The sequence below is a fragment of the Sphingomonas aestuarii genome (assembly GCF_054457155.1).
In genome coordinates, this window is sequence record NZ_JBTKVV010000003.1 from 336,155 (window position 1) to 447,933 (window position 111,779).

At 65.0% G+C, this 111,779-nt stretch carries 110 protein-coding genes, 1 tRNA gene and 1 pseudogene (1 of these 112 cut by a window edge); 56 read left to right on the forward strand and 56 right to left on the reverse strand.

Features of this window, described 5'->3' with window-relative positions; translation table 11 throughout:
* The 6 genes from spt to ACX0GZ_RS07580 all read right to left on the reverse strand — a co-directional run.
* On the reverse strand, window positions 1-263 hold the beginning of the coding sequence (spt, locus tag ACX0GZ_RS07555) for a serine palmitoyltransferase (protein WP_458814968.1). 1,000 nt of this gene lie to the left of the window's left edge; 263 of the gene's 1,263 nt are visible here — the first part of the coding sequence; its start codon is at window positions 261-263; its stop codon lies off the left edge, out of view.
* A gap of 160 nt (window positions 264-423) precedes the next feature.
* Entirely contained in the window at window positions 424-666 is a 243-nt protein-coding gene (locus tag ACX0GZ_RS07560; protein WP_458814970.1) for an acyl carrier protein, read from the reverse strand.
* 40 nt (window positions 667-706) lie between these two features.
* Window positions 707-1,612 (reverse strand): NAD-dependent epimerase/dehydratase family protein, encoded by a 906-nt coding sequence (locus tag ACX0GZ_RS07565; RefSeq protein WP_458814972.1) that lies wholly within the window; start codon window positions 1,610-1,612, stop codon window positions 707-709.
* The gene (gene proB, locus ACX0GZ_RS07570) at window positions 1,609-2,736 is read right to left on the reverse strand and encodes a glutamate 5-kinase (RefSeq protein ID WP_458814974.1); all 1,128 of its coding nucleotides are present in this window, start codon (window positions 2,734-2,736) and stop codon (window positions 1,609-1,611) included. Before proB ends, ACX0GZ_RS07565 begins: the two co-directional genes overlap by 4 nt.
* On the reverse strand, window positions 2,733-3,800 hold the full coding sequence (gene obgE / locus ACX0GZ_RS07575; RefSeq protein WP_458815272.1) for a GTPase ObgE: 1,068 nt from the start codon (window positions 3,798-3,800) through the stop codon (window positions 2,733-2,735). Before obgE ends, proB begins: the two co-directional genes overlap by 4 nt.
* A 155-nt stretch (window positions 3,801-3,955) precedes the next feature.
* Entirely contained in the window at window positions 3,956-4,561 is a 606-nt protein-coding gene (locus ACX0GZ_RS07580) for a TetR/AcrR family transcriptional regulator (RefSeq protein WP_458814976.1), read from the reverse strand.
* Window positions 4,562-4,634: 73 nt separating this feature from the next.
* Between ACX0GZ_RS07580 and ACX0GZ_RS07585 the strand changes: the two genes are divergently transcribed.
* Window positions 4,635-5,498 (forward strand): metal-dependent hydrolase, encoded by an 864-nt coding sequence (locus ACX0GZ_RS07585; RefSeq protein WP_458814978.1) that lies wholly within the window; start codon window positions 4,635-4,637, stop codon window positions 5,496-5,498.
* Between the two features lie 45 nt (window positions 5,499-5,543).
* Here the strand turns inward: ACX0GZ_RS07585 and ACX0GZ_RS07590 are convergent, their stop codons facing one another.
* From ACX0GZ_RS07590 to hspQ, 4 genes are all read right to left on the reverse strand, one after another.
* Window positions 5,544-6,131 carry a GNAT family N-acetyltransferase gene (locus ACX0GZ_RS07590; RefSeq protein ID WP_458814980.1) on the reverse strand — a complete coding sequence of 196 codons (588 nt, stop codon included), beginning with the start codon at window positions 6,129-6,131 and terminating at the stop codon, window positions 5,544-5,546.
* Window positions 6,132-6,318: 187 nt separating this feature from the next.
* Window positions 6,319-6,588: a 50S ribosomal protein L27 gene (rpmA, locus tag ACX0GZ_RS07595; protein ID WP_458814982.1), complete on the reverse strand. Its 270-nt coding sequence runs from the start codon at window positions 6,586-6,588 to the stop codon at window positions 6,319-6,321.
* Between the two features lie 29 nt (window positions 6,589-6,617).
* Window positions 6,618-7,028 carry a 50S ribosomal protein L21 gene (rplU, locus tag ACX0GZ_RS07600; protein WP_458814984.1) on the reverse strand — a complete coding sequence of 137 codons (411 nt, stop codon included), beginning with the start codon at window positions 7,026-7,028 and terminating at the stop codon, window positions 6,618-6,620.
* Window positions 7,029-7,160: 132 nt separating this feature from the next.
* Window positions 7,161-7,550: a heat shock protein HspQ gene (gene hspQ, locus ACX0GZ_RS07605; RefSeq protein ID WP_458814986.1), complete on the reverse strand. Its 390-nt coding sequence runs from the start codon at window positions 7,548-7,550 to the stop codon at window positions 7,161-7,163.
* Window positions 7,551-7,710: 160 nt separating this feature from the next.
* Here hspQ and ACX0GZ_RS07610 point away from each other — a divergent pair.
* Window positions 7,711-7,800, forward strand: a tRNA-Ser gene (locus ACX0GZ_RS07610).
* Between the two features lie 298 nt (window positions 7,801-8,098).
* On the opposite strand, the gene ACX0GZ_RS07615 is transcribed toward ACX0GZ_RS07610, so the two are convergent.
* A complete protein-coding gene (locus ACX0GZ_RS07615; RefSeq protein WP_458814988.1) occupies window positions 8,099-10,609 on the reverse strand; it encodes a glycoside hydrolase family 3 protein in 2,511 nt (836 codons plus the stop codon).
* Between the two features lie 170 nt (window positions 10,610-10,779).
* On the opposite strand from ACX0GZ_RS07615, the gene ACX0GZ_RS07620 reads away from it, so the two are divergent.
* Together ACX0GZ_RS07620 and ACX0GZ_RS07625 are read left to right on the forward strand one after the other, a co-directional pair.
* Window positions 10,780-11,223 carry an iron-sulfur cluster assembly scaffold protein gene (locus ACX0GZ_RS07620; protein ID WP_458815274.1) on the forward strand — a complete coding sequence of 148 codons (444 nt, stop codon included), beginning with the start codon at window positions 10,780-10,782 and terminating at the stop codon, window positions 11,221-11,223.
* Between the two features lie 35 nt (window positions 11,224-11,258).
* Window positions 11,259-11,561: a DUF423 domain-containing protein gene (locus ACX0GZ_RS07625; protein WP_458815276.1), complete on the forward strand. Its 303-nt coding sequence runs from the start codon at window positions 11,259-11,261 to the stop codon at window positions 11,559-11,561.
* Here ACX0GZ_RS07625 and ACX0GZ_RS07630 read toward each other — a convergent pair.
* Genes ACX0GZ_RS07630 through ACX0GZ_RS07640 form a run of 3 tightly spaced genes read right to left on the reverse strand, consistent with a single transcriptional unit; the run spans window position 11,529 to window position 13,353 of the window.
* Window positions 11,529-11,705: a DUF2256 domain-containing protein gene (locus tag ACX0GZ_RS07630; RefSeq protein ID WP_458814990.1), complete on the reverse strand. Its 177-nt coding sequence runs from the start codon at window positions 11,703-11,705 to the stop codon at window positions 11,529-11,531. The two genes, ACX0GZ_RS07625 and ACX0GZ_RS07630, sit on opposite strands and share 33 nt — an antisense overlap.
* Complete coding sequence (gene aroB, locus ACX0GZ_RS07635) at window positions 11,705-12,805, reverse strand: 3-dehydroquinate synthase (protein WP_458814992.1); 1,101 nt, start codon at window positions 12,803-12,805, stop codon at window positions 11,705-11,707. The genes ACX0GZ_RS07630 and aroB overlap by 1 nt, the downstream gene beginning before the upstream one ends.
* Window positions 12,802-13,353 (reverse strand): shikimate kinase, encoded by a 552-nt coding sequence (locus ACX0GZ_RS07640; protein WP_458814994.1) that lies wholly within the window; start codon window positions 13,351-13,353, stop codon window positions 12,802-12,804. The genes aroB and ACX0GZ_RS07640 overlap by 4 nt, the downstream gene beginning before the upstream one ends.
* 78 nt (window positions 13,354-13,431) lie before the next feature.
* Between ACX0GZ_RS07640 and ACX0GZ_RS07645 the strand changes: the two genes are divergently transcribed.
* The 4 genes from ACX0GZ_RS07645 to ACX0GZ_RS07660 are packed head-to-tail and all read left to right on the forward strand — an operon-like array spanning window position 13,432 to window position 17,236.
* A complete protein-coding gene (locus ACX0GZ_RS07645) occupies window positions 13,432-13,569 on the forward strand; it encodes a hypothetical protein (RefSeq protein ID WP_458814996.1) in 138 nt (45 codons plus the stop codon).
* Window positions 13,550-15,358 carry a hypothetical protein gene (locus tag ACX0GZ_RS07650; protein WP_458814998.1) on the forward strand — a complete coding sequence of 603 codons (1,809 nt, stop codon included), beginning with the start codon at window positions 13,550-13,552 and terminating at the stop codon, window positions 15,356-15,358. Before ACX0GZ_RS07645 ends, ACX0GZ_RS07650 begins: the two co-directional genes overlap by 20 nt.
* Entirely contained in the window at window positions 15,355-16,275 is a 921-nt protein-coding gene (locus tag ACX0GZ_RS07655) for a tyrosine-type recombinase/integrase (protein ID WP_458815000.1), read from the forward strand. Before ACX0GZ_RS07650 ends, ACX0GZ_RS07655 begins: the two co-directional genes overlap by 4 nt.
* Before the next feature lie 13 nt (window positions 16,276-16,288).
* On the forward strand, window positions 16,289-17,236 hold the full coding sequence (locus ACX0GZ_RS07660; RefSeq protein ID WP_458815002.1) for an acetyl-CoA carboxylase carboxyltransferase subunit alpha: 948 nt from the start codon (window positions 16,289-16,291) through the stop codon (window positions 17,234-17,236).
* Window positions 17,237-17,300: 64 nt separating this feature from the next.
* Here ACX0GZ_RS07660 and ACX0GZ_RS07665 read toward each other — a convergent pair whose 3' ends face one another.
* Window positions 17,301-17,483 carry a Flp family type IVb pilin gene (locus ACX0GZ_RS07665; protein ID WP_458815004.1) on the reverse strand — a complete coding sequence of 61 codons (183 nt, stop codon included), beginning with the start codon at window positions 17,481-17,483 and terminating at the stop codon, window positions 17,301-17,303.
* Window positions 17,484-17,607: 124 nt separating this feature from the next.
* The gene (locus ACX0GZ_RS07670; protein WP_458815006.1) at window positions 17,608-17,790 is read right to left on the reverse strand and encodes a Flp family type IVb pilin; all 183 of its coding nucleotides are present in this window, start codon (window positions 17,788-17,790) and stop codon (window positions 17,608-17,610) included.
* Window positions 17,791-17,877: 87 nt separating this feature from the next.
* On the opposite strand from ACX0GZ_RS07670, the gene ACX0GZ_RS07675 reads away from it, so the two are divergent.
* Window positions 17,878-18,270, forward strand: a complete 393-nt coding sequence (locus ACX0GZ_RS07675) for a (deoxy)nucleoside triphosphate pyrophosphohydrolase (protein ID WP_458815278.1) — start codon at window positions 17,878-17,880, stop codon at window positions 18,268-18,270.
* A 44-nt stretch (window positions 18,271-18,314) separates the two neighbouring features.
* Here ACX0GZ_RS07675 and ACX0GZ_RS07680 read toward each other — a convergent pair whose 3' ends face one another.
* Window positions 18,315-19,184 carry a methyltransferase domain-containing protein gene (locus tag ACX0GZ_RS07680; protein WP_458815008.1) on the reverse strand — a complete coding sequence of 290 codons (870 nt, stop codon included), beginning with the start codon at window positions 19,182-19,184 and terminating at the stop codon, window positions 18,315-18,317.
* Between the two features lie 6 nt (window positions 19,185-19,190).
* Between ACX0GZ_RS07680 and ACX0GZ_RS07685 the strand changes: the two genes are divergently transcribed.
* From ACX0GZ_RS07685 to ACX0GZ_RS07715, 7 genes are all read left to right on the forward strand, one after another.
* The gene (locus ACX0GZ_RS07685) at window positions 19,191-19,925 is read left to right on the forward strand and encodes a ComF family protein (RefSeq protein ID WP_458815010.1); all 735 of its coding nucleotides are present in this window, start codon (window positions 19,191-19,193) and stop codon (window positions 19,923-19,925) included.
* Between the two features lie 45 nt (window positions 19,926-19,970).
* A complete protein-coding gene (gene grxC, locus ACX0GZ_RS07690; protein ID WP_458815012.1) occupies window positions 19,971-20,225 on the forward strand; it encodes a glutaredoxin 3 in 255 nt (84 codons plus the stop codon).
* Between the two features lie 7 nt (window positions 20,226-20,232).
* On the forward strand, window positions 20,233-21,060 hold the full coding sequence (locus tag ACX0GZ_RS07695; RefSeq protein WP_458815014.1) for a carbon-nitrogen hydrolase family protein: 828 nt from the start codon (window positions 20,233-20,235) through the stop codon (window positions 21,058-21,060).
* Window positions 21,057-21,521, forward strand: coding sequence for a DUF1178 family protein (locus ACX0GZ_RS07700; protein WP_458815016.1), 465 nt, complete (start codon window positions 21,057-21,059; stop codon window positions 21,519-21,521). The genes ACX0GZ_RS07695 and ACX0GZ_RS07700 overlap by 4 nt, the downstream gene beginning before the upstream one ends.
* Before the next feature lie 194 nt (window positions 21,522-21,715).
* Window positions 21,716-22,828, forward strand: a complete 1,113-nt coding sequence (locus ACX0GZ_RS07705) for an 8-amino-7-oxononanoate synthase (protein ID WP_458815018.1) — start codon at window positions 21,716-21,718, stop codon at window positions 22,826-22,828.
* Window positions 22,825-23,454 (forward strand): dethiobiotin synthase, encoded by a 630-nt coding sequence (gene bioD, locus ACX0GZ_RS07710; protein WP_458815020.1) that lies wholly within the window; start codon window positions 22,825-22,827, stop codon window positions 23,452-23,454. The genes ACX0GZ_RS07705 and bioD overlap by 4 nt, the downstream gene beginning before the upstream one ends.
* Window positions 23,451-24,689, forward strand: coding sequence for an adenosylmethionine--8-amino-7-oxononanoate transaminase (locus tag ACX0GZ_RS07715; RefSeq protein WP_458815022.1), 1,239 nt, complete (start codon window positions 23,451-23,453; stop codon window positions 24,687-24,689). The genes bioD and ACX0GZ_RS07715 overlap by 4 nt, the downstream gene beginning before the upstream one ends.
* Before the next feature lie 76 nt (window positions 24,690-24,765).
* On the opposite strand, the gene ACX0GZ_RS07720 is transcribed toward ACX0GZ_RS07715, so the two are convergent.
* Both ACX0GZ_RS07720 and ACX0GZ_RS07725 read right to left on the reverse strand, forming a co-directional pair.
* Entirely contained in the window at window positions 24,766-24,891 is a 126-nt protein-coding gene (locus ACX0GZ_RS07720; RefSeq protein ID WP_458815024.1) for a hypothetical protein, read from the reverse strand.
* On the reverse strand, window positions 24,891-25,037 hold the full coding sequence (locus ACX0GZ_RS07725; protein WP_458815026.1) for a hypothetical protein: 147 nt from the start codon (window positions 25,035-25,037) through the stop codon (window positions 24,891-24,893). Before ACX0GZ_RS07725 ends, ACX0GZ_RS07720 begins: the two co-directional genes overlap by 1 nt.
* 52 nt (window positions 25,038-25,089) lie before the next feature.
* Between ACX0GZ_RS07725 and ACX0GZ_RS07730 the strand changes: the two genes are divergently transcribed.
* Window positions 25,090-25,302 carry a hypothetical protein gene (locus tag ACX0GZ_RS07730; protein ID WP_458815028.1) on the forward strand — a complete coding sequence of 71 codons (213 nt, stop codon included), beginning with the start codon at window positions 25,090-25,092 and terminating at the stop codon, window positions 25,300-25,302.
* 59 nt (window positions 25,303-25,361) lie between these two features.
* Here ACX0GZ_RS07730 and ACX0GZ_RS07735 read toward each other — a convergent pair whose 3' ends face one another.
* Window positions 25,362-25,817, reverse strand: a complete 456-nt coding sequence (locus ACX0GZ_RS07735) for a tRNA (cytidine(34)-2'-O)-methyltransferase (protein ID WP_458815280.1) — start codon at window positions 25,815-25,817, stop codon at window positions 25,362-25,364.
* 192 nt (window positions 25,818-26,009) lie between these two features.
* Between ACX0GZ_RS07735 and petA the strand changes: the two genes are divergently transcribed.
* The 6 genes from petA to ACX0GZ_RS07765 all read left to right on the forward strand — a co-directional run bounded on the left by petA (window position 26,010) and on the right by ACX0GZ_RS07765 (window position 30,034).
* Window positions 26,010-26,594 (forward strand): ubiquinol-cytochrome c reductase iron-sulfur subunit, encoded by a 585-nt coding sequence (petA, locus tag ACX0GZ_RS07740; RefSeq protein ID WP_458815030.1) that lies wholly within the window; start codon window positions 26,010-26,012, stop codon window positions 26,592-26,594.
* A 13-nt stretch (window positions 26,595-26,607) separates the two neighbouring features.
* Window positions 26,608-27,903, forward strand: coding sequence for a cytochrome b (locus ACX0GZ_RS07745; RefSeq protein WP_458815032.1), 1,296 nt, complete (start codon window positions 26,608-26,610; stop codon window positions 27,901-27,903).
* A gap of 16 nt (window positions 27,904-27,919) precedes the next feature.
* Window positions 27,920-28,786, forward strand: coding sequence for a cytochrome c1 (locus ACX0GZ_RS07750; RefSeq protein WP_458815034.1), 867 nt, complete (start codon window positions 27,920-27,922; stop codon window positions 28,784-28,786).
* Window positions 28,787-28,792: 6 nt separating this feature from the next.
* Window positions 28,793-29,338, forward strand: a complete 546-nt coding sequence (locus ACX0GZ_RS07755) for an adenine phosphoribosyltransferase (RefSeq protein ID WP_458815036.1) — start codon at window positions 28,793-28,795, stop codon at window positions 29,336-29,338.
* A gap of 161 nt (window positions 29,339-29,499) precedes the next feature.
* Window positions 29,500-29,661, forward strand: coding sequence for a hypothetical protein (locus tag ACX0GZ_RS07760; protein ID WP_458815038.1), 162 nt, complete (start codon window positions 29,500-29,502; stop codon window positions 29,659-29,661).
* Between the two features lie 46 nt (window positions 29,662-29,707).
* Window positions 29,708-30,034 carry a hypothetical protein gene (locus ACX0GZ_RS07765; RefSeq protein ID WP_458815040.1) on the forward strand — a complete coding sequence of 109 codons (327 nt, stop codon included), beginning with the start codon at window positions 29,708-29,710 and terminating at the stop codon, window positions 30,032-30,034.
* Window positions 30,035-30,061: 27 nt separating this feature from the next.
* Here the strand turns inward: ACX0GZ_RS07765 and ACX0GZ_RS07770 are convergent, their stop codons facing one another.
* The 4 genes from ACX0GZ_RS07770 to ACX0GZ_RS07785 form a co-directional block, all read right to left on the reverse strand.
* On the reverse strand, window positions 30,062-30,511 hold the full coding sequence (locus tag ACX0GZ_RS07770) for a MaoC family dehydratase (RefSeq protein WP_458815042.1): 450 nt from the start codon (window positions 30,509-30,511) through the stop codon (window positions 30,062-30,064).
* A gap of 33 nt (window positions 30,512-30,544) precedes the next feature.
* Window positions 30,545-31,804 (reverse strand): alkaline phosphatase family protein, encoded by a 1,260-nt coding sequence (locus ACX0GZ_RS07775; protein WP_458815044.1) that lies wholly within the window; start codon window positions 31,802-31,804, stop codon window positions 30,545-30,547.
* 201 nt (window positions 31,805-32,005) lie between these two features.
* Entirely contained in the window at window positions 32,006-33,403 is a 1,398-nt protein-coding gene (locus ACX0GZ_RS07780) for a hypothetical protein (RefSeq protein WP_458815046.1), read from the reverse strand.
* A 50-nt stretch (window positions 33,404-33,453) separates the two neighbouring features.
* A complete protein-coding gene (locus ACX0GZ_RS07785) occupies window positions 33,454-33,801 on the reverse strand; it encodes a hypothetical protein (RefSeq protein ID WP_458815048.1) in 348 nt (115 codons plus the stop codon).
* Between the two features lie 87 nt (window positions 33,802-33,888).
* On the opposite strand from ACX0GZ_RS07785, the gene ACX0GZ_RS07790 reads away from it, so the two are divergent.
* Window positions 33,889-34,413: a hypothetical protein gene (locus tag ACX0GZ_RS07790; protein WP_458815050.1), complete on the forward strand. Its 525-nt coding sequence runs from the start codon at window positions 33,889-33,891 to the stop codon at window positions 34,411-34,413.
* A gap of 30 nt (window positions 34,414-34,443) precedes the next feature.
* Here ACX0GZ_RS07790 and ychF read toward each other — a convergent pair whose 3' ends face one another.
* The 3 genes from ychF to ACX0GZ_RS07805 form a co-directional block, all read right to left on the reverse strand.
* Window positions 34,444-35,544: a redox-regulated ATPase YchF gene (ychF, locus tag ACX0GZ_RS07795; RefSeq protein ID WP_458815052.1), complete on the reverse strand. Its 1,101-nt coding sequence runs from the start codon at window positions 35,542-35,544 to the stop codon at window positions 34,444-34,446.
* Between the two features lie 70 nt (window positions 35,545-35,614).
* Window positions 35,615-35,827 (reverse strand): hypothetical protein, encoded by a 213-nt coding sequence (locus ACX0GZ_RS07800; RefSeq protein WP_458815054.1) that lies wholly within the window; start codon window positions 35,825-35,827, stop codon window positions 35,615-35,617.
* Between the two features lie 258 nt (window positions 35,828-36,085).
* The gene (locus ACX0GZ_RS07805; RefSeq protein WP_458815056.1) at window positions 36,086-36,691 is read right to left on the reverse strand and encodes a TIGR02466 family protein; all 606 of its coding nucleotides are present in this window, start codon (window positions 36,689-36,691) and stop codon (window positions 36,086-36,088) included.
* Here ACX0GZ_RS07805 and ACX0GZ_RS07810 point away from each other — a divergent pair.
* Window positions 36,684-37,166: a hypothetical protein gene (locus ACX0GZ_RS07810; protein ID WP_458815058.1), complete on the forward strand. Its 483-nt coding sequence runs from the start codon at window positions 36,684-36,686 to the stop codon at window positions 37,164-37,166. The genes ACX0GZ_RS07805 and ACX0GZ_RS07810 overlap by 8 nt on opposite strands.
* A gap of 21 nt (window positions 37,167-37,187) precedes the next feature.
* Here ACX0GZ_RS07810 and pth read toward each other — a convergent pair whose 3' ends face one another.
* The 4 genes from pth to ACX0GZ_RS07830 all read right to left on the reverse strand — a co-directional run bounded on the left by pth (window position 37,188) and on the right by ACX0GZ_RS07830 (window position 40,822).
* Window positions 37,188-37,757 carry an aminoacyl-tRNA hydrolase gene (pth, locus tag ACX0GZ_RS07815; RefSeq protein WP_458815060.1) on the reverse strand — a complete coding sequence of 190 codons (570 nt, stop codon included), beginning with the start codon at window positions 37,755-37,757 and terminating at the stop codon, window positions 37,188-37,190.
* 212 nt (window positions 37,758-37,969) lie between these two features.
* Entirely contained in the window at window positions 37,970-38,653 is a 684-nt protein-coding gene (locus ACX0GZ_RS07820; RefSeq protein ID WP_458815062.1) for a 50S ribosomal protein L25/general stress protein Ctc, read from the reverse strand.
* Between the two features lie 271 nt (window positions 38,654-38,924).
* Window positions 38,925-39,731, reverse strand: coding sequence for a LytR/AlgR family response regulator transcription factor (locus tag ACX0GZ_RS07825; protein ID WP_458815064.1), 807 nt, complete (start codon window positions 39,729-39,731; stop codon window positions 38,925-38,927).
* Window positions 39,728-40,822, reverse strand: a complete 1,095-nt coding sequence (locus ACX0GZ_RS07830; RefSeq protein WP_458815066.1) for a sensor histidine kinase — start codon at window positions 40,820-40,822, stop codon at window positions 39,728-39,730. The genes ACX0GZ_RS07825 and ACX0GZ_RS07830 overlap by 4 nt, the downstream gene beginning before the upstream one ends.
* Before the next feature lie 114 nt (window positions 40,823-40,936).
* On the opposite strand from ACX0GZ_RS07830, the gene ACX0GZ_RS07835 reads away from it, so the two are divergent.
* Window positions 40,937-41,533 carry an HD domain-containing protein gene (locus ACX0GZ_RS07835; RefSeq protein ID WP_458815068.1) on the forward strand — a complete coding sequence of 199 codons (597 nt, stop codon included), beginning with the start codon at window positions 40,937-40,939 and terminating at the stop codon, window positions 41,531-41,533.
* An 83-nt stretch (window positions 41,534-41,616) separates the two neighbouring features.
* Here the strand turns inward: ACX0GZ_RS07835 and ACX0GZ_RS07840 are convergent, their stop codons facing one another.
* From ACX0GZ_RS07840 to ACX0GZ_RS07850, 3 genes are all read right to left on the reverse strand, one after another.
* Complete coding sequence (locus tag ACX0GZ_RS07840) at window positions 41,617-44,154, reverse strand: TonB-dependent receptor (protein ID WP_458815070.1); 2,538 nt, start codon at window positions 44,152-44,154, stop codon at window positions 41,617-41,619.
* Window positions 44,155-44,298: 144 nt separating this feature from the next.
* Window positions 44,299-46,416 carry an NAD-dependent DNA ligase LigA gene (ligA, locus tag ACX0GZ_RS07845; RefSeq protein WP_458815072.1) on the reverse strand — a complete coding sequence of 706 codons (2,118 nt, stop codon included), beginning with the start codon at window positions 46,414-46,416 and terminating at the stop codon, window positions 44,299-44,301.
* 34 nt (window positions 46,417-46,450) lie between these two features.
* On the reverse strand, window positions 46,451-48,556 hold the full coding sequence (locus ACX0GZ_RS07850; RefSeq protein ID WP_458815074.1) for a putative bifunctional diguanylate cyclase/phosphodiesterase: 2,106 nt from the start codon (window positions 48,554-48,556) through the stop codon (window positions 46,451-46,453).
* 115 nt (window positions 48,557-48,671) lie between these two features.
* Between ACX0GZ_RS07850 and ACX0GZ_RS07855 the strand changes: the two genes are divergently transcribed.
* The gene (locus ACX0GZ_RS07855) at window positions 48,672-50,192 is read left to right on the forward strand and encodes a fumarate hydratase (RefSeq protein ID WP_458815076.1); all 1,521 of its coding nucleotides are present in this window, start codon (window positions 48,672-48,674) and stop codon (window positions 50,190-50,192) included.
* 544 nt (window positions 50,193-50,736) lie between these two features.
* On the opposite strand, the gene ACX0GZ_RS07860 is transcribed toward ACX0GZ_RS07855, so the two are convergent.
* Complete coding sequence (locus tag ACX0GZ_RS07860) at window positions 50,737-51,246, reverse strand: hypothetical protein (RefSeq protein ID WP_458815080.1); 510 nt, start codon at window positions 51,244-51,246, stop codon at window positions 50,737-50,739.
* Window positions 51,246-51,482 (reverse strand): helix-turn-helix transcriptional regulator, encoded by a 237-nt coding sequence (locus tag ACX0GZ_RS07865; RefSeq protein ID WP_458815082.1) that lies wholly within the window; start codon window positions 51,480-51,482, stop codon window positions 51,246-51,248. The genes ACX0GZ_RS07860 and ACX0GZ_RS07865 overlap by 1 nt, the downstream gene beginning before the upstream one ends.
* A 101-nt stretch (window positions 51,483-51,583) precedes the next feature.
* Between ACX0GZ_RS07865 and ACX0GZ_RS07870 the strand changes: the two genes are divergently transcribed.
* Window positions 51,584-52,084 (forward strand): hypothetical protein, encoded by a 501-nt coding sequence (locus ACX0GZ_RS07870; RefSeq protein WP_458815084.1) that lies wholly within the window; start codon window positions 51,584-51,586, stop codon window positions 52,082-52,084.
* Window positions 52,085-52,091: 7 nt separating this feature from the next.
* Window positions 52,092-53,267, forward strand: a complete 1,176-nt coding sequence (locus tag ACX0GZ_RS07875; RefSeq protein WP_458815086.1) for an MBL fold metallo-hydrolase — start codon at window positions 52,092-52,094, stop codon at window positions 53,265-53,267.
* A 140-nt stretch (window positions 53,268-53,407) separates the two neighbouring features.
* Here ACX0GZ_RS07875 and ACX0GZ_RS07880 read toward each other — a convergent pair whose 3' ends face one another.
* A complete protein-coding gene (locus tag ACX0GZ_RS07880) occupies window positions 53,408-53,962 on the reverse strand; it encodes a DUF3617 domain-containing protein (RefSeq protein WP_458815088.1) in 555 nt (184 codons plus the stop codon).
* 67 nt (window positions 53,963-54,029) lie between these two features.
* Here ACX0GZ_RS07880 and uvrB point away from each other — a divergent pair, with 67 nt between their 5' ends.
* The 3 genes from uvrB to ACX0GZ_RS07895 all read left to right on the forward strand — a co-directional run bounded on the left by uvrB (window position 54,030) and on the right by ACX0GZ_RS07895 (window position 58,018).
* Window positions 54,030-56,222 (forward strand): excinuclease ABC subunit UvrB, encoded by a 2,193-nt coding sequence (gene uvrB / locus ACX0GZ_RS07885; protein WP_458815090.1) that lies wholly within the window; start codon window positions 54,030-54,032, stop codon window positions 56,220-56,222.
* A 44-nt stretch (window positions 56,223-56,266) separates the two neighbouring features.
* On the forward strand, window positions 56,267-57,394 hold the full coding sequence (locus ACX0GZ_RS07890; protein WP_458815092.1) for a GAF domain-containing protein: 1,128 nt from the start codon (window positions 56,267-56,269) through the stop codon (window positions 57,392-57,394).
* 111 nt (window positions 57,395-57,505) lie between these two features.
* Window positions 57,506-58,018 (forward strand): hypothetical protein, encoded by a 513-nt coding sequence (locus ACX0GZ_RS07895; protein WP_458815094.1) that lies wholly within the window; start codon window positions 57,506-57,508, stop codon window positions 58,016-58,018.
* 593 nt (window positions 58,019-58,611) lie between these two features.
* Here ACX0GZ_RS07895 and nusB read toward each other — a convergent pair.
* The 3 genes from nusB to hisG form a co-directional block, all read right to left on the reverse strand.
* Entirely contained in the window at window positions 58,612-59,070 is a 459-nt protein-coding gene (gene nusB, locus ACX0GZ_RS07900; protein WP_458815096.1) for a transcription antitermination factor NusB, read from the reverse strand.
* 120 nt (window positions 59,071-59,190) lie between these two features.
* Window positions 59,191-60,483: a histidinol dehydrogenase gene (gene hisD / locus ACX0GZ_RS07905; RefSeq protein ID WP_458815098.1), complete on the reverse strand. Its 1,293-nt coding sequence runs from the start codon at window positions 60,481-60,483 to the stop codon at window positions 59,191-59,193.
* Window positions 60,480-61,142: an ATP phosphoribosyltransferase gene (gene hisG / locus ACX0GZ_RS07910; RefSeq protein WP_458815100.1), complete on the reverse strand. Its 663-nt coding sequence runs from the start codon at window positions 61,140-61,142 to the stop codon at window positions 60,480-60,482. Before hisG ends, hisD begins: the two co-directional genes overlap by 4 nt.
* Window positions 61,143-61,237: 95 nt before the next feature.
* On the opposite strand from hisG, the gene ACX0GZ_RS07915 reads away from it, so the two are divergent.
* Entirely contained in the window at window positions 61,238-62,269 is a 1,032-nt protein-coding gene (locus tag ACX0GZ_RS07915; RefSeq protein WP_458815102.1) for a DUF2332 domain-containing protein, read from the forward strand.
* Between the two features lie 148 nt (window positions 62,270-62,417).
* Window positions 62,418-63,683, forward strand: coding sequence for a cation:proton antiporter (locus ACX0GZ_RS07920; protein WP_458815104.1), 1,266 nt, complete (start codon window positions 62,418-62,420; stop codon window positions 63,681-63,683).
* 50 nt (window positions 63,684-63,733) lie between these two features.
* Here ACX0GZ_RS07920 and ACX0GZ_RS07925 read toward each other — a convergent pair whose 3' ends face one another.
* The 4 genes from ACX0GZ_RS07925 to ACX0GZ_RS07940 form a co-directional block, all read right to left on the reverse strand.
* Window positions 63,734-64,492 (reverse strand): energy transducer TonB, encoded by a 759-nt coding sequence (locus ACX0GZ_RS07925; RefSeq protein WP_458815106.1) that lies wholly within the window; start codon window positions 64,490-64,492, stop codon window positions 63,734-63,736.
* A gap of 106 nt (window positions 64,493-64,598) precedes the next feature.
* On the reverse strand, window positions 64,599-65,537 hold the full coding sequence (locus tag ACX0GZ_RS07930) for an aldo/keto reductase (protein ID WP_458815108.1): 939 nt from the start codon (window positions 65,535-65,537) through the stop codon (window positions 64,599-64,601).
* A complete protein-coding gene (locus tag ACX0GZ_RS07935; RefSeq protein WP_458815110.1) occupies window positions 65,534-65,713 on the reverse strand; it encodes a hypothetical protein in 180 nt (59 codons plus the stop codon). Before ACX0GZ_RS07935 ends, ACX0GZ_RS07930 begins: the two co-directional genes overlap by 4 nt.
* Before the next feature lie 88 nt (window positions 65,714-65,801).
* Window positions 65,802-66,113, reverse strand: coding sequence for a hypothetical protein (locus ACX0GZ_RS07940; protein WP_458815112.1), 312 nt, complete (start codon window positions 66,111-66,113; stop codon window positions 65,802-65,804).
* Window positions 66,114-66,316: 203 nt separating this feature from the next.
* On the opposite strand from ACX0GZ_RS07940, the gene ACX0GZ_RS07945 reads away from it, so the two are divergent.
* From ACX0GZ_RS07945 to ACX0GZ_RS07965, 5 genes are all read left to right on the forward strand, one after another.
* Window positions 66,317-67,273, forward strand: coding sequence for an ArsR/SmtB family transcription factor (locus tag ACX0GZ_RS07945; RefSeq protein WP_458815114.1), 957 nt, complete (start codon window positions 66,317-66,319; stop codon window positions 67,271-67,273).
* Entirely contained in the window at window positions 67,270-68,211 is a 942-nt protein-coding gene (gene metF, locus ACX0GZ_RS07950; protein ID WP_458815116.1) for a methylenetetrahydrofolate reductase [NAD(P)H], read from the forward strand. The genes ACX0GZ_RS07945 and metF overlap by 4 nt, the downstream gene beginning before the upstream one ends.
* A gap of 105 nt (window positions 68,212-68,316) precedes the next feature.
* Complete coding sequence (locus ACX0GZ_RS07955; protein WP_458815118.1) at window positions 68,317-69,366, forward strand: homocysteine S-methyltransferase family protein; 1,050 nt, start codon at window positions 68,317-68,319, stop codon at window positions 69,364-69,366.
* Between the two features lie 106 nt (window positions 69,367-69,472).
* On the forward strand, window positions 69,473-72,172 hold the full coding sequence (gene metH, locus ACX0GZ_RS07960) for a methionine synthase (protein WP_458815120.1): 2,700 nt from the start codon (window positions 69,473-69,475) through the stop codon (window positions 72,170-72,172).
* Between the two features lie 82 nt (window positions 72,173-72,254).
* Entirely contained in the window at window positions 72,255-73,286 is a 1,032-nt protein-coding gene (locus ACX0GZ_RS07965; RefSeq protein WP_458815282.1) for an alanine racemase, read from the forward strand.
* 105 nt (window positions 73,287-73,391) lie between these two features.
* Here ACX0GZ_RS07965 and ACX0GZ_RS07970 read toward each other — a convergent pair whose 3' ends face one another.
* The 3 genes from ACX0GZ_RS07970 to ACX0GZ_RS07980 form a co-directional block, all read right to left on the reverse strand.
* Window positions 73,392-76,424, reverse strand: coding sequence for a TonB-dependent receptor plug domain-containing protein (locus ACX0GZ_RS07970; RefSeq protein ID WP_458815122.1), 3,033 nt, complete (start codon window positions 76,422-76,424; stop codon window positions 73,392-73,394).
* A gap of 218 nt (window positions 76,425-76,642) precedes the next feature.
* Window positions 76,643-77,818, reverse strand: a complete 1,176-nt coding sequence (locus tag ACX0GZ_RS07975) for an acetyl-CoA C-acetyltransferase (protein ID WP_458815124.1) — start codon at window positions 77,816-77,818, stop codon at window positions 76,643-76,645.
* A gap of 37 nt (window positions 77,819-77,855) precedes the next feature.
* Window positions 77,856-78,851: an alpha/beta fold hydrolase gene (locus ACX0GZ_RS07980; RefSeq protein ID WP_458815126.1), complete on the reverse strand. Its 996-nt coding sequence runs from the start codon at window positions 78,849-78,851 to the stop codon at window positions 77,856-77,858.
* Window positions 78,852-78,940: 89 nt separating this feature from the next.
* Between ACX0GZ_RS07980 and phaR the strand changes: the two genes are divergently transcribed.
* Window positions 78,941-79,498, forward strand: coding sequence for a polyhydroxyalkanoate synthesis repressor PhaR (phaR, locus tag ACX0GZ_RS07985; RefSeq protein WP_458815128.1), 558 nt, complete (start codon window positions 78,941-78,943; stop codon window positions 79,496-79,498).
* A 51-nt stretch (window positions 79,499-79,549) separates the two neighbouring features.
* Here phaR and ACX0GZ_RS07990 read toward each other — a convergent pair whose 3' ends face one another.
* Complete coding sequence (locus ACX0GZ_RS07990; protein ID WP_458815130.1) at window positions 79,550-80,908, reverse strand: formimidoylglutamate deiminase; 1,359 nt, start codon at window positions 80,906-80,908, stop codon at window positions 79,550-79,552.
* Between the two features lie 93 nt (window positions 80,909-81,001).
* Between ACX0GZ_RS07990 and hutI the strand changes: the two genes are divergently transcribed.
* The 4 genes from hutI to hutU all read left to right on the forward strand — a co-directional run bounded on the left by hutI (window position 81,002) and on the right by hutU (window position 86,259).
* Entirely contained in the window at window positions 81,002-82,207 is a 1,206-nt protein-coding gene (gene hutI / locus ACX0GZ_RS07995; RefSeq protein WP_458815284.1) for an imidazolonepropionase, read from the forward strand.
* Entirely contained in the window at window positions 82,204-83,718 is a 1,515-nt protein-coding gene (gene hutH, locus ACX0GZ_RS08000; protein ID WP_458815132.1) for a histidine ammonia-lyase, read from the forward strand. Before hutI ends, hutH begins: the two co-directional genes overlap by 4 nt.
* Window positions 83,715-84,536, forward strand: coding sequence for an N-formylglutamate deformylase (gene hutG, locus ACX0GZ_RS08005; RefSeq protein WP_458815134.1), 822 nt, complete (start codon window positions 83,715-83,717; stop codon window positions 84,534-84,536). The genes hutH and hutG overlap by 4 nt, the downstream gene beginning before the upstream one ends.
* A gap of 61 nt (window positions 84,537-84,597) precedes the next feature.
* Entirely contained in the window at window positions 84,598-86,259 is a 1,662-nt protein-coding gene (hutU, locus tag ACX0GZ_RS08010; protein WP_458815136.1) for a urocanate hydratase, read from the forward strand.
* A gap of 64 nt (window positions 86,260-86,323) precedes the next feature.
* Here hutU and ACX0GZ_RS08015 read toward each other — a convergent pair whose 3' ends face one another.
* Window positions 86,324-86,857: a hypothetical protein gene (locus ACX0GZ_RS08015; protein ID WP_458815138.1), complete on the reverse strand. Its 534-nt coding sequence runs from the start codon at window positions 86,855-86,857 to the stop codon at window positions 86,324-86,326.
* 250 nt (window positions 86,858-87,107) lie between these two features.
* Here ACX0GZ_RS08015 and ACX0GZ_RS08020 point away from each other — a divergent pair, with 250 nt between their 5' ends.
* On the forward strand, window positions 87,108-90,122 hold the full coding sequence (locus ACX0GZ_RS08020; protein WP_458815140.1) for a TonB-dependent receptor domain-containing protein: 3,015 nt from the start codon (window positions 87,108-87,110) through the stop codon (window positions 90,120-90,122).
* A 200-nt stretch (window positions 90,123-90,322) separates the two neighbouring features.
* Here ACX0GZ_RS08020 and ACX0GZ_RS08025 read toward each other — a convergent pair whose 3' ends face one another.
* The 3 genes and pseudogenes from ACX0GZ_RS08025 to ACX0GZ_RS08035 form a co-directional block, all read right to left on the reverse strand.
* Window positions 90,323-91,249, reverse strand: a complete 927-nt coding sequence (locus tag ACX0GZ_RS08025; protein WP_458815286.1) for a putative 2OG-Fe(II) oxygenase — start codon at window positions 91,247-91,249, stop codon at window positions 90,323-90,325.
* A gap of 192 nt (window positions 91,250-91,441) precedes the next feature.
* A pseudogene (locus ACX0GZ_RS08030) lies at window positions 91,442-91,999 on the reverse strand (tetratricopeptide repeat protein); the annotation flags it as partial.
* Window positions 91,996-92,727: a 2OG-Fe(II) oxygenase gene (locus ACX0GZ_RS08035; protein WP_458815142.1), complete on the reverse strand. Its 732-nt coding sequence runs from the start codon at window positions 92,725-92,727 to the stop codon at window positions 91,996-91,998. The pseudogene ACX0GZ_RS08030 and the gene ACX0GZ_RS08035, both read right to left, overlap by 4 nt.
* A 72-nt stretch (window positions 92,728-92,799) precedes the next feature.
* On the opposite strand from ACX0GZ_RS08035, the gene ACX0GZ_RS08040 reads away from it, so the two are divergent.
* The gene (locus ACX0GZ_RS08040; RefSeq protein ID WP_458815144.1) at window positions 92,800-93,519 is read left to right on the forward strand and encodes a 2OG-Fe(II) oxygenase; all 720 of its coding nucleotides are present in this window, start codon (window positions 92,800-92,802) and stop codon (window positions 93,517-93,519) included.
* 6 nt (window positions 93,520-93,525) lie between these two features.
* On the opposite strand, the gene clpB is transcribed toward ACX0GZ_RS08040, so the two are convergent.
* Window positions 93,526-96,105, reverse strand: a complete 2,580-nt coding sequence (clpB, locus tag ACX0GZ_RS08045) for an ATP-dependent chaperone ClpB (RefSeq protein WP_458815146.1) — start codon at window positions 96,103-96,105, stop codon at window positions 93,526-93,528.
* Window positions 96,106-96,300: 195 nt separating this feature from the next.
* Window positions 96,301-97,914, reverse strand: a complete 1,614-nt coding sequence (locus ACX0GZ_RS08050; RefSeq protein ID WP_458815148.1) for a M20/M25/M40 family metallo-hydrolase — start codon at window positions 97,912-97,914, stop codon at window positions 96,301-96,303.
* Between the two features lie 110 nt (window positions 97,915-98,024).
* On the opposite strand from ACX0GZ_RS08050, the gene ACX0GZ_RS08055 reads away from it, so the two are divergent.
* Window positions 98,025-100,160, forward strand: a complete 2,136-nt coding sequence (locus ACX0GZ_RS08055) for a penicillin acylase family protein (protein WP_458815150.1) — start codon at window positions 98,025-98,027, stop codon at window positions 100,158-100,160.
* A gap of 34 nt (window positions 100,161-100,194) precedes the next feature.
* Here the strand turns inward: ACX0GZ_RS08055 and ACX0GZ_RS08060 are convergent, their stop codons facing one another.
* On the reverse strand, window positions 100,195-100,992 hold the full coding sequence (locus tag ACX0GZ_RS08060; RefSeq protein ID WP_458815152.1) for a glycosyltransferase family 2 protein: 798 nt from the start codon (window positions 100,990-100,992) through the stop codon (window positions 100,195-100,197).
* Complete coding sequence (locus ACX0GZ_RS08065; RefSeq protein WP_458815154.1) at window positions 100,989-102,065, reverse strand: glycosyltransferase; 1,077 nt, start codon at window positions 102,063-102,065, stop codon at window positions 100,989-100,991. Before ACX0GZ_RS08065 ends, ACX0GZ_RS08060 begins: the two co-directional genes overlap by 4 nt.
* A 165-nt stretch (window positions 102,066-102,230) precedes the next feature.
* Here ACX0GZ_RS08065 and ACX0GZ_RS08070 point away from each other — a divergent pair, with 165 nt between their 5' ends.
* From ACX0GZ_RS08070 to ACX0GZ_RS08110, 9 genes are all read left to right on the forward strand, one after another.
* The gene (locus tag ACX0GZ_RS08070; RefSeq protein WP_458815156.1) at window positions 102,231-103,004 is read left to right on the forward strand and encodes a glycosyltransferase family 2 protein; all 774 of its coding nucleotides are present in this window, start codon (window positions 102,231-102,233) and stop codon (window positions 103,002-103,004) included.
* Window positions 103,001-104,002, forward strand: a complete 1,002-nt coding sequence (locus ACX0GZ_RS08075) for a hypothetical protein (RefSeq protein WP_458815158.1) — start codon at window positions 103,001-103,003, stop codon at window positions 104,000-104,002. The genes ACX0GZ_RS08070 and ACX0GZ_RS08075 overlap by 4 nt, the downstream gene beginning before the upstream one ends.
* Window positions 104,003-104,036: 34 nt before the next feature.
* Entirely contained in the window at window positions 104,037-106,946 is a 2,910-nt protein-coding gene (locus ACX0GZ_RS08080) for a M16 family metallopeptidase (protein ID WP_458815159.1), read from the forward strand.
* Between the two features lie 26 nt (window positions 106,947-106,972).
* Entirely contained in the window at window positions 106,973-107,275 is a 303-nt protein-coding gene (locus ACX0GZ_RS08085) for a hypothetical protein (RefSeq protein WP_458815161.1), read from the forward strand.
* 147 nt (window positions 107,276-107,422) lie between these two features.
* Window positions 107,423-109,063 (forward strand): AbgT family transporter, encoded by a 1,641-nt coding sequence (locus tag ACX0GZ_RS08090; protein ID WP_458815163.1) that lies wholly within the window; start codon window positions 107,423-107,425, stop codon window positions 109,061-109,063.
* Window positions 109,064-109,142: 79 nt separating this feature from the next.
* Window positions 109,143-109,496, forward strand: a complete 354-nt coding sequence (locus ACX0GZ_RS08095; protein WP_458815165.1) for a phasin family protein — start codon at window positions 109,143-109,145, stop codon at window positions 109,494-109,496.
* Between the two features lie 210 nt (window positions 109,497-109,706).
* Window positions 109,707-110,483: a molybdate ABC transporter substrate-binding protein gene (gene modA, locus ACX0GZ_RS08100; RefSeq protein ID WP_458815167.1), complete on the forward strand. Its 777-nt coding sequence runs from the start codon at window positions 109,707-109,709 to the stop codon at window positions 110,481-110,483.
* Window positions 110,480-111,166, forward strand: coding sequence for a molybdate ABC transporter permease subunit (gene modB / locus ACX0GZ_RS08105; RefSeq protein ID WP_458815169.1), 687 nt, complete (start codon window positions 110,480-110,482; stop codon window positions 111,164-111,166). Before modA ends, modB begins: the two co-directional genes overlap by 4 nt.
* Before the next feature lie 89 nt (window positions 111,167-111,255).
* Window positions 111,256-111,705 carry a PRC-barrel domain containing protein gene (locus ACX0GZ_RS08110; protein WP_458815171.1) on the forward strand — a complete coding sequence of 150 codons (450 nt, stop codon included), beginning with the start codon at window positions 111,256-111,258 and terminating at the stop codon, window positions 111,703-111,705.
* Window positions 111,706-111,779: the final 74 nt, after the last annotated feature.

Below are 111,779 nucleotides of genomic sequence, written 5' to 3' on the forward strand. Positions count from 1 at the left end.
CCCGCCTGAATCACGTCGGGATCGAAGGTCATGCCCATATAATTATAGGTGCCGAGCAGGATGGTGTCCTTGCCCTTGATGACGGCTTCGGTCGGCGATTTCACCTCGTCCATCACGATCGCGAAGGGATCGGTGACGCCGGTGTCGATCAGCGCCTGACGCTCGGCGATCAGGGGGTCGAACTTGGACATCAGGTCGCGGTCCGGCGCAGCGGTCGGGGCGTCAGCGGGGAGGGCGTGGGGGGTGGCGGCGGCTTCGGTCATGGCTCTGCAATCCTGATCCTACCCCGTTTGTCCCGAGTAGCCTTCGAGCGAAGTCGAGAAGGCGTATCGAGGGAGGTTGGCACTGTCTCGACACGGGTTCTCGACAAGCTCGAACCCTACTCGACACCAACGGATAGGGGGTGGGGTGGGCTGGGTTCGGTTATTTCTTCAGCTTTTCGACCGCATCGACCAGCTGGCCGACGGTCTCGATTTCTGCCTGCATGTTCATGGTGATGAGGATGTCGAATTCATCCTCCACCGCGGCGACGAAATCCATCACCGTCAGGCTGTCCCATTCGAGGTCGCCGGCGAAGGTCGTCGCTTCGGTCAATTCGACGCCCTTTTTGTTGAAGGGTTCGATCTGGGCCTTGACGGTGTCCAAGGTGGCGGCGCGGTCGCTCATGATGCTGCTTTCGATGTCGATGCGAAGAGGTGGGGCGCTTCTATAGCAGCCCGCGCGCGCGATACCATGCCGCGGTATCGGCCAGGCCCTGTGGCGTGGCGATTTGCGGCTGCCACAGGTCGCCGGGGGGCTTTGCGCCGTTGGTCGCGGTCCAGTCGGGATGGCAGAAATAATCGACGCGGTCGCGGGTCAGCTTGGCCTTGTCGCCGCGCACCAGCCCGTCCGCGCGGGCAGCGGCGCGCATCACCCAGCGCGGCATCGCGAACGGGCGGACGCGCTTGCCGACCGCCGCGCCGATCGCGTGCGCAAACTCGGCGTGGCTCCATCCGCCGTCGTGGCCGTCATCGGGTTCGTAGACATGCTTGCCGGGATCGCTTTCGGCGAGCGTCAGGAGCAGGCGCGCGAGATCGGCGACGTGGATTACCGACAGCCGCCCGCCGGGGGGGAGCAGCGCCAGTCCTTTGTCGGCCAGCCGGAACAGTTCAAACATTTCCATGTCGCCGGGGCCATAGACAGCGGGGGGGCGGACGATCGTCCAGTCAAGGGCAGACGCCGTGACCAGCGCGTCGGCTTCCGCTTTCGACCAACCATAGGCGGAGAGTTTCGGCTCGCGGGCAGCAAGGCTCGATACTTGGACGAACCGCTGCATACCCGCTCGGGTCGCGGCGGCGGTTATCGCGCGCGTGCCGTCGATATTGCCGCGCGCGAACTCGCTGCGGCTGGGAGCGTTCACGACGCCCGCGACGTGGATGACCGCGTCCGCACCGGCAACGAGGCGATCAAGGGCGTCGGGGGTGTCCAGCGCTCCTTCGACCCATGTCACGCCGTCGCGCGGCGGTTGCGGGCGGCGGGTGAGGGCGCGGATCCGATGAGCCCCGGCCAGCGCCAGATCGATCAGAATCGATCCGACGAACCCGGTGCCACCCGTAATCGCAAGAACGCTCAAAGCACCGCCATATGGCTGCGATGGACCAGCGCCGAACGGGGCGCGTAGCCCAGGATGTGGAGGATATCCTCGCTCCTGCGCCCGATGATCTTGCAGGCGTCGTCATAATCATATTCGCAAAGTCCGCGCGCGATGCGCTTTCCGCTGGAATCGCGGATGACGACCAGGTCGCCGCGATGAAATTCGCCCTCGATCCGCAGCGCGCCTGCCGGAAGCAGGCTCGATCCGCGGCGAAGTGCATCTACCGCGCCGGCATCGACGATGATCGTACCGCCCTCGCTGATGCCGCCGGCCAACCACGCCTTGCGCGCCGCCGCAGTACCATCACCGACGAACACCGTGCCGTGCGCGGTTTCGGTGAAGCGGCGCAGCGCATGTGGGATGCGGCCGGAGATGATCGCCATGTGCATCCCCGAACCGGTGGCGATCCGGGCCGCCTCGATCTTGGACACCATCCCGCCCGATCCCATGCCCGATGCGGAGCCGGTATCGGCCATCGCCTCGATCTCGGCGCTGATCGCTGGGACGACGGGGATCATTTTCGCATCGGGGTTGCGCATCGGGTTGCTGTCGTACAGCCCGTCAATGTCGGACAGCAGGATCACGCCCTGAGCGTTCGCGGCCTGGCCGACGCGTGCGGCGAGCCGGTCATTGTCGCCGAAGCGGATGCGTTCGGTCGCGACCGTGTCGTTTTCGTTGACGATCGGCACCACGCCCAGACTCAGCAATCGCCCCAGCGTAGCGGAGGCGTTGAGGTAGCGGCGGCGATCCTCAAGATCGCCCAACGTCACCAGCACCTGCGCGGCGTTCAGCCCGCGGCTCGACAGCAATTCCGCCCAGACCTGCGCCAGCGCGATCTGGCCGGTCGCCGCCGATGCCTGCGCATCCTCCAGGCTGCCGCGCCCGCCATTGGGCAGCCCCAGCCGCCGCGCGCCCAGCGCGATCGCGCCCGACGAGACGATCGCGATCTGCTGGCCCGCACTGACCCGTTCCACCAGATCGCTGGCAAAGGTTTCCAGCCAGGCGCGCTTCACCCGGCCTTCGTCGTCGACCAGCAGCGCCGATCCGACCTTCAGGACCAGCCGCGGGCACCGGGCGGGGGAGAAACGATCGGCTTCGCTCATATCGGCGACCACTCCTTGGCCGGTTCGTCGTCCTCGTCCTCGTCTTCGCCCGCATCGGAGGTGCTGCCGGGTTCCGGGCCGATCACCTCGATCAGCCGGTCGAGCACCGCGCCGACGCCGACGCCGGTCGCGCCCGACATGGGAAGCACTTGCGCGCCGCCGCTTGCCTCGACCAGTTCGGCAATCAGCGCTTCGGTCAGTTCGTCGTCGAGCAGATCGGCCTTGTTGAGCGCGATCACCTCGGGCTTGGTCGTAAGGTCGGCGCCGTAGGCCTCAAGTTCCGACCGCACGATCCGGTAGGCTTCGGCGGGATTTTCGCCATGCGCGTCGACCAGATGGAGCAGCACGCGGCAGCGCTCGATATGCCCCAGAAACCGGTCGCCGATGCCGACGCCTTCGGCCGCGCCCTCGACCAGCCCCGGAATGTCCGCGACGACGAATTCGCGCGCCTTGTGGCTGACCACGCCCAGCTGGGGCCGCGTGGTGGTGAAGGCATAGGCGCCGACCTTGGCGTTGGCGTTGGTCACCGCGTTGATGAAGGTCGACTTGCCCGCATTGGGCAGACCGACAAGCCCGCAGTCGGCGAGCAGTTTCAGCCGCAGCCACACCCACGCCTCTTCGCCCGGCCAGCCGGTGCCGTGCTGGCGCGGCGCGCGGTTGGTCGATGTCTTGTAACTGAGGTTGCCGCGTCCGCCGTCGCCGCCCTTCAGGAACACGACGCGCTCGCCTTCCTTGGTGAGGTCGAGCAGCAGCGTGCGATCCTCGTCATCGGCCAGGATCTGCGTGCCGACCGGCACCTTGATGACCAGATCGCGGCCACCTGCGCCGGTGCGGTTCGATCCCGCGCCACCCTTGCCACGAGGTGCCCGGAAATGCTGGGTGTAGCGGAAATCGATGAGCGTGTTCAGCCCGTGTGCGGCCTCGAACACGATGTCGCCGCCCTTGCCGCCATTGCCGCCGTCAGGGCCGCCATATTCGATGAACTTCTCGCGCCGGAAGCTGACCGCGCCGCCGCCGCCCATCCCCGAGCGCACGAAGATTTTTGCCTGATCCAGAAAATGCATGTGCGCCATGTAGCGAAATCGGCAGATTTCGCCAGTGGGATGGGGAATTGGTTGCAGCGCCCAGACCCGTTCGTTTCGAGCGAAGTCGAGAAACGCTGCGATCCGGCCACGTTTCTCGACCCCGCTGGAAACGAACGGAGGGGAGTCCGATCAAATCAGGGGGAGGTTATCCCTGAACCCCCTTCAACCCGGTGCGACGCCATCAGCCACTGCGCCGCCAGTTCGCGCGCCCGCTCCCTGGGCAATCCCAGCGCTCTCGCCATCGGTGCCCCGAGCAACGCGTCGCCCAGCGCCAGCAACACCAGTTGCAGCGTTTCGTCATGGATTGGCATCTCGCCCGGCACGTCGCCTTCGCCCAGTTCGTCGACCAGCCGGTGGATCGCCTCCAGGATCGGGTCGAGCGCATCCTCGTTGCCCGACAGGATCATCCAGCTGGCAAGCGCCCCGGCGCCCTGTTTGTCGAACGCGTCGAAGGTCAGCTCGACAACCTCGCGCGGATCATGGTCGCCCGACCGCGCGCGCAGCACCGCCGCGCCGATCGTGCCGGTGATGTTGTCCGCCATCGCCGCGATCAGCGCCTTTTGCAGCCCCGCTGCCGATCCGAAATGGTGGAGCAGATTGGCGTGGGTCCGCCCGATCCGCGACGCGACCGCCTTCAGCGTCACCGCCTGCGGCCCCATTTCGATCAGCAATGTGCGCGCAGCATCCAGCGCGGCGATGCGCGACTCTTCAGGACTGAGGCGTTTTCTTATTGTTGACATTCGTGTAAGTAACACCAATTGACAGGACTGTCAGCGCGGGCTGAACGCGCTTGTTTGGAGCAAAATGATGGACATGGCAAAGGCTGTTGCCACCCCCACGCCCAAGGATCTGGAAATCACGCCGCGCGACCGCCGCTTCGGGCGTGGCGAGGCGCGCTACGGGCGCTGGTGGCTGAACAACGATCCGATCGCGACCGCCGTTTACAACGCGCTGTCGGTCACCTTTCCCAAGGGCGAGGGCTTTTTCATCGACAGCGTCCGCAAGTTCCGCGACGGCGCGCCCCCCAAGCTGGCCGCGGAAATCGCTGCCTTCACCAAACAGGAAGTGATGCACACGCGCGAGCATGTCGCGTTCAACCGCCACGTCACCGATCAGGGCTATGACATCAGCCGGTTGGACCGGGAAGTCGACCGCGTGCTTGATCTCGCCAAGGGACGCCCTGCGATCGCCAGCCTGGCCGCGACGATGGCGCTCGAACATTTCACCGCGATCCTGGCGCACGAACTGCTTGCCGACCCGCGCCATCTGGCGGGGGCCGACGCCGATGCGGGCGATATGTGGCGCTGGCACGCGCTGGAGGAAGTCGAGCACAAGGGCGTCGCCTATGACACCTGGCTCCATGCGACGCGCGACTGGTCGCGGTTCAAACGCTGGCGGATCAAAGCGCTGGTGATGCTGATCGTCACCGGGCGTTTCTTCAACGGGCGGCGCAAGGGCGTACTCGATCTGCTGCGTCAGGATGGACTGACCGGCCCGCGCGTATGGGGTCGCCTCACATGGTACGTGCTCGCCAAGCCCGGCATGATGCGGAAGATATTGGGCGCGTGGGTCGCGTTTTTCCTGCCCGAATTCCATCCGTGGAACGAGGATGATCGCGCTCTGATCGGCAAGGTGGACAGCGAATTTGCCGATGCTCGGATGGCTGTGGTGGGGTGACCGACAGGTGAGAAAGGGCGGCTATGTTGCCCTTTCTCACCCACTTTAAGCCGCGAGTCGCAGTTTCATTCGCTCGTCGTCCGATGCGCCGTCAGGGCACGGGCCGTCCGCGCAATCGGCAAGGTCGATTGCATAGCTGTGGCACGGCACCTTTCCGCCGCGCGCCAGCGAGTGGACGTGCTCGATCCGCCCGGTCGGACGAAACCCCGCCTTGCGGAGCACGGCGCCCGATGCCGGGTTGTCGGTCATGTGCCCTGCCGTCAGCCGCCGGATGCGTAAGGAATGCCGCGCAGTGTCGATCAGCGCGCGCACCGCTTCGGTCGCATAGCCGCGACCCCAGGCATCGGGGGTGATCCAGAAACCCAGGTCATAGGCGTTGTCGCCCAGTGGCCCCAGGCCCATACCGCCGACGATCCGCGCCGGACCGCCGCCGTCTGCGGTGGTGATGACGAATAGCGGCGTCGTTGCGCTGCGCTCGGCGCTCAGCCAATTGCGGGCGTGTTCGATGCCGTAAGGCCAGGGCGCGGTCGCGAGGTTTCGCACGACCTTCTCATGCCCCATCGCCGCCGCAAGCGCGGGGGCATCCTCGATCCAGCCGGGGCGCAGGCTCAACCGCTTCGTACGCACGAACATGGGGCACTCCTTCCTCTCTCAAGCGCGGCCATGCCCGATTTTGATGACGGGACGGCGACGCAGTGCCTTTGGGGAGGGAGCACAAGAAAAAAGGGAGCCGGGGCGACCCGTCTCCCTTGTCTGGTTGTTCCGGATGTCGGTCCGGAACCGGGTCGTCCTGGTGGACAACCCGGCTGGTTGTCCGATGTTATTCGGCGGCCGCCATAATCGGCGCTACCGACGCGAATTTGCGGCCGAGCTTGCCTTCACGGAATTCCACGCGGCCATCGGTCAGCGCGAACAGGGTATGATCCTTGCCCATGCCGACATTGGTGCCTGCGTAGAATTTGGTGCCGCGCTGGCGCACGATGATGTTGCCGGCGACGACTTCCTGACCGCCGAACTTCTTCACGCCGAGACGGCGACCCGCGGAATCGCGACCGTTGCGCGAAGAACCGCCTGCCTTTTTATGTGCCATTGTCTAAACTCCTCGGATCAGGTCGGCGCTTACGCGTCGGTCTTCTTGGCTGCGGCCTTCTTCGGCGCTGCCTTGGTTTCGGTTTCGGCAGGAGCCGCGTCGGCGTCAGCCTTCTTGGCCGAAGCCTTGGCCTTCTTCTCTTCGCCGCCGATCGCCGTGATCTTCAGGATCGTGTGCTGCTGGCGATGGCCGTTCTTGCGGCGATAGTTGTGCCGACGGCGCTTTTTGAAGACGATGACCTTTTCGCCCTGCGCCTGCGCGATGACTTCGGCGGAGACGACCAAGCCGTCGACCGACTTCAGCTCGCCGCCGTCGCCCGCCAGGAGGACGTCGCTCAGCTTGACCGACGAACCGGCCTCGCCGTCGATCTTCTCGACGACGATCTTGTCTCCTGCGGCAACGCGATACTGCTTGCCGCCCGTGCGCACGATTGCGAACATTGGCTCTGCTCTTTTTTCAATACAGTTACCCGCGCAAGGCTTGGGGCCGCGCGGGAAGGAAGGGTGCGGCTATGCGATGCGTCCGATTCTGTCAACCTTGTGGGTGCCAGAAAATCGGGAAGCGCGCATGAATCAGTGGCGATGCTCGCGCTTGAGCAGGTAACGCCCGTCATCGGTGGTATCGAACAGCCCGCGAATGGCGGGGTGATCGACCGGCTCGTCGCTGTCGTCGGTCACCAGATTCTGCTGGCTGACATAGGCGACATAGGATGATTCGGCGTTTTCGGCGAGCAGGTGATAAAAAGGCTGGTCCTTGCGCGGGCGCACATCTTCGGGGATCGCGTCATACCATTCATCGGTATTGGCGAAGACCGGATCGATGTCGAATACCACGCCGCGGAAATCGAACAGCCGGTGACGCACCACGTCGCCGACGTTGAAACGGGCATGTGCGACCGGCGGCACGGCGATGGCGGCGTCGAGGGGAAGTGTGTTGGTCGTGAAACGATGCGGCATGGCCATAATCTAATGGCTATTGCGCGACGCACAAGCCGGGCAGCGACAGACGGTTGTGGATAGTCTTGCATGAGCGGCTGCGACCCTCTTGCAAGGCACGGATTTGTCGATTAGACGCCCGCCTTCGTCGACCGGCGGGGGCCAATCCCACGCCTTATGACCTCGCGGAGAGGTGGCAGAGTGGTCGAATGTACCGCACTCGAAATGCGGCGTGGGTGCAAGCTCACCGTGGGTTCGAATCCCACCCTCTCCGCCAAGGTCACCCTTATCCCGACATCCGTTGACAAATCGCGCGAACGCGGTTGCACGATCGGCAAGAACATGTTCGGCCAAGATCTGCGAAAATCGCCAAATCCGATCTGGCAAAGGCTGGGATCAGCTTCGAGAATATCGAGGCGGCACCCTGCACTGTGAGCTAAGGTATCCGGTGATCGGCGTATTCCTGTTGCCCGAGACGTTCCGGCGGAAAATCAACGATCCGTTTGTCCTGAGTAGGGGTTACCCTTTGCTCGGCCGCTACTCAGGACGAAAGGTGTAGTAATGCGGGGGTTCGTCTACTTCTTGCAGACCAGCGTCTCGTCGCCCTCGGTGCCAAGCGCTGCCCTGGCGAGGCTGAGGCTGCCGCTGCCCTGTAGCGTCAGCGCCATTGGCACCTCTATCGCGGCCATATTGGCGCCTGCCGCAGCAAGGCATTTGAGCGGCACCGCGATCCGTCGCCACTCGCCCTGGGGCAGTTGTGCGATGCGGTCGGCGGGGACGGTGGCGGTGGCGCCGCCTGCGCTGCGCATGCCGAAGGTGACCGGGCCGGTGATCGCCGAATCGCGGCGGACGGTCATCACCAGCGCCACGTCGCCATTGGTTTCGCGAACCAGGTCCATCGGCGTCAGGCTGGCGAGCGCGATCGTCGCCGGGCCATTGGAAATATCGAAGCGGCGCGCGCCTTCCTGGACAATATGGTCGGTCGCCGACACCTTGACGCGCCCTCCCATCGCCGACGCAGGCGTGGCGGTGATGCGCGTCATGTCGGCAGCGCCGTCGCCGAGATAAAGCGACAGCGAGGTCGCGGGCACCCCCCGATCGAGATAGGTGCCGCCCGCATCGGCGACATCGACGCCGGGTTCCTCCGACAATGGCCTCCACGCGGGCGCTGGCTGTCCAAGCGTCAGGCCGTAACCGAGCGGATAGAGCGTCGCGCCCTTGGCATCGGCAGTCGCGGGCCACGGCGTCGGCAGCGTCCCGGTAAAATCATAGGCGGCGCGGCGGTCCGTGCGCTGGACCAGCAGGTCGGCGATCCCGCCGCCTTCGGAGCCGGGCAACCAGGCCACCACGAACGCATCGGCCAGATTGAGCGCGGGATTCACGAACAACGGCCGTCCGGTAATCATCACCGCAACGACCGGGATTCCCGCCGCCTTCAGCTTGCGCATCGTCTCGAACGGGGTGCGCAGTTCGGGGCGGAGCTGCAGCGTGGCGAGATCGCCCTGAAACTCGGCATAGGGGGTCTCGCCGAACACCACGACCGCGACGTCGGGCTTGGTCGCATAACTGCCGTCGAGGGACAAGGTGGCGGTGCCGCCGCTTGCCCTGACCGCATCGTCCAGCCCCTTCCAGATCGAGGTCGCGCCGGGAAAATCGTCGTTGTCGACGCCGGTGCCTTGCCAGGTGATGGTCCAGCCGCCCGATTGACGCCCGATATCGTCCGCCCCGTCGCCTGCGACCAGCACGCGCGCGCCTGCTCGGATCGGGAGCACCGAACCCTGATGTTTCAAGAGGACCAGCGACTTGCGCACCGCCTCGCGCGCCAATGCGCGGTGTTCGGGTGCCCCCAGCAACTCGAACTGACCGGCATAGCGGCGCGATGACGGCTTGCCCGCGTCGAACAGGCCCATGCGCAGCTTGACGCGCAGGATGCGCGCGACGGCGTCGTCGAGGCGCGCCATCGGTACGGTGCCGTCCTTGACCTGCGCGGTCAGCGTGCCGTGCAGGTCGCGCCAGCTGTCGGGGGCCATATACATGTCGATGCCCGCAAGCAGGGCCTGCGGGCAACTAGCGTTGGTGCAGCCGGCGACCTGGCCGTGCGCGTTCCAGTCGGTTACGACGAGACCGCCGAAATTCATGCGGTCCTTCAGAATGTCGGTGACCAGCCCCTTGTGACCCGCGATCTTGATTCCGTTCCAGCTGGAAAAGCTCGTCATCACAGTCTCCACGCCCGCTTCGATCGCGGGAACATAGGGGGTGCCGTGAATGTCGCGCAGTTCGGCCTCGGACATCGTCGCGTCGCCCTGGTCGCGCCCGTCGACGGTCCCGCCATCGGCGAGATAATGTTTGGTGGAGGCGATGACGTGCGGGCCATCCAGGGTCCGCGTGCCGCCGGGATCGCCCTGCAATCCCCGGATCATCCGCCCGGCGTAGCTCGCGACCAGCTTGGGGTCGGACGAATAGCCTTCATAGGCGCGGCCCCAGCGGAAATCCTGGGGCACGGTGATGGTGGGGGCAAAGGTCCATTCCTGACCGGTGGCGCGGATTTCGAGCGCGGTCGCCTGACCGATGCGTTCGATCATGGCCGGATCGCGCGCCGCGCCAAGCCCGATATTGTGCGGAAACAAGGTCGCGCCGACGATGTTCGAATGACCGTGGACGGCGTCGGTGCCCCAGATGACGGGGACGGCAGCGCGCCCGCCGCTGGTGTCCACCGATGCCTCATAGAAACGGTCGGCGAGCGCCAGCCATTCTTTGGGGGCTGCGAATTCATCATTGTCGGGTGCGGAATTGCCGCCATTTAGGACGGAGCCGAGATGATAACGGCGCACATCGTCGGGCGTTACGCTGGCGATATCGCCCTGGATCACCTGACCCACTTTTTCCTCGACCGTCATGCGCCCCAGCAGATCGGCGATGCGCGCTTCGATCGCGGGGTCGGTCGCATAGGGCCATTGTGGGGCTGGCCAGATCGCCGGGTTCACCGCGTCGCTGCCGTCGGGGGATTTTGCCGCAGGCGCTGTTTGGGCGTTCGCGATCGAAGCGGTGGCGAGTAGCAGCGTCATCAATCCCAAGCGATGCCCCATGATCCCCTCCTGCCCCTGTTGTGAACGTTCTCAATTGGTGGGTTAGCGTCAAAGTCATCGACTGGCAACTGCCGACGCGCGATCAAAGATGGCGCTATCGAAGCTGACGGCAGCACGCACTGATGAAACGGCCCTCGCACATCGTCGCTGAGGCGCCTAAATTGGTTCTCGTGACTGCGCCGCTCTACAATGCCCGTATCCTGCGTCTTGCGGCTTCGATCCCGCATCACGCGCGGCTCGATTCGCCGATGGCGATTGTCGAGAAGCGCTCGCCGGTCTGCGGCAGCCGCATCACGCTCGACATGAATGCGGACGCCGAGGGGCGGGTCGCCGGATTGGGGCTGGAGGTGCGGGCGTGTGCGCTTGGCCAGGCGTCGGCGGCGCTGCTGGCCGAACACGCCACGGGCAAGTCGGTCGCCGAACTGGCCACCGCGCGCGACGCGCTGGCGGACTGGCTGGCGGGGCGCGCGCCGCAGCCCGACTGGCCGGGGATCGATGTGTTTGCGCCCGCATTGCCGCACAGTGCGCGGCACGCCTCGATCCGGCTGGCGTTCGAGGCCGCGGCGGAAGCGGCGGCGGAAATCGAACTGAGTCGGCGGAGGACAAGCGCGTGAATGTGGTGATCGGGCTGGCTGGGGTTTCGGCCGCAATGGCGGTCGCGGCGGGGGCGTTCGGCGCGCATGGCGCGGGCGGCAAGGCGGCGGAATGGTTGCAGACCGGCGGCACCTATCAGTTGATCCACGCGGCGGCGGCGGTCGCCGTTATCGCGATGCTGCGCGACGCCGGGCGCGGACCGGCGCTGACGTTGCTGGTCGGGGCGCTGATTTTTGCGGGCACGCTCTATGCGATGGCGTTGGGAGCGCCGCGCTGGTTCGGGGCGATTACGCCGATAGGTGGCGCCGCGATGATCGCGGGATGGCTATGGGTGGCGTGGGTCGGGATGCGAAACTGACGCGGCCTTGGTCCGGCGACAGCGATCGGAGCAATAGACGACCCGGTCCCAGTCGCGCTCCCATTTCTTTCGCCAACGGAACGGGCGGGCGCACGCCGGGCAAATTTTCGACGGCAGATCGCGCTTGGCGATGCCGTTTGGCATCACCGGTTCGCGCGGTCGAGGAACGCCGCTACGGCCGCGAGGTCCACCGACTTGTCGAGATAGGTCCGCCCGATCCCGCGGGCGAGGAGGAAGGGCAGGGTGCCGCCCTCCATCTTCTTGTCGTGCATCATGTGGCCGACCAACGTGTCGCCGCTGGAGGTGATGCCGCAATCCGACAGGCTGGCGGGCAGGCCGACGTCGCGCAGGTGCGCGGCGACTTTTGCCGCGTCCGGGTGCGGACACAGACCCTGCTCGGCAGAGAATCCATAGGCCAGCGCCATCCCGGCCGCGACGCCCTCGCCGTGGAACAGGCGATCGGAAAAGCCGGTTTCCGCCTCCAGCGCATGGCCGAAGGTGTGACCGAGGTTGAGCAGTGCGCGGCGACCGCTGGTTTCGGTTTCGTCCTCGGCGACGATGCGCGCCTTGGCGGCGACCGAATGGGCGATGGCGTAAGCGCGCGCGTCGGGGTCCCCGGCGAGCAGGCTCGCGCCGTTCGCCTCGCACCAGGCAAAGAAATCGGGATCGTCGATCAGCCCGTATTTGACCACCTCGGCATAGCCCGCGCGCAATTGCCGTAGCGGCAGGGTGTCGAGCGTGTCGGGATCGATCAGCACCAGCGCAGGCTGGTGAAACGCGCCGATCAGATTCTTGCCCGCGCGGGTGTTGATCGCGGTCTTGCCACCGACCGAGGAATCGACCTGCGCGAGCAACGTCGTAGGCACCTGCACGAATTTGCAGCCGCGTTTCAGGATCGCGGTGGCGAACCCGACCAGGTCGCCGATCACGCCGCCACCGAGAGCAATGACATGGTCGGATCGCTCGATGCCCAGGTCGAGCAAGCGATCGGTGAGAGATTCGAGCACCGACCAGCTTTTGGTCGCCTCTCCGGGGGCAAGCACGATCGCCTCGCTCGCGACGCCCGCCGCGTGCAGCGATGCCTGCAACGTCGCGAGATGCTGCAAGAGATTGCCATCGGTGACGATCGCCATCCGCCGCCCGCGCGACAGTGGCGCCAGAATCTCGCCTGCGCGACCCAGCAACCCGCGCTCGATCCGCACATCATAGCTGCGCGCACCCAGCGCCACCGGAATGACCGTCAAAGCCCCAGTTCCTTGATAATCGCGGTGACCGTCGCATCGTGCGGCGCGTCCTGGCTGACGACGCGGATCGGGGCGAGCGCATAGACCGGATTGCGGATCGCCGACAGCTCGGTCAGCACCTCCAGCGGCTTGCGCCCGCGCAGCAGGGGGCGCGTGTCGCGGCGCTGGACGCGCTCGGCCAGCACATGGGGTTCGGCGTCGAGCCAGATCGCGATCGACTGCGCCAGGATCAGCGCGCGGGTGTCGTCGTTAATGAACGCGCCGCCGCCGGTCGCCACCACCTTGGGCGCACCGTCGATCAGCCGCGCGATCACCCGACGCTCGCCGTCGCGAAAATAGGGTTCACCGAATTTGTCGAAGATTTCGGTGACGGTCATGTCCGCTGCGACCTCGATCTCGTGATCGGCATCGACGAACGGCAGGCGCATCTTTTGCGCAAGCCTGCGCCCGACGGTGGACTTGCCCGCGCCCATCAGCCCGACGAGCACGATCGCCTCGCCGTTCCATCGTGCTTTTCGCGCATTCGGAGTGTCATGGGTTTGCAGCATCGTCGCAGGCGCTATACATGCCCAAATCGCGTCCGGCAAAAGGCGCGGACCCAAGAAAACTCTGGCCCCGGACAACCGATGAACCGTTCGCTTATCATCCTGATCGTCGTAATCGTCGCGCTGGTCGCCGGTCTGTTCTGGCTGGCGGGAAGCGATTCGGAAAAGGAACCGGTCCGCGTCGAAAAGGCCGTGTCGCTTGAAAATCTCACCAACTAAGGCTTCGATCGGGGCAATCGCGGTCGCCCTGCTGGCCAGCGGTCTCCCCGCGACCGGCCAGGAATCGCTGCTGCCCGAAGGGTTCGGTGATCCCGCGCCCGCACCTGCTCCTACGCCTGCGCCCGCCCCCGCGCCGACGCCGCGTCCCGGCACCACGCCGACTCCCGCGCCGATCGTGCAGCCCATTCCGGTCACGCCGCCTTCGGCCGCGCCCGACGCAACACCGGCGCCGACACCAGCGCCGACGCCGCCCGATCCGTCCGAACTGCTGCGATACGAATTGCCCGAATCGGCCAAGCGTTCGCTGGCGGTCGTGGGCGTGCCGACGCGTGGCGGCGCGGTGGTCGATGCGACCGGATGGGGCGAGGCCGATGGGCGCTTCCTGCAAACGCTGATGCGGCGACTGGACGCGCCGGTCGCGTCGCGCTGGCTGCATATCGGGCTGCGTCGCGTGCTGATGGCGCAGACCAACACGCCGCAAAGCGTGAACGGTGCGGACTTTGCCGCCGAACGCGCCTGGTTGCTGATCCGCATGGGCGAAGCGACCGCGGCGCGCAGCGTCACGCAGGCCGTGGACGTCGAGAATTATACGCCCAAACTCTACCAGATCGCGATGCAGGCGCAGTTGGCCACCGGTGACGCGGGCGGGCTGTGTCCGTTGGTCGGCACCGCGCGCGAAGTCTCGAACGAGCGCGGCTGGGTGATGGCGCAGGCGATGTGCGCCGGGCTGGGCGGCAATCCCGATGAGGCCGGGCGGCTGGTCGACGCCGCGCGCCGCCAGCGCGTCGCGACCGGCATCGATTATGTGCTCGCCGAAAAGGTCGTCGGATCGGGTGCGGGCGGGCGTCGCGCGGTGACCGTCGAATGGGGCGGTGTCACGCAACTGACGGCGTGGCGATACGGGCTGGCGATGGCCACCGCGAGCGAGATCCCCGACAACATGATGCGGACGGTCGGTGGCCATGTCGGCCATTGGAGCGCCCTGTCGCCGGCGATTGCTCCCGAAAGCCGCGTCGTGTTCGCCGAACCGGCCGCGCGCGCGGGCGTGCTGTCGAACGCGGCGCTGATCGACCTGTATGCCGCGATCGACGAAAGCGGCGAGGGGACGAGCGGCGTCCGCACCGTCGCGCGCGATCTGCGCACGGCCTATGTCGCCCAGGCCGCCGCCGACCGGATCGCGGCGATGCGCACCCTGTGGGACGAGCCGGGTCTGCCCGGTGGCAACTGGTCGCGGATGATCCTGACCGCGCGCGCGGCGTCGCAATTGCCGCCGAGCGCGGAACTGGCGGGCGATGCCGACCGCCTGATCGCGTCGATGCTGACTGCGGGACTCGACCGCGCGGCAATGCGCTGGCGCGGGACGGCGGCACAGGGCTCGCTGGGTCAGGCGTTGCTGGCGCTTGCCGATCCCAATCCGCGCGTGCGGTTCAGTGGCGACATCTTGGGCGCCTATGACGGCAACGGCGCGGGCGGAGAGGCGCGGCGGACGCAGTTGTTCCTCGCGGGGCTCGCGGGACTTGGGCGGCTGAGCGAAGGCGATATCGAATCGGCGGCGCAACGCCATGACCTCGCCGTGGGTGTCGAGAATGGCTGGACCCGCGCGATCGCCGAGGCCGCGCAGAATGGCCAGCCCGCCACCGTGATGCTGCTGGCCGGAACGGGCATGCAGACCCCCGACTGGCGCGGGGTGTCGCCAGAGGCGCTGTTCCATATCGTCAGCGCCCTGCGCGTGGCGGGATTGGAAGGCTATGCCCGGATGATTGCGGCGGAGGCCCTGTCGCGGTCATGAGCGCGGCGCCGCGCGGCAGCGGTTCCGACACCGCGCTGATCGGGCGGTTTCTGGAGATGATGGCGGCGGAATCGGGGGCCGCGCGCAATACGCTGATGGCCTATGCCAGCGATTTGCGGCTGGCGTCCGACGCGGTGCCGGGCGGCATCGCGGCGGCGTCGCGCGACGACTTGGCGACGCTGGCCGACGGCTGGGCCGACCTGGCCCGCGCGACCGTGGCGCGCAAGGCAGCAGCGCTGCGGCGGTTCTACGCTTTTCTGGTCGACGACGGACTGCGCGGCGACGATCCCTCGGATGCCTTGCCGCGTCCGGGGACCGCGCGCCGCTTGCCCAAGACGCTGTCGGTCGCCGATGTTGACCGGTTGTTCGCCGCGATCGCCGAACGGCTGGCGTCGGCCGATGTCGCGCCCGCCGACTACCGGCTCTCCGCCCTCGTCGAACTGCTCTACGGATCGGGCCTGCGCGCGACCGAACTCATGTCGCTCCCCCGCAACGCAATCGTCAGCGACCGGCCGTTCCTGATTTTGAATGGCAAGGGCGGACGCGAGCGGATGGTGCCCCTGTCCGACCGCGCGCGCGAAGCGGTGGCGCGGTGGCGCGGTTTCGTGCCCGCGGGTCAGCCCTGGCTGTTCCCGTCGGGCAAGTCGCATCTGTCGCGCATCCGCCTGTATCAATTGCTGAAACTGCTCGCCGCCGATGCGGGGATTCCGCTCGACCGGGTCAGCCCGCACGTCCTGCGCCATGCCTTCGCCACGCACCTGCTGGAGGGCGGCGCGGACCTGCGCGCGCTCCAGACGATGCTGGGCCATGCCGACATCGCGACCACCGAAATCTATACCCATGTCGATTCGAAACGGCTGGTGGAGTTGGTGAACACCCGCCACCCGCTCGTTGACGCGAAGCCCGTCCGGTCCTAACCGCCAAGCCCTTATGGCTAGTTTTCTCGACTTTGAAAAACCGATCGCCGAGCTGCAGGGCCGGATCGACGAACTGCGCGACACCGCAGAGGGCGGCGCGCTCGACATCGATGCGGAGGTCGAGCGGATTCAGGCCAAGTCGGACAAGCTGCTGCGCGATACCTATGCGCGGCTGACGCCGTGGCAGAAGACGCAGGTCGCGCGTCACCCGGAACGCCCCCATTTCAAACATTATGTCGGTCGCCTGATCGATGATTTCATGCCGCTGGGCGGCGACCGCGCCTTTGCCGACGATCAGGCGATCATCGGCGGGATGGGCACGTTTCGCGGACACAGCGTCATGGTGATCGGCCATGAAAAGGGCGACGATACCGCCAGCCGCCTCAAGCACAATTTCGGCATGGGCAAGCCCGAGGGATATCGCAAGGCGATCCGCCTGGTCGAACTCGCCGATCGATTCGGACTGCCGGTAATCACGCTGGTCGATACCTCGGGCGCGTTTCCGGGCGTGCAGGCGGAAGAGCGCGGCCAGGCGGAAGCCATTGCGCGTTCCACCGAAGCCTGCCTCAATCTCGGCGTACCGCTGGTCGCATCGATCCTGGGCGAAGGCGGATCGGGCGGCGCGGTCGCGCTGGCCGCTGGCAACCGGGTGCTGATGATGGAGCACGCGGTCTATTCGGTGATCTCACCCGAGGGCTGCGCATCGATCCTGTGGCGCACCGCCGACAAGGCAGCGGACGCGGCCGAAGCGATGAAGGTGACGGCGCAGGATTTGCTGACGCTGGGGGTAATCGACACGATCGTGCCCGAACCGCTGGGCGGCGCACACCGAGATCCCGCGACTGCGATCGACACGCTGGGCGATGCCATCGAGGCGGCATTGGGCGAATTGACGGGGCGCGATGCGGCGGATCTGCGCCGTGACCGACGGCAGAAGTTTCTGGCGATGGGGCGGGGCTGATCGACGCACGAAAAAAGGGCGGCGGAACCGTGGCTCCACCGCCCTCTTGCACCTAGCCCGAGGTTTACTCGCCTGCTGGCGCACCGTCCTTCATGGCAGTCTTAACATCGCCAAAGGTGTCGGTGAGCTGGTTGCCGAGAGCACCCATTGCGGCGATTGCTGCGACTGCGATCAGCGCTGCAATCAGGCCGTATTCGATTGCGGTTGCGCCCTTGTTGTTGGCAAAAATCTTGCGGATCGTCTTCATACCGGTCTCCATCGTCTCAAAGAAGCTTCACTTACCCGTCTGGTCCGGGTTGAAGCCCGGTCAGCCAAACCGCTTTAAGCGGCCTGTGTTGAAAAAGGCCTAAAAGGGGTTGGTTACCGCGCGGTTAGGAGTTTCCCATCGCAGCGACGGCGGTCTCGCTGATATGATCCCACATTCCGATCGTCGCATTGGCGACGCCGTTCAGCGAAGCGAGCATTGCCAGCACGATCAGCGAGACGATCAGTCCATATTCCACTGCCGTCGCCCCCTTTCGGTCGATCTTCAAAGCGCGTAGCAGCTTGAGCACCGCATGGTCCCTTCTTCACCCAGACTGTCGGAGCCGTAACAAGTGTCGGTTAAGGAATGCCTAGAGACGCCTTCGAAAACGCGCGATTTGTTGCTGGTGGTCGCAGCCGCGCTGATCGATGGCGACGGGCGAGTGCTCGTGCAGCAGCGACCGCCCGACAAGCCGATGGCGGGTCTGTGGGAATTTCCGGGCGGCAAGGTCGATCCCGGCGAGACCCCCGAAGCGGCGCTGCGCCGCGAGCTGGACGAGGAACTGGGGCTGACGATCGACCAGAGCTGCCTGGCGCCCGCAGTGTTCGCGAGTGAGGCGCTGGGCGATTGCCACCTGATCCTGCTGCTCTATGTCTTGCGCAAATGGCCGGGCGTGCCGGAGGCGCGGCACGCGACCGCGCTCAAATGGCTGCGACCGGTGGCGCTGCACGGGCTCGACATGCCGCCTGCGGATCGCCCTCTGATCGGGTTGCTGGAGGCTTTGGTTTAGGGATTGGAGCACGAACGGACGGGGTTGAGCAAGGGCGATGATCGTCAATTCTTTGGCGGTAACCCTGCGGTAATTGCGGCAAAGGCCCGCCCGCCCCGGCTGTGCGGCTTCGCGCCCGGATCGGGCGCGAAGCCGGTCATATAGACGATCTCGAACCGCTCGGCCGTCTTGCCATCGGAATCGGCCAGTGCGCCGAAGGCGTCGCGCGCGCGCGCCAGAACGTCGCGCCGTATTGGGCGTCGTGCACGGAGCAGGTTAGTCGCCGCCATGCCCCGTAGATCGGCGATTAGCCGTGCGAGACCGGAATATCGCACCATCAACGTCTCGGTATCGGCAACCGGATTGGCGAAGCCCGCGCGCCCGAGCAGGTCGCCCGCCGATCGCACATCGATCTGCGGGTGGAGCCGCGGTGCGGGCGGTTCGGGTTCGGCGACGCGGAGCGCCTGACGCAGCGTCGCCAGCGTGCCCGCGCCCAGGAACGCCGCCACGAACATGCCGCCAGGGCGCAGTGCGCGGCGGATCAGCATCAGCGCGCCGGGCAAGTCGTTCACCTGATCGAGGCTGGCGGCGGACACGACCAGATCGAACGTGTGTTCGCCGAACGGCAGCCGGTCCTCCTCGATCTGCAACCCGCTGCATGCGCGCGCGAACGCGCCTCCTGCATCGATTCGCGTGACGCCCGCGTTCTTCCACGCAAAGTCGCCGCGCCAGGCGCCGATATCCAGAATGTCGGTAAAGTCGCGGTCCACCGCCTCAATCCGCTCGACGATCCCGCTCATCATATGGTCGCGCACGAAATCGGCATCGCCGTCCGCGCGCGCCGCGCGATCGCGCGCACGGGCGCGGGCTTTGCGGTCGAAGATTTCAGGCACGTCCACGGCGCGGCTTGTGCCGCGTGCGCGGCCACGCGACAAGAGGGCGTGGTCAACGCTTTCCTCGCTCCGTTTGGTCGGATCGCCGCGTTCGCGCTGCCGCCGCGCTGTCCGGGATGCGGAGCGGTAACGGGCGAGGACCACCGGTTCTGCACCATCTGCTGGGACGATTTGCGTTTTCTGGGCGAGCCGTGGTGCGCGGCCTGTTGCCGACCGTTCGAGGTCGATCGCGGCGACAGCCTTTGCGGCGCGTGCCTGTCCGATCCGCCGGTGCATGACGGCGTGCGCGCGGCGGTCGCCTATGGCGATGTCGCGCGAACGGTGGTGCTGAAACTGAAATATGGGCGGCGGCTGGCCTATGCCGACACGGTCGCGCGGCTGATGGCGCGGCTGGTCCCCGCCGACGCCGACCTGCTGGTGCCGGTGCCGCTGCATCGCTGGCGATTATGGTCGCGCGGCTTCAATCAGGCGCAGTTGATGGCGCAGGGGCTGGCCCGAGGAACGGGCACGCCGATCGCGCTCGACCTGTTGCAGCGGGTGAAGGGCGGCGGATCGCTTCGCGGGAGGGGGCGAAAGGCGCGGGCAAAAAGCGTCGCGGGGGCGTTCGCGCTCGGCCCTGATGCGCGGGACCGGCTTGCCGGGCGGCATGTCGTGCTGGTCGATGACGTGCATACATCGGGTGCGACCGCAAATGCCTGTGCCCGGTCGCTGAAGCGCGGCGGCGCGGCGCGGGTGACGGTGTTGTGCTGGGCACGGGTGCTGCACGACGATGCGGTCGAATAGCGCCGTCGATTGACAAAGCCCCCCCGGCATCCCCACGTCGGTCACATGGCCAGAATCGAAATCTACACCAAAGCCTTTTGCCCCTATTGCACCCGCGCCAAGCGGCTATTGGATGAAAAGGGCGTGGCGTTCGACGAATTCGACATCACGATGGGCGGTCCCAAGCGGCAGGAGATGATCCAGCGCGCAGGCGGGCGAAGCACCGTGCCCCAGATTTTCATCGACGATTCGCACATCGGCGGATCGGACGATCTGGCCGCGCTAGAGCGCGAAGGGCGGCTCGACCCGTTGCTCGGGTAGCCCCGCCATGACGCGCATCGCAATCCTTCAGATGACGAGCGGGATCGATCCCGCCGCCAACGCCGCGACGTTGGTCGATGCCGTGCACGCGGCAAAGGCGGGCGGCGCGGGGATGCTGTTCACGCCCGAAATGTCCGGGCTGCTCGACCGCGACCGGGCGCGCGGGGGCGCGCACATCGTCGATGAGCATGACGACCGCGTGCTGGCTGCCGTGCGCGAGGCCGCCCGTGCGGCGGGGTTGTGGGTGCATCTGGGCTCGCTCGCCGTGCGCGGTGCGGGCGAGCGGCTGGCCAATCGCGGGTTCGTGATCGACGATGCGGGCGAAATCCGCGCGCGGTACGACAAGATGCATATGTTCGATGTGTCGCTGGCGACCGGAGAGGAATGGCGCGAATCGGCGGCTTATTCGCCGGGATCGCGCGCCATAGTGGTCGATACGCCGATTGGAATGCTGGGCCTCAGCATCTGTTACGACATTCGGTTTCCGGCGCTCTATCAGGCGCTGAGCGATGCCGGCGCGACGGTGATCGCCATCCCCGCGGCCTTCACCCGCCCCACGGGCGAGGCGCATTGGGCGACATTGCTCGCGGCGCGCGCGATCGAAAACGGCGCCTGTGTGATCGCTGCCGCGCAAACCGGCGAGCATGAAGACGGGCGTCAGACGCACGGCCATTCGATGGCGATCGGCCCGTGGGGCGAAACGCTGATCGACATGGGCCTCGACGCCGGGCTCGGTTTCGCCCAGGTCGATGCCGCGGCAGTCGGCGAGGTGCGCGGGCGGATTCCCGTGATCGATCATCGCCGCGCGATCCCGGCGGTCGAGGTGATTCGATGATCGTGTTCGATCTTCGTTGCGCCGACGGCCATGTGTTCGAGGCCTGGTTCGGGTCAAGCGCCGCTTATGAAGGCCAGCGTGCGGGCGGGTTGCTCGCCTGTCCCATCTGCGGCGGGAGTGATGTCGAAAAAGCGGTGATGGCGCCCAATGTCGCCGCCAAGGGCAACCGCCGGACGGACGTCGCTGCATCATCGCCCAGGCCCGACTCGCCCGAACCGACGCCCGACATGGTGAAGGCGGTGCTGGCGAAGATCGCCGAGGCGCAGGCCGCAAGCCTTGAAAAATCCGAATGGGTCGGCGGCAACTTCGCGACCCGCGCGCGTGCGATGCACGACGGCGATGAGGCCAGCGCGTTGATCCACGGTCAGGCGACACCGGATGAAGCGCGGGAGTTGATCGAGGACGGGGTTGCCGTGGTGCCGCTGCTGGTGCCGTTCGTGCCGCCCGAACAGCGGAACTAGAGCGTGCAGGTGGGGGTGTCCCCTCATCCGTCATTCCCGCGAAGGCGGGAATCCATTGCCGCTGACATGGGTTATGGATTCCCGCCTTCGCGGGAATGACGAAATGGAGAGGGGAAGGTCGCCGATCATTGCCGATGGCGCAGTGAGCAAAACCCGCGTTGCCGGTCATAGCGCGAACTCCTACGGACGCACCGATGACAGCCTTCACCGACCATCTACGCGATCTGAACCAGTTGGGTCAGCGCAGCCGGTTGCGAGTGCTTGCGCCGCGCGCCGGGCGGGATTTTTCGTCGAACGATTATCTGGGGCTGGCCGGGTCCGCCGCGCTGGGTGCCGCGGTGGCCGAGGCACTGAACCGCGGCGTGCCGGTCGGGTCGGGCGGCTCGCGTTTGCTGCGCGGCAATCATCCCGAGCATGAGGCGCTGGAGGCCGAGGCGGCGGCGTTCTTTGACACCGAGGCAGCGCTCTATTTTTCCAGCGGTTATGCCGCGAACGCGGCGCTGCTCGCGACCTTGCCCCAGCGCGGCGACCTGGTGGTGCACGATGCGCTGATCCACGCCAGCGCGCATGAGGGCATGCGGGCAGGCCGCGCCGGGCATGTTGCGGCGGCGCATAACGATGTCGCGGCCTTTGCCGATGCGATTTCCCACTGGCGCGCGAGCGGTGGCCGGGGGCGGGTGTGGATTGCGGTCGAAAGCCTTTACAGCATGGACGGCGACCGTGCGCCGCTGCACGAGTTGGCCGCGTTGGCGGAGGCCGAGAACGGAGTATTGATCGTCGATGAAGCGCACGCGACCGGCGTGTTCGGGCAGGACGGGCGCGGTTTCGCCCACGATCTCGAACGGCGAGACAACCTTATCGCGCTGCATACCTGCGGCAAGGCGCTGGGGTGCGAAGGCGCGCTGGTTTCCGGCCCGCGCGTCGTGATCGATTTTCTGATCAACCGGGCGCGCGGGTTTATCTTTTCGACGGCGCCGTCGCCGCTGATGGCGAGCGCGGTGCGTGCCGCACTGCGCATCGTCGCGACCGAGCCGGAGCGCCGCGCCGAACTTCATGATCGCATCGCGCTCGCGCACCGGCTGCTGGTGCCGCGCGGGGCAAGCGATACGGGGTCGCAGATCATGCCGCTGCCGATCGGCGACGACGCGACGGCGATGGCGCGCGCGGCGGCGCTTCAAACGGCTGGTTTCGACATTCGCGGCATCCGCCCGCCGACCGTGCCGGTGGGCACGGCGCGGTTGCGGCTGTCGATCACGCGCAACACCGTGCCCGACGACATCGCCGCGCTGGCGGAGGCGCTGGCATGACCCGCGCGATCGTCGTCACCGGCACCGACACCGGCATCGGCAAGACGGTGTTCGCCGCTGGGCTGACCGGGGCGCTGGGCGGCAGTTACTGGAAACCGGTCCAGGCCGGGCTGGACGATGGCAGCGACAGCGCGCGCGTCGTCGACTTGGCGGGCGTGCCTCCCGAGAGCATTCTGCCCGAAGCCTACCGCCTGATCACTCCCTGTTCGCCGCACCGTGCTGCCGAAATCGACCGCGTGACGATCGACCCCGATCGCCTGACCCCGCCGCGGGTGGAGGGACCGCTGGTGATCGAGGGGGCAGGTGGCGTGCTGGTGCCGGTCACGCGCGAGCTGCTCTATGCCGATCTGTTCGCGCGCTGGGGGCTGCCGGTGGTGCTGGTCGCGCGTACCGCGCTCGGCACGATCAACCACAGCCTGTTGTCGATCGAAGCACTGCGGTCGCGTGGTGTCGCCATCCGGGGTATCGCCTTCGTCGGCGATGCGGTCGAGGATAGCGAGGCGACGATTGCTGGGATAGGGAGCGTGAAACGGTTGGGGCGGCTGCCGCCTCTCGCCCCGCTGAACCGCGAGACGCTTGCCGCTGCCTTTGCCGCGAATTTCGACCTGGTGGATGTCGCGCCATGACCTCGCCTGTGTGGCATCCCTTTACCCAGCATGGGCTTGGGGAGGCGATTCCGCTCGTCACCCATGCCGATGGCGCGGCGATCTATACGGCGGATGGTGCGCGGATCATCGATTCGATCTCGTCCTGGTGGGTGACGACACACGGGCATAATCATCCGCGGATCGCAGCGGCGATCGCCGAACAGGCGCAGCGGCTGGACCAGATCATCTTTGCCGGGTGGACGCACGAACCTGCCGAGGCACTGGCGCGGGCGCTGGTCGATCTGATGCCCGCGCCGCTCGCGCATGTCTTCTATTCGGATTCGGGATCGACCAGCGTCGAGGTCGCGCTGAAGATGGCGCTCGGCTATTGGGCCAATCGCGGCGAACCGCGCGACCGCATCCTGATGATGGAACACAGCTATCACGGCGACACGATCGGCGCGATGTCGGTCGGTGCGCGCGGCGTGTTCACGCGCAGCTATGCGCCGCTGTTGTTCGATGTCGGCACGATCCCTTTTCCAATGGGTGACGCGCAGGAGACGCTGGATGCGCTGGAGGCTCAAGCGCGGGCAGGCGCCGCGGCGTTGATCGTCGAGCCGCTGGTGCTGGGGGCGGGCGGCATGAAATTCTACGCGCCCACCATTCTCGCCGAAATGCGCGCGATCTGCGCGCGTTACGGGGTGTTGTTCATTGCCGATGAGGTGATGACCGGTTGGGGCCGCACCGGCACGCTGCTGGCGTGCGAACAGGCAAGTGTCGTGCCCGATCTTTTGTGCCTGTCGAAGGGGCTGACCGGCGGTGCGATCCCGCTCGCGGTGACGATGGCGACGCCCGAGATATTCGACGCGCATTACGCCACCGACCGTGCGCGTATGTTCTTTCATTCGTCCAGCTACACCGCCAACCCGATCGCCTGCGCCGCCGCCAACGCCAATCTCGCCATCTGGCGCGACGAGCCGGTCCACGATCGGATCGAGCTGCTGGCCAAGCGCCAGGCGGAACGGCTGGCAAAAATCGCAGACCACCCCCGCGTGCGCTGTGCGCGTCAGTCGGCGACGATCGCGGCGTTCGAAATCGACGGTGGCGAATTGGGTTATCTCGCCGATATCGCCCCGCGGATGACGCGGTTCGCGCGCGACAACGGCGTGCTGCTCCGGCCGCTGGGCGACACGGTCTATGTCATGCCGCCCTATTGCATCCACACCGCCGATCTCGACGCGGTATACGGCGTGATCGAAGCATTTCTCGACTGACTTTGGACAAGGGACAGCGGCCAACTCGTCCGGGCGTGGGAATGGTGGAGTTGCGTGTCCCCCCACCGGTGCATTTTCATGAATTCCCCCGCTCGCACATCGATGCCACGCGCAAACCGACTTTCAGGCGACCCGGCCATTCGCCATCGACGAACGGCACCCAATCGACGAAATCGGGGTTAAAGCGGGGCTTTGCGACCATCAGCCTGTCGAGCGCATCGCCTGCCGAATGCAAATCGCCACGCCCGACCAGAGCGTGAATTTTCGCGACATGCGCGAACCAGCAAGCTTGCGTCGCATGATCGATCGTTCGGCGGCGACGACGGCCAGGTCGAATTCGCCGCGCATTGCCCGCGCGATCGCAATCTCGCCCTCGACATAGAAGGTGTAATGCTCGCCGATGATCGATGATCAGCGCTTCGTTGAGCGCGGGGTTGAGCGCGATGGCTTTGGTGAGCAGCGCGATCGCCTATTGCGGATGCCGCAACTAGACCTCGGCGATTCCCGCGATGAGATAGCCTCGCCCGTCGGCGGCCGGCTCGACGTGGCAGCGAACGGTGGCGACGACAGGATCGGGTGGATCGAGTTGAAGCGCGAGGGTGGTGACGAGTAAACGATATGCGACGCCGCGCGCTCCGTTTCTGGCTTGCTTCGCTGCGCTCCAAGGACGATCTATTCGCTCTCCGGCCAGCCGCCCGTCTGTCCGAGCGCATGGCCCAGCATCATCGCGGCGCTAACCGCGACGTTCAGCGACCGAAACCCCTCGCGCATCGGAACCCGCACGCGCAGGTCGGCGCAGGTGTGGACGTTGTCGGGTACGCCGGCTCCCTCGGATCCGAACAGCAGGATGTCGCTTGCCTCGAGCCGCACACGGTCCAGCCGCTCGGAACCGTTTGTTGTTGCCAGCACGACCCGGCCATCGACGCTTGTCCGAAACGCATCCCAGTCAACGTGGCGGGTGACGTGGGCGGCATCGGCATAATCCATTCCGGCGCGCTTCATGGCGCTGGCGCCCCACGCAAATCCCATCGGTTCGATCAGGTCGAGCGGCACGCCCATGCACGCGCACAGCCGCAGGATGGTGCCGACATTTCCGGCGATGTCAGGTTGGTAAAGCGCGATCCGCATGATCGCGCACATATCCCGCGTCACGTCTCCGTCACAAGCCGGGCAAAAGGGTGTTGGCAAAACGGCGCATCCCCGTCTATCAGCGCCCCAAGCCACCGGGGGCACCGGGGGGCTTCGCGTGGCGTTCGCCGGGCGGGAACCCTTGGATTTCGCCCCCGCGCTGGATGTGAATCGATGTGCAAGGGCTGATTGATGGCAACGGTTGACCAACCTGTCCCTGCGGGCGAATCGCCTGCGACCCAGGACGACACGCTCCAGAATCCTCGCCGCCGCGACTATATGTCGATCGGCGCGGTGGCATTTGCGGGCGTGGGTGCGGGCGTCATCGCCCTGCCGTTGATCAACTCGATGAGCCCTGCCGCCGATACGCTGGCGCTTTCCACCACCGAACTCGACGTGTCGGGTATCGAGCCCGGCCAGTCGGTCAAATCGACCTTCCGCAAGCAGCCCTTGTTCGTGCGTCATCTGACGCCGCAGGAAATCGCCGCCGCCGACGCGGTGTCGATGGCCGATCTGCGCGATCCGCAAAGCCTGGCGGACCGGACCAAGGCGGGCAAGTCGCAATGGCTGATCACCCTTGGCGTCTGCACCCATCTCGGCTGCGTGCCGCTGGGCGCGGGCGAGGGTGAGAACAAGGGGCCGTTCGGCGGCTATTTCTGCCCGTGCCATGCGTCGGCATACGACACGGCGGGCCGCATCCGTTCGGGGCCGGCGCCCACCAATCTGGAAGTGCCGCCTTATGAATTCACGTCGGACACGACGATCCTGGTCGGTTGAGGACTAAGACGCGATGAGCTTTCCCTGGGCAGAACAATATCAGCCGAAAAATCCATTCATGCAGTGGATGGACAGTCGGCTGCCGTTGCCGCGCTTCGTCTATAACGCGGTGGGCGCGGGCTATCCGGTGCCGCGCAACCTCAACTATTTCTGGAATTTCGGCGTGCTCGCCGGCGCGGCGCTGGCGATCCAGATCGTCACCGGCATCGTGCTCGCAATGCATTATGCCGCCGAAGCGGGCATCGCCTTTTATTCGGTAGAGCGCATCATGCGCGACGTCCCCGCTGGCTGGTTCCTGCGCTATGCGCACGCCAACGGCGCATCGATGTTCTTCATCGTCGTCTATATCCACATCGCCCGCGGCCTTTATTACGGATCGTACAAGGCGCCGCGAGAGATGGTGTGGCTGCTTGGCGTCGTCATCTTCCTGTTGATGATGGCGACCGCGTTCATGGGCTATGTCCTTCCCTGGGGTCAGATGAGCTTCTGGGGCGCGCAGGTCATCACCGGCTTCTTCTCGGCCATTCCGGGCGTGGGCGAAACGCTGCGCGTCTGGCTGCTGGGCGGCTATGTTCCCGACAACGCCGCGCTCAATCGCTTCTTCTCGCTCCACTATCTGCTGCCGTTCGTGATCGCGGGCGTCATCATCCTCCACATCTGGGCGCTGCACATTCCGGGATCGAACAACCCGACCGGCGTCGAGGTGAAGGGCAAGCAGGATACGGTGCCGTTCCACCCCTATTACACCGCCAAGGACGGCGTTGGCGTGGGCGTGTTCTTCCTGATCTTCGCGATTCTGGTCTTCTTCATGCCCAACCTGCTGGGCCATGCGGATAACTATATCGAAGCCAACCCGCTTTCGACGCCCGCGCACATCGTGCCGGAATGGTATTTCCTGCCCTTCTACGCGATCCTGAAGGCGTTCACGATCGACTTCATCATGCCGGCAAAGCTGTGGGGCGTGATTGCGATGTTCGGGTCGATCCTGATCCTGTTCTTCCTGCCCTGGCTCGACAAGTCGCCGGTGCGGTCGGCGAATTACCGCCCGACCTATCGTTGGTTCCTGATCGTTCTGGCGGTGGTCGTGGTGCTGCTCGGCTATCTCGGCGGCGCATCGCCGACGCCGTTCATCATCGGGCTGACCCAGATTGCGACCGCTTATTATTTCATGCATTTCCTGGTCGTGCTGCCCATTGTCTCGTCGATGGAAAAGCCACTGCCGCTGCCCAATTCGATCACCGAAGCGGTGTTGAAGGGTAAGGGCGGAACCAGCCCGGCGCACAGCGCCGTCGCACAGCCTGCCGAGTAAGGGACAAGAGAGAACCATGCGTGGGATTTTGAACTTCCTCGGCGTCAAGGGCATCGCGATCCTGATCGGCCTTGGCTTCAGCTTCGTGCTGCTCATCAGCTTCATCGACACTCTGGGGTCGGAAGGTGAAGCGAAGTCGGCGGAATATGCGCTCCATAAGGAAGCGCGCGCCGCCAACCTGCCGTCGGACGGCCCGCTCGGCCGGTTCGACAATGCCCAGCTCCAGCGCGGGTTTCAGGTGTACAAAGAAGTGTGCGCCGCCTGCCACTCGCTGAAATATGTCGCGTTCCGCGACCTCGCCGCGCTTGGCTATAACGAGGCCGAGATCAAGGCGATTGCCGGACAATGGGCGATCGAGACGCCGACGATCAACCCGGAAACGGGTGAGGCCGCAACGCGTCCGAGCGTTGCTGCCGACCGCTTCCCCAAGCCGTTCGCGAACGAAGTCGCCGCTCGCGCCGCCAACAACAATGCGGTGCCGCCCGATCTCTCGCTCATCACCAAGGCGCGCGTGAACGGCGAAGCCTATCTCTATTCGCTGCTGACCGGTTACGGCCAGCAGCCCGATCCGGCGATCGTCGCCAACTATCCGGAATTCTCGACGCCGGAGGGGCTGTATTACAACCCCTATTTCCCGACCGTGAATCTGGCGATGGCGCCGCCGCTGACCGCCGATGGTCAGGTGACCTATGCCGACGGCACCGCTGCGACGGTGGACCAGATGTCGAAGGACGTGACCGCGTTCCTGGCCTGGACCGCGGAGCCCAAGATGCAGGTCCGAAAGCAGGCGGGACTGGCAACCATCCTGTTCCTGCTGATCTTCATCGGCCTGACCTGGGGTGCGTACAAGAGCATCTGGCGCGACATCAAGTATCAGCAGTAAGCTGACATGGCCGACGGAGATCATAATGCGGACCTCCGGCGGCTGATCCGTACCATCCCGGATCATCCCAAGCCGGGCATCCAGTTCCGCGACATCACCACCTTGCTGCTCGACCCGGTGGGCCTCGCCACCGCGACCGAGCGGATGCTGGCGAGTGTCGAGGGCCCCGTCGACCTTGTCGCCGGCATCGAAGCGCGCGGCTTCGTCTTCGCGCCCGCGCTGGCGCTCGCGCTGGGCGCGGGCGTGCTCCTGATCCGCAAGGACGGCAAGCTGCCCGGCGCGACCATCGCCGAGGATTACGAACTCGAATATGGCGTCGACCGGATCGCCATCCATGTCGATGCCTGCGCGCCCGGCGCACGCGTGCTGCTGGTCGACGACCTGATCGCGACCGGCGGCACCGCGCGTGCGGCCGTCCGCCTGCTGCGCAAGGCGGGTGCGCGGGTGACGCAGGCGAATTTCGTCATCGACCTGCCCGAATTGGGGGGCGCCGACGCCTTGCGGGCCGAGGGAATCACCGTAAGCGCGCTGGTGGCGTTCGACGGGCATTGAACCCCAACGGGTCGGTATAGTCGCGCTAATCCAATCCGCCGCCGCTACGGAACCGTTCGACGCACCGTGACGTTATATCCCGGTTGTGAGGGTTCAGTGCCGGTTCACCGGGCATTTGTTTGTGTGAACAGGATAATCCTCGTCGCTGGGAGAGTATCCAAATGTTACCGCGTATCCGCACCGTCGGGCTGGCCGTCGCCGCCGCCCTTGGACTTTCCGCCTGCACCGATGGCTATGGCTATTCGGGCGTCTCCGTGGGCTATGGCTCGGCGGGGTATTACGATCCCTATTATGCCGGAGGCTATGGCGGGTCGTCTTACTAAGGCTGGTATGGCGATTATTATTATCCGGGCACCGGATATTATGTCTATGGGCGCGACCGCCGCCCGGTGCGCTGGAACAACGCGCAACGCCGTTATTGGGAAGCGCGTCGCGCAGCATATCGCGGTAATAGCCGCGAAATCCGAGCAAACTGGCGCGACTTCGCCCGCGAACGCCGGGCCGACAATCGCGATTATCGCCGCGACGTTCGGGAAAACCGCCGCGAGTTCCGGCGCGGCGAGATCACTCGCCCCGAATATCGTGCCGAGCGCCGTCAGGACCGGCGCGAATATCGCCGCGATTTCCGTCAGGATCGTCGCGAACTTCGCCGCGAAAACCGTCAGGATCGTCGCCGACCCCGATGATCGCACCTGAAATCGGATCTGCGACGGCCGCGGGGCATCAGCCCTGCGGCCGTCGTCCGATCAGGCCATTGGCAACAAAGGTCATGACCGCGACATCGTCCTGATTGAACACCGTCATCCGGCTTTTCGTGCTCGCCATTTCGGGGCGACTGCGCGATTCGCGTTTTTCGAGCAATTCGGTTTCGCAGCGTAACGTGTCGCCGGGATAGACCGGTTTCAGCCAGCGTAATTCGTCGATCCCTGCGGCGCCCAGTCCAGCCTGCGGATGGGCCTGAAACTGCGCGACCAGCATCGACATGGTCATGGCAGTCGTGTGCCAGCCACTTGCCGAAAGTCGCCCGAAATGGGTCTTGGCCGCCGCTTCGTCAGACAGGTGGAAGGGCTGGGGATCGTATTTTCGCGCGAAGTCGGTGACCTCCTCACGCGTGACCTCGTAGCGGCCGAAGCTCGCTTTTTCCCCGACGACCAGATCTTCATAATAACGCATGGTGATGAGTTTCGCATCGAAACCCATCTGGCGTCAATCCAGCGCCGCGATCAGATCGTCGTCGCCATCGATGTCGGTCGCAGGCGGCAGGCCGATCAGGCGGCGCAGCAGCGGATAGACATCGACATTGTCGCCGCCCGACAGCGTGCGCACGGCGGCAAAGGCCGGGCCATGTGCGATGAACGCGGCGCGCATCGCCGGATCGAGATTGTCATAGCCATGCGCGCCGCCCCCGTAATTCGGGTCGATCGGGCGATCGGTCACCGTCCAGCCGCTTTTCGCCAGGCAGATGAAGGCGGGCGTGCGCGGGTTGCGGCCATATTGGAACCGCGCGGGCATCTGTCCCCGCGCCCAGCATTCCATGTTGGCGTGCGGACGGAGCAGCGCGGCGGCGAGCCTGGCTTCGTTGCCGGGGGTCGGTTCCAGCGCCGCATAGGGTCCGCCTTCGATCACGCGGTAAAGCGCGGGATCGGCGACATCCTGAAGCCGGATCACCCGCGATGCGCTGGTCTGGGCCATGCCGTGGTCCGACGTGATGACCAGATTGGCGGGCTGGCCCAGCCCCTCGAGTTCGCTCAGCAGCCGTCCGATCAGCGCATCGGCATTGGCGATCGCCGTGTTGGTCTCCACCGCGTCCGGCCCGTGGCGGTGCCCGGCGGTGTCCACCGTGTCGAAATAGAGCGTCACGAATTGGGGCCGCGTCGCCGCCGGTCGCCGCAGCCAGTCGATCACCGCATCGACGCGCTGGCGTTCCGACACCTCCTGATTGAACTGCTGCCAATCGGAGGGATAGGTGCCGCGGATTTTCGAGTTCGACCCCGGCCAGAACATGGTCGCGGTGCGGATGCCCGCTTTTTCCGCCGTTACCCAGATCGGTTCCGCCTGATCCCACCAACGCGGCTCCAGTCGGGGCAGGGTGAAGATATCGTCGGGGAATTCGGGATCGACGAAGCGGTTGCCGACGATGCCGTGACGGTCGGGGACGAGGCCGGTGACGATCGAATAATGGTTGGGAAAGGTCTTGGTCGGCCAGGCGGGGCGGAGCGATGCGGATACGCCCTCGCGCGCCAGCCGCGACAGGTTGGGCGTCACCCCGCGCGTCAGATAATCGGGATGCATGCCGTCGATCGACACCAGAATAGTGACCGGCTCGCGCGCCTCGGTTTGCGGTGTCGCGCGCGGAAAGGCGCGGTCGGCGACGGCGTCGGCGACCGGCCCGGCAAGGGGCGTCGTGCAGGCGGAAAGAAACATCGCGGCGCCGACGGCCAGCGTTCGTGTGACAAGGTTACGCATGGGTGACCCTGTGGCATCCAAAAGTGACAGTTGGAAGGCAGTTCGAAACTCGGGCGCCAACCTTCCCCCCGTCATGCCGGATCCTTCGACCTTGCTCAGGACAGACTTGTTCCGGCATCCACCGCGCCGCGTCATCAACGATGGTGTGTGCACGCGGCGCGGTGGACCCCGGCACGTTGGCCGGGGTGACGGGGATGGAGATCAGTGCCCAACCGACAGCTTGGCGAACAGCGTCCACTGGACCGGATCGTCGCCATAAGCCGCGTCGAGCGCCGAGGGCTTCGCATAGGTCGCCAGACTGCCGCCCAGCGCCAGGGTGAGGGGCCCGGCGAGCGGCGTGTTCCACGCATAGCCGCCCTCGAACTTGGTCACGCGGAACGTCCGGTCGCCGAGCGGATCGTGATGGTCGAACAGCTCGTCATTGGCGACATTCTCGACCCGTCCGAATACCGCATGGCGCGGGGTGATGTCGTAATTCGCCTCCCCCAGCCACGCGGTCAGGCTGTCGCCCGGCAGCCGGTTCTTGTTGGCGAAGGCGAAGGTCGTGCGGAGCCGCTCGTCCGAATAATGGATGCTGGCGGTGGTTCGCGCCTCGTCCTCGTCGGGATGGAGCACCTCGGGCGATTTCAGGCGACCGTGACTGACCTGTGCCGACCAGTTGGGTGTCGGGTTCCAGGTGGCGCGAACGCTCCACGAATCGAGCTTCGGCGTTTCGATGTCCCAGCGTTCCTCGTCGGGCTCGCGGCCACGGAATGCCGACGCCTCGATCTGGAATTGCCGATTGGCGACGCCTGCGGTGACCACGCCATAGGTGATGTGCGTCGAATCGAACCAGTGGTGGGTGATCGGCGACAGCGGCAGGTTGCGCGCCGAGCCGCGGTGCATGAATGCCGAGGGGCCGAGCGCGGGCTCGCCGACCAGACCGCCATAGACGAAGGCGGTGGCGTCGGCCCCTACGGGCACATCGATCCGCGCGGCCAGTTCCATGAACAGGTCGTGCGGATGCTGGCGATCGACCAGTTTCTCGCCGCGCGCCGTCTCGCCGGTGGCGAACAGATTGGGGTATCCGCGCGCGCCCATCAGCGGCTCCAGGCTGAACATCGATTTGAGTTGCAGCCGCGCGCCGCCCAGATCGGTCTCGCCGGTCAGCATGCCCATCGTCTGGACGAACAGATGGTCGTCGCCGCGCGGGCCGGTCGCCTTGGTATAGGCGGTGGTGGCATAGCCATGCGCCATCACCATCCAGTCGCCGGTGGACAGGTGAACGCCGTGCATGCCGTCCTCGGCTGCGGGCAGGCGAGCGGTGCCGGAGCCCGCGCCAAGCACGTCCGCCGTGACATGCCCGCCGCCATGCTGGGCTTCGCCATGATCCATCGCGCTGTGGTCCATATTCGAATGGTCCATCGTCGAACGATCGACGGGTTTTGCTGGGACGTCCTGTTGCGTCTCGTGGTGCTGGTGCGCCTGAGGGGCAGGAGCGGGCGTCGCAGCGGGCTGGGCCGGGTGATGGCCGTGATGGCCCTTGTGGTCCTGCGCCGTCGCCGCAAACGGCGTCAGCGCGCCTGCGGCAAGCGCCGCGAGCGATACGAATGTCGTCATTTCAATCAAACTCCGCGAATGTCGTCAGGCCGGGCGAACCCGGCGGTCGATCATCCGCGCAGTCGTGGAGGGGGCGTGGCGGGCGGTCGGTCGCCCAGGGCCGCACCGGTCGCAACCGGAACGAAGACGCGCGCGCTCGCGTCGAACAGGCGCGCGGCGACGATCGGCGGGCGGACGGTCGAGGGCGCGATACATCCGATGCACATCGCATCGGCATGGGGATTGGCTTTGGTCGGCGCTTCGGGGGCCGGATCGTCGGACATCGTCATCGCCATTCCGTGACCGGCGTGCTCGACGACCGGCATGGCGCTTGCCTCGGGCGCATGGCACAGCGGCATCGCCATCGCGGGCAAGGCGAGCGCAAGCGTCAGCAGCGCGACGAGCAGGCGAACGAGCATCGTCGATGCCCATAGCGGCTATGACGCACGCAGGCCAGACCGGTCCATCCCTGCGGAACTCGTTGTCCGGCCAGGGGTTTGGCCGACATGCTCCGCTTTTCCGCGCTGGTTGCGCTGTCCGCCCTGCTTGTCGCCTGCTCGGACGGGGAAAGCGATGCGTCCGCGATCGCGCTGGCCGATAACGGTGTGCCCGTCGCGGCGCTGCCCGCCAGCCCGACCGCGGATCGCCAGGCGCTGGTCAATCCCGCCGTGCCCGTCTTGCAAACGATGGCGGCGCCCGATTTCGCCGCTGCCCGGATGCGCGGCGCGGGATGCAAGTGGCGTGCGAGTGACGATGCCGACGCCCTGTTCGCCTTCGACGCCGAAACCGGGGTGGCGAAAGTCGGCGGCAGCTATGTGCGGATGCTCCCCGATCGCGCTTCCGGCGGCCTGCCTACGGGGGCGTTCCGCGCCTATGAAGCCGGCCAGTGGCGCGTCGCGATCGATGGCGGCGAGGGAGCGCCGATCCATCAGGCCGCCGACGGCGCCGAATGGCCTGCAGCGATGACGCTGTCGGTCGATGGCGGGCCATCGCAGCGGTTCGAGAACGGAATCTTGAGCTGCCAAAGCTGAGCCGCGTCGCGCCGACCCCGTGCCCGTACCTTAGACGTTGAATTTGAAATGGAGGACGTCGCCGTCGGCGACGACATATTCCTTGCCTTCCTGGCGCAGCTTGCCCGCGTCGCGCGCGGCGCTTTCGCCGCCCAGTGCGACATAATCGTCATAGGCGATCGTCTCGGCGCGGATGAAACCGCGTTCGAAATCCGAATGGATCGCGCCTGCGGCCTGCGGGGCCTTCGATCCGACCTCGACGGTCCAGGCGCGGGCTTCCTTCGGCCCGACGGTAAAGAAGGTGAGCAGGTGGAGCAGGCTGTAACCGGCGCGGATCACGCGGGCGAGGCCGGTTTCCTCCAGTCCCAGTTCGGCGAGGAATTCGGCGCGGTCTTCCGCCGGCATGGTCGCGATTTCCGCCTCGATCGCGGCGGAGACGACGACCGCCTCGGCGCCCTCCGCCTTGGCCTTGGCGAAGACGCGCGCCGACAGGTCGTTGCCGTTCGCTGCATCCTCTTCGTTGACGTTGCAGACATAGAGGACGGGCTTGGCGGTCAACAACTGCGCCTGGGCGAACAGACGTGCCTCCTCGGGATCGCTCGTTTCCACCAGCCGCGCTGGCTTGCCGTCGCGCAACAGGTCGAGCGCGCGGCCCAGCACCGCGGCGGCGATCTTCGCTTCCTTGTCGCCCTGCTGGCCTTTCTTCACGAGGTTCGGCACGCGCTTTTCGAGGCTTTCGAGGTCGGACAGCATCAGTTCGGTCTCGACCGTTTCCGCGTCGGCGATCGGATCGACCTTGTTGTCGACATGCTGGATGTCGTCATTCTCGAAACAGCGCAGGACGTGGACGACCGCGTCGACTTCGCGGATGTTGCCCAGAAACTGGTTGCCCAGCCCTTCGCCCTTGGACGCGCCGCGCACCAGCCCGGCGATATCGACGAAGCCCAGTTGCGTCTCGATGATCTTGGCCGACCCGGCGATCTCGGCGAGCTTGTAGAGGCGCGGGTCGGGGACCGCGACGTTGCCGACATTGGGCTCGATCGTGCAGAAGGGATAATTCGCCGCCTGCGCCGCCGCGGTTTCGGTCAGCGCGTTGAAGAGCGTCGATTTGCCGACATTGGGAAGGCCGACTATGCCGCAGCGAAAGCCCATCTGGGTGTCCTGAATGATTGGGATTGGGAAGACCCGCTCCCCTAGGCGGCTTGGGCGGACTTGCCAAGCGTCAGGCGGTCGGCGCCAATTCCGCCAGCGGGTCAATGCCCAGCAGCGCACAGGCGATCAGCCCGAGAGCGAACGCGATCAGCGATCCGACCAGGGCATAGCCCAGCGCGGTGAGCAGCGGCGGGTGCGGCTGGCCCAGCTTATGATTGCGATTGGCACCGGCGAACACGACGCTGGTGAGCATGGCGTACAGAAAGGCCACGGCCTCGAACATGCGAAAACCCTTATCCATCGATCTATGCGAACCGATGCCCCCGCCCGGTCGTCGCAAAAGGTTAACGCGCCGCGCTGCGCCGCTCAAGATTGTGCGGACGAACCGAGGCTCTGGTTCGGCGAACGTCTAATCGGGGATGGGCAGGCTGGCCCGCATTTGACCCCACCCGTTCGTTTCGAGCGAAGTCGAGAAACGCATTCCGGGCGCCCAGCCCAGGTTTCTCGACTTCGATCGAAACGATCGGATTGGGGGACGAATTTAAAGTCGGTAATTGAAGCTGATGCTCAGCCGTTCGGATTTGGCCGCATTGGGCATGACTTCGTGGCGCAGCCAGCTTTCCCACAGGAAGATCGTGCAGACCTGCGGTTCGGCATAAACGAAGGGCGCCAGGTCTTGCGGTGCGTCGGGCAGGCGGGTGGGGGCGGCCATCAGCATTGGCAGGCGCGGGTCTTCGAGTTTCAGCGCGCCTGATCCTGGCGGGACCGCGATATAGAGCGTGCCGGAGACGACGCTGTGCGGATGGATATGCCCCGAATGGGTGCCGCCGGGTTTGAGGAGATTGACCCACAGGCTGTCGAGCTTGAGCTTCCGGCCGCCGAGATCGAACGCGCATTCCTTGGCAAAGGCCGCGACGTGGCGGTCGAGATGGCGTTTGAGATCGCCGAACCGCGGGTCGCGGGTGGGCAGGTCGTTCAGTGAGGCGTAGCTGGTGTACCCGCGATAGCCGTGCTCCTTCGACCAGGCGCGCCCGGCGCGATCGTCCACCGCCAGCTCGCGGATGGCGTCGTCCAGTTCGTCGATCAGGTCGGCGTCGGCGAGCGGCGCTTCGTAGAAACGGGTGGCGAACAGGCTGCGGGTGGGCATCGTTGATCCATCTATTCAGCGCAGCTTCCCGTTAGCGTTTAATTACCATTTGAGCCACAACCTGCGGGTCGCTTTCGAAAGGGAAACCGGAATGTCTATCGTTGCGAGCGCGCTGATGGGATGGGCAGGGTATTTGCTGACAGCGGGGTGCCCGACCATTCCCGACATGACGCCCATACTGCATGCGGAGGTTCCTGATGACCTCGGCAATGACATCGCTGTTGAGATCGAAATTATCGCTGTTCCCCGGACGGCACCCCGAGGAACTTACGAAGCTCGGGTCGAAAGGGTCATCAAGGGCGAGGGAATCGGCAAACGAATTCAGTTTCGATCCAACTCGATTTCGAGTTGTGACGCATTTCCCGGCGTAGGCGCTCGCGGCATATTGGTCGGCAACATCGTCCAGCGCGATCATGGAGAATTGCTGATGAGCATCCGACGAGCGCGATTTGGCGGCGCGGCGAAGGTGAACTGATCCAGCCAGTTCACATCGCTCTCAATCCTGCAACCGCATCGCCACATCGTTCATGAACCGCACGTCGTCGCCCTTGGCCAGCCAGTCGGCTTCGCCCGCGATCGCGCCGAGCAGGTCGGAGAGCGCGTCGATTTCGGTCTTGTGGTAATTGCCGAGCACATAGCCGGTTACCCGGTCCTTGTGCCCCGGATGGCCGATGCCGATGCGGATGCGGCGAAAGTCGGGGCCGATATGCTGGTCCATCGAGCGAAGACCGTTATGCCCCGCGGTGCCGCCGCCCTGTTTGACCTTCAGCTTCATCGGCGCAAGGTCGAGTTCGTCGTGGAACGCGGTGACGTCGGCGGGGGTGAGTTTGTAGAAGCGCATTGCCTCTCCCACCGACTGGCCCGATTTGTTCATATAGGTGGCGGGTTTGAGCAGGATGACCTTCTCGCCGCCCAGCCGCCCTTCCTGGGTCCAGCCCTGAAACTGTTTGCGCGGGGGGGAGAAACCGTGGACCGCGGCGATCGCGTCCAGCGCCATGAAGCCGACATTGTGCCGCTGCATCGCGTGTTCGGGACCGGGATTGCCCAGACCTACCCAGAGTTGCATCGGTTCTTTCTCTCCGTGGGATCGGGGGAGCACGAGCGGCTACTCACTCCCCTTTAGCCGTTCGTTTCGAGCGAAGTCGAGAAACGCGCGCTTGGCGCTCTGGTCACGTTTCTCGACTTCGCTCGAAACGAACGGGGTGGAGAGCAAAAAACGAAAAGGGGCCGAAGCGTGTGGCTCCGACCCCTTTTGATATTGCCGGAATGGCCGAGCGCTTATTCGCCCTTGGCTTCCTCGCCCGCTTCTTCCGAAGCGTCGTCCGACTGTTCGGTCGCGGGCACTTCGTCCGCAGCCGCTTCGGTCGTCGTGTCGCCTTCTTCGCTCTTCAGCGCCGACGGTGCGACGACGGTCGCAATGGTGAAATCGCGGTCGGTGATCGCCGAGGTCACACCCTTGGGAAGGGTGACCGCCGAGATGTGCAGCGAATCGCCGACTTCCAGGCCGGTCAGGTCGATTTCGATCTGGTCGGGGATCGACGATGCGTCGCACACCAGTTCGAGTTCATGGCGCACGACGTTGAGCACGCCGCCCTTTTTCAGGCCCGGCGACGCTTCTTCGTTCTGGAAGCTGACCGGTACCGCGACGGTGACGGTTGCGTGAGCCGAAATGCGCAGGAAGTCGACATGGACCGGGCGGTCGGTGACGACGTCGAAAGTCACGTCCTTGGGCAGGGTGCGGATCGCGGATTTGCCCGCGCCGTCGATCATGACGACCGAGTTCATGAAGTGACCGGTCATCAATGCCTTCATCAGCGCCTTCTCTTCGAGATGGATGCTGACGGGTTCCTGCTTGTTGCCGTAGATTACGGCGGGGACGCGGCCTTCACGACGAAGCGCGCGGGAGGCTCCCTTGCCAACCCGCTCGCGCGTCTCGGCCGACAGAGTAAGCTGTTCGCTCATTGTCGCTGCTCCGAAATTGCGCTTGAAAAGATTTCAATCGTTCATCGCCGTGCCCAGCCTCCAGGGATGACCCGGACACGACAAGCGCGCGCCTATAGGGGATCGGCGGGGCGGGGGCAAGGGTGGGCGTCTTTGGTTTGGATGACCAGCGTCATCCAAACGGTAGCGGCACCGGCCCACTCCCCCACCCGGCCGCCCACAGAATATTCTGGATGGGAGGCCGGGTGGGGGAGTGGGCCGGTGCCGCTACCATCCGCGTGAGCGGATCAAATCAATGCACGAACCGCGCGACCACATCCCGATAGCTGCGTGACACCTTCACGCTCGCACCCGAATCCAGCACCAGGAAACACTCGCCATTGGTGTGCGGCTTCACCTGCTTTACCAGGTCGAGATTGACGATGGTGGACCGGTGAACGCGCTGGAACCGCCGCGGATCGAGGCGTTTTTCCAGATCCTTCATCGTTTCGCGAAGGATCAGCGTGTTGTCGCCGGTGTAGATGCACATGTAATCGCCCGCCGCGTCGATGCGTTCGATCGAATCGACATCGACGCGGAAGATCTGCCCGCGATCCTTGATGTTGATGAGCTTTTCGAAGCGGCTGGCGGCGTGCTGGTCGTCGCCCGATGCGGCGGCCATGTCGCCTGCCGCCTCCGGTGCGACCTCGGCGAGCACTTCCTTCAGTTTCTCGACTTCGGCTTGCCCGCGCTTTTCGGTCAGGCGCTGGCGAATGCGGTCGAGCGTGTCGGCGAGCCGCGCTTCCTCGACCGGCTTCATCAGATAATCGGCGGCCTGCGCCTCGAACGCGCGGATCGCGTGGTCGCTATAGGCGGTGACGAACACGAACAGCGGCGGTTCGACCTCCATCAGCCCCTGAACGACGGAAAAGCCGTCGAAGCCGGGCATCTGGATGTCGAGGAAAACCAGATCGGGCTTGTGCGTCTTGATCGAACGGATCGCCTCTCGGCCGTTCGAGCATTTGTCGATGATCTCCACGTCCTCATGGGCGGCGAGCCGAAGCTCAAGTCCCTGGATCGCAAGGGGTTCGTCATCGACGAGAATAGTGCGGATGGTCATGCTGCCTCGCGTTTCGACTCTTCAATCTGGAGCGGAATCTCAATCTCTACGCGGAAACCACCCCCAGGGTTCGATCGCGTATCGATACGGTGGTCCGGCCCGAAAGCCTGCGCCAGCCGTTCCCTGATATTGGTAAGGCCCACTCCGGTTGAAAGGGTTGGACGCTTTTTCTGGCCGATCAACCCCGGACCGGTGTCCGATACGGTGATGTGCACCCGTTCCCCGGCGAGCCGCGCCTCGACGGCGATTTCGGCGCCTTCCTCCTGCGGGGTAACGGCGTATTTGATCGCGTTTTCGACCAGAGGCTGGAGCAGCAGCGAGGGCAGGCGGGCGCGTTCGACGCGCGGATCGACCTCGAACCGCGGACGCAACCGGTCGTCGAAGCGCATCTTTTCGATTTCGAGATAGAGTTTCAGCGTCTCCACCTCCTGCGCGACGGTGACGTTGGCGGTGGGCTCGTTGGCGAGTGTGTAGCGCAGGAAGGACGACAGGCGGCTGAGCATTGCGTTGGCGCGCTCGGTCTGTTTGAGCAGCACCAGCGTCGAGATGGAATTGAGCGTGTTGAACAGGAAATGCGGATTGAGCTGGTAGCGCAGCATCGCGAGCTGCGCCGACGATGCCTGGCTTTGCAGTGCCTCAAGCCGATCGATCTGTTCTTCGACGATCAGGTAGAAATTGATCCCGAAATAGAGCGCCGACCAGCCCGATAGCACCATGAAGCACAGGAAGACGGTGCCGAGCAGCAGATTGAGCGTGATCCCCGGATCGGCGTTTCGGATGAGCGAAAAGACGAAGGCGTTGATGACCGCGAACAGGAAGGTGGCGGCGGCCAGCGTCGCAATCGTCAGGAAGATGCCCGACCAGCGCGACAGACGGCGGTAATAGCCGTAGAGCGCCGACAGGAGCATCGTCAGGCAATAGCCGGTGATCGCCTCGATCGTGACGGCGATCAGCCCTTCGACGCTGAAATTGTTCGACACGCTGGAAGCGGTACGCAGGATCAGATAGCCCGCCCAGCCGATCGCCTGGAGCATCCAGAAGGCGCGTGCCTTGTCCTCGAAAAACGGGCGGGTGATGAGGCCTGGTCGCATCGTCGTCCTTCAATCCATGCGCGGTTCCCAACCACAAATCGGCTGACAGCGCCATAGAAAGGCGTCATCCTGCCGCCAAGCGCGCGACGATGTGCGCATAGAGGAGAGGATGGCATGGACCATCAGCATGGCGGCGACCGCGCGGGCTTTACCGCGATGGAGCATGGCACGCAGCAGGACTGGGCGATCATCGGCGGGCATTTCGGGCAATTCTCGAAAGGGCTGGCCGACCGCGTGCTGGCGCATCTGAAGCTGCTCGACGGCGATTATGGCGGGTTTCCGGTCGATCGGCTGGAGCATAGTTTGCAAACCGCAACGCGCGCGCATCGCGACGGGCGGGGCGAGGATTATGTCGTCACCGCGCTGCTCCACGACATCGGCGATACGCTGGGCAGCTATAACCATCCCGAAATCGCCGCCGCGATCCTGCGGCCGTTCGTGTCGGAGGAGCTGCACTGGATCGCCGACAAGCACGGCATTTTCCAGGGCTATTATTTCTTTCACCATCTGGGGATGGACCGCGACCTGCGCGAAGGCTTTCGCGGCCATCCGCATTTCGAGGCGACGGCGGAATTCTGCCATCAATACGACCAGTCGGCCTTCGACCCGGCCTATGACAGTGCGCCGCTGTCCTTCTTCGAACCGATGGTCCAGCGGGTCTTCGCGCGGCCGATCAACAGCATCTACGCCAGGGCGACCGAAGCCGCCTGATCGGTCACCCGACCGCCGCCCAAAAGAAAACCGCCGCCCCATCGCTGGGACGGCGGTTTCTTTTTTGCTTTGTTCCGGGTGACTTAGAAGCCGACCACGAACGAACCGACGATCGCGCGGGGCGGGCCGATGTTCACGAAGGCCGATGGGGTGGTGATGCCGCCCGATGCCGAACCGATATACACTTCGTCGAACAGGTTGGTGACGTTCAACTGGAAGTAGCTGCGTTCCAGGCCTGCACTCGCCAGCGAGTAGCGGACGTCGAGATCGACGACCGTATAGCCGGGCAGAACGGCATTCTCGCTATTGATGTCGTTCAGGAAACGGCTGCCAGTGCGCTTGACCTGGCCGCCGATTTCGACCGGACCGAACGAACCCTGAAGGCGTGCGCCATAGGTGTGCTTCGGGCTACCCGCTTCGAACTTTCCGGCGGTTGGGAAGAAGAACTGCGCGCCGACCGTGGTGCAACCGTTTGCGCCCGCAGTGACGTTCGCGGCAGTACAAACGCCGCCCAGCACATCTTCCTGAATTTCCGAGCGCAGGTACGAACCGAAGACATAAGCCGTCAGCCACGGCGTTGGCGTCACCGATACGCTGCCATCGACGCCATATTTCTGCACTTCGCCCAGGTTGCGCTGAATGCTGCAGTCGCAATCGGGGTCATAGGCGCTGGCAAGGCGGTTGTTGTATTTTGTGAAGAAGCCACCGACCTGCGCCTGAACAAAGCCGGTCTGATAACGGAGTCCGGCGTCGAACGAGTCCGACAGTTCGGGGTCGGGCTGCGCTGCCGGGTTGCTCTCGGGCAGGAACAGCGAGGCGTAGAGCGTATCGGTCCCGGGCACCGAGATGTTCTTCGCATAGCTGGCGTAGAAGCTGGCTTCCGGCGTGAACCGATAGGTGAAACCGACGTTCGGCAGCAGCTTGTCGTAATTATATTTGCGTTCCTGCGGACGAGCTCTGTCCGGGAACGCTGCCGCATAAGCCGCGACATCAGTTGCCGCGACGCAGTCCACATTGCCGTTGCTGGCGGTGGTGAAACAGCGCTGATCCAGATCGCGGGTGAAGAACGGCGCGCCCACGCCCAGATTGACGATCAGGCGATCGTCGAAGAATTCGCCGCGATATTCTGCCGCGATCCGGTGCAGCGTGGCAAAGGACAAACGGTCCCGCTTTTGCACGATATTGCCGTTGCCGTCGCGAACCGGATCATTGATCGGGAACACGTCGAACGGCTCGCCGTCGCGGAACACGAAGCCGAGTTCGCCGGTCTGGCGATGGCGTGCACGGTCGAATGTGTAGGACAGACGAATGCGGTTATTGTCGTCAATTTGATAGGACAGGTTGGTGATGACGCCATAACGACGCGTCTGGGTCTGGCTGGGCGAAATCAGCGTGACGCCGGCGGTGTTGGAAGAGCCAGAGCAAATCGCGCCAACCGCACAGGAGTCGAGGACGTCGCCGTCGCCATTCAGATCGCGACCGAGGTAATATTGGCCGCCGATAAAGCCGAGATAGTTGCGACCTGCAATCGTGCGAAAGCCTTCGCGGCCCACGATGGTGCCGCCGCCATTGGCCTTCACATACTGAAAGCTGGGATCGACGGTCAGGGTCAGTCCATCGGTGATGCTGAAGCGCGAATTGCCGCGGATGTTGCCCGTATTCGACGGATTGTAGCGACGCTCAAACGCGGTGCCGCAGGCGTTGGTCACATCCACAACGCCCGCTTGGGGTTCGTCGGTCAGGCAGGGGAAGCCGCCATTGACATTGTAGAATCGCGCACCGGGGCTGGCAGCGAAATTCAGGTTGTTGTTGGGCGAACCGTTAAAGTTGTTGCGGTTTTCGTTGTAATGGCCCGACACCGAGATGAAGTCGCCGTTGGTGCCGATATCCTGATAGATCCGGCCGTTATACTGCTGCTTTTCATTGCGGCCGTAATTGGCGAACGTTGCCTTGTTGGTCGCATAGGAAGCAGAGAACCACGCCTTGGTGCCGAAACCGGTGAAGTCGCCGGTGTCGATCATGCCGAACACGCGGTGATAGGGGCGGCTGCCGGGGTCTCCGCGCGCGATAAGGTCGCCGTAGCTGGCGCTGAACAGCGCGCCGATGGTGTCGCTGGGAACCCGCGTGCGAATGTTGATGGTGCCGCCGACAGCCGATGCGGTCGGGCTGTCGACGTCGGTCGAGCCCAGCGCGACGGTGACCGAATCCAGCGTTTCGGGATCCTGCTGCTGGTTGGTGTACAGCGCATAGTTGCCCGAATCGTTGAGCGGAATGCCGTCTACCGTCTGCGAGATGCGGTCCGCGCCAAAGCCGCGGATAGTGAAGCTGCCGCCCTGCGAGCCGAACGGATCGTTGTTGGTGAAGCTGACGCCCGGCACCAGGTTGATCATTTCGTTGACGGTCTGACCCGGCGTCTGGCGCAGCATCAGTTCGCGGTCGACCTGCACTTTCGACTTGGGCGAATCGGGAATGACGATCCCGCCGACGTTTCGGTCAGCAGTGCCGGTGACGACGATGTCGGCACCTTCTTCGAAATCGAGCGAGCCGGTCGACTGTGCGAAGGCGGCCGCAGGCATGGTCAGCGCGGCAAAAGCCACGCTCGCGAAAAACTTCGTGCGCATGTGTGTCCCCTGGTGGAGCGAGAAATATCGGCTGCGGTGTGTTTGCTTCACCGTCTAGCAGGCCCCTTGGGCGCGATTTATTTCGAGTCTGTTACATGCGGCAAGAGAGGGTCGGGCTTTGTCACAAACCGTTGCAAAAACGCATCACCCCGCCGATGCCACGATTCGTCCCCATTTCGCTTCGTCGATCACCTCAACCCCCAGCGATTCCGCCTTTTTGAGTTTTGAGCCCGCACCCGGACCGGCCACCAGCAGGTCGGTCCTGGCCGATACCGATCCCGATACCTTGGCGCCCAGCGCCTCCGCCTGCGCCTTGGCTTCGTCGCGGCTCATCGTCTCCAGCGTGCCGGTGAACACCACCGTCTTGCCGGAAACCGGCGATTCGCGGGTTTCGTGGATCACGTCGGACGGCGCGACGCCCGCTTCCGCCAGATGGTTCAGCGCGTCGCGGTTATGCGCTTCGTCGAAGAAATCGAGCAGCGCATTGGCGATTTCGGGACCGATTCCGGGGGTATCGATCGCCTCGACCACCGCCTTGTCGCGGCGCTGGGCGAATTTACGGTCGGGTTCGGCGGGCGTGGGCTGGAGCGAAGTTCGGATTGCGCGCGCCTCGTCGATGCGGGCGGTCAGGTTCGCCCAGCTCGTATAGCGGCGTGCCAGGTCGCGCGCAGTGACTTCGCCGACATGGCGGATGCCCAGGCCGAACAGGAAGCGGTCGAGCGGCGCATTGCGCTTGGCGGCGATGGCGGCGACGAGGTTATCGGCGCTGACCTCTGCCCAGCGTTCGCGTTTGAGCAGGTCGTCGCGGCTAATAAGGAAGATGTCGGCGGGCTCGGCGATCAGGCCATCGGCGACGAACGCTTCGATATGGGTCGCGCCCAGTCCTTCGATATCGAGCGCGTGGCGCGAGGCGAAGTGCCGCAGCCGTTCGATGCGCTGGGCGGGGCAGATCAGCCCGCCGGTGCAGCGATAATCGACTTCGCCTTCCTCGCGCGTTGCCGCCGATCCACAGGCCGGGCATTCGGTGGGGAAGGCATAGGGGGCGCGCTGTTCGTCGCGCGTCAGATTCTCGACGATCTGGGGGATCACATCGCCGGCGCGTTGCAGCACCACGCGGTCGCCGGGGCGCACGCCCAGCCGCTCGATCTCGTCAGCGTTGTGGAGCGTCGCATTGCTGACGATGACGCCGCCGACGCCGACCGGCTCCAGCCGCGCAACCGGGGTCAGCTTGCCGGTGCGCCCGACCTGAATGTCGATGCCGGTCAGCGTGGTCTGCGCCTTCTCCGCCGGGAATTTGTGCGCCAGCCCCCAGCGAGGCGCGCGCGCGACGAAGCCCAGCCGTTCCTGCCAGTCGAGCCGGTCGACCTTATAGACGACGCCGTCGATGTCGTAGGGAAGGTCGGCGCGCTTCGCCTCGATCCGGCGGTAATGCGCCAGCGCCGGTTCGATCTGCTTGCACTGGACCAGCAGGTCGCTGACCGGCAGGCCGAACGCGGCGATCGCCTGCATCATGCCATATTGGGTTTCGGCGGGGAGCGCCGAGACCTCGCCCCAGCCATGCGCGAGGAAGCGCAAGGGGCGGCCGGCGGTGACGCGCGCGTCCTTTTGCCGCAGCGAACCGGCGGCGGCGTTGCGCGGGTTGGCGAAGATCTTGCCGCCGTTCGCCGCCTGACGCGCGTTGAGGTCGGCAAAATCGGCTTTCGACATATAGACTTCGCCGCGCACCTCGAAAATGTCGGGCGCGTCGCCGGTCAGCGTCTGGGGGATGTCGGCGATGTGCGCGACATTGGCGGTCACGTCCTCGCCGGTCTGGCCGTCGCCGCGGGTCGCGGCCATGACGAGCCGCCCCTGTTCGTAACGCAGCGAACAGGACAGCCCGTCGATCTTGGGTTCGGCGGTAAAGGCGACTCGCTCGTCCGGCCCCAGTTTCAGGAAACGCCGGATGCGGATGACGAACTCGACGACTTCCTCCTCGCCGAACGCGTTTTCCAGGCTGAGCATGGGGCGGGCATGCTGGACCTTGGACAAAGGCGATGCGACGACCGGCGCACCGACCGCGAGCGACGGCGAATCGCTGCGGACCAGATGCGGGAAGGCGGCCTCGATCGCCTGATTGCGGCGGACCAACGCATCGTAATCGGCATCCGAAATCTCCGGCGCGTCGTCGGTGTGATAGCGGCGATTGTGGTGCGCGATGGTGCCGGCCAGCGCCTCAAGCTCGGCAGCGGCTTGTTCGTCGGTGCTCGGGATCGCCTGCGTCATGACCGGCAGCGGTAGAGCCGCGAAGGGCCGGGGATCAAGCCCGCTTCAACATCCGGCTCTGCTGCTGCGGCGCCAGGCGGTCCATGTTGAACGGCTGGTCGAAACCGATGCCGGCGAGCGGCCCGCGCGCCCAGCGCACCGATGCGCCGAACATATGGCCTTCGATCAATTCGATGCGGACCGCCATGCCGATCGCGGTTTCGGGAAATTCGATACCGTCGATCAGCGCGCCCGCACTCGACATGTTGCGTATGCGGATTTCGCCCGACTGGTCGCCGACGTCGAGCCGCGCGCGGCGCAGCATCTTGACCCGCGGCGGACGGCTGATCCGATACCCTTCGGGCTGGGCGACGCCGTTATGCGCGGTCAGGTGGTCGACGACCTGATCGGACTTGCGCGGCTTGCCATAGACATAGCCCTGGATATGCGTGCAGCCCAGATCGCGGATCAGTTCGATTTCGTCCTGGATTTCGACGCCTTCGGCGGTCGTTTCCATGCCCAGCGTATCGGCCAGCGTGACGATTGCCTTGATGATCGCGGCGTTGCGATTGCCGGGAACGGCGGCTCCCTTCACAAAGCTCTGGTCGATCTTGATCTTGTCGAACGGCGCGTGGCGGAGATAGCCGAGCGAGGAATAGCCGGTGCCAAAATCGTCGAGCGCCAGACGCACGCCAACGCCCTTCAAGGCGGCAAACATCGCTTCCGACGAGGAATCGTCGGTCAGGAACACGCCTTCGGTGATCTCAAGCTCCAGCCGGTCGGGCGACAGTCCCGATCGTGCAAGCGCGTTGGTGACGATCGTCGGGAGCGAGGGGTTGGCGAACTGGACCGGCGAGACATTGACCGCGACGCGAACGTCGGCGGGCCAGGTCGCGGCCTCTGCACAGGCGGTGCGCAGCACCCATTCGCCGATCGATTCGATCAACCCCGATTCCTCGGCGATCGGCACGAAATCGGCGGGGCTGATCGGGCCGTGGACGGGGTGATCCCAGCGGATCAGCGCTTCGTGCCCGACGATGCGCTGGGTGCGGATCGACACGACCGGCTGATAGACGAGGTGAAGCTGGTTCTGGGTCAGCGCGAGGCGAAGATCGTCCTCCAGCCGTTTCCTGACCTGTGCCCCGGCCAGCATTTCGGGCTTGTAGAAGCGGTGGACTCCGCGCCCGTCGGCCTTGGCGGCATAGAGGGCGAGGTCGGCGTTGCGGGTCAGCCCTTCGGAATCCTCGCCATCGTCGGGTGCCACCGCGACGCCGATCGAACAGCCGATCGAAATCGACGAACCCGACAGGAAATAGGGCTGCGACAGCGAATCGATGATGGTGCGCGACAGGGTGGACAGATCGTCGCGGTGGCGGCCGTTGGGAATCACCACCTGAAACTCGTCGCCGCCCAGCCGCCCGACCAGCCCCAGTTCGCCGACCGCGCGTTGCAGCCGCTGCGCGACCTGTTTCAGCAACAGGTCGCCGGTCTGATGCCCGAGCGTGTCGTTCACCTGTTTGAACCGGTCGAGATCGAGCAGGAACAATGCGGTCGAGCGATAGGAGGCGCGTCCCTGTGCCAGCGTCTGGTCGAGCGACAGTCGCATCCGTTGACGATTGGCGAGTCCGGTCAGCCCGTCGAACATCGCGAGCTTGGTGATTTCAGCTTCCGAACGGCGCTTGGCGGTCAGGTCGCTGCCATGACCGACGAACCCCTGGAAATGACCGAGCGGATCGATCAACGGCCTGCCGGAAATCGACCACCAGCGGTCCTCGGCACCGTCAGAGGCGTCGGTGGGTGCCGGCCGGATTGAATATTCGGCGAACGAGGTCCGCGACGACATATGAAAGACGAGCGTGCGTTCGGTGTCGGGCGAATCGCTGTCGATCTGAAAAATGTCGGTCAGCACCTGGCCCAGTGGGTCGATGCCCGTGCTTTCGCGAATTTCCGTCGCGACTTTGGCGGTCAGGTAGGTCAGGCGCCCGGCGCGGTCGGTTTGCCAGAACCAGCCCGATCCCATTTCCTCGAACGCACGCAGCAGCGAGAGCGCTTGCTGGCCCCCTGCGAACGCTTCTTCGCGAGGCGAACGCTGGTCGGGGTCGCGCGCCGTCCCGCGCCGATCGTTCAGACCGTTCCTGATTGCCTCGAGCATGCCCGCCATCGCCAAGCACTAGCAGCCAAGAGTTTGCCAAATCCTATATGGCTTGCGAAAAACTTGTCGTCGGTCGGGCGCGACCGCTAGGGGGCAGGGACACCAGCCAAATCCGAGCGAGCCCATGACCGTCACCATCCGCGAAGCCGACCTGATCGAAAGCGTCGCCGACGCGCTGCAATTCATCAGCTATTACCACCCGATGGATTATATCCGCGCGTTGGGCGAGACGTACAAGGCCGAGCAATCGCCCGCCGCCAAGGACGCGATCGCGCAGATCCTGACCAATTCGCGGATGTGCGCGGAGGGGCATCGCCCGATCTGTCAGGATACCGGCATCGTCAATGTGTTCGTCAAATGGGGGCAGCAGTGCCGACTGGAATCGGACAGGAGTTTGCAGGAGGTCGTCGATGAGGGCGTCCGTCGCGCGTATCTTCACCCTGAAAACAAGTTGCGTGCCTCGATCCTCGCGGACCCGGCCTTCACCCGCCGCAACACCCGCGACAATACGCCGTGCGTCCTGCACGTCGAAATGGTGACGGGCGCGACCGTCTCGATCGACGTTGCGGCCAAGGGCGGCGGCAGCGAAAACAAGTCCAAGTTCAAGATGATGAACCCGAGCGACTCGATCGTCGACTGGGTGCTGGAGATGATTCCGCAGATGGGCGCAGGCTGGTGCCCGCCGGGGATGCTGGGCATCGGCATCGGGGGCACTGCCGAGCATTGCGTGTTGCTCGCGAAAAAGTCGCTGATGGAACAGATCGACATGGGGCCGCTCAAGGCGCGCGGCGCGCAAAATGATCTGGAAGCATTGCGGATCGAGATTTTCGATAAGGTCAATGCGCTGGGGATCGGCGCGCAGGGGCTGGGCGGGCTTTCCACGATCCTGGACGTCAAGATTCTGGATGCGCCGTGCCACGCAGCGGGCAAGCCCGTGGCGATGATCCCCAATTGCGCCGCCACGCGCCACGCGCATTTCACGCTGGACGGATCGGGTCCGGTCTATCTGGAGGCGCCCAAGCTCGACGAATGGCCCGACGTCAACTGGACGCCCGACAAGGCGTCGATCCGCGTCGATCTCGATACGCTGACGCCCGAAGTGGTGCAGTCATGGAAACATGGTGACCGGCTGTTGCTCAACGGCAAGATGCTGACCGGACGCGACGCCGCGCACAAGCGGATCGCCGACATGCTGGCCAGGGGCGAGACGCTGCCGGTCGAGTTCGCGGGCCGCGTCATCTATTATGTCGGTCCGGTGGATCCGGTGGGCGAGGAAGTCGTCGGCCCCGCTGGCCCCACCACCGCGACGCGCATGGACAAGTTCACGCGGATGATGCTGGAGCAGGGCCTGCTCGCGATGGTCGGCAAGGCGGAACGCGGCCCCGCCGCGACCGAGGCGATCAGGGATCACCAAAGCGCGTACCTGATGGCAGTCGGCGGTGCCGCCTATCTGGTGGCGCGCGCGATCAAGGGATCGAAGGTCGTCGGCTTCGAGGATCTGGGCATGGAAGCGATTTACGAATTCGAGGTCGCAGATTTCCCCGTAACGGTAGCGGTCGACGCGGCGGGCGAGAACGTTCACCACCTCGCGCCCCTGGTGTGGCGGGAGAAGATCGCGAAGGAAGGGTTGTTGGAAAAGGCCTGACCACCGTGCCCTGTGAAAGCAGAAGCGCTGGGATCTCACTCCCCTCGACCGGCCTGGTCCGCCAGCTCGTGCAGAGCGTCGGTAAGGTCGCCTGCATCGTCAGGATCGCGCCGGGTGCCAGCAGCAGTGCATAGAGGATACGCCGCGGTTCGTTGGTCCCCAGCCCGACCATCACGGCGATGCCAATGAACGCGGCCAGCGCGAACACCGTGCACGCCGCATAGGCAAACAGGAGGGCGCGGCGGCGCATGTCGCGGTCATATTCGTCGAGCGTCAGGCTGCCCCATGCCTTTACCGGTCCGAAAATCGGGACGAAGGCCGCGCCGAGAAAGCCGACCAGCGCGACGAGCGGCCCCAAAATCTGCGGACGCTCGCCAAAAACCATTAGTCCGGCACCTGCGAAATAGGGCGGCAAGCGCGATTAGCGGCAGCCAGCGCAGATGTCGCCGCTGGCTGTCGTCCTGGCGTTCGAATACTTCCAGCGCGCTGGGGATGCCGGTCCAGCGCACGCTGTCGTCCAGCCGCTCCGGGATCGGCTTGCGCTTCACGCTTCGTCCTCTGCGTCATCGCCCTCAGGCGGGTGGGGCACCAGCAGTTCGGCGAAAAATACCGGCAGCGTTGCGGCGATGATGAGGAACGACCAGCCGAGCGCATGCCACTGGCGGGGGCGCACGGGCGCAGGCCAGCCGAAGATGCTCGCCAGCCACAGCCAGACGAACAGCGCCGTCGCCATCAGGATGACGACGCGGAACGCGCGCGTGGTGGCCGCCGCCAGCGCGGCGCGTTCATATTCGTCGAACGCCGACAGGCCTCGCGCCGTCATCCAGGTGGTGCGCGCAAAGGGCGACTGGGTGACGCACAGCACCAGCAACAGCGACATGGCGAACAGGGTCGACACGTTGCCGTCGGGATTTTCGTTCGCGGTGAAGATTTCGAGGAACGGCGGAAGCGCCGCGAACAGGATGCCGAGCGCCATCAGCGGCGCAAGCTTTCGCCGACGCGGTATCCGCTGCCCGTTCGCGGCCCATTTCAGCGGATCATAGCGTTCGCGCATCAAACATCTCCTGCGCGGCGCAGTGCGTCTGCGACCGAGGGGAAGGGGGTGAAGGAAAAGACCAGTTCGACCGGCACATCGAACGCGGCGGCGATCTTCATGCCGAGTTCGAGGCTGGGGGCGTAGTCGCCGCGCTCCAGATAGCCGATCGTCTGCGGATTGACGCCGACCGCGTCCGCCAGTTCGCGGCGGGAAAGGCCGCATGCGGTGCGAAACAGGGCGATGCGATTGTGCAAGTGAGGGATGCCTTGTGCGTATGATTCGTTGTCTATAAACAACAGATCGCGTTTTCGCACAAGTACTTTGACGCGCGGGGCGCTGGCGGGCAAAGGAAGCCATGCCCGCCGTCCGCCTTCATTCACCCCATTCGCCAGTCGCGCTGGCCGAGCGGTTGAAAGCGGCGCTTCCGGCGACGATGACCAGCGGTGCGCCTGCGCAGGTTACGGGATATGGGACCGAGGCGCGGATGACGCTCTGGTCGCACCGACCCAATTTCGCCAACAGTTTCAAATCGGTGCTGTCCGCGACAATCGAGGCGGATGGCGGCGGATCGGTGATCGAAGGGCGGCTGGGGGCGCACGCGGTGACGCGGATGTTCCTGTGGTTCTGGATGGGACTGGTGGTGATGTTCGGAGCTGGCGGGGTGCCGATCCTGATCCTTGCGCGACTGCCGCTGGTGATGGCGCTGCCGATGCTGGCGATTCCGGTGGCGATGCTGGCGATGGCCGGGCTGGTCTGGTGGATCGGGCGACGGTCGGCGCGCGCGGATGAGGCGCGCATCCTGGACTTTCTGAAAACGACGATTGACGCGCGCCCGTTCGCGGAAGCCGGGCGTTGAGGGGGCGATGATGCGCGTGTTGAAATGGGTCGGGACGGTGCTGCTGTGGCTGGTCGTCGTGCTGTGCCTGGCGGTGACGATCGTGCCGCGCTTCCTCGATCGCATCTATTACGAAGGCGCGGTCAGCGATCATTTCGACGGCGCGCGCTTCTTCAATCCCGACGATGCGGGGGATGACGGACAGTTGCCGGGCGGGCGCAGTCGCGGCAGCTTCATCTGGGGGCAGGCGACCGGGCAGGACGGGCGGCCGTCATGGCCATCCAGCGTGCCGGTCGCGCAAGCCAGGCCACCCGCGCGGGTTACGGGAGACGACATGCTCGTCACCTGGATCGGCCATGCGACGGTGCTGGTGCAGGCGGGCGGGATCAACATCCTGACTGACCCGATCTATGCCGAGCGAGCGGGGCCGTTCGGGATTTTCGGGCCGCAGCGGGTGACACGGCCGGGGGTGGCGTTCGACGACCTGCCGAAGATCGATCTCATGCTGGTCAGCCACAATCATTACGATCATCTCGACAAGCCGACGCTCAGGAAATTGTGGGATCGCGACCGGCCGCGTATCGTCACCTCGCTGGGCAACGACAGCGTGATCGCGCAAGCGGGCGTGCCCTCGACCGCGGTCGATTGGGGCGGGCGGGTCAGCATCGCGCCGGGCATCGACGTGATCGTCAACCGCAACCATCATTGGGGCAGTCGCTGGTTCGCCGACCGCAACCGGGCGCTCTGGTCGAGCTTCGTCGTGACGCTGCCCGGCGGCAACCTGTTCTTTGCGGGCGATACCGGCGCGGGCGATTACCGCTGGGCCGACGAGGCGCGCGCCTACGGCCCGATCCGGCTGGCGCTGATGCCGATCGGTGCGTTTCGTTTCGTACCGGGCCAGATGGCGACCGCGACGCATATCGGGCCGGTCGATGCGGTCGAGTTGTTCCGCCGGATGGGCGCCAGCCGCGGGATCGGCATTCACTGGGGCACGTATCGCTTGTCGGCGGAAGCCTATGACACGCCGCCCCGGCTGCTGGATGCGGTGACGGCGTGCGTGGGATTGCCGAATCCGATCGATACGGTGCCGATCGGCGTGCCGCAGCGGATTGCGGGTGGCGGGGATCAGAGCGTGGCCCCGCCTACGGATCGGGACGCGCTGATGGCGTGTCTGGATAACGATGCAGTGCGCGCGATGCGGTGAATTGCGATTACTCAACCCGTTCGCATTGAGTTTGTCGTCCCGAAGGGCGGCGTCAGCCAAATGCTGTCCTTCTTGGCCCGAAGAACAAGGACAGTGCTTCGACAAGCTCAGCACGAACGGGGGTTAGGGTTTTCCCGATTTTACGCCTTGCACTCGCCGGTGCGCTTGGCGCTGACCTTCATCGTCATCGTGCTGTTTTCGCCCGGCGCGGTGCCGCCTGCGCGCGTCAAGGTCGAGGTCACGTCATAGGCATCCGGCGAATAGCTGCCCTTTTGCGTCATTTGAAGCGTGCCCGCACCGTCGGGGGCGGGGCAGGTCATGTCGGCGTCGATCTGGCCGTCCTTCATGCGGAAATGCGCGAAGCGGCAGCGGTTGTTGGGATCGACATCCTGCGGTACCATCGCTTTTTTCGCGTCCTCTTCGGTCAGGCACTGGCTGTCGGTGTTCGCCTGGCCGATCTGTTGCTTGAGCATCGCGTTCATCGGCGAATCCTCGGGCACGCCCTCGACCTCGAGCGACACCAGTTGCGACGTCATTTCCCATTGTCCGGGGCGCTGCTGCTGGACCTTTACCGCTTCGGCGGCGACTTCGGCCATCGTCGCGTTCGACAGATCGACGCTGGGTTCGCCGATCCCCAGGCTGTCGCAGCCGGCAAGCGCGAACAGGGGTAGGGCAAGGGCAAGGGCGCGGGTCATCGGGTGTTCCTCGAATGTTTCATCCGCGCGTTGCGCGTGGCGCGCGACCTTCCCATATTTGCCCGCGATGGCAATCCAGATTCGCACCTCGCTCGACGAACCGGAAACGGGGCAGAGCTTCATTCCGCATCGCCCCGCCCGGCCCGACAAGGTCGAGGGCGGCAGGCGGTTCCGCCTCGCCAGCGAGTATCAGCCTGCAGGCGACCAGCCCGCGGCGATCGCCGAGCTGGTCGAGGCGGCGAAGAATGGCGAGCGCGACCAGGTGCTGCTGGGCGTCACCGGATCGGGCAAGACCTTCACGATGGCCAAGGTGATCGAGCAATTGCAGCGTCCCGCGCTGGTGCTCGCGCCCAACAAGATCCTCGCGGCGCAGCTCTACGGCGAGTTCAAATCGTTCTTCCCCGACAATGCGGTCGAATATTTCGTCAGCTATTACGACTATTACCAGCCCGAAGCCTATGTCCCGCGGTCGGATACGTACATCGAGAAGGAAAGCTCGGTAAACGAATCGATCGACCGGATGCGGCATTCGGCGACCCGCTCGCTGCTGGAGCGCGACGACGTGATCATCGTCGCGTCGGTGTCCTGCCTCTACGGCATCGGGTCGGTCGAAACCTATTCGGCGATGATCTTCGATTTGAAGAAAGGTCAGACGCACGACCAGCGCGAGATTGTGCGCAAGCTCGTCGCGCTCCAATACAAGCGCAACGATGCGGCGTTTCAGCGCGGCAATTTCCGCGTCAAGGGCGACACACTCGAAATCTTCCCCTCGCATTACGAGGACAGCGCGTGGCGCGTGTCGTTCTTCGGCGACGAGATCGAGGACATCGTCGAATTCGATCCGCTGACGGGGAAGAAGGTCGCGTCGCTGGCGTCGGTGCGCATCTACGCCAACAGCCATTATGTCACGCCCGGCCCGACGCTGAAACAGGCGACGCATGCGATCAAGCACGAGCTGGACGAGCGGCTGAAGGAGCTGATTGCAGAGGGCAAATTGCTTGAGGCGCAGCGGCTGGAACAGCGCACCAATTTCGACCTGGAAATGATCCAGGCGACGGGAAGCTGCGCGGGGATCGAGAATTATTCGCGCTTCCTGACCGGTCGTCTGCCGGGCGAGCCGCCGCCGACCCTGTTCGAATATCTGCCCGAAAACGCGCTATTGTTCGTTGACGAAAGCCACCAGACGGTCGGCCAGATCAACGGCATGTCGCGCGGCGACCATCGGCGCAAGATCACGCTGGCCGAATATGGATTCCGTCTGCCCTCGGCGATCGACAACCGCCCGCTTCGCTTCAACGAATGGGACGCGATGCGCCCGCAGACGACCTATGTCTCGGCGACGCCGGGCGACTGGGAGATGGAGCAGACCGGCGGCGTGTTCGTCGAGCAGGTGATCCGTCCCACCGGGCTGATCGACCCGCCGGTCGAGATCAAGCCGGTCGAGGAACAGGTGCAAGATCTGATCGTCGAGGTGGGGAAGACGACCGCGCTCGGTTACCGAACGCTCGTCACCACGCTGACCAAGCGGATGGCCGAGGACCTGACCGAATATATGCACGAAGCGGGAATCAAGGTCCGCTACATGCATAGTGACGTCGAGACGCTGGAGCGCATCGAACTGATCCGCGATCTGCGCATGGGCGTGTACGACGTGCTGATCGGCATCAACCTGCTGCGCGAAGGGCTCGACATTCCCGAATGCGGGCTGGTTGCGATTTTGGACGCGGACAAGGAGGGGTTTCTGCGGTCGGAAACCTCGCTGATCCAGACCATCGGGCGCGCCGCGCGCAACGTCGACGGGCGCGTCATCCTCTATGCCGACCGGGTGACCGGCAGCATGGAACGGGCGCTCAACGAAACCAATCGCCGCCGCGAGAAACAGCTGGAATACAACACCGCTAACGGCATCACGCCCGAGACGGTCAGGAAGCAGATCGGCGACATCATCGCCCATGTCGCGTCGAAGGATCAGGTGACGGTCGAGATCGACGAGGACCGTCCGCACATGGTCGGCCACAATCTGCGCGCCTATATCGAGGAACTCGAAAAGAAGATGCGCAAGGCCGCATCCGATCTGGAATTCGAGGAGGCCGGCCGGCTGCGCGACGAAATCCGCAGTTTGGAACAGGAAGAACTCGGCCTGCCCGCGGGCGAGCACAAGGCCCCGGTCATGGGCCGATCGAACGAAGGCAAGCCGGGCACCCGCAAGACGCGCTTCGGCAAGACGCAGCGGAAGTTTGGCGGAGGCGCGCGCAAGTAATGCTGTGGATAGCCAAAATCGCTGGCAGCGTGTAGCGCGAGCCGATGGCGACCAATGTTCCTGCGCGCGATCTGTCGCTCACACCCCATGCGAGCATGGACGACGACGCTGCGCGGGCGCTGGCGATCGTCGATCATGGGCTGGCCGACTGGGACGGGGGCGGGCGGTTCGACGATGTTGTCGGGTTGCTGTCCAGGATTTGCGACGCCCCGATCGTGCTGGTGTCGCTGGTCGAGCAGGAGGAGCAGCGCTTCCTGGGCAGGGCCGGGCTGGACGCGCCTTCGACGCCGCGATCCTCCAGTTTCTGCGCGCACGCGATGCGGATGCCCGACATCATGGTGGTGCCCGACGCGCAATCCGATCCGCGCTTCACCGGCAACCCGCTGGTCATCGGGGAGCCCGGCATCCGCTTCTATGCGGGCGCGCCGCTCGTCACCGCGAGCGGTATTCCGCTGGGTGCGATGTGCGTGATCGACCGCGTGCCGCGCGAAGGACTGACGCCGGTTCAGGCGGAAGCGATGCGGGTGCTGGCGCGCAATGTGATGACGATCATCGAGGCGCGGCGCGAAGCCGAGGCGCGCGATGTGATTGCACGGGAATTGGAGCACCGGATCAAGAATCTGTTCGCGCTGTTCCAGAGCCTCATCCATTTTTCGAGCGGACACAGCGATGCGGCGCTGATGCGCGACGAACTGATCGCACGGACGGCGGCGCTGGCAATGGCGCACGGCATGGTCGCCGCGGGGGAGGCGCCCGGCGCGACCGGACCGATCGGATTGCGCGCGCTGTTCGACACGCTGTTGGCCCCCTATCACGGTGCGGCAGGCGCGCGGCACAGCGTGTCGGGCGCCGATATCTCGATCCCCGCGCATCTTATTACGCCGCTGTCGCTGGTGTTTCACGAGCTGGCGACCAACGCCGCCAAATATGGCGCGCTGGCGCACGACGATGGCAGCGTCGCGATCGTGCTGGGGGGCAAGGGCGACTGCATTGCGATCGAATGGCGAGAACGGGGCGTCGCGCATGCGGGCGATGCGCCGACGCACAGCGGTTTCGGATCGCGCATGGTCGATACGGTGGTGCGCCGCCAGCTCGACGGCGTGCTGGACAAGCAATGGGACGCCGACGGCCTGGTGGTGCGGCTGGAGATGCCCCGCACGCCGTTCATTTGACCGCGCCGTTAATGGGATTAACACCTAATTCCGCCGCGCGGTGACCTCCGGTCGTCGTCGCCGTGCGATCGGGTGTTGAGCCTCGCCCACGCTTCCGCCATGCTGACGGCCATGCGTTTCAGTCTCTCCCCGCTCGTCGCGATCGCGCCCCTGGTTCTGCTTGCCGCTTGCGTGCGCCCGTCGGAGCCACCGCCTCCGCCTGAACCGGCTCCTACACCCGCGCCCGCACCGGCCCCCGTGCCCGCGCCGCCGCCCGCACCCAACTGGGCGGATCGCCCGGCAACGCCCGGCAACTGGACCTATGCCCGCGAAGGCGGCGGCAGCGTCGCGCGCTTCGGATCGCAATTCGCGATGCGCTGCGTCGGCGGCAACCAGATCGCACTCGAACGCGTCGGCGCGTCTGGCGCATCGTCGATGACCATCCGTACGACAAGCGCGACGCGCGCGCTGTCGGCGCGGGCGCAGGAGGGGAATGTCGTCGCAACGCTGCCCGCACGCGACACGCTGCTCGATGCGATCGGGTTCAGCCGCGGGCGGTTCGCGGTCGAAGTGGCGGGGACGCCTGGCCTGATCCTGCCGACCTGGGCCGAAGTGCAGCGAGTGGTGGAGGATTGTCGGCGCTGACGCATGGTTCAGCACAGACCGATGAGAATCGTATAATTCATCGAATAAAACAAGACTTGTTCTTCGCCCGAGTTTGATTCACCTTCGCATCGTGCTCAAGCGCACATTTCTAGGCTTCAACTAGCGAAAGGAGGTGATCCGATGTCTCATGGTTCAGCAATGGGGTCGGTTCAGTTCGTTCGGGAGACGCGCCGCTAATCGGATGCGTCGGACGGAAGCCCTCCGTCCGTAGCGATGCGGGAGGTATTCTCCTCCAGTCAACGCATCGAGGCATCTGCAACGCGGTTCGCATGGTCTCCCGGGCTGGAGCTCTCCGGCCGCTGACCATGTTTGGGGTCGCCGGGACCGTCGGGAGACGGCCTCGGCGACCTCTCTCATTTACGGGACGGCCGCAATGCCGCCCATGCGGCACTGCGAAGCGCAATTTTCTGTGCTTCGGTGCTCACGTGCCGGAAGCACGCTGCGCGCCGATGCTCGAAAGATCACCCTTCGCAGCCCCACCTGGGCGACATTTCGACCGTCCCTTGGGGATATTTGATAGCATCGTCATTGCGAGCGTAGCGAAGCAATGACGGGCGGGATTGTTGGCGGACTTACCGAACCGCCTTGGCGACCGCATCCAGCACGCCGTTGACGAAGCCCGCTTCCTTGCGGTCGTAAAAGGCGTGGGCGACGTCGAGATATTCGCTGATGATCGCGGCCTTTGGGATGTCGTGGCGGGCGATCAGTTCATAGGTGCCGCAGCGCAGGATCTGGCGCATCGGTTTGTCGAGCCGCTCCAGGCTCCAGCCTGCCGCCAGCCGCGCGGTGATGGCGGCGTCCACTTCGTTGCGGCGCGCATCGACGCCCTTTACGATATCGTCGAACAGGAGAATGTCGGCATCGGCATATTCGACATCCTCGATCGTCGCGCCCAGCCGATGCTGGTGGAATTCCCGCAGCAGCGCGGGGATCGCCGTCCCTTCCATATCGTGCTGGTACAGCGCCTGCACGGCGCCGAGACGGGCGGCGGCGCGGGCCTGGGTGCGGGTTTTCGAAGTCTTGCTAGGCATAGAGTTGGGTCCATAAACCCGTTTGTCCTCAGTAGCCATTGAGCAAAGTCGAAATGGCGTATCGAAGGATCCTTCGATACGGGCCTTCGGCTTCGCTCAGCCCCTACTCAGAACGAACGGTCAGGTGGTTTCCAATCGGATCGCGACCGATCGGGCATGGGCGGGGAGCCCTTCCGCCGTCGCCAGCGCAACCGCGGCGGGGCCGATTCTCGCCAGTCCTGCCGGGTCGAGCGACAGGAAGCTGGTGCGCTTCATGAAATCGAGCACCGACAGCCCGCTCGCAAAACGCGCGCGGCGACCGGTAGGGAGGACATGGTTCGGCCCGGCGACGTAATCGCCGACCGCTTCGGGTGTGTGCCGCCCCAGAAACACCGATCCGGCGTGTCGGACGCGGGCGAACATCGCTTCGGCATCGTCGATCGCCAGTTCGAGATGTTCGGGGGCGAGCGCGTTGATGAGCGCAGGCGCTTCGTCGAAATCGCGCGCGACGATGATCGCGCCGTTGGCGTCCCAGCTTTGCCGCGCCACATCGGCGGTCGAAAGCGTGCCGATCATGCGGTCCACCGCGTCGGCGACGGCATCCGCGAAGCCGGCATCGGTGGTGATCAGGATCGACTGGCTGGTCGGATCATGTTCGGACTGGCTGAGCAGATCGGCGGCGATCCAGTCGGGATCGTTTTTGCCGTCGGCGACGACCAGGATTTCGCTTGGCCCTGCAACCATGTCGATGCCGACTACGCCGTAAAGCTGGCGCTTCGCCTCTGCCACCCAGGCATTGCCGGGACCGCAGATCACATCGACTGCAGCAATGCGCCCGGTGCCATAGGCTAGCGCGGCGACGGCTTGCGCGCCGCCGATGCGCCACACTTCGTCGACGCCCGCCAGCTCGGCGGCAGCGAGAACCAGCGGATTGATTTCCCCATCGGGGGTCGGCGTCACCATCACCAACCGCGAAACGCCCGCGACCTTGGCGGGGATGGCGTTCATCAGCACCGAGGATGGATAGGCGGCGCGCCCGCCGGGCACGTAGAGCCCCGCCGCATCGACCGCATTCCAGCGCGCGCCGGTGCGGATGCCGTCGGCATCGGTCGTGTCGCTGTCCGCCGGGCGCTGTTTCTCGTGATAGGCGGCGATCCGGTCGCGTGCGAGTTCGAGCGCAGCGCGAAGTTCGGGGTCCAGCCCTTCCAGCGCAGCGGTCAGGTCGGCGCGCTCGATCCGCCAACCGGTGGTGTCGAGATCGTGCCGGTCGAATTTCTGGGTGAAGGCACGCACCGCCGCATCGCCTTCGTCGCGGACGGCGGAGACGATCATCCGCACGTCGCGCGCGACATCGACGTCCGGCTCGCGACGCGCTTCGACCAGCGTGCGGAAATCGCGTTCGAACGATCCGTCGGCGGTGGACAGGCGGATCATGCCGCCCGCGCCCCGACCAGCGCGCGCATCCGGTCCACCAGCGGGCCAAGGGTGGCGCTGCGCATCTTGAACGCGGCACGATTGACGATCAGTCGGCTGGTGACGTTCATGATCCGCTCGACCTCGACCAGTCCGTTTTCCTTTAGCGTGCGCCCCGACGACACGAGATCGACGATGCGTGGGGCGAGGCCCAGCAGCGGTGCCAGTTCCATTGCGCCGTTCAGCTTAACGCATTCCGCCTGGACGCCGCGCGCGGCGAAATGGCGGCTGGTCAGATTGGGATATTTGGTCGCGACGCGGACATGGCTCCAGCCGCGCGGATCGTCGGTCTCGGCCAGGCTCGCGGGTTCGGCGACCGAGAGGCGGCACGCGCCGATGCCAAGGTCCACGGGCGCGTAGAGTTCGGAATAGTCGAACTCCGCCAGCACGTCCGATCCGACGATGCCGATTTGCGCCGCGCCATGCGCCACGAAGGTCGCGACGTCGAACGCGCGGACGCGGATGATGTCGACATGCGGCTGGTTGGTGGAGAAGCGCAGCGCGCGGCTGTCGGGGTCGGCGAAGGCAGGCTCGGGCACGATCCCGGCACCCGCCAAGAGCGGCAGCGCTTCGTCGAGAATGCGTCCTTTGGGGACGGCGAGGAGAACGGGATCGGGCATAAGGGTCGCGGGGCTTTACTTGGACGCGCACGGGCGTGCAACAAGCGCACGGCTTGGGGCGGCGAAACGCTCCGTTTGCACGCGGGAGGTTCAGGGTGAACGAAGCGGCAGTGCGGCAGGCATTCCTGACCCAGCGTGATTTCTGTCTGGCGATGGACGCGCCCGTCACCGCGCGGGTGTGCGAAGCGCTGGCTCAGGCGCTCGATCGGGCGACGGCGACCGGGCGGCGCGTGCTGGACTGGGCAGGAGAGCCGATCGCCGACGCGCTGCCGCTCAGGCTGGTCGGCGGATTGAACGCACTGGCACAAGCGGGGGATGTTCATGCGGCCGTGGCGTTCGGCGCGGATACGGCGCTGTCGCGGACGGTTGCGGCGTTGCGGGCAGTGCTGGGTCGGCACGATAGGGCGATCCTGCCGTGGCTCGATGGCCCGCCGCAGACCAACGAGGCGGGGCGATCGGGGCCGTTGATGCTGGGACTGATGGCGGTGACGCGGGCGTTCGGCCACCCGATCGAACTGCTGGAGATCGGATCGAGCGCGGGGCTCAACCTGCTGATCGACCGGTTCGCCTTCGATCTGGGCGGGGTGCGGATCGGGCCGCAGGGGTCGACCATCACCATCGTCCCCGAATGGCGCGGGCCGCCGCCCGAACCGGCCAGCCCGCGCTTCGCGTCGATCCGGGGTGTCGATGTGTCGCCGATCGACGTGACCGATCCGGCACAGGCCGCGCGGCTGCGCAGCTATGTCTGGGGGGAAAAGCCCGAACGCCTTGCGCGGATCGATGCCGCGATCGCCATGCTGCGCGAGCGCTCCGTCCGGCTGGAGGCGGGCGACGCCGCCGACTGGGTCGAGGCGCGGCTGGCGGAGCCGCAGGCCGAGGGCACGACGCGCGTGCTGACGCATTCGGTGGTATGGCAATATCTGGGCACGGAGCGACAGGCGCGGATCGCCGCGGCGATGCGGGCGGCAGGCGCGCGCGCCGATGCGAAGCGACCGCTCGCCTGGGTCCGCATGGAACCCGACCGCGACCTCGCGCGCCACGAGATCTGGGTGGAGAACTGGCCGGGCGATGCTACGCGACGGATCGGCCTGGCGCATGCGCATGGAGCGTGGGTCGCGCCCGACTGACGGGCCAGGCGAGTCATTCCCCCAAAGCCGTTGACCCTGTCGACATGCGGTGCAACACCCGACGCCCGGCGTGGATCGGGGCCGACTCCCGCCACCGTCCCACTGATGGGGTTAGCGCTACCGCAGGGGGTGTCTGGGAGGGGCTGGCGTGACGATCGCTGAACTCAGCATCACATTCTTTTTGCAGCTGTTCGTGATCGTCGCCGCGGCGCGCGCGGTCGGCTGGCTGGGCAGGCGCTATCTGGGTCAGCCGCAAGTGGTTGGCGAAATGATCGCGGGGGTGATTCTGGGGCCGTCGCTGTTCGGGCTGATCGCGCCCGACCTTCAGGCATCGTTGTTTCCGCCGGATACCAGGGGCGTGCTGTATGTCGGCGCGCAATTGGGCGTGGGGCTGTACATGTTCCTGGTCGGGCTGGGATTCGACCGGTCGCATTTCCGCAAGAATGTCGGTAGTGCGAGTGCGGTTTCGCTGTCGGGAATGGCGGCGCCGTTCCTGCTCGCGATCCTGGTTACGCCGTGGCTGATGGGCTTTCCGGGGCTGTTCGCGCCTGATCTGACCGTGGTTCAGGCGACGTTGTTCATGGGCGCGTGCATCGCGATCACCGCCTTCCCGATGCTGGCGCGGATCATTCACGAACGCGGGCTTTCGACATCGCCGCTCGGCTCGCTGTCGCTGTCGGCAGGCGCGATCGACGATGCCGGCGCGTGGATCGTGCTGGCGATCGTGCTGGCGACGTTCGGCGACGGGCCAACGGTGGCGATCAAGGCGATCGGCGGCGCGATCCTGTTCGCGGTGCTGATGATCGGGTTCGGGGCTAGGCTGCTCAAGCCGCTGGGCGACGCCGCCGAACGGGCGGGCGGCGTCAATCATAGCCTGCTGGGCATCGTCCTGATGCTGTTCCTGTTGTCCGCATTCACGATGGACTGGGCAGGGATGCACGCGGTGTTCGGCGGCTTCCTGCTGGGCGTGGTGATGCCGCGCGGCGTGCTGGCGCGCGACGTGCGGGCCAAGCTGGAGCCGTTCACCGTCGTCCTGCTGCTGCCGATGTTCTTCACCTTCTCGGGCCTGAACACGCAGTTGAGCGTGATGGCCGATCCCGGCCTGTTGGTGGTCGCGCTCGCGATCCTGGCAGCGTCGATCCTGGCGAAGGGGGGCGCGTGCTGGGCGGCGGCGCGGCTGACGGGTCAGGACAATCCGACGGCGATGGGGATCGGCGCGCTGATGAATGCACGCGGCCTGATGGAGCTGATCATCATCAATATCGGCCTGCAACGCGGGGTGATCGGGATCGAGCTGTTCTCGATGCTGGTGCTGATGGCGGTGGTCACGACGCTGATGGCGTCGCCGCTGTTCGAGCTGGTCTATGGCCGCAAGGCGCGCGACCGGGGTGACCTCGGCGCGATGCCCGATTAGGAAGCGACGGAGGCGTCGGGTCCGTTGGCGCGCGGCGGCACGACCTGATCCTAATCCCCCGGTTCGGCGGGGACCACGCGGTTGATCCATTCGTGGCTTTCGATCAACGTCGATGGCACCGGGCGACCGCGGGCGTCGCGGGCGGGTTCGTAGCGAAAGCGCTGGGTGACGAGGCGACAGGTGGTTTCGTCCAGTTCGCGGTTTCCGCTCGATCGTTCGATTTCGCAATCGGTGACGCGCCCGTCGATTTCGACGTTGAAGATGATCTCCACCCGACCCGATACGCCCGCGTCGCCCGCGCCGCGCGGGAAGTCGCGGTCCGACAATCGACCGCGAATCTGACGCGGCGGCATTTCGCGTCCGCCCGCACCGTCCCCGGTGCCGCGCCCGCCGCTGCCGGTGCCGTCGCCCACGCCGCCTGCGCCGGTTCCGGGACCGGGGATGTCGGCGTTGCCGGTGGACGGATCGTTGCCGACGCCCGCGACCGGCGCGGTGATAACCGGGGGCGGGGGGAGCGGGATCTGGACGATCGGAACCGGCGCCTCGATGGGCGTGGCGCGGCTGCGCAAATTGGGCGGCGCGGCCTCGCCTTCGGGGCGCGTGTCGGCGACGGGATTGGGTTCGATCGTCACCGGGGGCGGGGGGTCGGGTTCGGGCGCGATCTCGAACACCTCCAGGCTCTCGCTCAACTTCTGGACGAAACTGACGCTAAGCCCCGAAATCAGCACCCAGCCCACGACCAGTTGCAGCGCGATAGCGGCGCTTCCCGCGACGATGCGCGTGCGTAGATCGGGGCGGGCGAACGCCATCTGGGTCGGATACTCCTAAAGGCAGCTTGCGGTGCGCCGATAGGATAACGCGGATGAATGGGGGCTTGATCCGTAGCCTTGGGCCTGAGCGAACCAGCGCCGCTTCTCAGACCCCCGCCACGGTCAGCCGATCGAGTTGATCGCGGGTCAGGTCGATATCGAGAAACCCCATCAGTTCCTCCATCTGCGCGACCGACGTGGCGCTGGCGATCGGGGCCGTGACGCCATCCTGCGCGGCGAGCCAGGCAAGTGCGATCTGGGCAAGGGTGGCGCCGGTTTCGGACGCGACGCGGTCCATTTCGGCCAGCACGGCCGCTCCCTTCCCGTCCAGATATTTGGCGACCGTATCGCCGCGCACGCTTTTGCCCAGATCGTCGCGCGACCGGTATTTGCCGGTCAGGAAGCCCGATGCCAGCCCGTAATAAGGCACGACGCCGATATTGTGGGTGATCGCCAAGTCCTGCAATTCGCCTTCGAATCCGTGACGGCTGACCAGATTATATTCGGGCTGGAGCACCGTATAATGCGGAAGGCCCGCCGCCTTCGACGCGTCGAGCGCGGCCTTCAGCCGCATCGCCGAGTAATTGGAGGCGCCGATGCTGCGGATCTTGCCCGCATCCAGCAGCCGCGCAAAGGCCGCCAGCACATCGTCGAGCGGCGTATCCGCATCATCCTTGTGCGCGAAATACAGGTCGATCCGGTCGGTGCCGAGCCGCCTCAGCGATCCCTCGACCGCGCGTTCGATCACGTCGGGCTTCAAACCGCCCGGCATCATTCCGACCTTGGTCGCGATCAGCACCTGGTCGCGCTTGCCCGATGTGCGCAGCCATTCGCCGATCATGGTTTCGGATTCGCCGCCGACATGGCCCGCCACCCAGGCCGAATAGACGTCGGCCGTGTCGATCATCGTGCCGCCGCGATCGACGAAGGCGTCGAGCACGGCGAAGCTGGCCGCGCGATCGGCGGTAAAGCCGAATACATTTCCGCCGAGAACCAGCGGGGTAATGGTCAGGCCGGAGGCGCCCAGCGCGCGTTGTCGCATCATTTCGCATCATCCTGGTTGGTCTCGATCGCGTCCGCCGACACGCTGTTGGTGTCGAGCATCACCGCCGCGTCGTTGAGCGCCGCTGCCTCGTCGGCGGAAACGCCGCCGGGTGTTTCGGTCGTGCCGCCGCAGGCTGTCAGCATCAGCAGCGCCATCGGCAGGATCGTCACTCGCATCGCCGCATTCCCCCATCACGCAAAAAAGGCCGCGTCCGGCATCCCGAACGCGGCCCTTTCGATATCGGTTCCGAAGACCGACGCGCCGTTAACGCGCCATGTCGTTCCCGGCTTCCTCCATTTCGCGTCCGGCAGCCGCGGTGGTGTTGCCGATCGCGCGGCCGGTTGCGTCCGCACCGTTTTCGATCGACTGGCCAGCCTGGTCGAGACCCCGTTCCGCCGATCCCAGCGCCGAATCGGTTGCCGCTTCCAGATCGTCGGCAGCCTCGCCCATCGTCGCTTGGGTGTCGGCAGCGATTGCGTTGGCGGCTTCGGCCGATTCCTGCTGGGCATTGTCCGAGCAGGCGGCAAGGCCGAGTGCGGCGGCGGCGGTGGTCGCGAGGATGAATGCCTTTTTCATAACGAAATCCTTCTCATCAAAACTCGTGGCGCGCGCGGTTCGGACTGCCTCCAACGACGCGCGACTTGCAGACGCTAGGCGCTCGTTACGCCCGGTGCAAGAACATGGCAAAACTGTGACGGAACGTTTCGGTTCCATTCTTTCGGGGCACAGAGGGCACCCTGTCGATTGACCCCATATAAAGATTTCTTTATATGCCACTCATGGCCGATGCCCTCGATCTCTTCCGCGCGCTTGCCGATCCGACCCGACTGCGCATCGTCGCGCTGCTCCGGCGGATGGAATTGTCGGTCGGCGAACTCGCGCAGGTGCTGGGGCAGAGCCAGCCACGCGTCAGCCGCCATGTGAAAATTCTGTGCGACGCGGGGCTTGCCGAGCGCCGCAAGGAAGGCAGCTGGGTCTTCGTGGCGCTGCGGTCGGGCGCGGGCGCGGAATCCGCACTGGCGACGATCGATGCGTGGGACGGCGGGGCGGATCACTGGACCCGCGCCGACACCGCGCGGCTGGCGGCGGTGCGGGCGGATCGCGCGGCTGCGGCGGCGCAGTGGTTCGAGGCGAATGCCGGGCAGTGGGACGCGATCCGGTCGCTCCACATCGCCGAGAGCGAGGTCGAGGCGGCGATGGCAGCGGTACTGGGCGATGCGCCGGTCGCGCGGCTGGTCGATATCGGCACCGGGACCGGGCGTATGCTGGAGCTGTTCGGCCCCCATGCCGACGCCGCGATCGGCATCGACCGGTCGTCGGAAATGTTGCGGCTGGCGCGCGCCAAGCTGTCCGAACGCGGGCTCGACAAGGCAGAGTTGCGTCAGGCTGACCTCTATGCCCTGCCGATCGAGGATGGGGCGGCGGACCTGGCGATCGTCCATCACGTCCTCCATTTCGCGCAGGCGCCCGACGCGGCGATCGATGAGGCGGCGCGCGTGCTGGGTGAGGGCGGGCGGCTGCTGATCGCCGATTTCGCGCCGCATCAGCGCGAGGAACTGCGCACCCAGGACGCGCATGCGCGCCTGGGCTTTTCGGACGAACAGATTTTGGCTTGGTTCGCGCAAGCGGGCCTGTCGCCGGTTCGCACCGAAACGCTGGAGGGCGGCGAGTTGACCGTGAAATTATGGCTCGGTCGCAAAACGGGCGGGCAGGGCGTGAAGGTGAAGGCGGCATGAGCATTTCGTTGAATCAGATGGAAGAGGCGCGCCGCGCGCTGGACGCGCCGTTGTTCGCCGACATTGCGGGCGACGTCGCGGTCAGCTTCGAATTCTTTCCGCCCAAGACGCCGAAGATGGAAGAAACGCTGTGGGAAGCGGTCAAGACGCTTGAGCCGCTGGGGCCGAAATTCGTCTCGGTCACCTATGGCGCGGGCGGTTCGACGCGCGAGCGCACCCATGCCACGGTCGCGAGGATCGCGCGCGAAACCAGCCTGGCGCCTGCCGCGCACCTGACCTGTGTCGAGGCGTCGCGCGACGAGATCGACGCGGTGGCGGAGGAATATTGGGCCGCGGGCGTGCGGCATATCGTGGCGCTGCGCGGCGATCCGCCGACGATGGGCGAACGGTTCGTGCCGCATCCCGATGGCTATGCCAATGCCGCCGAACTGACCGCGGGACTGAAGCGGCTGCACCCGTTCGAAATCTCGGTCGCGGCCTATCCCGAATGCCACCCGGATTCGGTCGATCAGGCGTCCGACATCGATAATCTGAAGCGCAAGATCGACGCGGGCGCGACCCGCGCCATCACCCAGTTCTTCTTCACGCCCGAAGCGTTTTTCCGGTTTCGCGATGCGGCGGCGGCGGCGGGGATTTCGGCCGACATCGTGCCGGGCATCCTGCCGGTGTCGAACGTCGCGCAGACGCGCAAGTTCGCCGGGCTGTGCGGCGCGGAAATCCCGGCCTGGATGGACCGGCTGTTCGAAGGGCTGGACGACCATCCCGGCGCGCGATCCTTGGTCGCCGCGACGATCGCGGCGGAGATGTGCCGCAAGCTCTATGCCGGCGGCGTGCGCGACCTGCATTTCTATACGCTAAACCGTGCGGAGTTGAGTTTCGCGATCTGTCACTTGTTGGGCCTGCGGGCGAAAGCCTCGGTCGGGCAGGTGGCCGCCTAATCACACTGTAACCCCCCGGTCCGTTTTTTCGAGCGAAGTCGAGAAACGGAGCTGAGCGTTATGTCAGCGTTTCTCGACTTCGCTCGAAACGAACGGATGCTAATCATGAACGACACTCGCCAGACCCTGCTCGCCGAGGCCGAAAAGCGCATCCTCGTCATCGATGGCGCATTCGGGACCGAGATCCAGAACTGGAAACTGTCCGAGAGCGACTATGCCGGGCATCTGACGCTGGGCCACGACCAAAAGGGCAACAACGACATTCTGGCGCTGACAAAACCGGAGGTCCCCGGCGCGATCCACCGCGCCTATTTCGAGGCGGGAGCGGATATTGCCGAGACCAACACCTTTTCCGCGAACCGGATCAGCCAGGCCGATTACGGCGCCGAAGGGCTGGTGCGCGAAATCAACTATGAAAGCGCAAAGCTGGCGCGCGGGATCGCCGACGAGTTTGCCGAACGCGACGGCCGCCCGCGTTTCGTGGCAGGCGCGATCGGCCCGACCAACAAGACGCTGTCGCTCAGCCCCGACGTCAACGATCCCGGCTTTCGCGAGATCGACTTCGATTATCTGAAGGACGTGTACCGCGAACAGACCGACGCCTTGCTCGAGGGCGGTGCGGACATGATCCTGATCGAAACGGTGTTCGACACGCTGAACGCCAAGGCCGGAATCATGGCGGTGCTGGAAGCGGGCGAAGCGCGCGCTCGCGACGTGCCGATCATGCTGTCGATGACGCTGACCGACCTGTCGGGACGCAACCTGTCGGGCCATACGGTCGAGGCGTTCTGGCACGCGGTGCGCCACGCGAAGCCGGTGACGATCGGACTCAATTGCTCGTTCGGAGCGGAACAGTTGCGCCCGCATGTCAAGACGCTGGCGGCGATCTGCGATACCCTCATCATGGTCTATCCCAATGCCGGGCTGCCCAACGAATTGGGTGAGTATGACGAAGCGCCGCAGACGACCGCCGGGCTGGTTCGCGAATGGGCGGATCAGGGCCAGGTCAATATCCTCGGCGGATGTTGCGGATCGACCCCGGCGCATATTCGGGCGATTGCCGATGCGGTGAAGGGGCTCGCCCCCCGCGCGCTCCCCGCGCCGCCCGTGCAGACGCGACTGGCAGGGCTGGAGCCGTTCACGATGGCGGCGTGATCGGGCCACGTCACCCCAGCGAAGGCTGGGGTCTCCCGGTGATAGAGCGTGCCCTTTGCGGCACCAGACCCCAGCGTTCGCTGGGGTGACGGATTTGAAAGAAGCGATGACCACTCCCTCCTCCACCAATTTCGTCAATATCGGCGAACGCACCAACGTCACCGGCTCGGCGCGCTTCAAAAAGCTCGTAATGGCCGACGACTATGCCGCAGCGGTCGAGGTCGCGCGTCAGCAGGTCGAAAACGGCGCGCAGGTGATCGACGTCAACATGGACGAAGGGCTGCTCGACGCGCATCACGCGATGACGACCTTCCTGAAACTGATCGCCGCCGAACCCGACATTGCGCGGGTGCCGGTGATGATCGATTCGTCGAAATGGGACGTGATCGAGGCGGGCCTGAAATGCGTATCGGGCAAGCCGATCGTCAATTCGATCAGCATGAAGGAAGGCGAGGAACCGTTCCTCGCACAGGCCCGCAAATGCATGGCGTACGGCGCGGCGGTTGTCGTGATGGCGTTCGACGAGGTGGGTCAGGCGGACACGAAAGAGCGCAAGATCGAGATTTGCGAACGCGCCTACAAACTGCTGACCGGCATCGGCTTTCCGCCCGAAGACATCATCTTCGACCCCAATGTCTTCGCGGTCGCGACGGGAATCGAGGAGCACAATAATTACGGCGTCGATTTCATCGAGGCGGTGAAGGAGATCAAGGCACGCTGTCCGCACGTCCATTTCTCGGGCGGGTTGTCGAACCTGTCCTTTTCGTTCCGTGGCAACGAGCCGGTGCGCCGCGCGATGCATTCGGTCTTCCTCTATCACGCGATCCCCGCCGGGCTCGACATGGCGATCGTCAATGCCGGTCAGTTGGACGTGTATGACACGATCGACCCCGAATTGCGGCAGGCGTGCGAGGACGTCATCCTCAACCGCGACCCCGAGGCGGGCGAACGACTGGTCGAACTTGCCGAGAAATATCGCGGCACCGATGCGGTCGCGGAAAAGGCCGCCGAGGAATGGCGCGGCTGGCCGGTCGCACGCCGCCTCGAACATGCGCTGGTCAAGGGCATCGACGCGCATGTCGTCGACGATACCGAGGAAGCGCGGCTGCAATTCGCCAAGCCGATCGAGGTGATCGAAGGCCCGTTGATGGACGGGATGAACGTGGTGGGCGACCTGTTCGGCAGCGGCAAGATGTTCCTGCCCCAGGTCGTCAAATCGGCGCGCGTCATGAAAAAGGCCGTGGCACACCTGCTCCCCTATATCGAAGCGGCGAAGGAGCCGGGCGCGAAGGGCAAGGGCAGGATCATCATGGCGACGGTCAAGGGCGACGTCCACGACATCGGCAAGAACATCGTCGGCGTCGTGCTCCAGTGCAACGGCTTCGAGGTCGTCGATCTGGGCGTGATGGTGCCGTGGTCGAAAATCCTGGAAGCCGCCAACGAGAATGACGCCGACATGATCGGCCTGTCGGGCCTCATCACGCCGAGCCTCGACGAAATGGTAACGGTGGCCGAAGAGATGAAGCGCGCCGGAATGACCATGCCGTTGCTGATCGGCGGCGCGACCACGTCGAAGGTCCATACCGCGCTGCGCATCTCGCCTGCCTATGACGCACCCGTTGTCCATGTCCTCGACGCGAGCCGCGCGGTGGGGGTGGCGACGACGCTCGTCTCCGACACCATCCGCGACGATTATGTCGCGAAGATCGCCGACGAATACGAAGCCGTCCGCGTGGCCCGCGCCAACAAGGGACAGAGCGCGCTGGTGCCGCTGGAGACCGCGCGCGACAATGCGTTCGAGGCGAACATGGCGCAGAAGCCGCCGATGCCGAACGAACCGGGCGTGCGTGTCTATCGCGACTGGGATTTGGCCGAACTGCGCGACTATATCGACTGGACGCCCTTCTTCCGTGCCTGGGAACTGGCGGGCAATTATCCCGCGATTCTCGACGACGAGGTGGTGGGCGAAAGCGCGCGGTCGCTGTTCGCCGACGCGCAGAAAATGCTCGACCGGATCGTGACCGAGAAATGGCTGACGGCGCGTGGTGTCGTCGGGCTATGGCCGTGCCGGCGCGAAGGTGACGATGTGATCGTCCATATCGATCGCGAGGCCGAGCCTCGTCAGGGCCGCGACCCTGCGTACGATTGCGATCTGAACGACGAGCAGCGCCACGATCTCGATGTGCGCGGACGCGACGGGAATTACGAACACATTCGCATCCCCTTCCTCCGCCAGCAAATCCAGAAGCGTGAAGGCCGTGCCAATATGTGCCTGGCCGATTTCATCGACCGTCAGGGCGACTGGATCGGCGGCTTTGCCGTTTCGATCCACGGCATCGAACCACATCTCGCGCGATTCAAGGCGGGGATCGACGATTATTCGGACATCCTGTTGAAGGCGCTGGCCGATCGCTTTGCCGAGGCCTTTGCCGAACGCCTTCACCAGCATGTCCGCACCACATTGTGGGGCTATGCCGAGGGCGAGCAACTGACCAATGACGCGCTGATCCGCGAGCAATATCGCGGCATCCGTCCCGCGCCCGGCTATCCGGCGTGCCCCGACCACAGCCTGAAGCCGATCCTGTTCGACCTGCTCGACGCGCATCACGCGACCGGCATCTCGCTGACCGAGAGCTTCGCCATGCTGCCGACGGCGGCGGTGTCGGGCTTCTATTTCGGCCATCCCGACAGCGAATATTTCGGCGTCGCGCGGGTGGGCCGCGATCAGGTGGAGGAATATGCGGAGAGGCGCGGCGTCGATCTGGCGACCACCGAACGCTGGCTGCGCCCCAATCTCGACGGATAGTCATGCCGTGAGGCGATAGGACGATGCGTTGAACCGACTACTCAGCGCAAGCGGGATCGGGTAGCGGGCGAATGTGACCTATCTGCCGCCCGCTCCGCTCCGCCTGCGCCTCGACGGGGACGCGCTCGTCGCCAATTGGCGGACGCTGGCGGATGCGAGTGGCGAAGCGGCGTGCGGTGCGGCGGTAAAGGCCGACGGATACGGGCTTGGTGCGCGCGGCGTCGTCACCCGGCTGGCGGCGGCGGGATGCTGCGACTTCTTCGTATCGAACTGGGCAGAGGCGAAGGCGATCGCCGACCTTGGTGTCCCCGTCAGCGTGCTGCACGGCGTCCGTTCCGAGGATATGGGCCTCGCCAAAAGCGGCATCGCGCGGTCGGTTCTGAACACCGCGCGCCAGGTCCAGCGCTGGCGCGAAGCGGGGGGCGGCGTTTGCGATGTTATGATCGATACCGGCATGAACCGGCTGGGGCTGAGCATTGAGGAAGCACGCTCGGGTCTGCTCGACGGGCTGGAGATCGACACGCTGATGAGCCACCTGGCCTGCGCCGACGAAGCGCATGCGCTTAACCGGTTGCAGCTTAACCGTTTCGGGCTGGCCCGCGACCGCGTCCGCGCGCGCCGCTACAGCCTGGCGAACAGCGCCGGCATCCTGCTCGGTCACGACTATGCGTTCGACCTGACGCGGCCCGGTCTGGCGCTTTATGGCGGCGTGCCCTGTGCCGCGGCCGAAGGGCGCATCCGCCAGGTCGTGTTTCCCGAGGCACAGGTGATCCAGCGCCGCCGGGTCCATGCAGGCGACGTCGTCGGCTATAACGCCAGCTGGACCGCGCCCGGCGACGCCGAACTCGCGGTGCTCAACATCGGCTATGCGGATGGCTATCTACGCGGGTTTTCGAACGTGGGAAGCGCGCGCGTCGGCGATGTTGCGCTGCCTGTGCGCGGGCGCGTGTCGATGGATTTGCTGATCGTGGATGTGAGTGCCATGCCGACGGTTGCGGAGGGCGACTGGGTCAGCGTGGATTACGACCTGCGCACTGGATCGGCGCGATCCGAACTCTCGCAGTACGAACTGCTGACAGGGCTAGGCGAGAGGTTCGATCGTCGCTGGGGGTAGCTGGGCAGGGGGATCCCCGCCTTTAGGTCGAATGGCTCTGACGCTTCAAAGAAAAAGGCTCCTCCCAAAAGGGAGGAGCCTTGATCAGTTTGAAGAAGATCGCGATCAGAAACGGCTGGTGACGTTCACGAAGAAGGTCCGACCGCTGTAATCGTACCCGCTGTAAAGCGGGACATTGCCCACCCGGTTATATGACCCTGAAGAGATCTGCGGCAATTCCTGATTGTTGAGGTTACGAACACCAACGGTCAGGCCGAAGTTTTCACCAGTATACCGAACCGAAGCGGAATGGATAAAGTAATCGTCGGCTTCGAAGATGTAGGTGTCGAGGACTGCCTGGGTGGTACCCAAAAACTCGGCAGTGGTCTTGGTACCATCGATCCATTCGACGCCGTAACGGAAATCAAACCTATCGTAGCGGAATCCCGCGTCGAACGATCCAGTCCATTCGGGATTGTTGAGGTTGCCGATCGCATTACGAATGGGATCGGTTGGCAAGGTCCGTGAGAAGCGGTCCTCGAACTTCGTGACACTCGCGCCTAAGCGAAACTGACCGCCCGCCACCGGAACTGTGTAACGCCCAACAAAGTCGATACCGCTGACATTTACCGTCGAAATATTGACGAAACCGGACGTGACCGTCAGCGCAAAGGGTGCCGTTGTCCCGCGCGAGATAAGCGCGCAGGTATCGACCCGTGCTGTAAAGTCCGCAGTCGGACTGTCATAGCACTGTGAGAGGATCGTTCCTGCGGCGAGCTGAGCGACTCCGTTGTTCACTTCTAGGTTGAAATAGTCCGCTGCCAGCGAAAGCCGACCTAGCGACCCGAAATCAGGCTGAACAATGGCGCCAAACGTGTATGTCCGCGAAGTTTCGGACGCCAAGCCGGTTTCTGCGCCACCACGCTGGTTATTTTGGATGCTCGAAGTGGCACGAAAGTCAGGTACCAGACCCAGCGATTGACAGTTCTGGAAACGGTTCGAACTCGCATCAAGCGCGCCGAAGTTGTTACAGGGATCTCCGTTTTGCGATAGGAACCCACTTGTTGCGCCCAAGAACTGCTCGAACAGGGCAGGAGCGCGGAACGACGTTCCATAGCTGCCGCGGAAAGAAAGCTCCCGGATCGGCGAGTATACGGCACCAACCTTATAGGTGAAGTCGTTCCCGTACGATTCATAATTGGTATAGCGGCCCGACGCATTCAGGGTCAGAGCGTAGGCGAAGGGCATATCAGCGAGGATAGGTGCTTCGATTTCACCAAAAGCTTCGAAGACCGAATCCTTGCCACGCGTGATCGCCGAAGAGCTGAACCCATATAGGTTCTGCGTCTGGCTTTCGATCGACGGTGTATCGTCAATGCTGTTCTCGCGATATTCCAAACCAACTGCCGCTTGGACACTGCCGCCGGGTAGGCGGAAGAGGGGCCCGTTGATCAAGCCGGAAAAAACAGTTTCGCGATATTTCGTCGTACCGCGATTATCTTCGGAGATGAAGTTGCGCCACGCTTGGGGAAGTTCGCCACCCACGACTGCGGGGGTTAAAACCGGGCCAGGGACACAGCCACCGATTGGATTCCGGCAGGCAAAGCCGCCGTTGGCAGTTGTCACTACGTCGACGCTCTGCGCGATGCGGCTGGTGATGATGTTGTTCGACAGATATTCGGCGTCAGACCAAGACTTCATGGCGTAGACGTCATATTCCCAACCAAAGCCGAGATTACCCCTTAGGCCGATGACACCGCGAACGAAATCGACTTCTTGGCTCGACTTGACGTTTCCGTAATTGATGAAGCCACGGATGCCAATTGGATTGGTGCCGGTGATACCGCCAGCCTGCGTCGGCAGGAAGGGCGTGGCAAACCGCAATTCGGCTGGAATAAGCGGGCTGCCGAACGGAAGGTCATAAGACAGCTGGCGATTTCCGGTTTGCTCCGATTTACGACGGGTCGCCAGAACTTCGAAATACAGCTTCGCACTTCCCAACGCTTCGAGCGCGTAGTCACCTTGAGCAAAGCCGGTGTAGACTTCGGTTGGGGATACTAGATCACTGTTTAGCAGTGTGGACGGGAAGGTGTCGCGGATGTTGAGATTGAGTGTGCCGCCGCCGACGCATTCATATCCCGGAACCGCACCGGCAGCGCCAGCCAGTGGACGGAATCGATCACAGGTGCCGGTATATCCCACGGGGACACCGGGCGCACGAGTTACCAAGCCGCCGTTGAAAGCTGGAGTACCGATTGTGTTCACCGTCACGCCATTTTCGCCGGTAACGCCGACCGGATAGCATTTAGGCTGACCTGTGCGGGGATCGATAAAATCGGCCGAACCCGGCGCTGCAGTCGCGTTGGTCCGGCGGTAAGTCGTTTGACACCGCGTGAAATCGACATCGCCCAGCGCAATCGCGTCACGTTTAGTATACTCGACGCTGCCGGAAATGTTGAAGCGTTCGCCTGTCGCCCCCCCCAGAAGTGCCATGCGGTAAGTGTTACCAGCTCCAATCTCGTTGACGTTGACCTGGGCATCCATTTCCAGACCGTTGATGCGGCTCCGCGTAACGACATTGATAACACCTGCGACAGCATCCGACCCGTAAATGGACGATGCGCCAGCATTCAATACTTCGATCCGCTCAATCATTGCGTTGGGAATAACATTGAGATCGACCGAACCCACCGAGCCTCTGGAGCCGGCCGGGGACAGGCGTCGGTTGTTCAGGACCGCGAGCGTACGGGTCGCGCCGACGCCGCGCAGCGAAATGGTGTTCGCGCCCGGCCCCCCCTGAGTAACGAAGCCGCCGAAGCTGTTGTTGATCTGTGATGTGCCACCGGTAACGGCAACACTTTGCAAGACTTCCGCTGTCGTTGAGAACCCGGCTTGAGTAGATTCCTCGCGTGTGATGACCTGAATAGGATCGGCATTATTGAATGTGCTGCGGCGGAGGCGCGACCCAACAACCGTGATCTCGCCCTCGGCGGTCGGCCGACCCTGAGAATCAATCTGCTCTTCGTCGTCTCTGTCGTCTTGGCCAGCCGCTGCTTGGGTGGGGGTGGGCGAAGCTGCCGTCTGCGACGATGCCGTGTCTGAAAAAACTAGCGCCGCGCCGGTAAGCGCAGTTGCGGAAAGCAACTTGGTAAATTTCATGTGAGTAGCCCCATTTCCAATCCGGCTGGAACGCCGGTCTAGCGACAGAACAGCCTAAAAATGGGGTGACCGGCAAGGTGAACAGCTGCGGAGCCTTATTTTAACAGTCGGCTGTGGCTGGAATGTCACATACTTGTCACGATAAAAAATTTAGCTTTGAAAATGGCTATATAACAGTAATATTATTGCTACCAGTTGAGTTATATAATTACGCTGGCTCACCCCCGCTCCACACACACCGCGATTCCCATGCCGCCGCCGATGCACAGAGTCGCCAATCCCTTTTTGGCGTCGCGGCGATTCATTTCGTAGATCAGCGTGGTCAGTACGCGCGCGCCGCTGGCGCCGATAGGGTGGCCGATGGCGATGGCGCCGCCGTTGACGTTGACGCGCTCCGCGTCCCAGCCGAGTTCCTTGCCGACCGCCAGCGCCTGAGCGGCGAAGGCTTCGTTGGCTTCGATCAGGTCGAGGTCGGCGATGGTCCAGCCGGCCTTTTCCAGCGCCTTTTTGGAGGCGGGGACGGGGCCGATGCCCATGATCGAGGGATCGACGCCCGCCGAGGCCCAGCTTTTGATCGTGGCAAGCGGCTTGATCCCGCGCTTCGCTGCCTCGTCGGCGCTCATCAGCACCAATGCAGCCGCACCGTCGTTGAGACCGCTGGCGTTGGCGGCGGTGACCGTGCCGTCCTTCTTGAAGGCGGGGCGCAGGCCGTTCACGCCGTCGATGGTCGCGCCCGCGCGGATATATTCGTCCTGATCGACGACGGTATCGCCCTTGCGGCCCTTGATCGTCACCGGTGCGATCTCGTCCTTGAACTTGCCCGCCGAGCGCGCGGCTTCGGCTTTGTTCTGCGAGGCGACGGCGAATTCGTCCTGCTCGGTGCGCGCGATCTGATATTGCTCGGCAAGGTTTTCCGCCGTGATCCCCATATGATAGCCGTTGAACACGTCGGTCAGCCCGTCCTTGATCATCGTATCGACCAAGGACACGTCGCCCATCTTGGTGCCGGGGCGCATCGACTGGGCGTGGGCGGACATCGACATCGATTCCTGACCACCAGCGACGACGATGGCCGCGTCGCCATTCGCAATCGCCTGCATGCCCAGGACGACGGTGCGCAGTCCCGATCCGCAGACCTGGTTGACGCCCCATGCCGGGACTTCCTTAGGAATCCCGGCGGCCATCGACGCCTGACGTGCGGGGTTCTGGCCCTGGGCGGCGGTCAGCACCTGACCCAGGATGACTTCGGAGACGTCCTCGCCTTTGACGCCTGCCTGTTCCAGCGCGGCCTTGATCGCGACCCGGCCCAGTTCGTGTGCGGGGACGCTCGCAAAACTGCCAAGGAAGCTGCCGACTGGAGTGCGCTTGGCGGCGGCGATGACGATGTCGGTCATGGAAGATGCTCCTTGGGATCGAGGGTCGTTTGCGGCGCTATTTAGGAGAGGGAAGCGCAGTTAGCCAGTCCGCCAGCGGTTGCCAAAGGGCGTCGCGCGCGCTGCTGCCGACGATCATGCCGACATGGCCGAGCGTCAGCGGGCGCAGATCGGCGAGGCCCGCGGCGCTGGCGGCGGGCACGATACGGTCGGTGGTAGAGACGAACTCGACTGCCGGGCACAGAAGGTCGGCGGGGCGGATACGCTGTGCGCCCACCCACCATTCGCCGCGCCCGGTCCGGTCGGCGGCAAAGAAATCCTCGAACATCTGGCGCCCGGCGGCATAGGTGAGGGGCGCGCCGCCATTGGCCCAGTCCTCCAGCGCGACGAAGGCGGCGAAGGCAGGGCTGGTCGGGTCGGTATCGGCCAGCCGTTCGAACTTGGCGACGGTGCGCGCGGGGTCCATCCGCCAGAAACCCGATTGCAGCACCTCCATCGGCACCAGGCCCAGCCGCTCGCACGCCGGTTGCGACGCGCGCCACAGGTCGGCGATCTCGGCACGGGCGCGATCGGGAAAGCCGCTGAAATGCCACGGCGCGGCAATGGTCGCGACGGCGGGACTTTCCAGCGCCCGCGCGGCGGCAAGCGCGATGGTGCCGCCCAGGCAATAACCGACCAGCACCGGTGCGGGATCGACGTGCCGCAACAAGGGCAGCAGCAACTGCTCGACATGCGCGGTCACATCCTGATCGCGGTCGGCAGGATCGGGCGTGCCCCAATCGACCAGCATCGGGCGGACGCCTTGCGTCGCCAGCCATTCGAGCAGCGAATTGCCCTGAGCCAGATCGAGCACGAAGGGCGGGTTGATGAGCGAAGGGATGAAGACGACCGGACGCCCCGCGCCGCCATAGTCGCGCAAGCGCGCGCGCCCTTCGGTGGCGATCGCCGGTTTGAGCGGACGGGCGGGCGGGCGCGGCGCGTCCTGGTACGCCCTCAACCCCGCCAGCGCACGCGCACGGGCCGACGGATTTGCTGCGGTGCTTTCGCGCAGCAAATCGAGGAAAAGCGGGAGCGGGCGCGGTCCGTGTTGCGGCGCGTCAAGAAAGGGTGTTAGGGTCGGGTCAATCACCTAAGGGGGCACCCATGCGTAAGTCTGCGACCACCGACGGTCCCGTTATCATCAAGAAATACGCCAACCGGCGGCTCTATAACACCGAAAGCTCGTCCTACATCACGCTCGACCATCTTGCCGGGATGACGCGCGAGGGGCGCGATTTCAAGGTCATCGACGCGAAAAGCGAAGACGACATCACGCATAATGTGCTGACCCAGATCATCATGGAAGAGGAAGCGCGCGGCGGGCACAACATGCTGCCGGTCAATTTCCTGCGCCAATTGATCAGCCTGTATGGCGACAGCATGCAGACGATGGTGCCCGGCTATCTGGAAGCATCGATGGACAGTTTCCGCCGCAACCACGAGCAGTTCAAGACCGCGGTGGAGGGCGCGTTCGCCAATACCCCCTTTGCGGAAATCGCCAAGCGCAACATGGCAATGTTCGAAGCCGCCGCGCAGGCGTTCAAGCCCGGCGAGGGCGGGGCAACAGCGCCAGCCGTCAATGGCAGCAAGGACGACGAGATCGCGGCACTGCGCGCGGAATTGTCGAAATTGCAGGACAAGGTGGAGAAGCTGGGGAAGTAATAGGATACACTGTCTTTGCTTCGCTGCGCTCGCAAAGGCGGCGGAGTGGCGTCAGCCGAGTAGGCGGCTCAGCGTCTCGCGGTAGCGGGCCTCGACTCCCTTGCGCGCCTCGTGCCGTCCGCCTGCCACCACGCACACCCCATGCCGCCACACCCGGTCGATCGCGGCGCGGCCTCCGGCGAACACCAGCGCGTCGATCCAGCCGTCACGGGTACGGCCGATCATCGAGACATGCGTGGGGTCTAAACTGACCAGATCCGCGCTCGCCCCCACTGCGATCCCGCCCGCGACGCCCAGCGCCTGTGCGCCGCCCGCGACGCTTCTCGTGAGCAGGCTTGCGCCGGTCGATGCGCCGCTGTCCGCCAATAGGTTGCGCCCGCGCTGTGTCAGGCGCTGGCCATATTCGAGCAGCCGCAACTCCTCCGCCATGTCGATCAGGACGTTGGAGTCCGATCCGACCCCGAACCTTCCGCCTGCGTCGAGAAACGCGCGCGCGGGGAAGAGGCCGTCGCCCAGATTGGCCTCGGTGATCGGGCATAGCCCGACCACGGCATTGCTCGCGGCGATGCCAGCGACTTCCGACGGCGCGACATGAGTGGCGTGGACCAGGCACCAGCGCTCATCGACGCTTGCATGGTCGAGCAGCCATTCGACCGGGCGCTTGCCGCTCCAGGCGACGCAATCCTCGACCTCGCGGATCTGTTCGGCGATGTGGATGTGGAGCGGGGTGCCGGGACGTAGTGCCGCGAGCGCGGTGATCTGTTCCGGGGTCACCGCGCGCAGGCTGTGCGGAGCGATGCCTACCAGCGCATCGGGCAGGGCGGCAACCGCGCGTTCGCTTGCGTCCAGCAGTTTCGCGAAGCCGTCGAGGTCGTTCACGAACCGGCGCTGGCCTTGGCCGGGCGCGGCGCCCCCGAACCCTGAATGGGCGTAGAATACCGGAAGCAAGGTCAGGCCGGTGCCGGTCTGGTCCGCTGCACGCGCGAGCGCCGACCCCATCTCCGCCGGGTCGGCATAGCCGCTGCCATCGGGGGCGTGGTGGAGGTAATGGAACTCGCCGACGCGGGTGAACCCGCTCTCCAGCATCTCGACCTGCGCCATCGCGGCGATGGCGGTCAGGTCCTCGGGAGTGATGCGCTCCACGAAGCGATACATCGCCTCGCGCCACGTCCAGAAACTGTCGTCGCTCTTGCCCCGCACCTCGGCCAGTCCTGCCATCGCGCGTTGAAAGGCGTGGCTGTGCAGATTGGGCATACCGGGCAGCGCCACCGCATGTCGTTCGTCGTCTCCGTGCGGCGATGCGTCGGTCTCGACGCCAGCAATCCGTCCGGCGGTGACGGTCAGCCGCACGTCCGCCGCCCAGCCGGTAGGCAACAGCGCGTGGTCGAAGTGAAGCGTCGTGTCGGCCATGCGGTTCGTCCGGCAAAGTGCGCAGCCGCTCTACACATCGCGGCGCACCCGTGCCAACAGAGCATAACGAGATTTCAGGGAGTGGAACCTATCCTGCGCTGCGATACGCTGTGGACCGATGCACGGCTGGCGACACTGACGGGTGCCGGGTTGGGTGTCGTAGAGCGCGGATGTATCGCGGCGAAGGGCGGCGCGATCGTCTATGCCGGGGCGGTGGCCGACGCGCCCGCGCTCGACGCGGCGGAGACGGTGGCGTGCGAAGGTCGCTGGATCACGCCGGGTCTGATCGATTGCCACACGCACCCGATCCACGGCGGCGACCGCGCGCATGAATTCGAGCTTCGGCTGGCGGGTGCGTCTTATGAGGAAATTGCGCGCAGCGGCGGCGGGATCGTCTCGACGATGCGCGCGACGCGCGCGGCGGACGAGGAAGGGCTGATCGCTAGCGCGCTTCCTCGGCTCGATGCGCTGATCGCGGAAGGCGTGACCACGATCGAGGTCAAGTCCGGCTATGGCCTGAGCACCGATCACGAGGCCAAGATGCTGCGCGCAGGCCGTGCGTTGGACGAGCATCGCGCGGTGCGCGTCGCGACGACCTTCCTCGGCGCACACGCCTTGCCCCCCGAATATGCCGACGACGCCGACGGCTATATTGCCGCAGTGTGCGACGAGATGCTGCCCGCGATCGCTGCCGAGGGGCTGGCCGATGCCGTCGATGTCTTTTGCGAGGGGATCGGTTTCACTCCCGCGCAGACCGAACGCGTGTTTCAGGCGGCGACGAGGTACGACCTGCCGGTCAAGCTCCACGCCGAGCAACTGTCCAACCAGCACGGCTCCGCGCTGGCTGCGCGATATGGCGCGCTGTCGGCGGACCATCTCGAATATCTCGACGATGCCGGAATCGCGGCGATGGCGGCGGCGGGGACGGTCGCGACGTTGCTGCCCGGCGCCTATTATTTCGTGCGCGAGACGAAGCTGCCGCCGATCGATGCGTTGCGCGCGGCGGGCGTGCCGATCGCGCTCGCCACCGATTGCAATCCGGGGACGTCGCCGCTCACCTCGCTGCTGCTGACGCTGAACATGGGCGCGACGCTGTTCCGGCTGACGGTGGATGAATGCATCGCCGGAGTAACGCGAGAGGCGGCGCGCGCGCTGGGGATGCAGGACCGCATCGGCACGCTGGAGGCGGGCAAGGCGTGCGACCTCGCCATCTGGGACATCGAGCGACCGGCGGAACTCGTGTATCGCATGGGATATAACCCGCTCCATAGCCGGGTATTCGGAGGGAAGATTACGTGATCGTGTTGCGGCCGGGCGAGGTAGGCCTGTCGGACTGGCGGAGCATCTGGGGCGGCGCGCCCGCGCGGCTTGAGGATAGTGCGCATGGGGCGATTGCCGAGAGCGCGGCGGCGGTCGAGCGCATCATCGCGCGCGGCGAGCCGGTGTACGGGATCAACACCGGCTTCGGAAAGCTCGCCAGCGTGCGGATCGACGACGCCGATCTTGCGACGCTCCAGCGCAACATCGTGCTGAGCCACGCGGCGGGAGTCGGCGCGCCGTCGCCCGCACCGGTCGTACGGCTGATGATGGCGCTGAAGCTCGCCAGCCTGGGGCAGGGCGCTTCGGGGGTGAAGCCCGCGACGATCGCGCTCTTGGAGGCGATGCTCGGCAAGGGGCTGGTGCCGGTGATCCCATGCCAGGGCTCGGTCGGCGCGTCGGGCGATCTTGCGCCGCTGTCGCACCTCGCCGCGACGATGATCGGGGTGGGGGAGATCGTGGTCGATGGCGAAACATTGCCCGCCAGCGATGCGCTGGCGAAGGCGGGACTCGAACCGCTCGAACTCGGCGCGAAGGAAGGGCTGGCGCTGCTCAACGGCACCCAATTCTCGTGCGCCAATGCGCTGGCCGGGCTGTTCCAGGCCGAAGACCTGTTCCGCGCCGCGTTGGTGACGGGAGCGATGTCGACCGAGGCGGCCAAGGGTTCGGACACGCCGTTCGACCCGCGCATTCACCGACTGCGCCGCCATGACGGGCAGATCGTGGTGGCCGATGCGTTGCGCGAGTTAATGGCAGGGAGCGCGATCCGCGCCAGCCACGCCGTCGACGATCCGCGCGTGCAGGACCCCTATTGCCTGCGTTGCCAACCGCAGGTGATGGGCGCGTGCCTCGACCTGCTGCGCCAGGCGGCGGCGACGCTGGCGACCGAGGCGAACGGCGTCAGCGACAATCCGCTGATCTTCGCCGACACCGATGAAGCGCTATCGGGCGGCAATTTCCACGCGGAACCCGTCGCCTTCGCCGCCGACATGATCGCCCTGGCGATCTGCGAGATCGGTTCGATTTCCGAACGCCGCGTCGCGATGCTGGTCGATCCGGCGCTGTCGGGCCTCCCCGCGTTCCTGATCCCCAAACCGGGTCTCAATTCGGGCTTCATGATCCCGCAAGTGACTGCCGCCGCGCTGGTGTCCGAGAACAAGCAGCGCGCCTATCCGGCCAGCGTCGATTCGATCCCCACCAGCGCCAATCAGGAGGATCATGTGTCGATGGCGGCGCACGGGAGCCGCCGCTTGCTCGACATGGCGGAAAACCTGCGCGGGGTGATCGCGATCGAATGGCTCGCCGCTGCGCAGGGCTGCGATTTTCACACCGGCCTCACATCGTCCGATGCGCTGGAGGCCGCGCGCGCGATGCTGCGCGCACAGGTGCCGACGCTGACCGACGACCGCCATTTCCACCCCGACATCGCCGCTGCCGCCGCGCTGGTCGATCGGCTGGGCACGGGGTGGGGGCTGCCGGGGATCGAGGCGTGAGCGACTGGCTGCATGTCACGCGCGGAGACGCGCCGCTGATCGTCAGCGTGCCGCATGCGGGGACGCAAATCCCCGACGATCTGATCCCGCGGCTCCATGGCAGCTGGCTCGCCAAGCGCGACGCCGACTGGTGGGTGGACCGGCTCTATGGTTTCGCGACCGGGATGGGCGCGACGCTGATCCGCACCGACATTTCGCGCACCGTCATCGACATGAACCGCGATCCGTCGGGCGCGTCGCTCTATCCGGGGCAGGCGACGACGGGGCTGTGCCCGGTCGAGACCTTCGACGGCGATCCGTTGTGGCTGGAGGGGCAGGCGCCCGACGCGGCGGAGATCGAACGGCGGCGCGCGGTCTATTTCGCTCCCTATCACGCCGCGATCCGCGCCGAGATCGACCGGCTGCGCGCGATGCACCCGACGATCGTCCTCTACGACGCGCATTCGATCCGCAGCCATGTCCCGCGGCTGTTCGACGGCGAACTGCCGGTGTTCAACATCGGCACCGATGGTGGGCGGACCTGCGCGCCCGCATTGCAGTCGGCGGTTGAAGAGGCGTGCGCCGAGACCGGATTGCCGACGGTCAGCAACGGGCGGTTTCGCGGCGGGTGGATCACGCGGCATTACGGCGCACCGGATCAGGGCGTCCACGCGATCCAGATGGAACTGGCGATGCGCGGCTATCTGCGCGAGCCGAAGGGTGCATCGACGCCGGACAACTGGCCGGTGGCGTATGACGAAGCGTTCGCCGAACCGATGCGCGCGCATTTGCGCCGCCTGCTGGATGCGTGCCTGAATTTTGCCGATGCCGCGACATGACACCCCCCTTCGCTCGAAACGAACGGAGGGGGCGAAGACCGAATTTGACTGAGAGACCGACATGAACCGCCACGACAACAGCCGTATCATCCGCGCCGCCACCGGGAGCGATCGTTCCGCCAAGAGCTGGCTGACCGAGGCGCCCTTGCGGATGCTGATGAACAATCTCGACCCGGACGTGGCGGAGAACCCTCAGGAACTCGTGGTTTATGGCGGCATCGGTCGCGCCGCGCGCGACTGGAACGCCTATGACCGCATCGTCGAGACGCTCAAACGGCTCGAGGACGACCAGACCCTCCTGATCCAGTCGGGCAAGCCGGTGGGCGTGTTTCAGACCCATGAAGATGCGCCGCGCGTGCTGTTCGCCAATTCGAACCTCGTGCCGCACTGGGCGACGTGGGAACATTTCGCCGAACTCGATGCGAAAGGACTGGCGATGTACGGTCAGATGACTGCCGGATCGTGGATCTATATCGGCAGCCAGGGGATCGTTCAGGGCACCTACGAAACCTTCGTCGAGATGGGCCGCCAGCATTATGCCGGCGACCTGGCGGGCCGTTGGCTGCTGACCGCAGGCCTTGGCGGCATGGGCGGGGCGCAGCCGTTGGCAAGCGTGATGGCGGGCGCATCGTGTCTGGCGATCGAATGCCAGCCGAGCCGGATCGAGATGCGGGTGCGCACCGGCTATCTCGACCACAGCGCCACCAGCATCGACGAAGCGATGGCGATCATCGATGCGGCTTGCGAGGAAGGGCGCGCCGTCTCGGTCGGGCTGCTCGGCAATGTCGCCGAACTGCTGCCGGAGATGCTTGCGCGTGGCATCCGCCCCGATCTGCTCACCGACCAGACCAGCGCGCACGATCCGGTCAACGGCTATCTCCCCGCCGGGTGGACGCTGGCTGAATGGGCCGAGCGCCGCGAACGCGATCCCGCCAGCGTCGCCGCGGCGGCCAAGGCGTCGATGGCGGTCCATGTCCGCGCGATGCTCGATTTCCAGAGCGCGGGCGTGCCGACCGTCGATTACGGCAACAACATCCGCCAGGTCGCGAAGGACGAAGGCGTCGCCAACGCGTTCGACTTCCCCGGCTTCGTCCCCGCCTATATCCGGCCGCTCTTCTGCCGCGGCGTCGGCCCGTTCCGCTGGGTCGCGCTGTCGGGCGATCCCGAGGACATCGCCAAGACCGACGCCAAGGTGAAGGAGCTGATTCCCGACGACGCGCACCTCCACAACTGGCTCGACATGGCCGCTGCGCGCATCCACTTCCAGGGCCTGCCCGCACGCATCTGCTGGGTCGGGCTGGGCGATCGCCACCGCCTTGGGCTCGCCTTCAACGAGATGGTGGCGAGTGGGGAGCTGAAGGCCCCGATCGTCATCGGCCGCGATCATCTCGATTCTGGATCGGTCGCCAGCCCCAATCGCGAGACCGAGGCGATGGCCGACGGATCGGACGCAGTCAGCGACTGGCCGCTGTTGAATGCGCTCCTCAACACCGCCAGCGGCGCGACCTGGGTATCGCTCCACCACGGCGGTGGCGTCGGCATGGGTTATTCGCAGCATTCGGGCATGGTCATCGTCGCCGACGGCACCCCGGCGGCGGCTAGGCGGTTGGCGCGAGTGCTGTGGAACGACCCTGCGACCGGCGTGATGCGGCATGCGGATGCGGGCTATGCGCAGGCGCGCGACTGGGCGCGGCAGAAAGGGCTGGATTTGCCGGGGGTTTGATTTCCGCTCGGCAACAGCCGCACCCGCTACGCCGAACTATTCTTCGGCGGCTGGGTTCGCGCGCTCATCCCGTTCGCCGAACACGGATCGCAATCTGCCCGTTCACATTGGCCAAGTACGATCCCAGCGCAGCGCGACGAATTTCGATCTTATGGCCGGGGCGTGGATAAATGGCGAGCTTCCGGTCATCGATCTGCGTCCATGTACCCCCTTCTTCCAGTTCGATTGTCCAGCGGCCGCGCGGCAACTGACGTGCCGATTTGATCACCGCACTGAGAGTATCGACCGTTTCCTTATCCGCTTCCTCTCGACCGCCATCGTTGGAAAACAGCCGAGTTGCAGGCAGCGAAAAGCCGAAAAGCGAACGACGCGTCTTTCGAACATCTTCGCGGTCGAGAGCGATCAGATCGCCCTTGACCAGAGCTTCCTGGATGGCCAGCGCCTCGCGATCATAGCAGGCAAGCCGACCCTCTGCGTTGGAAATCTCGCGACACGCTGCCAGCGCCCGCAGCCCCTGCGGGTCCGCTTGAGGCGAAGTTTGCGGTGTGGCGGATCCAGACAAAGCGGCAGCCAGCGCGAGCGATACGACGATTCCCATGATGATCCTCCTGCTGACGCATTCTATGCACTGCAAAAGCGCGCGAGCAAATCGCTTGGCCACCGAGTTTAGGGCGCACCGGGCAATGTGGCAATTTTGCTACAACAAGGTCGCGAAACACCGCTCGCAATCGAAGCCGCATTGCCGCGAACAGGCAATAACGCGTATCACGCCGCTAGAGTGGCGAGAATAAGGCCACCGCATTTCAGCCGTCGCGCAAACGCGATGGCAAAAAGGGGATAAAGAAATCATGCGATCCACTTTACGTTACAAGCTGCTGGCCTCTGCGGTAGTGCTCGGCGCCACCGTGGCGACGCCAGCCCTCGCGCAGGATGTGCCCGCGACCAGCGGTACCGTTCTCGCTGATGAGCAGGACGTTGCGCGGGACGAAGGCTCGATTGTCGTCACCGGTTCGCGCATCCGTCGCGCGGACATCACCTCGACTAGCCCGCTTGCCGTTGTCGCCAGCGAAGAATTCGAGCTGTCGGGCACGGTCAACGTTGAAAACGTGATCAACACGCTGCCGCAGGTCATCCCTGGCACGACCTCGTTCTCGAACAATCCGGGTGGTGGCGTATCGACGCTGAACCTGCGTAATCTTGGTTCGCAGCGTACGCTGGTCCTGGTCAACGACCGCCGCTACATGTTTTACAGCACCAACCAGGTCGTCGATCTCAATACCATCCCCAGCTTCCTGCTGAGCGGTGTCGAAGTGGTGACCGGCGGCGGTTCGGCCGTCTATGGCTCGGACGCACTGGCGGGGGTCGTGAACTTCCGTCTTCGCGACGATCTCGAAGGTTTGCAGGTTGGCGCACAGTACAACCTCACCGAACGTGGCGATGGACGCCGCTTCAATGTGAACATGGCGATGGGTACGCAGTTCGCTGACAACCGCGGCCACATCACCGTTTACGGCGAATATTATAATCGCGGCAGCGTCTTTGCCGGCCAGCGCGATTTTTCGCGCGTTGCATTTGGCGACGGCGCAAACGGTCTGGTTCCGCAAGGGTCGGCAGGTGTTCCTCAAGGCCGTTTCGTAGCATCGCCGACGCTGGCAATCGGTCAAGGTGCAAGCTGCGGCGGCACGGGTAATCCTCCGCGCAATGCAGGCTGTCTCTCCATCGCGGAAGGCACGAACTATCCGGGCGCGGGCGCATTCTTTGGCCGTCCCGGCATCAGCACGCCCTACAACGCTGCTACCGACAGCTACAACTTCGCGCCCGTCAACTATCTGATGGTCCCGCAAGAGCGTTGGATGCTTGGCGGCTATGGCGAATATGAAATCAGCAACAACGTCACTGCCTATGCTGAAGTCAGCTTCATCAACAACCGGGTGCAGAACGAGCTGGCGGCGACGCCGATCACCCAGAATGTCGATTTCCAGCTGGCTGCAATCCAGGGCCTGGTTTCGGCAAACGATTTCGCACAGTTGCAGACCATTGCCGCACGGCAGCAAGCTGCAATTGCGGCGGCCGCTACTCCGGGCTGCGCGGCGATTACGGCGACCAATCCGACCGGCGTGTGCGCGAACCCATTCGGTGCGTTCACCGCTGGCACCGGTCAGTTCGGCGCGCTTCAGCCTGGGTCGGTTCGCCTTCAGGTGAACACGCGTACCACTGCGATCAACGCACGTAACGTTGAAGACGATCGCAACGCTTATCGCGTATTGGGCGGTGTTCGTGGTAACATCACCGGGGATATCAATTACGACGCGTACTACATGTACTCGCGCACCCGGAACGCCTCGGTTCAGCTCGGTAACGTGTCGCGCAGCGCGTTCACGCGCCTGGCGGCGAACGGTACGTGTAACGTCTTCGGTGAGAACCAGCTGAGCGACAACTGCATCAACCAGATCTCGATCCTGGCGCAGAACGGCAACATTTCCGAACTGGAAGTTGCTCAGGCAAGCGTAAACGGCCCGCTGTTCACCCTGCCGACTTCGGACGTTCCGGTGCAGTTTGCAGCCGGTGTCGAATGGCGTCGCATGGGCAGCCGCTTCATTCCCGACACGGCGCTGTCGTCGGGTGACGTGGTTGGCTTCAATGCTGGTCAGCCGACCGAAGGTTCGTACACTGCGCGCGAAGTATTCGGCGAATTGAACGTCCCGGTGGTTCGCGACAACTTTATCCACAGCCTCGAACTTGACGGGTCGTTCCGCTATTCGGACTACTCGCTGGAAGCTGTTGGCGGGGTTTGGGCTTATGCTGGCGGTGTCCGTTTCGCACCGATTCAGGACATCACGTTCCGCGGTCAGTATCAGCGCGCAATCCGTGCACCCAACGTCGGCGAATTGTTCGGTGGCCAGTCGGTGGGCTTCCCGGCTGCGACCGATCCGTGCTCGGATCGGACGCCAGTCGCTGGCCGTACCGAACAGTTGCGCGCACTTTGCGTCGCAACCGGCGTACCGGCGGGTAGCGTGTTCCAGAACTTCATTCAGCCAAACGCGCAAATTCAGGGGGCCTTCGGTGGCAACCCGAATCTGACCGAAGAAACGGCTGACACCTGGACGGCGGGCGTGATCTTGCAGCCGCGGTTCATTCCCGGTCTGACGGCCCAGATCGATTATTACAACATCAAGATCGACGACGCGATCGCGGTTGCTGGCGGCGGCGTCGCCAACATTCTGAACCTTTGCTATCTGACGATCGCCAACGCGAACAGCGCACTTTGCGGCCTGATCTCGCGCGATTCGCAGGGGGTCATCTCCGGTCCGCCGTTCGTCGTGCAGGCGACCAATGCAAACCTTGCTGCGCTTGAAGCGGAAGGGATCGACTTCTCGGTCGACTACTCGCGGCCGCTCGGCTTCGGTCTGATCGGTGAAGACGCTCGACTGAGCTTCAACTTCCTCGGCACCTACACGCTGAAGAATAACTTCACGCCTCTGGTCGAACTGCCGGACGATGTTGTCGAATGCGCAGGTCTGTACGGTCTGACGTGTGGCCAGCCCACCCCGGAATGGAAGTGGACCAGCCGTCTGTCGTTGATCGACGGTCCGCTCACGACCAGTGTGCGGTGGCGTCATGTCGGCAAGACCGAAGCAGACAGCCCGACGTATTTCGTGCAGGAAATTGATGCCTATAACCTGTTCGACCTTACGTTCGGCTTTGCCGTCACCGACAATTTCAGCATGAACGTCGGTGTGAACAACATCTTCGACAAGCAGCCGCCGATCCTTGGTGCGGGTGCTGAACAGAGCAACACTTTCCCTGGCACGTTCGACGTGCTTGGCCGTGACTTCTTCGTATCGGCGCAGTTGCGTTTCTAAAGCGAAGAACCACAAACCTTTGGAACGGCGGGCCGAAAGGCCCGCCGTTTTTTTATGTTTTTACGTCGCGGTGACCGGCTGCACATGGATCAAAGTCGCCACATTGCATCCGGCGATGCATATGCATGCTCCGATCGGTTCTTTGCTGTTGGGTCGGCCGCACGGAATCGTCTTGGCGACCCAATAGTGACTTGGGCCGATCAGGCTCGGGCGACGTCGAATGCGACGCTTAGACGTTTCCCTGCGGAGAAATGGCGCGTTCCATGATATAGCGTGCTGGGAAAAAGCGCGCAGTAACCCTCGCTTGGCTGAATGACGGCGATCGGCGGAAGATCGATGCGGAGATCGGGCGGGGGTCTGCCCAATTCCAGTGCGCCGGTATTTACAGCGTCATCGGTCCGGTCAGGCACGATCAGATGCGCCGCCGAAGATAATATTCCCAGAGGATGGATGTGTTCGGTGTGCCGACCGGAGCCCGTCAGTCTGATCGACCAACTGCCAACGATCCGCCAGGGAGTGTCGCGGTGGCGCAATAAAGGATGTTGGAGATCGGCAGCAGGCAGTAATTGCTGGTGTCGAACGACCGCATCGGCGACGCTCTTGGCGAGGCGTTCGATGATGGGCTCGCATCGATCGAACAAGCCGCCACGCGTTTGCGTGCCGTTCCGTACTGACTGGCCGATGGGCCACCCCGCATAATCATGAAGTTGGTCGAGAAACGCGACGAGTTCGGAATGCTCAGCCCGATCGATCCCGAGAGGCTGGGTTCCGATCAGTCCGGGCTGACCGTGCAGCCAGTGATGCCTTTGGTCGCCCAATAGCCGCCAGGCGATGTCGCGTAGCGCCCAGGCGCCGATTGCGTCGGGCTGGTTGGTCGTCACACGCTCAAGCAATGCCTCCGCCTGTTTGGGCTTGCGCAGGCGCAACAGATGCCGCGCCTCATGAAGATGGCGCTCGTCTGTGTCGAGCGTGAGCGACCCGAATATCCGTTCCGCACGAATGTCGTCTCCGCCCTCACCGGCATATACCGCTTCGAGCAGGGAAAAATCGCGATTGTCTGGAAAGCGATTGCGTGCGGTCGCAGCAACATCGGCCGCTTCGACGAAGCGATCGACGCCAGCCAGCACCCGGCACCATGACCGCATGATTTCGGAATTTTCCGGCTGACGACGGGCGGCTTCGGCATAATGGTCGCAAAATGCCTGTCCGTCGCCCGACGACCAGCGCTGCTGAGCCAGCAATTCAAGCGCGGCGATCCATCCCGGTGCCTGATCCACCAGCGCTTGGGCGATCGTGCGAGCGCCCGCAGCGTCTCCCTCCATTTCCAATGCCTGGGAATGGCCGAGCCAAAGTTCGGCATCGCCCGGCGTTACAGACAGCGCTTGCTTGAAACGCGCTACGGAGTCGGCTTCGCCACGCTCGAGCGCGATCCTGGCCCGCCCATGCAGGGCACGAGGATGTTGCGGGGCGAGCCGAAGGCAATTGTCGTAGCTGAAGGCAGCCGCAGCACGGTCGTTGCACGTCCGTTCGATCCCAGCGCGTGCCGACCAGTATCGCGGATCGGATTTCGCCTGTCGTTCGCCGGCTTTGAGGATGGCGAGCGCATCGGACGGTCGATCAAGCGCGGCCAGAGTGATCGCTCGGTTGACGACAGCTTCGCCATATTCCGGCATTGCGCGAACCGCTGCTTCGAAATAGCCGAGCGCGGTATGATGTTCGCGACGTCGGGCATGATAGCTGCCTGCACTGTTGATGAGGGCGGCATCGCCGGGGTATTTCGCCACGGCATCGGCGAACAGGCGTGCAGCCTGTTCCACCTGTCCCGCGCGTTCCGCAGCGAGCGCGCTTTCGCGAAGGCTTGCAGCGGAAATGGTCACCGGTCGCGGAACCAGCCAGTGATCGCGAACCGGCCCATCGGCGCGAAGGGTGGCACATAACTGACATTATGAAGCTGGGGCACGCGCAACAGGTTGAGCGCATTGAACCGCGGTCGCCAGCCCTGAACAATGTCGCCATCATCGTCGAAGAAATTTAGATATCCCCCCCAGTCGGGTTTCCATTCGGGATCAGCGAAATTCAGGACATAGGCGACCTGCCACCCTTCCGCGACATGGCTGTCGTTATGGATCGACAGAAAGTCTCCGGGAGCGAAGCAGGTTGCTTGCGCGTCCGCCTTAAGGAGTTCGGCAATGCCGGTAATTTCGCGGACGAGATTCAGGAACGGTTCGGCATTTATATATTCGAGCAGAAGATCATGGGGTCCATCGGGTGACCAGCGTTCGAGATAGGCGTCGAGGAGCGGATATTGGTTGAAGCGCACGCCATAACCGCCCGCTGCGGCCGTGCGGTGGATGTCGGTGGCGATATCCCGGCGGTGGTCCGGGCTGCTCGTTCTCAAGGCATCTTGACGCATCATGACGGCGGGCTTGCCATCGACCTTGTAGGCAAACCCCCAAGGGGTTTCGCGTTGTAGAATCCCGCGGATCGTGGTTGCCGTCTCGGCGGTCAGTACCTCGCGCACCTGCACGCGGCCATCGCGTACGAAACGCGCAGCCAATTCGCTCCGTTCTAACGTCGGATTGATCTCGAAAAGTTTCTGGCTCATCCGTCGAACTCGATTCCCATCAACTGGCATGCTCTTTCGCGGCGGCGCGAAAAGTGCAATGGCTTCGGCACCGTGAAGCCGACCGACTTTGCCCTGAATGCTTCGCTTGATGCAAATGCGCTGGCCCGACGATATGCCGAACGGGGCCGCGTCAGAATCACGGATTTTTTACGCGAGGATGTCGCGGCAGCGCTGGCGCGCAAACTACGCGGCAGGACCGATTGGCACTGGGTGATGAACAGTGGCGACAAGGTTTTCGAATTGACCCGCGATTCGCGTGCGGCGTTGTCCGGCGATCAGGCCAGTGCACTCGATGATGCGACCTATGCGACGGCGCGGTCGGGATTCCAGTATCGCTTCGAAACGCTGCGCGTGCCCGATGACGATGCAGAGAGAACAGCCAGCGACGACGTTCTGGCTGCATTCGCGACCTGGCTATCGTCACCCGAGCCCATCGCGTTGCTGCGCCGGGTGACTGGCGCCCAGACCATCGACTTCGCGGACATGCAGGCGACCGCATACGGACCTGGCGACTTCCTGACTGGGCATGACGATGCGGTGGCAGGTAAGCAACGTCATGCGGCCTACGTGCTAGGACTTAACCCGACATGGCGGATCGAATGGGGTGGATTGCTTCTGTTTCATGGTGCCGACGCGAGTGTTCAGGGCCAGATGCCCGCGTTCAACACGCTTGATCTGTTTTCTGTGCCCCAGTTACACAGCGTATCCGAAGTGACGCGGGCTGCAGCCAACCGGCGATACTCTATCACAGGCTGGCTGCGGTCGCGCTAGCCCGCCTCAACCCACCGCAAACGCCAGCGCTCCATCGCCTTCGTCCACCTTCACCACTGCGCCGTCCTTGACCTCGCCGCGCAGGATCATGTCCGCCAGCGGATCTTGCAGATAGCGTTGCACCGCGCGTTTCAGCGGGCGGGCGCCATAGACTGGGTCGTAGCCGACGCGGCCGAGCCAGGCCTTGGCGGCTTCGGTCAGCTCGACGGTGATCTTGCGATCGGCGAGCAATCTGCCGAGGCGCGCGACCTGGATGTCCACGATCGGGGCCATGTGGTCGGCGGCGAGGCGGTGGAACAGGATGATCTCGTCGAGACGGTTCAGGAACTCCGGGCGGAAATGGCCGCGGACGATGTCCATGACCTGAGGCTCCACGCTTTCCACGCTCTCGCCGTCGCCCAAATTGGCGAGATACTGGCTGCCGAGGTTCGACGTCAGGATGACCAAGGTGTTCGAGAAATCGACCGTGCGGCCCTGTCCGTCGGTCAGGCGTCCGTCGTCGAGCATCTGGAGCAGCACGTTGAACACGTCGGGATGCGCCTTTTCGACCTCGTCGAACAGGATCACCTGATAGGGACGACGGCGGACGGCTTCGGTCAGCACGCCGCCTTCCTCGTAACCGACATAGCCCGGAGGCGCGCCGAGCAGCCGCGCGACCGAATGCTTCTCCATGAATTCGCTCATGTCGATACGGACCATCGCGGAGGCGTCGTCGAACAGGAATTCGGCGAGCGCCTTGGTCAGTTCGGTCTTGCCGACGCCGGTTGGCCCCAGGAACAGGAACGAGCCGAGCGGGCGGTTGGGGTCCTGTAGCCCGGCGCGGCTGCGGCGGACGGCGGTGGCGACGGCCTTGACGGCCTGAGCCTGGCCGATGACTCGCTTGCCGATCGCGGCCTCCATATTGAGCAGTTTTTCTCGCTCGCCCTCCAGCATCCGGTCGACCGGAATGCCGGTCCAGCGGCTGACGACACCGGCGATGTCGTCGGCGGTGACTTCCTGACGGAGCATGGCGCTTTGAGAGGCGCTGGCCGCTTCGAACAGTTGTTTTTCAAGCGTCGGGATGGTGCCGTAGGTCAGCTCAGACATTCTTGCGAGATCGCCGGCACGCTGAGCCTGCTCAAGTTCTTGGCGCGCGGCGTCCAGTTGTTTGCGCAGATTGGCTTCGGAATGGAGCTTGTCCTTTTCTGCGAGCCAGCGTGTCGTCAGTTCCGACAGCTCCTGCTCGAGGTTGACGAGCGTCTCCTGAAGCTGATCGAGTCGCCCTTTCGACGCCCAATCGCTTTCCTTCTTCAGCGCCTCGGCTTCGATCTTCATCTGGATGATGCGGCGGTCAAGCGCCTCGATTTCCTCGGGCTTCGATTCCACCTCCATACGGATGCGGCTGGCGGCTTCGTCCATCAGGTCGATCGCCTTGTCGGGCAGGAAGCGGTCGGTAATGTAGCGGTTGCTGAGCGTAGAGGCGGCGACAATCGCCCCATCGGTGATTCGAACATCGTGATGCGTTTCGTATTTCTCCTTCAGCCCGCGAAGGATGCTGATCGTGTCCTCGACCGTGGGTTCGCCGACGAACACCGGCTGGAATCGCCGCTGGAGCGCGGGGTCCTTTTCGACATATTTGCGGTATTCGTCGAGCGTGGTCGCGCCGATGCAATGGAGTTCGCCGCGGGCAAGCGCGGGTTTCAAAAGATTGCCCGCGTCCATCGCCCCTTCGGATTTGCCCGCACCGATCAGCGTGTGCATTTCGTCGATGAACAGGACGATCTGGCCTTCGGCGCCTTTCACCTCGTCAAGCACGCCTTTCAGCCGCTCCTCGAACTCGCCGCGATATTTCGCACCCGCGATGAGGCTCCCCATGTCGAGCGCCATCAGCGTGCGGTCCTTCAACGAATCGGGCACGTCGCCATTGGCGATGCGCAGCGCCAGCCCTTCGGCGATGGCGGTCTTGCCGACGCCGGGGTCGCCGATCAGGACGGGGTTGTTCTTGGTCCGGCGGGCGAGGATCTGCACCGTGCGGCGGATTTCCTCGTCGCGGCCGATCACGGGGTCGAGCTTGCCGTCGCGCGCGGCTTGCGTCAGGTCGCGGGCGAATTTCTTGAGCGCGTCGTAGCGGTCCTCCGCACCTGCGGTGTCGGCGGTGCGGCCCCCGCGCAAGCTGTTGATGGCGGCGTTCAGTCCGTCTGCCGTCACGCCTGCGGCGGCCAGCGCCTTGCCCGCAGCGGTGGTGGGGGAGAGAACCAGCGCGAGCAGCATGCGTTCGACGGTCACGAAGCTGTCGCCCGCCTTTTTCGCGACCTGTTCGGCGGTGTCGAGCACGCGCACCGCGTCATTGTCGAGGCCGGGCGTCGCTTGCGCCCCGCCGCCCGAGACGGCGGGAATCTTGGCCAGCGCGGCGTCGGTTTCGGTCAGCGCGCGGGCAGGGTCGCCGCCTGCGGTGCGGATCAGGCCCGACGCCATGCCTTCCTTGTCGTCGAGCAATGCCTTCAGCAGATGCTCGGGCGCGATGCGCTGGTGGCTTTCGCGAATGGCGATGGTTTGCGCGGCCTGGAGGAAGCCCTTGGCGCGATCGGTGAATTGTTCGAGGTTCATGGCTGATCCCTGTTCGACGTTCGCCGCAATGTGGTGTTGCCAATCTGCAACACAAGGGGGTTCTCAGATCCTTCCCCAGCGGGGAGGTGGCAGCCGCGCAATCGGCTGACGGAGGGGGTATTCCACGCACCGCAGCGTGTGTGGCGCCCCTCCACCATGCTGCGCCTGGTCCCCCTCCCCCGGTGGGGGAGGAATTTACTCTGCGGGTCGCTTGGCGGTCGGCATGTCCGGCGCGGTTTTCGCGAACGGGCTGTCGGCATACCAGCGCGGGGCCTGGTCCACGTCCGCCATCTCGCGTGCGATCGCGTAATTCACCCGCGCGAACTTGGCTGCGGCGTTCCAGTCGAAGGGCAGGTCCACCTGGTCGCTCGGCTGGTGATAATGCGTCTTCAGGAAATCGCGGAACTTGGCTTCGCCGCCATTGGCGAAACCGGTCATCAGGAACACCGACGGCACGCCCGCCTGGACGAAGCTGTAATGATCCGACCGCATGAACAGATTTTCCTCCGGCATCGGATCGGGCGACAGGGTGACGCCTTCGGTCGCGGCGGCGCTGGCGACGATCGGCCCCATCGTCGAATGCTCGGCTCCGAACGCAACGACATCGGTGAAATCATAGAGCAGCACCGGCATGTCGAGATTGACGACCGACACGACCTTCTGCCCCGCGATCACCGAGTTCTTGGCCAGCCATTGCGACCCCAGCAGGCCATGCTCCTCGCCAGTGACGGCCGCGATCAGGATCGTGCGGCGCGGGGCCTTGCCCGATTGCTGGAAGGCGCGGGCGACCTCGAGCATCGATGCGACGCCGCTGGCATTGTCCATTGCGCCATTGTGAATCTTGTCGTCGCCGTCCGCGTCGTCATCGACGCCAACATGGTCGAGATGCGCCATCAGAAGCACCGCTTCGCCTTTCAGCGCGGGGTCGCTGCCGGGGATCATGCCGATGACGTTGGGGCTGGTGAAATTGCGCGCCTGAACCGTGCCGTCGAACGCTATCCGCTGGTTGAGCGCGAACGGCTTGACTGCACGGTCGGCATCGACATCGGCGAGCACCGCTTTGAAATCGCGGGGCGATCCGGCGAACAAGGCGGCGGCGCCGTCATGGTTGAGGATGCCGAACGGCACCGTCTCGCCGGGGCTCGCTTCGGCCTTTTCGCCCAGCGCGATGCTGCCGCCCGACAATTGGTGGCGCACCGCAGCAAAGGGAATCTGCTGCGTCTGTTCGCTGTCGAACAGGTTGATGATGGCGACCGCGCCGCGATCGATCGCGACCTTGGACTTGCCCATCATCAGCGCCTGTGCGCGGTCCTCCGGGATGCCGTCGGGCAGGCCATAGAACATGACGACGGTTTTCCCGCGCGCGTCGATACCCGCATAATCGTCGCGCTTCGAGGTCGGGTCGATCACCCCGTGGCCGACGAACACGGCGTCGGTCTGCACCGGTTTCGCCGTCGCGGGCATACGAAGCACGGCATTGTCGCCCAGCGCCGCGCCGCCGGGCAGGGTGATGCGGGGCGGGTTGTCGCCCGCCGCCACGGTCTGGCTGAACGGCACCTGCTGATACCAGCCGCCATCCACCGCGGGTTCCAGTCCCAGCGCACGATACTGGGTCGCGACATAGCGCGCGGCGATGTCGTAGCCGGGCGTGCCGGTATCGCGCCCCTCCAACAGGTCGTCCGCAAGGAAGGTGACGTGTGCTTCCATCGCTGCGGGCGTGATGACGCTGCGCGCCGGATCGGCGGTCTGCGCGACGGCAAGCGGCGCGATGGAGAGAAGCAGGGCAGTCGCGAAGGTCAGGACGCGCATCAGGTCTGGGCTTTCCAATCGGTTGCGAGTTGCGCATGGTCTAACGCAACCGCGCGCTGTCGCAAGCGCATAACACACCCGGCACACACCGGGACAACCGGGGGATGGCGATGAACTGGCTGCGGCGGATCGGGATCGGATTGCTGCTGCTCGTCGTGATCGTCGCCATCGCGCTGGCGATATGGGAACCGCTGGCGTCGGAGCCGGGCGAGGCGCCCCCGGCGCGCGATTATGACGTGGTCATCGTCCGTGACACGTTCGGCGTCCCCTATATCTATGGAGCGACCGATGCCGATGTCGCGCATGGCATCGCCTATGCCCATGCCGAGGACGATTTCTCGACGCTTCAGGAAACCGTGGCGATGACGCGCGGGCGGCTGGGGGCGATGACCGGGGCGGACGGGGCCAAGACCGATTACGCGCTCCACCTGCTGCGCGCCCGCGACACGGTGGCGCGCGATTACGATGCGCAGCCCGCCGATGTGCGGGCGCTGCTCGACGGCTATGCGGCGGGGCTGAACCTTTATGCGGCGCGGCACCCGGAGGAAGTGAAGCTGTCGCGGTTGTTCCCGGTCAGCGGGCGCGACATCGCCACCGGGTTCGTGCTGCGTTCGCCCTTCTTCTTCGGGCTGGACAGCGTGCTGGGCGCGCTGACCGCGGGCGAGGCGCTGCCGCTGGAGGCAAGCGGGCCGCTGCCCGATGCGCCTAATGTGACGCCCGCGGGGCCGAGCGAGATCGAGAAGGGATCGAATGCCTTTGCGGTCGCGCCGTCGCGTTCGGCGGACGGCGCGACGCGGCTGGTCTCCAATTCGCACCAGCCGTGGCGCGGCGCGGTGGCGTGGTACGAACTGGTGGTGAAATCGGGCGAGGGCTGGCATTTCGCGGGCGCGACCTTTCCCGGCGTGCCCTATCCGCTTCTCGGGCATAACCGGACCCTGGGCTGGACCAACACGGTCAACCGCCCCGACCTGATCGATATCTACACGCTCGAACTCGACGAAAGCGGTAAGCGCTATCGGCTGGATGGTCAGTGGCGGACGCTGGAGAAACGCCGCGTCTGGCTGCGCGCGAAGGTCGGACCCTTCGTGCTGCCGGTGCCCCAGACTCAATACCGGTCGGTGCATGGCCCGGTCATCGTCAATGATTCCGGCGCGTTCGCGATCCGCTATGCGGGCATCGACCAGATGCGGATGGTCGAGCAATATTACCGGCTGAACAAGGCACGCGACTGGACCGAATGGGAAGCGGCGATGCGGATCCGCGGCGTGCCCGCGACCAATTTCATTTATGCCGACGACAGCGGGCGGATCGCCATGATCTATAACGCGATGTTCCCCGACCGTCGGCCGGGGTTCGATTATTCGAAGGTGCTGCCGGGCAACACGTCGCGCGCGATCTGGGCGCGCGAGGTGCCGTGGGAGCGCACGCCGATGGTGATGGCGCCCGCGTCCGGCTTCGTCATCAACGCCAACCACACGCCCTTCTGGGCCGCGGGGCCGGGGTCGGAGATGAACCCGGCGGATCATTCGCCGCTGCTGGGGATCGAGCGCAACGTCACCAATCGCGGTACGCGCTCGATCGAACTGATGGCGGCGGATTCGTCGATCAGCCGCGCCGAGCTGGAGGCGATCAAATACGATACCACTGTCAGTCGACAGAGTTGGGCGGCGGGCTGGTTCGGGCAATTGGCTTCGGTCGACGATCGTGGTGACGCGCAGGTCCGCGCGGCCAAGGCGCTGCTGGCGCGCTGGGACTGGAATTATGACGGGCGCGGACCCGCCGATGCGATCGCGGTGCTGCTGCTGCGCGAAGGCAATCGTTGCCATTACCAGAATCGCGAATGCGTGCCGCCGTTCGACGCGATGAAGCGTTCGGCGGCGCATCTGGCGACCCATTTCGGGCGGCTCGATCCGCCGCTCGGAGAAGTGCTGCGGTTGCGGCAGGGGGATGTGGACCTGCCGCTCGACGGCGGCCCGGACGTGCTGCGCGCGATGGCGCTATGGGACGTGCAGGACGACGGGCGGCTCGCGGTGCGACACGGCGACAGTTACCTGATGTTCGCCGAATGGGACCGGTCAGGGCGGGTATCTTCGCAATCGATCCAGCCCTTCGGTGCGGCCACCACGCGGCCTGATTCCCCGCATTATACGGATCAGGCGGCGCTGTTCGTGCGCAAGAAATTGAAGCCGGTGCATTTCTGGCCGAGCGATTTGCGTGTCCACGCGAAGCGGGCGTATCGGCCCTGAGCAAACGTCATCCCAGCTCTCGTTGGGATGACGGTTACTGGGGAAGCCAGCTTTTCTCGCGCAGGTTGAGGTGGGTCAGCTTGCGCCGCGCAAGTCGCGGCCCGAGGAAGCGATGGAAATACCAGTCCTTCGCCGCAAATGGCGTAAAGTGGTAAAGCAGCCGCTCGCCGAGCGTCCAGCGCACGCGGCGGCGGTCCGACCGGCGTGGCGAGGGGATGCACCAGAAATCATGGGGGTAGATCGCGCGACCGAGCTTGAGCAGCCGCTGCATCACCTCGTGATCCATCAGCACATAGGGCCAGTGCTTTTCCGAATAGCCGCCCGCACGGACCAGCGCCTGCGTGCGGAAGGTCTGGCCGAAGCCGCCGGTGTGCGTCTGGCGCGGCCATAACCGGCTGGCGATGCGCGATCGAATGAAGCGTTTGCGGCGTGCCGCAGGACCGTCGGGCGGAGCGGGGACATCGACCGCCATCACCGCCACCACCCCCGGTCCGCCCGCGTCGAACGCCGCTTCTGCGGTGCGCAGATAACCGGGCGGGTAGAAGGTGTCGGCATCGCCGAACGCGACCAGTTCGGTCGTGAGGTGCGGCATCGCCGCTTCCAGCGCATGGACCTTGCCGGGGCGGGGTTCGGACAGGTGGATCGCCTCGACATCCGGCATCGCCGCGGTCGCCTGGCGAGCCAGCGCGGCGGAGCCATCGGTCGAACCATTATCGACCAGCACCAGCCGGAACGGGCGCACGGTCTGCGCGGCGAGCGACGCGAGCGTCACGGGAAGATAGTCGGCCTCGTTGAAATAGGCGATGACGAAGGTCCAGCGCGGCGCGGTCACGCGGGCGCCCTTGGCGCTCGGGCAATCTCGATCAACTTGCGGCACGCGGCTTCGCTCGATCGCGGGCCGTGGGTGGCGGCGACATGCGCGCGCGCCGATCGGCCTTTTGCCGCCAGCGTGCCGGGCGCGCCGAGCAGTGTTGCGACCTCGCTTCGATAGTTTTGGTCGTTGACCAGGGTGCCGGTCGATGGCGGCACGACATCGGCGTCGATGCGGTCGTCGAATGCGATCACCGGCAGCCCGCACGCCATCGCTTCGGGGATCGCGCGTGGGAACCAGTCCTTGCGCCCGGCATGGAAGAACAGCCGCGCCTTGGCGAGCGTCGCGGGCAGATCGGTATGGGCGACATGGCCCAGCCACTCGACGCGCGGCCAGCGTCGGCGGAGGTCGAGGCGCATCGGGCCGTCGCCCGCCACCGCAACCCGGTGTCGCTGCGACAGCCGCCCGATCTCGTCGAAGGATTTATAGGGGATCAACCGGCTGACCGCGATCGCGTCCCAGCGTTTGCGCGCATCAGCGATCGGCGCGAAGCGGTCGGTGTCGATCGTCTTGGGCAACCGCGCCATCCGCTCCAGCGGCACCGGCTTTCGCCAGAAGCGCCATTCGGGCTGCATCAGCAGCATTTCCTGTCGCGAGGATTCGGTCAGCACCAGCCGCGCGTCGGTCAGGATCGGGTTCCATACCGTGCCGCCGATGATGACGGCATAAGCGCGGTCGCCCGGCGCCAATGCCCGCGCGTGCAGGTCCAGCCCCGCCGCGCCGTCGCTGCCGATCAGCACGAACAGGTCGGCGCTGTCTTTCCGCGCCGCCTCGACCAGAGCGTCGCTGATCTGCGCGCGCGGCGGCGCATCGGGGTTGCTCGCCGCGAACAGCCGGACCTTGAGCGTGCCCAGATCGGCAACCGCGATCCCGGTATCGAGCGACACATCGCGCACGCCCCACAACTCGACATCCACCCCCATCGCCTTTAACAGCGCTGGCATGCGGCGATCGCGATTGTCCCAGGCCAGCCATTCCGACAGGTCGGGCGTCGCGTAATGCGTTGGATAGGTCAGCACGAAAACGATGCGCATGGCGTCCGCTAACAGTCTCCGCACCTTGGGGCTAGAGTTCCAAATTCCCGGATCAACCGGTTCGTTTCGAGCGAAGTCGAGAAACGCTCGCGAGCGCCTGGCACGCGTTTCTCGACTTCGCTCGAAACGAACGGGTTCGGGTTTGCAGCGAACTGGAAGCGAGCGATGATCTGGTCCGATGACGGCCCCCGCATTTCGTGCGTCATGGTGACCGCCAACCGCGCCGCCATCGCGCGCCGCGCGGTCACCTGTTTCCTCGACCAGAGCTGGCCGAACCGCGAACTGGTGATCGTCGATGACGGCAGCGAGGATTACGCAGCCATCCTGTCGGCGATTCCGGCCGACCGACTAATCTATCATCGGATCGAAAAAAGCCCCGGCAACAATCTGGGAAAGCTGCGAAATCTGTCGCTCGATCTGGCGCGCGGCGACCTGGTCGCGCAGTGGGACGATGACGACTGGTATCATCCCGAGCGGCTGAAGAGTCAGGCCGGCGCACTGACCGGGGGCAAGCAGGCCTGCGTGCTGGCGGCGACGCTGATGCATCTCGACACGCCCGAATGGATGGAGCGGCCCTATGTCGGCAGCCTCAACCCCGGCGTGCCCGGCACGATCCTGCACCGCGCCGACGCGACTGCGCGATACCCCCAAGAACGCCGCGGCGAGGATACCGTGTTTCTCGACCATTGGCCGCGCGAACAACTGGCGGTGATCGACGCGCCGCACCTGTTCCTGCGTGCCTTTCACGGATCGAACACCTGGGAACGCGCGCATTTCGAGCGGCGGGTGCGCAACACGCTGCCGAGCGCGATCGAATATGGCTTGCGCAAGCTGACCGGCACGCTGTCGGGCCACAGCCGCTTTCGCCTGCCGCCGGATGCGCGTCGGGCGTTCGAGGCGTATCGTACGCAATCGCGCGCGCTGGGCCTGCTGCCGTGAACGCGCGGCTGGCGGCATTGCAGACGTGGAGCGAGACCCCGACCGGCAAATGGGCCGGGCGCGCGCTTCGCTGGCTGTTCTTTGCAGGGGTGGTCGGCTGGCTGGTGCTGAAGGTCACCGCGATCGGCTGGGGCGCCGTGCTCGCGTCGCTGCCGACCAGTCCGTGGTTCTACATCCTGTTCGTGGTGATGTTCGTCGCGCTGCCGGTCAGTGAGACGTTGATCTTTCGGTTGCTGCTCGACCGGCGGATCGGTATCCGCGACATCGGCGTGTTCATCCGCAAGCGCGTCTTCAATTCGGCGTTCGTCGGCTATTCGGGCGAGCTTTACCTGTTCGTCTGGGCGAAGCGCCGCCTGGGGCTGTCCGCGAAGCGCGCCGCCCACGGGGTAAAGGACAATGCCGTGCTGTCGGCGCTGGCGTCGGCGGCGGTGACCGCCGGATTGCTGGTCGCGTTCTGGATCAGCGGGCAGGCGGCTTTGATCGCCGGCTGGCTCGATTCGGGGGCGGGAAAGTTCGCCGCGACGATCCTCGCCATCGCGTTCCTGCTCCCGGTGTTGCTGCGGTTTCGCAAGCGCATCATTTCGGTCCCCGGCCGCATCGCCGCGACGGTGTGGGGCGTGCATATGGTGCGGATCACCGGGGTATTGGTGCTGCAAGCCGTGCAGTGGTGGGTGGTGTTGCCCAACCAGAGCTGGACGACCTGGCTCGTCTTCCTGACCGCGCAGATGGTGATCTCTCGCCTGCCGTTCATTCCGAACCGCGACCTTCTGTTCCTGTCGGCGGGGCTGGAGATGAGCAACGTGATCGACGGGCCGCGCGCGGCGATGGCCGGGGTGCTGCTGGCGGGCGGCGCGCTGACCCAGGGCGCGAACCTGCTGTTTTTCATCGCGACCTCGTTCGGGCGCAGCAAGCCCCCGGAACTGTCCGATGACGATGAGCCGATCGACACCGACGACGAAACGATTGAATCGGTTGCGAAAGGCCAAGGTGTCGTATAGCCATAGGGCACTTCATTCAGGGGAGAGTCGTTACATGTTCGTCCGGATCGCGCTCGCGCTTGCCACATCGACTGCGCTGGCCAGCGGCGCGCTGACGCCCGCTTATGCCCAGAGCCAGCAGGCCGCGCCCCAGGCGCAGGCCGCGCCGCTCGCCGATCTCGTCGCCGCGATCGACATTCCGTATGAGGAATTCACGCTGGCCAACGGTCTGCGCGTCATCGTCCATACCGATCGCAAGGCACCCATCGTCGGCACCTCGATCTGGTACGATGTCGGGTCGAAGCACGAGCCCAAGGGCAAGACGGGCTTCGCGCATCTGTTCGAACATCTGATGTTCAACGGGTCGGAAAACGCGCCGGGAGATTTCTTCGAACCGCTGCGTTCGATCGGTGCGACCGACCTGAACGGCACCACCAATTTCGACCGCACCAATTATTTCCAGACGGTGCCGAAACCCGCGCTCGACCGGCTGCTGTTCCTCGAATCCGATCGCATGGGCTATCTGCTCGGCGCGATCACACAGGAGGTGCTCGACGAGCAGCGCGGCGTCGTGCAGAACGAAAAACGCCAGAACGACAACCGCCCTTACGGTCTGCTTAATTACAGCCTGCTTGAGGGGCTGTTCGGCCAGGGGCATCCCTATTCGCATTCGCCGATCGGCTCGATGGACGATCTTCAGGCCGCGAGCCTCGAGGATGTGAAGACTTGGTTCCGCTCCTATTACGGACCCAACAACGCGGTGCTGGTGCTGGCCGGCGATATCGACGCGCGCGAAGCGCGGCCTTTGGTCGAGAAATATTTCGGCAAGATTCCCAAGGGACCCGAAACCGTCACCCCGCCGATCAACATCCCGACGCTGTCCGCGCCCAAGACCGATGTTCTGAAGGATCAGGTCGCGGCCACGCTCGTCTATCGCGCCTGGACCACGCCGGGGCTGAACGACCCCGCATCGCAGCCGCTGGAGGTGGCCGCAGGCGTGCTCGGCGGCCTCGCCAGCTCGCGGCTCGACCGCATTCTGGTGCGCCAGGAAAAGCTCGCGGTGCAGGTCAGCACCAATCTCCAGAGCCTCGCCAATGGCGGCATTTTCGGCATTCAGGCAATCGTCCCGCCGGGCGGCGACGTCGCCAAGGTCAATGCGAGGATCGACCAGATCCTCGCCGATTTCATCGCCAAGGGACCGACCGCGGACGAAGTCGCGCGCTATACCACCAACACGGTCGCGGGTCGCCTGTCGGGTCTCGAAGCCGTGGGCGGTTTCGGCGGCAAGGCGGTGACGCTGGCGTCGGGCGCGCTCTATTCGGACAATCCGGCCTTTTACAAGACGCAGCTCGAGCGGCTGGCCAAGGTCACGCCCGCGCAGGTTCAGGCCGCGACCAAGAAATGGCTGACGCGCCCCGCCTATACCGCGATCGTCGAGCCCGGCCAGCGCGAAGCCTATCAGGAAGCGCAGGGGACCATCACAACGGGCGGCGGTGCGGCACCGGCGACCACGCCCGGCGCGACCAAGCCCACGCCTGCGAACGCGACCGGCCCGGTTCAGGGAACGCGCGGCGGCCTGCCCGACGTGGGCGAAGTCCGCGACATCGATTTCCCCGAAGTCACGCGCTCGAAACTCGCGAACGGCGTCGAGCTGATCTACGCCCAGCGCGACGCGGTGCCGATCACGCAGATCGTCGTTAGCTTCGACGCAGGGCAGGTCGCCGATCCGGCGGACAAACTGGGCACGCAGAGCCTGATGCTTCAGGTGATGGACGAGGGCACCCGCACGCTCGACGCCAATGCGCTGGCGGAAGCGCGCGAGCGGCTGGGCGCGCGGATCGGTGGCGGGTCGAGTGCCGACCGCACCTTCCTGTCGCTCTACACCCCCAGCGCCAATCTTGCGCCATCGACGGCGCTGCTGGCGGACGTGACGCGCAATCCGGCCTTTGCGGCGGGTGAAGTCGATCGGGTTCGCGTTCAGTTACTGACGACCATCCAGCAGGAGTTGCAGGATCCCAACGGCCTTGCCAGCCGCGCGGTCCCACGGGTGCTCTACCCCGCCAATTCGCCCTATGCGAAGCTGGCGGCGCAGGCGGGCGATCCCGCCGTGGTCGCCAAATTGACGCGCGACGACCTTGTCGCGTTTCATCAGGCATGGATTCGTCCCGAAAAGGCGAAAATCTTTGTTGTCTCCGATCGTCCGCTGGCCGAAGTACGCGCGGCGTTGAATGCGAGTTTTGGCGACTGGCAGGCGACCGGCACAGCAGGAACCAAGCAATTCGGCCCCCTCACTCAGGCGTCGCAGCCCAAGGTCGTTCTGATCGACCGGCCAAACTCGCCGCAGTCGGTGATCGTCGGCGCTCAAATGACCGGCCTTGAACCGAAGGGTGAATTGCTGGCCGAACTGACCGCGAACGAAGTGCTTGGCTCGGGCTTCCTCAGCCGCATCAACATGGACCTTCGCGAAGCCAAGGGCTGGTCCTATGGCGCGCGAGGCGGGTTCACCCGCCTTGAAAACGCCGTATCCTACGTCATCTCCGCGCCGGTTCAGGCGGACAAAACCGGCGAAGCGATCGCATCGACTCAGCAGCAGGTCGATCAGTTCCTGTCGACCAACGGCGTGACCCAGGTCGAGTTCGACCGCACCGTCACCGGCAACATCCGCGGCCTCGCAGGCAATTTCGAAACCGCCGGCAATGTCCTGAGCGCGATGCAGGCCAACGACCTTTATGGCCGTCCCGACGATTATCAGGACACGATCGCACAAAAATATCGCGCACTGAACGCAGGCCAGCTTGACGCTGCGGCACGCGGGGCGCTCAACCCCAAAAACTTCGTCTGGGTGGTCGTGGGCGATGCCAAGACGGTCCGTCCGCAACTTGACAGTCTTGGCCTGCCGGTCGAGGTCATGTCGCTGACGCCCGCAGCATCGGCCCCTGCCGCTGCCGCTGCTGGCGCTGAATAAGCGTAACCTTTCAGGAGAGCATGAACATGGCCAATGTGGATGGAAGCTGGGAAACGGTCACCAAGTCGCCGATGGGCGACCAGACGGCGACGCTGACCGTCAACAGCTCGGGCGACAGCTTCACCGGCACCCAGTCGGGTGCGATGGGTACGACCGAAATCAAGAACGGCAAGGTCGATGGCGACAAGCTGAGTTGGCAGATCGACATGACCATCCCGATGCCGATGACGCTGACCTGCGAAGCGACCGTTGACGGCGACAGCATCAACGGCACCGTGACCGCAGGCGCATTCGGCAGCTTCCCGATGTCGGGCACGCGCAAGGGCTAAACCCATCAAAGCGACAAAGAAACAGGCCGCGTCCGGTAAATGCCGGGCGCGGCCTTTTTCGTTGTATCCTCAACCGCCGATTTGACCGCATCGCCTGATCTCGGTTAGCACCGGCGTAACGAAGTAACATGCGTGTGAGGGGCAAGGATGGCGAACGGCGAAGCGGCGGGGGTGCAGACCGCGCAAAAGGGCGTGCTCGGATGGATCGAGCGGACGGGCAACAAGCTGCCCGACCCGGTCTTCATCTTTTTCTACCTGATCGCCGGACTGATCGCGATTTCCGCCATTGCAGCGATGCTCGGCACGTCGGCGATCCATCCTACCCAGGTGGATGAAGCGACCGGCGCGCCCGTCATCATCGCGGCGCAAAGCTTGTTGTCACCCGACAATATTCGTCGCCTTTGGGTCGAGATGCCCGCGACCTTCACCCATTTCCATCCGCTCGGCTATGTGCTGGTCGTCATGCTGGGCGCGGGCGTCGCCGAACGATCGGGCCTGTTCGGCACCGCGATGCGCGCGGGCGTTCGCAATGCCCCCAAATATCTGCTGACGCCTGCGGTCGCGCTGACCGCGATGATCGGCAATCTGGCCGCCGACGCCGCCTATGTCGTGCTGATCCCGCTGGCGGGCGTGATCTTCGCGGCGGCCGGGCGTCACCCGATCGCCGGGATCGCCGCCGCCTTTGCGGGCGTGTCGGGCGGATTTTCGGCGAACCTTCTCCCCGGTCAGCTCGACGCCTTGCTGTTCGGTATCACGCAAGAGGCCGCGCAGGCGCTCGACCCCGCCTGGCAGATGAACATCGCCGGCAACTGGTTCTTCATCGTCGGCATGACGTTCGTTTTCCTGCCCGTGATCTGGTTCGTCACTGACCGCATCATCGAGCCGCGACTGGGCCGCTACACGCCGTCGGGCAAGGCGGCGCTGGCCGCAGGCGGCACGCCGGTCGAGGGTAGCGACGCCGAAGGCGATCTCGATGCTCCGTTGAGCGAGGGGCAGAAAAGCGGAATGCGCTGGGCTGGCCTTGCCGTGCTGGGCGTCGTCGCGCTCTGGCTGTTCTTCACCTTCGGCCCCGGCACGCCGCTGATCGACGAAGAAGCGGCAGTGCCCGAAGCGCGGCTGACCCCGTTCTACCAGTCGCTGGTCGCCGGTTTCTTCATCCTGTTTCTCGCCGCAGGCTGGGCCTATGGCCGCAAGGCAGGGACGATCAAGGACCACCGCGATCTGGTGAAGATGATGAGCGAGTCGATGGGCGATCTGGCCTATTACCTCGTGCTCGCCTTTGCCGCCGCGCATTTCGTCGCCATGTTCAACTGGTCGAATCTGGGCCTCATCACCGCCGTTCACGGCGCCGACGGGTTGCGGACGCTGGCATTGCCGGCGCCGGTTCTCCTCGCAGTGATCGTGCTGTTTTCGGCGTTCCTGAACCTGCTGGTCGGATCGGCGAGCGCCAAATGGGCGCTGATGGCGCCGGTGCTCGTTCCCATGCTGATGCTGCTCGGCATCAGCGCGGAAACCACCACCGCCGCCTATCGCGTCGGCGACAGCGCAACCAACATCATCACCCCGCTGATGGTCTATTTCCCCCTGATCCTGATCTTCTGTCAGCGCTGGAACAAGGATTTCGGGCTGGGCAGCCTGGCGGCGATGATGCTGCCCTATTCGATGTGGCTGCTCGGCGCGGGCGTTGCGATCATGATGATCTGGGTCGGACTCGATCTGCCGCTGGGGCCGAACGCACCCGTATTCGCGCCGATCCCCGGCGCCGTGCCGGTCGGACCGGCGTCGTAAGGGAACCAAGCGCCGTTCAAAGCGTCCACGCTTTCGAACCACGATCCGCTTCACCGGCGGGACATGAGAGGATGCGGATATGGCGAGAAAGCCCAGCGATCAGGCGAGTGATGCGGCGAAGCAATCGGGCGAAGCGATGAGCGATACGATGCGCTCCGCCGCCGACCGGATGCAGGCGACCGGATCGGCGATGGCCGAAAGCTCGTCGCAACTCGGCACCAAGATGCTCGACCAGGCGGAGGCGAACACGCAGGAAGCGTTCAAGGCGATGCGCGCCGCCGCGCAAGCCAATGATGTGACCGAAGTGATGCGTATCCAGGCCGAATATCTGCGCGAACAGGGCAGCCGGTCGGTCGCCCAGGCACGCGAGATCGGCGAGTTGATCGCCAGTTTCGGCCGCAACGCGATTGGGTCGATGACCAAGCGCGATTGAGGGCGCGGTTGGGGTTTGACGTCTCCAATCGGCCTTTCAGTATCGTCATTCCCGCGAAGGCGGGAATCCATAACCTCTGTCCGCGGATATGGATTCCCACCCTCGCGGGAATGACGGATCGTGCGATTGCGTTCCGGTCGCCATCCGACTGGCCCCGAACTATCCTGATCTGACGTTTACCCCCCGACCGGTTTCGCGCATGACATCGCCATGCGACGGGCAATCATCGTTATCGCCGTGATCCTGCTGCTCATCGGCCTCGGCTGGTGGGTGACGAGCGACCGTAACCCGGCGCCGCAAGGTCCGTTGGTGCTGGCGGCCGCAAGCATGCAGGGTGCGCTCGACGAAGCCGCTGCCGCCTGGACGGCACAGGGCAACCCTCCACCCGTCCTTTCCTATGCCGCGTCGTCGGCGATCGCGCGTCAGGCGATGGCCGGGGCACGTGCCGACCTGTTGATTACCGCCGATCAGGCGTGGATGGATCGCGCGGTCGAGGCGGAGGCGGTCGTCGCGGGAAGCCGCGCCGATCTGGTCGCCAACCGGATCGTGCTGATCGCACCGCGCGGCAGCGATCTGGAACTGGACCTTGATCCCGCTGCGCCCATCGTGGCGGCGCTGGGCGGCGGAAGGCTGGCGATGGCCGATCCCGATGCGGTGCCTGCCGGGCGCTATGGTCGTGCGGCGTTGACCGAATTGGGGCTGTGGCCGACGATGGAGCCGCGGATCGCGCGCGCCGAAAATGTCCGCGCGGCGCTTGCGCTGGTCGAGCGCGGAGCCGCACCGCTCGGCATCGTCTATGCGACCGATGCCGCGCAGTCGGATGCGGTGCGCGTCGTCGCCACGTTCGACGCATCGCTGCATCCGCCGATCCGATATCCGATCGCCCGACTGGCGCGAGGCGAACGCGACGGCGCGGCCTTTCGCGATTTCCTGCTTGGGCGTCAGGCGCAGGCGGTCTTCGCGCACCACGGCTTCGCGCAGCCATGATCTCGTCCGCCGAATGGGTGGTGATCGCGCTGTCGCTGCGGGTGGGGCTGGTCGCGGTCGTCGCGACGTTGCCCATCGCCTATGCGCTGGCGTGGCTGCTCGCGCGGCGGGATTTTGCGGGAAAGCTGTTGCTGGACGGCGCAATCCATTTGCCGCTGGTGTTGCCGCCGGTCGTCACCGGATGGCTGTTGCTGCTGGCGTTTGCACCCAACGGTCCGATGGGTGCGGCGATCGAAGGGCTGACCGGCGGCACCGTTCTGTTTCGATGGACCGGCGCGGCGATCGCCGCCGGGGTTATGGCGCTTCCGCTGATGGTGCGCGCGATACGGCTGGGGATCGAGGGTGTCGATGTCCGCATGGAGGGTGTGGCGCGCACGCTGGGCGCGGGACGCTGGCGCAGCTTCGTGCGGGTGACGTTGCCGCTCAGCCTTCCCGGCATCGTTGCTGGCGTGGTGCTGGGATTCGCGCGCGCGCTGGGCGAATTCGGCGCGACGATCACCTTCGTGTCGAACGTGCCGGGTGAGACGCGGACGCTGCCGATCGCGATCTATTCCCTGCTCCAGACGCCGGGCGGGGAGGGGGCGGTGCTGCGGCTGGCGGCGATTTCGGTGGTGCTGTCGCTGGGCGCGTTGGTCGCAAGCGAATGGATCGCGCGACGTGCACGGGTGGCGATGCCGCTTTAGCGTCCTGACCCCAAGAACGCGCGCGCCCATGCAACAATCGGGTGCGGTCACGGGTTGGACCGGGTGAACCAGCAAACAGGGAGCTTTGTATGACGACCTTCACGCTTCGCGCCATCGCCATGACGGGCGCGGCGCTTCTCGTCACGGCATGCGGCAGCGACACGACGCCGCCACCCGCCAACGACGTCGCGACCCAGACCAGCATGGGCACCACGCCCGGCGACGCCACCATGATGGCGCCTGCCGCCCCGGCCGATGCGGTCGCGTTCGGTTTGACCGAGCGCCAGCTGCTCGACGCCGATTTCAAGGACTGGAACGGCAGCGATCTGGGCGATGTCGAAGCGCTGGAGCGCGACGCCGGCGGTGCGGTCACGCACCTGATCGTCGAGATCGAGGATACCGATCCCGATCGCTATGTCCGTGTGCCGGTGGACGGTCTGGAACGCGTCGCCGATGGCGACGACTGGGACGTTCGCGGCCAATATACCCGCGACCAGTTGATGGCGCTGCCGGAAATTCCGGCGCAACCGGGCTGGTGACGCCGACCGGCTGACGCTGGGCGTGGGGAAGACGCGACGGTAAGCGCTGTTCGCTTCGGATCTTTGGCATGGCG

Excerpts from the sequence above, each read along its gene's own strand:
- ACX0GZ_RS07560 (WP_458814970.1), bottom strand. The coding sequence starts at position 666 with ATGAGCGACCGCGCCGCCACCTTGGACACCGTCAAGGCCCAGATCGAA.
- proB (WP_458814974.1), bottom strand. The coding sequence starts at position 2,736 with ATGAGCGAAGCCGATCGTTTCTCCCCCGCCCGGTGCCCGCGGCTGGTC.
- obgE (WP_458815272.1), bottom strand. The coding sequence starts at position 3,800 with ATGCATTTTCTGGATCAGGCAAAAATCTTCGTGCGCTCGGGGATGGGC.
- ACX0GZ_RS07580 (WP_458814976.1), bottom strand. The coding sequence starts at position 4,561 with ATGTCAACAATAAGAAAACGCCTCAGTCCTGAAGAGTCGCGCATCGCC.
- ACX0GZ_RS07585 (WP_458814978.1), top strand. The coding sequence starts at position 4,635 with ATGGCAAAGGCTGTTGCCACCCCCACGCCCAAGGATCTGGAAATCACG.
- ACX0GZ_RS07590 (WP_458814980.1), bottom strand. The coding sequence starts at position 6,131 with ATGTTCGTGCGTACGAAGCGGTTGAGCCTGCGCCCCGGCTGGATCGAG.
- rpmA (WP_458814982.1), bottom strand. The coding sequence starts at position 6,588 with ATGGCACATAAAAAGGCAGGCGGTTCTTCGCGCAACGGTCGCGATTCC.
- rplU (WP_458814984.1), bottom strand. The coding sequence starts at position 7,028 with ATGTTCGCAATCGTGCGCACGGGCGGCAAGCAGTATCGCGTTGCCGCA.
- hspQ (WP_458814986.1), bottom strand. The coding sequence starts at position 7,550 with ATGGCCATGCCGCATCGTTTCACGACCAACACACTTCCCCTCGACGCC.
- ACX0GZ_RS07615 (WP_458814988.1), bottom strand. The coding sequence starts at position 10,609 with ATGGGGCATCGCTTGGGATTGATGACGCTGCTACTCGCCACCGCTTCG.
- ACX0GZ_RS07625 (WP_458815276.1), top strand. The coding sequence starts at position 11,259 with ATGGCGGTCGCGGCGGGGGCGTTCGGCGCGCATGGCGCGGGCGGCAAG.
- ACX0GZ_RS07630 (WP_458814990.1), bottom strand. The coding sequence starts at position 11,705 with ATGCCAAACGGCATCGCCAAGCGCGATCTGCCGTCGAAAATTTGCCCG.
- ACX0GZ_RS07640 (WP_458814994.1), bottom strand. The coding sequence starts at position 13,353 with ATGCTGCAAACCCATGACACTCCGAATGCGCGAAAAGCACGATGGAAC.
- ACX0GZ_RS07645 (WP_458814996.1), top strand. The coding sequence starts at position 13,432 with ATGAACCGTTCGCTTATCATCCTGATCGTCGTAATCGTCGCGCTGGTC.
- ACX0GZ_RS07655 (WP_458815000.1), top strand. The coding sequence starts at position 15,355 with ATGAGCGCGGCGCCGCGCGGCAGCGGTTCCGACACCGCGCTGATCGGG.
- ACX0GZ_RS07660 (WP_458815002.1), top strand. The coding sequence starts at position 16,289 with ATGGCTAGTTTTCTCGACTTTGAAAAACCGATCGCCGAGCTGCAGGGC.
- ACX0GZ_RS07665 (WP_458815004.1), bottom strand. The coding sequence starts at position 17,483 with ATGAAGACGATCCGCAAGATTTTTGCCAACAACAAGGGCGCAACCGCA.
- grxC (WP_458815012.1), top strand. The coding sequence starts at position 19,971 with ATGGCCAGAATCGAAATCTACACCAAAGCCTTTTGCCCCTATTGCACC.
- ACX0GZ_RS07695 (WP_458815014.1), top strand. The coding sequence starts at position 20,233 with ATGACGCGCATCGCAATCCTTCAGATGACGAGCGGGATCGATCCCGCC.
- ACX0GZ_RS07700 (WP_458815016.1), top strand. The coding sequence starts at position 21,057 with ATGATCGTGTTCGATCTTCGTTGCGCCGACGGCCATGTGTTCGAGGCC.
- ACX0GZ_RS07705 (WP_458815018.1), top strand. The coding sequence starts at position 21,716 with ATGACAGCCTTCACCGACCATCTACGCGATCTGAACCAGTTGGGTCAG.
- bioD (WP_458815020.1), top strand. The coding sequence starts at position 22,825 with ATGACCCGCGCGATCGTCGTCACCGGCACCGACACCGGCATCGGCAAG.
- ACX0GZ_RS07715 (WP_458815022.1), top strand. The coding sequence starts at position 23,451 with ATGACCTCGCCTGTGTGGCATCCCTTTACCCAGCATGGGCTTGGGGAG.
- ACX0GZ_RS07720 (WP_458815024.1), bottom strand. The coding sequence starts at position 24,891 with ATGGTCGCAAAGCCCCGCTTTAACCCCGATTTCGTCGATTGGGTGCCG.
- ACX0GZ_RS07725 (WP_458815026.1), bottom strand. The coding sequence starts at position 25,037 with ATGCGCGGCGAATTCGACCTGGCCGTCGTCGCCGCCGAACGATCGATC.
- ACX0GZ_RS07730 (WP_458815028.1), top strand. The coding sequence starts at position 25,090 with ATGATCGATGATCAGCGCTTCGTTGAGCGCGGGGTTGAGCGCGATGGC.
- ACX0GZ_RS07735 (WP_458815280.1), bottom strand. The coding sequence starts at position 25,817 with ATGCGGATCGCGCTTTACCAACCTGACATCGCCGGAAATGTCGGCACC.
- petA (WP_458815030.1), top strand. The coding sequence starts at position 26,010 with ATGGCAACGGTTGACCAACCTGTCCCTGCGGGCGAATCGCCTGCGACC.
- ACX0GZ_RS07745 (WP_458815032.1), top strand. The coding sequence starts at position 26,608 with ATGAGCTTTCCCTGGGCAGAACAATATCAGCCGAAAAATCCATTCATG.
- ACX0GZ_RS07750 (WP_458815034.1), top strand. The coding sequence starts at position 27,920 with ATGCGTGGGATTTTGAACTTCCTCGGCGTCAAGGGCATCGCGATCCTG.
- ACX0GZ_RS07755 (WP_458815036.1), top strand. The coding sequence starts at position 28,793 with ATGGCCGACGGAGATCATAATGCGGACCTCCGGCGGCTGATCCGTACC.
- ACX0GZ_RS07760 (WP_458815038.1), top strand. The coding sequence starts at position 29,500 with ATGTTACCGCGTATCCGCACCGTCGGGCTGGCCGTCGCCGCCGCCCTT.
- ACX0GZ_RS07765 (WP_458815040.1), top strand. The coding sequence starts at position 29,708 with ATGGGCGCGACCGCCGCCCGGTGCGCTGGAACAACGCGCAACGCCGTT.
- ACX0GZ_RS07770 (WP_458815042.1), bottom strand. The coding sequence starts at position 30,511 with ATGCGTTATTATGAAGATCTGGTCGTCGGGGAAAAAGCGAGCTTCGGC.
- ACX0GZ_RS07775 (WP_458815044.1), bottom strand. The coding sequence starts at position 31,804 with ATGCGTAACCTTGTCACACGAACGCTGGCCGTCGGCGCCGCGATGTTT.
- ACX0GZ_RS07780 (WP_458815046.1), bottom strand. The coding sequence starts at position 33,403 with ATGACGACATTCGTATCGCTCGCGGCGCTTGCCGCAGGCGCGCTGACG.
- ACX0GZ_RS07785 (WP_458815048.1), bottom strand. The coding sequence starts at position 33,801 with ATGCTCGTTCGCCTGCTCGTCGCGCTGCTGACGCTTGCGCTCGCCTTG.
- ACX0GZ_RS07790 (WP_458815050.1), top strand. The coding sequence starts at position 33,889 with ATGCTCCGCTTTTCCGCGCTGGTTGCGCTGTCCGCCCTGCTTGTCGCC.
- ychF (WP_458815052.1), bottom strand. The coding sequence starts at position 35,544 with ATGGGCTTTCGCTGCGGCATAGTCGGCCTTCCCAATGTCGGCAAATCG.
- ACX0GZ_RS07800 (WP_458815054.1), bottom strand. The coding sequence starts at position 35,827 with ATGTTCGAGGCCGTGGCCTTTCTGTACGCCATGCTCACCAGCGTCGTG.
- ACX0GZ_RS07805 (WP_458815056.1), bottom strand. The coding sequence starts at position 36,691 with ATGCCCACCCGCAGCCTGTTCGCCACCCGTTTCTACGAAGCGCCGCTC.
- pth (WP_458815060.1), bottom strand. The coding sequence starts at position 37,757 with ATGCAACTCTGGGTAGGTCTGGGCAATCCCGGTCCCGAACACGCGATG.
- ACX0GZ_RS07820 (WP_458815062.1), bottom strand. The coding sequence starts at position 38,653 with ATGAGCGAACAGCTTACTCTGTCGGCCGAGACGCGCGAGCGGGTTGGC.
- ACX0GZ_RS07825 (WP_458815064.1), bottom strand. The coding sequence starts at position 39,731 with ATGACCATCCGCACTATTCTCGTCGATGACGAACCCCTTGCGATCCAG.
- ACX0GZ_RS07830 (WP_458815066.1), bottom strand. The coding sequence starts at position 40,822 with ATGCGACCAGGCCTCATCACCCGCCCGTTTTTCGAGGACAAGGCACGC.
- ACX0GZ_RS07835 (WP_458815068.1), top strand. The coding sequence starts at position 40,937 with ATGGACCATCAGCATGGCGGCGACCGCGCGGGCTTTACCGCGATGGAG.
- ACX0GZ_RS07840 (WP_458815070.1), bottom strand. The coding sequence starts at position 44,154 with ATGCGCACGAAGTTTTTCGCGAGCGTGGCTTTTGCCGCGCTGACCATG.
- ligA (WP_458815072.1), bottom strand. The coding sequence starts at position 46,416 with ATGACGCAGGCGATCCCGAGCACCGACGAACAAGCCGCTGCCGAGCTT.
- ACX0GZ_RS07850 (WP_458815074.1), bottom strand. The coding sequence starts at position 48,556 with ATGGCGGGCATGCTCGAGGCAATCAGGAACGGTCTGAACGATCGGCGC.
- ACX0GZ_RS07855 (WP_458815076.1), top strand. The coding sequence starts at position 48,672 with ATGACCGTCACCATCCGCGAAGCCGACCTGATCGAAAGCGTCGCCGAC.
- ACX0GZ_RS07860 (WP_458815080.1), bottom strand. The coding sequence starts at position 51,246 with ATGCGCGAACGCTATGATCCGCTGAAATGGGCCGCGAACGGGCAGCGG.
- ACX0GZ_RS07870 (WP_458815084.1), top strand. The coding sequence starts at position 51,584 with ATGCCCGCCGTCCGCCTTCATTCACCCCATTCGCCAGTCGCGCTGGCC.
- ACX0GZ_RS07875 (WP_458815086.1), top strand. The coding sequence starts at position 52,092 with ATGATGCGCGTGTTGAAATGGGTCGGGACGGTGCTGCTGTGGCTGGTC.
- ACX0GZ_RS07880 (WP_458815088.1), bottom strand. The coding sequence starts at position 53,962 with ATGACCCGCGCCCTTGCCCTTGCCCTACCCCTGTTCGCGCTTGCCGGC.
- uvrB (WP_458815090.1), top strand. The coding sequence starts at position 54,030 with ATGGCAATCCAGATTCGCACCTCGCTCGACGAACCGGAAACGGGGCAG.
- ACX0GZ_RS07890 (WP_458815092.1), top strand. The coding sequence starts at position 56,267 with ATGGCGACCAATGTTCCTGCGCGCGATCTGTCGCTCACACCCCATGCG.
- ACX0GZ_RS07895 (WP_458815094.1), top strand. The coding sequence starts at position 57,506 with ATGCGTTTCAGTCTCTCCCCGCTCGTCGCGATCGCGCCCCTGGTTCTG.
- nusB (WP_458815096.1), bottom strand. The coding sequence starts at position 59,070 with ATGCCTAGCAAGACTTCGAAAACCCGCACCCAGGCCCGCGCCGCCGCC.
- hisD (WP_458815098.1), bottom strand. The coding sequence starts at position 60,483 with ATGATCCGCCTGTCCACCGCCGACGGATCGTTCGAACGCGATTTCCGC.
- hisG (WP_458815100.1), bottom strand. The coding sequence starts at position 61,142 with ATGCCCGATCCCGTTCTCCTCGCCGTCCCCAAAGGACGCATTCTCGAC.
- ACX0GZ_RS07925 (WP_458815106.1), bottom strand. The coding sequence starts at position 64,492 with ATGGCGTTCGCCCGCCCCGATCTACGCACGCGCATCGTCGCGGGAAGC.
- ACX0GZ_RS07930 (WP_458815108.1), bottom strand. The coding sequence starts at position 65,537 with ATGATGCGACAACGCGCGCTGGGCGCCTCCGGCCTGACCATTACCCCG.
- ACX0GZ_RS07935 (WP_458815110.1), bottom strand. The coding sequence starts at position 65,713 with ATGCGAGTGACGATCCTGCCGATGGCGCTGCTGATGCTGACAGCCTGC.
- ACX0GZ_RS07940 (WP_458815112.1), bottom strand. The coding sequence starts at position 66,113 with ATGAAAAAGGCATTCATCCTCGCGACCACCGCCGCCGCCGCACTCGGC.
- ACX0GZ_RS07945 (WP_458815114.1), top strand. The coding sequence starts at position 66,317 with ATGGCCGATGCCCTCGATCTCTTCCGCGCGCTTGCCGATCCGACCCGA.
- metF (WP_458815116.1), top strand. The coding sequence starts at position 67,270 with ATGAGCATTTCGTTGAATCAGATGGAAGAGGCGCGCCGCGCGCTGGAC.
- ACX0GZ_RS07955 (WP_458815118.1), top strand. The coding sequence starts at position 68,317 with ATGAACGACACTCGCCAGACCCTGCTCGCCGAGGCCGAAAAGCGCATC.
- metH (WP_458815120.1), top strand. The coding sequence starts at position 69,473 with ATGACCACTCCCTCCTCCACCAATTTCGTCAATATCGGCGAACGCACC.
- ACX0GZ_RS07970 (WP_458815122.1), bottom strand. The coding sequence starts at position 76,424 with ATGAAATTTACCAAGTTGCTTTCCGCAACTGCGCTTACCGGCGCGGCG.
- ACX0GZ_RS07975 (WP_458815124.1), bottom strand. The coding sequence starts at position 77,818 with ATGACCGACATCGTCATCGCCGCCGCCAAGCGCACTCCAGTCGGCAGC.
- phaR (WP_458815128.1), top strand. The coding sequence starts at position 78,941 with ATGCGTAAGTCTGCGACCACCGACGGTCCCGTTATCATCAAGAAATAC.
- ACX0GZ_RS07990 (WP_458815130.1), bottom strand. The coding sequence starts at position 80,908 with ATGGCCGACACGACGCTTCACTTCGACCACGCGCTGTTGCCTACCGGC.
- hutU (WP_458815136.1), top strand. The coding sequence starts at position 84,598 with ATGAACCGCCACGACAACAGCCGTATCATCCGCGCCGCCACCGGGAGC.
- ACX0GZ_RS08015 (WP_458815138.1), bottom strand. The coding sequence starts at position 86,857 with ATGGGAATCGTCGTATCGCTCGCGCTGGCTGCCGCTTTGTCTGGATCC.
- ACX0GZ_RS08020 (WP_458815140.1), top strand. The coding sequence starts at position 87,108 with ATGCGATCCACTTTACGTTACAAGCTGCTGGCCTCTGCGGTAGTGCTC.
- ACX0GZ_RS08035 (WP_458815142.1), bottom strand. The coding sequence starts at position 92,727 with ATGAGCCAGAAACTTTTCGAGATCAATCCGACGTTAGAACGGAGCGAA.
- clpB (WP_458815146.1), bottom strand. The coding sequence starts at position 96,105 with ATGAACCTCGAACAATTCACCGATCGCGCCAAGGGCTTCCTCCAGGCC.
- ACX0GZ_RS08050 (WP_458815148.1), bottom strand. The coding sequence starts at position 97,914 with ATGCGCGTCCTGACCTTCGCGACTGCCCTGCTTCTCTCCATCGCGCCG.
- ACX0GZ_RS08055 (WP_458815150.1), top strand. The coding sequence starts at position 98,025 with ATGAACTGGCTGCGGCGGATCGGGATCGGATTGCTGCTGCTCGTCGTG.
- ACX0GZ_RS08065 (WP_458815154.1), bottom strand. The coding sequence starts at position 102,065 with ATGCGCATCGTTTTCGTGCTGACCTATCCAACGCATTACGCGACGCCC.
- ACX0GZ_RS08070 (WP_458815156.1), top strand. The coding sequence starts at position 102,231 with ATGATCTGGTCCGATGACGGCCCCCGCATTTCGTGCGTCATGGTGACC.
- ACX0GZ_RS08080 (WP_458815159.1), top strand. The coding sequence starts at position 104,037 with ATGTTCGTCCGGATCGCGCTCGCGCTTGCCACATCGACTGCGCTGGCC.
- ACX0GZ_RS08085 (WP_458815161.1), top strand. The coding sequence starts at position 106,973 with ATGGCCAATGTGGATGGAAGCTGGGAAACGGTCACCAAGTCGCCGATG.
- ACX0GZ_RS08090 (WP_458815163.1), top strand. The coding sequence starts at position 107,423 with ATGGCGAACGGCGAAGCGGCGGGGGTGCAGACCGCGCAAAAGGGCGTG.
- ACX0GZ_RS08095 (WP_458815165.1), top strand. The coding sequence starts at position 109,143 with ATGGCGAGAAAGCCCAGCGATCAGGCGAGTGATGCGGCGAAGCAATCG.
- modA (WP_458815167.1), top strand. The coding sequence starts at position 109,707 with ATGCGACGGGCAATCATCGTTATCGCCGTGATCCTGCTGCTCATCGGC.
- modB (WP_458815169.1), top strand. The coding sequence starts at position 110,480 with ATGATCTCGTCCGCCGAATGGGTGGTGATCGCGCTGTCGCTGCGGGTG.
- ACX0GZ_RS08110 (WP_458815171.1), top strand. The coding sequence starts at position 111,256 with ATGACGACCTTCACGCTTCGCGCCATCGCCATGACGGGCGCGGCGCTT.